Origin of the sequence: Bradyrhizobium sp. CIAT3101 (assembly GCF_029714945.1) — a bacterium.
In the GTDB taxonomy this organism is placed as follows: Bacteria; Pseudomonadota; Alphaproteobacteria; order Rhizobiales; family Xanthobacteraceae; genus Bradyrhizobium.
This window is the reverse complement of the sequence record NZ_CP121634.1, coordinates 630,918-746,260: the sequence shown is the minus strand read 5'-3', so window position 1 is coordinate 746,260 and position 115,343 is coordinate 630,918. Positions and strand designations below refer to the sequence as shown.

The following is a 115,343-nucleotide window of genomic DNA, read 5'->3' as shown; positions in this document are numbered from 1 at the left end:
GCCGCGCGGCCATGCGGCGGCCGATGGTCGATTTGCCGACCCCCATCATGCCGACCAGCACGATGGAACGCGCGCCCAGCACCGACAGGATGTCGGTCTCGGGGCTCGCTTGTGCTGGCAGCGCGGCGTCGGACATCATCTCGCTCGATTGGATCTCGCTCAAAGTGCCGCCAAAGGCGGCATCCCGGCCACCTATACGACCCCCTCGGGGCCCTCGCCAGAGGACTCTTGCCACGAAACGGCGAACATGTTGGATGATTTCATTGGTTAATTTGCAAACCTGAGACCTCGTCGAGACCTTTTCCGATGCCCAGCCTGTTCCGCTTCCTGACGGTCGTCGCCGTGATCGCCGGCATCGTCTATGGCGTGGTGTTCACGCTGGCCAACTTCGTCAATCCGAAGTCGCGGGAAATGACGGTGACGATCCCGCCGGATAAATTTCTCAAGAAATAGCAGCTAGCCTCAGGGGCATGCGCAAATCCTCCGCCAGCAAGCCCTCCGACGCCAAGCTCACCGGCCTGTTCCTCGACATGCTCGCGGCGGAACAGGGCGCCGGCCCCAATACGCTCGATGCCTATCGCCGCGACCTCACCGATTTCTCCGAATTCCTCGGCCGCACCGGCCACGGCTTCGTGGACGCACAGACGCAGGTCCTGCGCGATTATCTTGGCGATCTCGATGCGCGCGGCTTCAAATCCTCCAGCGTCGCGCGACGGCTGTCGGCGATGCGGCATCTCTATCGGTTTCTCCTCAACGAGCGCATCCGAACCGAGGATCCCGCGGCGATCCTGTCCGGGCCCAAGCGCGGCCGCGGCCTGCCAAAGGTGCTGTCGATATCAGATGTCGACCGCATGCTCCGCCGCGCCAAGGAGATGAGCGAGGCGGCGGACGCCTCGCCGTTGCAGCGGCTGCGCGCATTGCGGCTCTACTGCCTGCTCGAGGTGCTCTACGCCACGGGCCTGCGCGTCTCCGAGCTGGTGTCGCTGCCGCGCACGGCCGCCAAGCGCGACGCCCGCATGATCGTGGTACGCGGCAAGGGCGACAAGGAACGGCTGGTACCGCTCAACGAAGCCTCACGGCAGGCGATGGCGGATTATCTGTCGGCAACGGAAGCTGCCAAGGAAAACAAAAAGGGCGAGAAGGGCAGCGTCGTCACCGCGAAATGGCTGTTTCCCTCCTTCGGCGAGAGCGGACATCTGACGCGGCAGCATTTTGCCCGCGACCTCAAGGAGCTCGCGGTGGCCTCGGGGCTGCAGGCCCGGCTGGTCTCCCCGCACGTGCTGCGCCATGCGTTCGCCAGCCACCTTCTGCACAACGGCGCCGACCTGCGGATCGTGCAAACCCTGCTCGGCCACACCGACATCTCGACCACCCAGATCTATACCCATGTGGTCGAGGAGCGGCTGAAGAGCCTCGTGCGCGACCTGCACCCGCTGGCGGAGAAGTAGAGGCCCACCGTGCGGCGGTAGCCGAAACCGCCTTGACTTCGGCCACATCTCCGCAGAAAGAGCCGTGGCCTTGTTCGTGATTTGGAGCGCTCCCGGGAGTGCACAGGTCAAGCCTTTGAAGAAGCTACACTTCTTTACGAGAAGCCAACCTCGCTTCGCCTCTTCGCCCCGTCCTCCTATATTGAGTTGATGCCAGACCAGATGCGCAGCTATCTCGACTTCGAAAAGCCCGTTGCCGAGCTCGACTCCAAGGTCGATGAGCTCAGGACGTTGGCTGCCTCCGGCACCGACATCGCCGAGGAAATCGGCCGGATCGAGGACAAGGCGGCGCAGGCGCTGGCCGACCTCTATCAGAACCTGACGCCGTGGCAGAAGACGCTGGTGGCGCGGCATCCGCAGCGGCCGCATTTCAACGACTTCATCAAGGGCCTGATCACCGAATTCACCCCGCTCGCCGGCGACCGCAAGTTCGGCGAGGACGAGGCGCTGGTGGCGGGCTTCGGCCGTTTCCGCGGCGAAGCCATCTGCGTGATGGGCCAGGAAAAGGGCGATTCCACCGAGAGCCGCATCAAGCACAACTTTGGCATGGCGCGCCCCGAAGGTTACCGCAAATGCGTGCGGCTCATGGAGATGGCCGAGCGGTTCGGCCTGCCGGTGCTGTCGCTCGCCGATTCCGCCGGCGCCTATCCCGGCATCGGCGCCGAGGAGCGCGGCCAGGCCGAGGCGATCGCGCGCTCGACCGATGCCTGCATGGCGCTGACCGTGCCGAACGTCGCCATCATCACCGGCGAGGGCATGTCGGGTGGCGCTATCGCCATCACCACCGCCAACAAGGTGCTGATGCTGGAGCACGCGATCTACAGCGTGATCTCGCCGGAAGCCGCCTCCTCCATCCTCTGGCGCGACGGCAGCAAGGCGCAGGAAGCCGCCAACAACATGAAGATCACCGCCCAGGACATGCTGCGCTTCGGGGTGATCGATAGCATTTTGAAGGAGCCGGTCGGCGGCGCCCATCGCGACCCCGCCGCCATGATCGCCACCACCGGCGATGCCATCGCCAAGGCTTTTGACGAGATGCGCGGCCTGGACGGCGACGCCATTCGCAAGCAGCGCCGGCAGAAATTCCTCGATATCGGCCGGAAATTGGGCTGATTCGGACGGATTCCGGTGCCGTAGGGCCCCGGTAACCCGGTATTAACCCTTTTTTTGCCCAAATCGGCGATCTCTGTGGCAGCTTGGCTGCCAAGCCCAATTGAGTCCCAAGTTACGGCCCAGTTTAAGTCTCTGTTGACCATACCGCCTCGCCAACGGGCTCGTGATCCCCGGTCGGGTTGCGACCCTGAGGTGCGGAGGTTAGAATTTTAATCAATGGCTTCAGGGCATAAGCGCTGGGGCTTGGTCTGAACAAAGTCCGGACATCCGGTCAGGCCATGCTCCAAAATCGGGGTTCGCGCTGCTTGCCCGGCACGTTGTGGGGTCCATCTTGAATTCTCGTTCGCTTGCTCGTGCGCTTTTGGCTTCGGTCGCGCTTGCCGCCAGCATTGTGCTGGCCGGCTGCGACACCGACCAGGTCTCGCTCGCGACCAACGCCAAGGCCAACCAGCCGGTCTCGCCAAAGCTCGTCGCCGCGATGGGCGAAAAGGACATGGATCTGCAATCGCCGATCCTGATCCGCCTGTTCAAGTCGGAGGCCGAACTCGAGATCTGGAAGCAGACCCGCTCCGGCCAGTTCGCGCTGCTCAAGACCTATCCGATCTGCCGCTGGTCCGGCGATCTCGGACCGAAGGTGCGCGAAGGCGATCGCCAGGCGCCGGAAGGATTCTACTCGATCAACCCGAGCCAGATGAATCCGCAATCGGCCTATTATCTCTCGTTCAACACCGGCTTCCCCAACGCGTTCGACAAGGCGCTCGGCCGCACCGGCTCGCAGCTGATGGTGCACGGCGATTGCTCGTCGCGCGGCTGCTACGCAATGACGGACGAGCAGATCGCGGAGATCTATTCGCTCGGCCGTGAGTCCTTCTTCGGCGGCCAGAAGGCGTTCCAGTTCCAGGCGTATCCGTTCCGGATGACGCCGGTGAACATGGCCAAGCACCGCAACAATCCGAACATGGCCTTCTGGAAGATGATCAAGGAAGGCTATGATCATTTCGAGGTGACGCGGCAGGAGCCGAGGGTCGACTTCTGCGAGAAGAAGTACGTGTTCGACGCGGCACGCGCACCCGACGCCAAGCGCGATCCCGTGTTCGACGCCTCCGCCAAGTGCCCGGCCTATATCGTCCCCGAGGACATCGCCGGCGCCGTGCGCGAGAAGGAGCAGCGCGACGAGGCCGAGTACAACAAGCTCGTCGCCAAGGGCACGCCGGTGGCGCGCATGAACACCGGCATCGACGGCGGCATGAACAAGGTCTTTGCCGCGAAGATTCCGGAAGGCTCGACCGGCCTGTCGGAAGGCGCCGAAGGCAATACGCTGCAGATGCTGGCGATGTCGAAGGCGCCGGGCACGATCCCCGGCACCGTCAACCCGCCGAAGCCGAATCTCGAGCCGGCCGCAGCCGCGCCGCAGGAAGAGCCGGTCGTCGCCGTCAGCGCACCCGCGACCAACACCCGCGTCGCCTCGGCCGAGAAATCCGGCGGCTTCTTCTCCAATCTCGGCCGCAAGATGGGCCTCGGCGCCGCCGACACGACGGCGACCGCATCCGCGCCGCAAGCAACCGCATCGGTGGCCCCGGCGCCCGCAGCGACGAGCACGGCGTCCAAGCTGAAGGCCGCCGTGACGAGGTTCGTGCCCGGTCACGACAAGTCGAAGGACGCACCGGCTGTTGCCGCGAAGCCTGCCGAGCCCGCGAAGCCCGCCGAGACAAAAGTCGTCGCCGCAACGCGGCCGGCGCAAAAACCGTCGGTGAACGGCAGCACGGGTGACGGCGCGCAGATGGCGGGCGCAGCGCCGGTGGTGTCGTCGAACTCGTTCGACAGCCGGTTCGGCGCGGTGAAGTAAGCGGGCTTTGGACGGTCTCGTTCCGGCCTCACCCAATCGACAATCTCTCACCGTCACCCTGAGGTGGCCGCCTCTTCGGCGGCCCTCGAAGGGCGACGGCCCGGCTGCCAGCTCGGCCGGGCATCCTTCGAGGCTCCCGGCGCGATGCCTGGCATCGCGCCACTCGCGCCTCAGGATGACGGGATTGGCAGGGGCTCGCAGTAAGGAGATAGCCGCCGAACTTGCTGATAGATCTACGGCGCCAGATACCGCAGCAGCTCCGGATTGCCCCTCACCTCGCCTGCCTCGCCTTGCAGCGCGACGCGGCCACGGTCGAGCACATACGCATAGTCCGCGACACGCAGCGCCAAATCGAGGTGCTGCTCGACGATGATGACGGCGATTTGCTTGGCGAGCTCGATCAGGCGCTCGGTGATTTCCTCGATCACGCCGATCCAGACGCCTTCGGTCGGCTCGTCCAGCAGCAGCAATTTCGGATCGCCGAGCATGGCGCGGCCGATTGCGAGCATCTTGCGCTCGCCGCCGGAGAGCGTGCCGGCGGGTTGATCGAGGCGCTGGCCGAGTTTCGGGAAGATGGCCAGCACGCGGTCGACCGCGGTGGCATCCTTGTTGAAGAGCGAACCGACCGCGAGATTGTCGCGCACGGACAGGCGCGCAAACACCGAATGCTCCTGCGGCACATAGCCGATGCCGGCGCGGACGCGCTCCTCGGGCCGGCGGCGGCTGATGTCGCGGCCGTCGAAGCCGACCTCGCCCTTCCATGCTGGCAGCTCGCCGACGATGGTCTTCATCAGCGTGGTCTTGCCGGCGCCATTGCGCCCGAGCACCGCGACGCCGCCGCGCCAGGGGATCCCGAGATTGACGTCGAACAGGACCTGGCTGCGGCCATAGCCGGCGTCGAGATGTTTGATGTCCAAAAATTCAGGCACGGCGCAGATAAATCTCCTGGACGGATTTGTTGGCCTGGATCTCGGACACGGTGCCCGATGCCAGCACCTTGCCCTGGTCGAGCACGGTGAGGCGATCGCAGATGTCGCGGATGAAATCGAGGTCGTGCTCGACGATGACGAGCGAGCAATGCTGCTTGATCGGCTGCAGCAGTTCGCCGGTGACGCGGCGCTCCTCCAGGCTCATGCCGCCGGTCGGCTCGTCGAGCAGAAGGAGTTTGGGTTTGCCGGCGAGCGCCATCGCGATCTCCAGCCATTGCTGCTGGCCGTGCGACAGCGCTGCTGCCGCATCGAAAGCGCGGTTCGCGAGACGGAACTGTGTCAGCATGGTCATGACCTGATCGTGCAGCGCGACGCGCGTGCGCGAGAAGACGAGGTCCAGCAACGAGGACTGCGCCTGCAGCGCGAGCAGGATGTTGTCGTACAGCGTCAGCGACGGCAGCACGCTGGTGATCTGGAACTTCAGACTCATGCCCGCCCGCGCCCGCTCGGTCGGCGTGAAGGCGGTGATGTCGGTATTGGTGAAGCTCACCTTGCCTTGCGTCGGCACTTCGGCACCCGCAATGCACTTCATCAGCGTGCTCTTGCCGGACCCATTGGGGCCGATCAGGCCGTGAAACTCGTTCTCGCCGACGGTGAGCGCTGCGCCATCGAGCGCGGTGAGCTTGCCGAAGATCTTCGAGATGCCCGAGGCTTCAAGGAGCGGCATTTTACTTCCCCTTGATCCTGGCACCGAAGCTGCCGACCCGCTCGCGCTCACCGAGGACGAAGCTGATCAGGCCCAGCGGCCGGAACAGGATCACGAGCAGCAGCAACAGCCCCAAAATGATCGGCCAGATATCGCGATAATTGTCCGAGAGCCAGAAGCTGACGCCCTCGACGATCACAGTGCCGATCACGGCGCCGATCAGCGTGCCGGAGCCACCGAACAGCACGTAGAGCACGACTTGCGTCGAGACCACGACGCCGACCATGTTGGGCCAGACGAAGCCTTCGTGGAAAGCATAGAGACTGCCGGCAAGGCCCGCGATGGCGCCGCCGATCGCGAAGATGATCGCCTTCAGGTGCTGCGCCTTGTAGCCGAAGAAGGCGATGCGCTGCTCGTTTTCGCGTAAGCCCGCGAGCGCCAGCCCGAACTGCGAGCGCACCAGGAAGCGGCAGAGCAGATAGACCACGATGAGGATACCGAGGACGAGGTAGTAGAACCCCGGGCCTTCCGAGAATTCATAGCCGCCGAGCGTCATCGATGAAATCGAGGGAATGCCGTTCTGGCCGCCGAGATAATACCAGCCGCGCGCGAGGCGATCGGCGGCGTAGGAACCGGTCAGGGTGCCGAGCGACACGAAGATCACGCTGGAGGGATGCCGGCCCAGCAGCAGGAAGCCGCCGAGCAGCAGCGCGAAGGTGAGGCCGATCAGCGTGCCCGCCGGCAGCACCAGGAAGATGTCGGTGATGTCCAAGTCGCGCGCGAGCAGCGCGACGCCATAGCCGGCCGAGCCGAAGAACAAGGCCTGGCCGAAGCTCATGATGCCGGCATAGCCCCAGACCAGATCGAACGACAGCGCGAACAGCGCGAGGATGACTACGCGCGTCGCGAACACCGTGAGATAGTCCTGCAGCACCAACGGCGCAGCGAGCGCGGCAACGAGCACCACGCCCTCCACGATCGGCAGGACTTTTCGTCCCGCCGCGACCTGTGGCGCCGCTCCGCTGCTACCCATTACAATGTCCGTCTCCCCGCCGATCTCGGCGGGGATTGCCTGTTTCACTGCGCTCATCGACTTCGACATGCGAGCTTAGCATTCCTTGGGATCGACGAGACCGTCGCTGCGTCCGACGATCTCGTAGTTCCCGGCTTTGGCGACGGCAGTGTACATCTTCATCTTGCAGTGGCGCTTGCCCGGCACCATCTCGGCCGGCCCGCCCGGACCTTCCGCGATCTTGGCGTGGTCGAGCGCAGCCGCGACCGAGTCGCGGTCGACCTTGCCGGCTTCCTTGACGGCCGCCTCCCACAGCTTGAGGCCGCGATAGGTGCCTGTCGCGGCACTTCCGGCCGCGAACAGGAAGTTGCCCGGGAAGTCTTTTTCGTAGGCCGCCTGGATTTTTGCGTCGAACGGATTCTCCTTGGTCAGCACCTTGAAATAGTCGAGGCAGCTGGCGAGGCCCTCGATCTCGGCGGCCTGATTGATGTTGAGCGTGTTCTCATCATAGTAGACGCAGGCCAGACGGCCGCCGTTCTTGAGGAAGCCGGCTTCATAGAGCTGCTTGAAGAACGGACCCACGCCCGGCGGGATGACGGTGTTGAAGACGACGTCGACCTTGTTGGAGACGATGCGGTTGACGGTCGCGGAGAAGTCGACCTGATCGAGCGGATAATACTCCTCGAACACGACCTCGCCGCCGTTGGATTCGATCACCTTGCGGGCATAGACGTTGAGCGTGTGCGGCCAGACATAGTTGGCGCTCGGCAGCGCGAACTTCTTGCCGCCGTTCTTGATCAGCCAGGGGATGAACTCGTCGCATTGCTGGGCCGGCGTCGGCCCGGTGCAGAACAGATACGGCGTGCACTCCTTGCCCTCATAGAGCTGCGGATAGATGTAGAGCGTCTTGCCGCGCGCCACGATCGGGTCCTTGATCGCGTTGCGCATCGACGAGGTGATGCCGCCCAGCACCATATCGACCTTGTCGCGCTGGATCAGTTTTCGGACGTTGCCGACAGCGACCGATTCATTCGACGCGGTGTCCTCGATGTAGAGCTCGAGCGGGCGGCCGAGCAGGCCGCCTGATGCGTTGATCTCCTTGATCACCATCTTGGCGACGTTGGCGTCGGCATTGCCGGCATACGCGATCGGGCCGGTGAGATCGGTCGCGATGCCGACCTTGATCGGGGCTTCGGCGGCATTGGCCCAGGGCGCCGGAATCACCCAGCTGCCGACCCCGGTCGCGACCGCACCGGAGGCGAAAGCGAAATTGGACATAAAGCGGCGGCGTGAGAGTTGACGATCGAACATATGACTAAACCCCTTTTCCAGCGATGAGGCCCTGCGGCCGGAATTTGATGAAGGCAATGGCGAGAACGAAGACCAGGACATCGGCGACCACGGGCGCCATGATCCAGGGCAGTGCGGCACTGAGCGTGCCGATCACACCCGCGCCGGCGACCGGGCCGATGAAGGATCCGACACCGCCGACCATGACGGCGACAAAGCCCTGGATCAGGAAGCGGATGCCGAGATCGGCATAGAGGCTGAACACCGGCACGATCAGCGCGCCGGCAAGGCCGGCGAGCGCCGACCCAAAGGCAAAGGTGGCGCCGTACATCAGTGGCGTGGAAATGCCCGATGCGCGTGCCAGCGACGGATTCTCCAGCGTGGCGCGCATGCGCAGACCAAAGCTCGTGCGCGACAGCAGGAGATAGCAGCCAGCCATCACCAAAAGCGTGATGACGATGATGGTGAAGCGCCACGCCGAGATGTGCATGGTGCCGATATCGATCGAGCCACCGATCGGCTCGGGGACGGTGAGATAGAAGCCGCCGATCAGGCCGCGCACGGATTCGCGGATGATCAGGCCGAGCGCATAGGTGCCGAGCATCGCCACGATCGGCGCGGCGTAGAAGCGACGGATGATCAGCGCCTCCAGCACGAATCCGAGTGCGCCGACGACAAAGGGCGCCGCAACCATGCCGGCCCAGATCGGCAGGCCCTTGGCGTAAGCGAGGTAGGTGATGTAGGCCCCGAGCAGGACGAACTCGCCCTGCGCGAAGTTGAAGATACCCATCATGCTGGCGATGATCCCGAGCCCCAGCACGATCAGGACGATGATCGCGCCAAAGCTCAAAATCTCGAACGCCGCGACGAATGCGTTAGCCATACGTTGCGATCCACCCCACTTGCACCAGCGCGCCCCTCACATCTTCTTCCAGTCGCCGATCTGCTCGAAGGCATGGGCGGCGCGGTAGATGGTGGATTCCTCGAACATGCGACCGACCAGCATCAGGCCGACCGGCAGGCCGTCGACCATGCCGCAAGGCAGTGACATCGCGGGATGATGGGTGATGTCGAACGGCGCGGTGTTCGAGATCATCTCGAGCGCACGCGCGACGTAGTCCTCGCGGCTGGCGGTCGGCTCCGGCAGCTTGGTCGCCTTCATCGGCGTCGTCGGCAGCAACAGGAGGTCGTAATCCTTGAAGGCCTTGTCGTAGGCTGCAGTGAGGCGGCGGGAGATGTTGAGCGCCTTGCCGTAGTAACGGGGACCGAAGGTGTTGTTGATGTAGGTGCCGAGCAGCAGGAACAGCTTTGTGGTCTCGGACAGCGAGTCCGCCTGCCGGCGCCAGCCGCGATGGAAATCCATCAGCGTGGTCGAGTAGAGGTCGCCGCGCGACAGGCCATAGCCGTCGCCATACATCATGGTCTGGGTCATGCCCTCGGTGCCGATTGGCGTCCAGATCGCGGGGCCGGCGAGATGCATCGGGATCGAGACCGTCTCGACAGTTGCGCCGAGATCCTTGAAACGCTTCGCGGCTTCGCGCACGCTTTCATTGACGGCGGCCTCGGCAGTCGCCTGCTCGAAGCCTTCTTTCAAGATGCCGATCTTCATGCCCTTGACGCCCTGGCCGAGCGCCTTGGTGTATTCCTCGACCTTCGGTGCCTTGATGCGGGGATCGTAACCGTCATCGCCGGCGAGCACTTCGAGCAGCAGCGCGTTGTCGGCGACGGTCGCCGTCATCGGGCCGGTGTGATCGACGAAGATCTCGATCGGCATGATGCCGGTATAGGGCACGAGCCCCCAGGTCGGCTTCATGCCGTAGGTGCCGCAGAACGAGGACGGCATGCGGATCGAGCCGCCCTGGTCGCCACCGATCGCCATGTCGACTTCGCCGAGTGCGACCACGACACCGCTGCCGGAAGACGAGCCACCGGCCGAATAGCCCATCTTGTAGGGATTGTGGACGGCGCCGACCGCGTTGGTGTGGCTGCCGCCCGACATGCAGAAGGATTCGCAATGCACCTTGCCCGCAATCTCGGCGCCGGCATCGAGCATGCGCGTGACGATGGTGGCGTCGAAATCGGGAACATAACCTTCGAGCGTGGTCGAGCCGTTCATCATGGGCACGCCGGCCAGCATGATGTTGTCCTTCAGCGCGACGGTCTTGCCCTTGAGCTTGCCGGAGCTGGCGCCCTTCACGGTCGACTTGCGGTACCAGGCGTTGCGGGGGTTCTCTTCCGCCGACGGCTGGTAGCCCGGCGTGCGCGGATATTTCACCGCCGGCACCTCGTCGGGCATGGCGCCGACGAGATTGTAGGCATCGATCGAGCCCTGCATCAGGCCGCGGAACGAGGCGACATCGTCGTCGGTCAGCGCGAGGCCGCACTGCTCGGCAACGCTGCGAAGTTGGGCTGGCGTGGGAAGGACAACTGTCACGGCGCTCTCCTGAAGTGTCTTGAAACGAACGTTGGGCGCGACCGCCCCGGCGCGACGCACGCACCATCGGCGTCGCCAAAACATTCAAAACGGAAATATTTTCCTTTTCAAGTATTATTTTGCGATTGCCCGCGTCCCGATTGCCGCTGCCATCTCAGACCGGCTTGATCAGCTTGAAGTCGAGGCCATCGGCCTCGGCGAGATACATCTGCATGCGGGCGTGACCGTTGCGTACGACCACCGGGCCGCGCGCGCCGCCGTAATCGATGTTGCGCCCCGCCGCGAGCATCGGCCCCATCGCCAACGAACCGGCCTTGTTCGCGACAGCTTCAAGGAATCGCAGGCCCTCGTAGCTGGACTGGCCGAGCGAGCCGATCGGCGCGGCGTTCGGTCCGAACATCTGGTGATAGCGGCTCTGGAAGTCGTCATTGGCGCGCGAACCGACACCGGGGAAATAGCCGGAGGCACAGAACATGTTCTCGCTGTTGTCGGCGCCGATGCCGAGCAGCACGGTCTCGTCCATCGCACCGGCCAGCCGCAACGTCGTCGCGGCAAGACCGCACTCGCCGAAGGCGCGATTGAAGGTGATGCTGTCGGTACCAATCAGCGAGATCAGGACGACGTCCGGCTTTGCGGCGCGGATACGCTCCAGATGCGGCTCGTGATTGTCTTCGCCGAGAGGAACGAACTCCTCGCCGACGACGCTTCCGCCGGTTTCCTTGATGTAGCGCTTCACCGCGCGGTGCGACTGCCACGGCCAGACATAATCGCTGCCGATCAGGTACCAGCGCGCCGCTCTCTTGACGTCCGCCAGCCAGTGGATCGAAGGCCGGCTCTGCCAGCGCGGCGTTTCGCCGATCGCCATGACGCCCGGCGTCAGTTCGCCGCCCTCATAGACGGGCGTGTAGATATAGGGGATCCGGTTCGCGGTGGTGATCTTGCGGAGCGCGACGCGAACCGCGCTGGTGTGCATGCCGATGACGAGATCGATCTCGTCGTCGACGACCGCCTGCTTGGCGCGGCTCAGGACACCGTCGAGCGGACCGCCGGCATCATAGATCGACAGCTCGATCTCGCGCCCCAGAATGCCGCCACGCTTGTTGATCTCGGCGACTGCGAGCTGCGCGGTGTTGGTGGCGCACGGCCCCCAGATACCGGGGGAGCCGCTGCAGCAGATGAAGCAGCCGACGCGCAGCTTGTTGGCACCGCGACGCCGAAGAAAGGCATGATCGCTCGGCGACAGCGCGCCGTCAGCCGCCGATGACGACAGATTCCTGAACAGCAGAGACGGCGGCAACGCCGGACCGCTGTGAGCCGGGAAGTTTACCGTCGCGCGCACGCCAACTCCTGTCCGGTACCAGACCTGAAAGCACATTGAGCAGGCGGCCGCGGCTTCCGCCCTTTTGTTGTGCAATCATCCTATTTTGAAAATATTGAATATTCAAGAATTGAAGTGCATATAGAAGCAGCATTGATTGCAAGACATTCACTCATTTGGGTCAAGACGAAGTCTTAGCCGTGGCAAAATCGAACGCTCCAATCACCGAACACCTCGCCTACCTGCTCGCGCAAGCTAACCGGGAGATCAACCGGCAGCTCGAACTGCGGTTGAGCAAGGAGGGAGTTCCCGTCGAGCAGTGGCGCATCCTGAAAGTACTGTCGGACGGCGATGGCCATTCGATGGGCGAGCTTGCGGATGCCGTGCTGCTCAACCATCCGACGCTCACCAAGATGATCGACCGCATGGTCTCCGACACGCTGGTCTATCGCGTGCAGGACCCGAACGACCGCCGCAAGGTGCTGATGTTCATCTCCGATCGCGGCAAGGTGCTTTGCAAGAAGCTCAACTCGCTCGCGGTGGACCAGGAAGAGCACATCCTGGAGAGCTACGGCGACAAGTCGACGAGCGAGCTGAAGCGGCTGCTGGAGAGCTTGATCGACAGCTCGAATTGAGGTGTGGCGCTTGTCGCGAAAGTTGCGGCGTCGCCAAATCAACAAAGACTGTCGTCCCGGCGAACGCCGGGACCCATAACCACAGGGCGTGGTTGTTTCAACGATTGGTAGTTACTCTGTCTAGCGCGGTACAATGACTGCGCACCATCGAGAGATTCCGCGGTATGGGTCCCGGCGTTCGCCGGGACGACGGCGGCAAGTGAGGCGCTGACGTCGCGCCTCACAATCGCATCAAATCCTAGCCGTACCGCCCATGGCAGTGCTTGAACTTCTTGCCTGAACCGCAGGGGCAGTCCTCGTTGCGGCCGACCTTGCCCCAGCTGGCCGGGTTCTTGGGATCGCGCAACGCGGCATCGGTGGCCTGCGGGGCCAGCGTCACGTTGGCGAGCGCCATTTCGTCTTCGCCGGTGTCCGGGTTGAGCTTGTGCGCTTCCATCTGCGGCAGCACGGGAGCTTCCTGCTCCGGCGGGACGATCTCGACCCGCATCAGCTGCGCCGTGACGGCCTCGCGCAGATGCGCGCTCATCTCCTGGAAGAGGTTGAAGGCCTCGGTCTTGTATTCCTGCAACGGATCGCGCTGGCCGTAGCCACGCAGGCCGATGACCTGGCGCAGATGGTCCAGCATGATCAGATGCTCGCGCCAGAGATGGTCGAGCGTCTGCAGCAGGATGGTCTTCTCGACGTAACGCATCACGTCGGGGCCCCATTGCGCGACCTTGGCCGCCATGTGCTCGTCGGCCTTGGTCTCGATGCGCTTGAGCAGCTCCTCGTCGGCGATGCCTTCTTCCTTGGCCCAGTCCTCGACCGGCAGGTCGAGATCGAGCACGCGCTTCAGCTCGTCCTTCAGGCCGGCGACGTCCCACTGCTCGGCATAGGCATGCTCGGGCACGTGCTTGGCGACGAGGTCGTCGATGAAGGCGTGCCGCATGTCGGTGACGGTCTCGGCAACGCTGTCGTCCTTCATCAGGTCGACGCGCTGGTCGAAGATCACCTTGCGCTGGTCGTTCTGGACGTTGTCGAACTTGAGCAGGTTCTTGCGGATGTCGAAGTTGCGCGCCTCGACCTTCTGCTGCGCCTTCTCGAGTGCCTTGTTGATCCAGGGATGAATGATCGCCTCGCCCTCTTGCAGGCCGAGACGCTGGAGCATGCTGTCCAGACGATCCGAGCCGAAGATGCGCATCAGATCGTCTTCCAGCGACAGGAAGAATTTTGAGCGGCCGGGGTCGCCCTGACGGCCGGAACGGCCGCGCAGCTGGTTGTCGATGCGGCGGGATTCGTGCCGCTCGGAGCCGATGATGTAGAGGCCGCCCGGCTTCTTCACGGTCTTGGCGGGCTTGGAGCCCTTGGCCGGCTCGATCTCGACGGTCTCCTCGGCCTTCAGCACGATGTCGCGGAAGTGCTCGATGTCGGCCTTGATCTGCTCGATCTTCCTGGCCTTCTCGGCCTCGTCCTCGATATCCGCAGTCTCCTGCTGGATGCGCATTTCAAGCGAGCCGCCGAGCTTGATGTCGGTACCGCGGCCGGCCATGTTGGTCGCGATCGTGATCGCGCCGGGAACGCCGGCCTCGGCGACGATGTAGGCTTCCTGCTCGTGGAAGCGCGCGTTCAGCACTGCGAACAGCTTGGCCGGCTTGCCGGCGCGCGCCGCGGCGTACAATTTCTGCATCGAATTCTCGTTGCCGAAATCGATCTGCCGGTAGCCGTGCTTCTTGAGGTATTCGGCAATCACTTCCGACTTTTCGATCGAGGCGGTGCCGACCAGCACCGGCTGCAACCGCGCATTGGCGCGCTCGATCTCGGCCAGGATCGCCGCGTATTTCTCGTTCTGGGTGCGATAGACCTCGTCGTCCTCGTCGAGACGAGCGACCGACAGATTGGTCGGGATCTCAACGACCTCGAGCTTGTAGATGTCGAACAGTTCGTCAGCTTCCGTCAGCGCCGTACCGGTCATGCCGGCGAGCTTTTCGTACATGCGGAAGTAGTTCTGGAAGGTGATCGAGGCGAGCGTCTGGTTCTCGGGCTGGACCTGAACGTGTTCCTTGGCTTCCAGCGCCTGGTGCAGACCTTCGGAATAGCGGCGGCCCTGCATCATGCGGCCGGTGAACTCGTCGATGATGACGACCTCGTCGTCGCGGACGATGTAGTCCTTGTCGCGGGTAAACAGCGTGTGGGCGCGCAGCGCCTGGTTGATGTGGTGCACGACGGAGACGTTCTCGACGTCGTAGAGCGACTCGCCCTTGAGCTGGCCGGCATCGCGGAGCAGCTTCTCGATCTTCTCCATGCCGGCTTCGGTCAGCGTCACCGTGCGCTGCTTCTCGTCGACGTCGTAGTCGCTCTTGTCGAGCTTGGGCAGGAACGAGTCGATGGTGTTGTAGAAGTCGGAACGGTCGTCGAGCGGGCCGGAGATGATCAGCGGCGTGCGCGCTTCGTCGATCAGGATCGAGTCGACTTCGTCGACGATGGCGTAGAAGTGCGGCCGCTGGACCATGTCCTCGAGCCGGTACTTCATGTTGTCGCGCAGATAGTCGAAGCCGTATTCGTTGTTGGTGCCGTAGGTGATGTCGCAGGCATAGGACGCCTTGCGCTCGGCATCGTCGAGGCCGTGGACGATCACGCCGGTGGTCAGGCCGAGGAAGCCGTAGATCTGGCCCATCCAGCCGGAGTCGCGGCGGGCGAGGTAATCGTTGACGGTGACGACGTGGACACCCTTGCCGGCGAGGGCATTGAGATAGACCGCGAGCGTTGCCACCAGCGTCTTGCCTTCGCCGGTCTTCATCTCGGCGATGTCGCCCTCGTGCAGCACCATGCCGCCGATCAGCTGAACGTCGAAATGGCGCTGGCCGAGCGTCCGCTTGGCGGCCTCGCGCACGGTGGCGAAGGCGGGCACCAGCAGGTCGTCCAGCGTCTTGCCCTCGGCAAGCTGCTTCTTGAACTCGGCGGTACGGGCCTTGAGCGCCTCGTCGGAGAGTTTCGAGACCTCTCCCTCCAGCGCGTTGATCGCGTTGACGCGGGATTGGTATCCCTTCACCCGCCGGTCGTTGGCGGAGCCGAAAAACTTGCGGGCGAGCGCGCCGATCATGCCTAGTTCCTGTGTTCGCGAATTAACCGCGTTGCAGCCAAGAAGTTGTCACCCGCTTGCCTATCAACTCACCGTGACGCCTGCTGGCGTCAGAGCCCGGACTGCGGGGGTCATCCGCCATATGGGTGGGAATTGGACTAGTCTGGGTTCAACGGCCAAAAACGCAGCAAAATAAACGCCATCGCCATGGTCGCGACCGGGCAGAGATATGGCCCGGTCAGGGCCTTGTCAACGGCGGGCGCATTGCGGCTAATTCATCATTTTGACAGACTTTTCGCGTTGCCAAGCCCCCCTGAATTGGGCGAGTGTCCGCCCCGCTTAAGCAGCCCCTGCTTCAACATAAGGATTTTGCATGACCACCTCGTTCCCGGTAACCACCGGACTGCGTTTCCGCCACGCGTCCGCCCTGGCTGGCTGCTTTGCCTTGGTGCTGTCCCTGGCGGTCGCCGGCCCGCTCCGGGCGGCCGACGATCCGGTCCTGGCGAAGGTCAATGGCGCTGAAATCAAGAAAAGCGACGTGACCATGGCCGAGGAAGAGCTCGGACCGAGCCTCGCCCAGATGGATCCCGCGACCAAGGACGACAATGTCCTGTCGTTCCTGATCGACATGAAGATCGTGGCCAAGGCCGCCGAGGACAAGAAGGTCGCCGACGGCGAGGAATTCAAGAAGCGGCTGGCGTTCGCCCGCAACCGCCTGCTGATGGACAGCCTGCTGGCCCAGGAAGGCAAGGCTGCCACCAACGACGACGCCATGAAGAAGGTCTATGAGGAGGCCTCCAAGCAGATCACCGGCGAGCAGGAAGTGCGCGCCCGCCACATCCTGGTCGAGACCGAGGACGAGGCCAAGGCGGTGAAGGCCGAGCTCGACAAGGGCGCCGATTTCGCCGAGCTCGCCAAGAAGAAGTCCAAGGATCCGGGCTCCGCCGACGGCGGCGACCTCGGCTTCTTCACCAAGGAACAGATGGTGCCCGAATTCTCGACCGTCGCGTTCGCGCTCGACCCGGGCAAGATCTCCGATCCCGTGAAGTCGCAGTTCGGCTGGCACATCATCAAGGTCGAGGAAAAGCGCAACCGCAAGGCGCCGGAGTTCGACCAGGTCAAGCCCCAGATCGAGCAGTACGTCACCCGCAAGGCCCAGGCCGACTACGTCGCCAAGCTGCGTGCCGAAGCCAAGGTCGAGCGGATGGACCAGCCGGCTGCCGACGCGTCGAAGGATGCCAAGCCGGCCGACAGCAAGATGGCGCCCCCCGCCAAGAAGTAAAAATCTGCTGTCACTTCGGTGACGCCAAGAGTATCTAAGCATCGCAATGGCCGGGCCTAAAGTGCGGAGCACGTCTTCGCACTGGAAGTCCCGGCCATCTGCATATCCAGACCTCACCAAGGCCAAGCCAAGGCACCCCGCGATGTCCTCAACCGTCTCCCCGCTCGCCCCGAAGAACGTTCCCGACATGCCCGTGATCGCGGGCGTCCGCCTCGCGACGGCCGAGGCCGGCATCCGCTACAAGAACCGCACCGACGTGCTGCTGGCGATCATGGACAAGGGCACCGCGGTCGCGGGCGTCTTCACCAAGTCGAAATGCCCGTCCGCGCCGGTCGAATGGTGCCGTGCGAAACTGAAGGGCGGCAAGGCACGCGCGCTGGTCGTCAATTCCGGCAATGCCAATGCCTTTACCGGCAAGACCGGCCGCGGTTCCACGGCGCTGACCGCGAAGATCGCGGCCAAGGCCGTCGGCTGCAGCGAGAGCGAGATCTTCCTGGCCTCAACCGGCGTGATCGGCGAGCCGCTGGACGCAACCAAGTTCGACGGCGTGCTGGGCCGCCTCGCCGAGACCGCCGAGGCGGGCGACTACCTCGCTGCCGCCAAGGCGATCATGACCACCGACACCTTCCCCAAGGTCGCGACCGCGACCGTGAAGCTCGGCAAGGCCAAGGTCACCATCAACGGCATGGCCAAGGGCGCCGGCATGATCGCCCCCGACATGGCGACGATGCTGTCCTTCATCTTCACCGACGCGCCGATCGCGCCCGCCGCGCTGCAGGCGCTGCTCAAGGCCGGCGTCGAGGACACCTTCAATGCGGTCACGATCGACGGCGACACCTCGACCTCGGACACACTGCTGGCTTTCGCCACCGGCGCCGCCGCCGAGCACGGTGCGCCCAAGATCAGCCGCGCCAGCGATCCGCGCCTGAAGGCCTTCGTGAAAGCGTTCAACCAGATCCTGGCCAATCTTTCCGAGCAAGTAGCGCGCGACGGTGAAGGCGCGCGAAAACTGGTCGAGATCACCGTCGAGGGCGCCAAGACCAAGGCCTCCGCACGCAAGATCGCGATGTCGATTGCCAACTCGCCGCTGGTGAAGACCGCAATCGCCGGTGAGGACGCCAATTGGGGCCGCGTGGTGATGGCCGTCGGCAAGGCCGGCGAGCCGGCCGATCGCGACAAGCTCTCGATCTCCTTCAACGGCATCCGCGTCGCCAAGAGCGGCGCGCGCGATCCGTCCTATGACGAGGCGCAGGTGTCGGAAGCGATGAAGGCCCCGGAGATCGCGATCAAGGTCTCGCTCGGCCTCGGCAAGGGCCGCGACCGCGTGCTGACCTGCGACCTCACCAAGGAATATGTCGCGATCAATGGCGACTACAGGTCCTGACGGGTCAGAGCCGGCTGGAGACCTTCACGCTGACGTCGACTGTCCGCGTGATCGGCCGATTGACCGCATCCAGTCCCTGACGGGCATAAACAAAGCGATCGTCCCCGACATAGCCGGGGCGGGAAAGATAAATCACTCGATTGCCACTGATCGATACGCTGCCGTTGCCCGGCTGCGTGACCACGCGGGCGCTGAAGATGGGGCCCCGCGTGCGCGCTACGATGATGCTGCAGCGTTTTCCGCTGGCCGCATACATCGTCCCGGACACGGTTTGGTTGTCCAGGGTCTTGATGAACGGCACGATGCAGGAGTCCGCAACGGCGGGCCCGGCCATAACTGACATTGCGACGACAACAATTCCGACCGACTTCATCTTGCATGCCCCCTATCATCGAGCGCCCCTCGACGAGCTCAATTATAGATAGATGCCGAAACACAGCGCAAGCTGTTGTTGCCCGCACGGATGATCGACCCCGGAAGGTTTGCGTGTTCCCGAGCCAAGAACCCTCGATTGAATCTGACGTGTGGAGATCGTAGAAACGCCGGCCGCAACGGGCTAGCGAAGCGTTGCGATCACCTTCAGCGAGCGACAATCACGCATGGCCGATCTCAAACTGACACTGGTGGTGGCGTGTGCACTCGTCGACGCCGACAAGCGCGTGCTGATCGCGCAGCGCCCGCCAGGCAAGACGCTCGCGGGCCTCTGGGAATTTCCCGGCGGCAAGCTGGAGCCCGGCGAGCGGCCGGAGCAGAGCCTGATCCGCGAGCTCCATGAGGAGCTCGGCATCACCGTCGCCGAGCCGTGCCTCGCGCCGCTCACCTTTGCGAGCTACGGTTACGAGACCTTTCATCTCTTGATGCCGCTCTACATCTGCCGGCGCTGGGAGGGGATCGTCGAGGCCCGTGAAGGCCAGACGCTCGCCTGGGTCCGCGCCAACAAATTGCGCGACTATCCGATGCCGCCGGCGGACATTCCGCTGATCCCGCATCTGATTGATTTGCTGATGTGAGCTCGGACCTCATCCCGAGGAGACCGCGAATCGGTCGTCTCGAAGGATGGCCATACGGCGAGAGCCGGGCCTGCATGGTTCGAGACGGCGCTAACGCGCCTCCTCACCATGAGGATCACTCTTTCCCCGCCTTCTTCACCGCCTCCGCCAGGCTCGCTTTGGCCGATCCCGGCTGCAGCGGCTGCTGCTGGCTCGCATGCGGGGCCCAGCCGGAGAGCCAGATGATATCGAAGGTGGTGCGAATGCGCCCATCGGCATCGGCAAAGCGCTCGGCATAGATTTCGGCCATGCGCAGCAGCGTCGCGCGACGGCTCGGCGCGCGACGCCGCTCGATCAGCACATTGGCCGCGCCCATGCGGCGGAGATCCTGCATCAGCGCGAATGCGCTGGAATAGCGCACCACGACGCGGTCGACGTCGGTGACCGGCAGCGCAAAGCCCGCCCGCTGCAACAGCGCGCCGATGTCTCTGAGATCGGCAAACGGCGCCACGCGCGGCGACACGCCGCCCTCGCATTCGGCCTCCGCCTCGGCAAAGGATTGCCGGAGCTCGGTCAGGCTGTCGCCACCGATCATCGCAGCCAGCAGCAGACCGTCCGGCTTCAGCGCGCGACGAACCTGCGCAAGCACGCCCGGCAGATCGTTGACGAATTGCAGCGCCAGCGCCGAAACGACGAGATCGAGGCTCTCCGGCGCAAAGGGCAATTTCTCCGCACCCGCTGCATCGAGCCCAATGCGCTGGATTGAAGGCAGCCGCGTCCGCAGCCCCGCGAGCCCCTCGCCCGGCGTCCAGAGATCGGCCGGCGCATCAAACTCGCGCATCACCGCGGCCAGCCGGTCGGACATGTCCTCGGCGACCCGGTCGAGCAGAAATGTCACCTCGCCCTGCACCTGAGCACGCCGCTGCCGCGCGTGCAGCAGGGCACGATCGAACAAGGCGGGCGGCGTGTGCGGGGTCTGGGCCATGCCGCTGGTTACGCCGATCACGAGTGTTCTGGCAATCCGGTGAATGCGGCGCTAGCCTCCCCTCATGGACGCCGACGCCGCCCCGACCCGCTCCATCGCCAAACCCTTGCGCGCCGCATGGACGGCTGGCCGCCACGTGCTGTCGCGCGCGGCGCGGCTTGCGCTCGACATTGCGCTGCCGACGCTGTGCGTGTCCTGCCGCGAGCCGGTCGATGGCGAGGGCGTTTGTGCGGCGTGCTGGGCAAAATTGTCGTTCATCGAACGTCCCTACTGCCCACGGCTCGGCATCCCGTTTGTCTACGATCCCGGCCCCGACATGCTGTCGATGGAGGCGATCGCGAGCCCGCCCGCCTACCAGCGGGCACGCGCGGCGGTGCGTTATGACGACGTCGCGCGCACGCTGGTGCATGCGCTGAAATACCAGGACCGCACCGATCTGGCGCCCGCCATGGGCCGCTGGATGGCGCGCGCGGGCGGCGAACTGCTTGCCGGCGCTGACATGCTGGTGCCGGTGCCGCTGCATTGGCGCCGGGCCTGGCGCCGCCGCTACAACCAGTCCGGCGCGCTGGCGCACATCATCGCGCGGCAGAGCGGGGTCAGGGTCCGGAGCGAGGTGCTGCGCCGGGTACGCGCCACCGAGCAGCAGATCGGCCTGTCGCGGGCCCAGCGCGCCATCAATGTGCAGGGCGCATTCCAGGTATCCCCCGACCGCCAGGCCGAGGTCCAGGGCCGACGCGTCATCCTTGTCGATGATGTCCTGACATCAGGCGCGACGCTGGATGCCTGCGCGCGTGCACTTCTTCGCGCCAAGGCGGCCCAGGTCGACGTGCTGGTCTTTGCCCGGGTTGTCGAGAGCCGGTAAAGTCCCATATAATTCAATAAATTCATGACATGAGAGCGCTGGACGCCATGACCTCTGCTGTCGAGATCTACACCAGGCCGGGATGCGGCTATTGTTCCGCCGCCAGGTCGCTTCTGACCCGCAAGAAAGCGACCTTCAGGGAATTCGACGTCGCCCAGAACCCGTCCTGGCGCGAGGAGATGTACGACCGCGCCGGCGAGGGCTCGACTTTCCCGCAGATCTGGATCGGCGGAACCCATATCGGCGGCTGCGACGACCTCTACGCGCTCGACCGCGAAGGCAAGCTCGACGGCCTCCTCGAAAGCGTCAAGGCGGTCTCATGAGCCAAGATCAAGCTCGAGATCAAGCTCAGAATCGCACCTTCACCGCGGCGATGATTCAGATGCGCACCGGCTTGATGCCCGAGCCGAGCCTCGCGCAGGCAACAAGACTGATCCGGGAGGCGGCAGCCAAGGGCGCCGACTACGTGCAGACGCCCGAAGTCAGCAACATGATGCAGCTGAACCGCAAGGCGCTGTTCGAGCATCTGCAGAGCGAAGAGGACGACGCCTCGCTGAAGGCGTATCGCGCGCTCGCCGCCGAGCTGAAGATCCACATCCATGTCGGCTCGCTGGCGCTGCGCTTCTCAGCCGAGAAGGCGGTCAACCGCTCCTTCCTGATCGGGCCCGAGGGCAACGTCCTTGCGAGCTACGACAAGATCCACATGTTCGACATCGAGCTGCCGGACGGCGAGAGCTATCGCGAATCCGCCAATTACCAGCCGGGCGAGACCGCCGTGATCTCCGACCTGCCCTGGGGCCGCGTTGGCTTGACGATCTGCTACGACGTGCGCTTCCCCGCGCTCTACCGCGCGCTCGCTGAAAGTGGTGCCTACTTCATCGCCGTTCCCTCCGCCTTTACCCGCAAGACCGGCGAGGCGCACTGGCACATCCTGCTGCGGTCGCGCGCGATCGAGACCGGCTGCTTCATCTTCGCAGCTGCCCAGGCAGGCACCCACGAAAACAAGCGCGAGACCTATGGTCACTCGCTGATCATCGATCCCTGGGGCGAGATCCTTGCCGAGGGAGATGTCGAGCCCGGCATCATCATGGCCAAGATCGACCCGGCCAAGGTCGAGACCGCGCGTCGCGCGATCCCCTCGCTCCAGCACGGCCGCCGCTTCGGCGTCTCCGATCCCAAGGCCGGGCCGGATCATCTGCATCTGGTGCGGGGATCAGCATGATCCGCTACGCGCTCCATTGCGACCGCAAGCACGAGTTCGAGAGCTGGTTCCAGAGCTCGTCGGCCTACGATTCGCAGGTGAAGCGCAAGCTTGTGACCTGCCCGATCTGCGGCTCGGCCAAGGTCGACAAGGCGATCATGGCGCCGCGCATCGTCGGCAAGAAGGGGCGCGCAACACCTCCCGCGGAGCCGGCCACCACGCCGGCGCCCGAGGCTGCGCCGTCTGGATCCACCTCGCTGATGATGGCGCAGGAGCGCGAGTTGCGGACCAAGCTGAAAGAATTGCGCGACCACATCGTCAAGAACGCCGACAATGTCGGCGAGCGCTTTGCCAACGAAGCCCGCGCGATGCATTACGGCGACAAGGAGCACCGTCCGATCTACGGCGAGGCCTCGCCGGACGAGGCAAAATCGCTGATCGACGAAGGCATCGAAGTGTCGCCGCTGCCGACACTGCCGGAAGACCGGAACTGACGCGCAGGGCGCGTCAGAAACCCACCAGCAGCGCCACGCCGAGCACGATCAGCAAGATCCCAAAAATCTCGCGAGCTGCGATCGGCTGCTTGAACGAGTAATACGCCACCGCTTGCGCGAACAGCACCTCGATCAGCGCGAGGGTGCGGACATTGGCGGCGGCCGTCAGCGCGAACGCCAGAAACCAGAATTGCGAAGCGAAGGCGCCCATGAAGCCGGCGAGCAGCGACGGCCGCCATAACCCCAGGATCGACTGAAGTATTTTTGGCGCGCGCCAGAGCAGGTAGATCGTCAGGATCAGCGTCTGCACGAACAGGCCAAGCACCAACGTGAACGACGATGCGGTCACGAACGATACGTTCGGCACAGTGATGATTGCGCCGCGGAAGCCGACCGCGGAGAGCGCGAACGCTGCCGCCGCAACGAGGCCGGTGATGGTCGGCTTCAATTCCGCAAAGCTCTTCTCGCCACCGGGCCGCAGCGCGGTGATGACGACGCCGACGGTCGCGATCACGATCGCCAGTACCTTCAGCCAGGTCAGATGGTCGCCGAGGAAGACGAAGCCGAAGATCGCGGTCTGGATCGCCTCGGTCTTCAGGTAGGCCGTCGTCACCACGAACGAACGGTCGTTCATCGCGAGCAGCATCAAGCCGGTCGCGACGATCTGGCTGAGCGCGCCCAGCAGCAGCCACGGCCAGAACACGGTCGGCGGCATGCCGATGTGATCGCCGGTCGCAACCAGCACCAGCCCCAGGAACAGCAGGGAGAACGGGAAGCCGAACAGAAAGCGGATATTGGTCGCGCCCCAGGTCCCGAGCGGCTTCGTCAGCGACCTCTGCATCGCGTTGCGCGCGACCTGGCCGAGCGCAGCAATGACGGTGAAGGGAATCCAGAGACTGGTGACGGTGAGCATGGGGGTTTGAGGCTGCGAGGGAAGTGCTGCTGCAAACTGCCGAGCACATGGCGTCAGGTCAATGACGCCCATGTCATAGGAGCGATGCTCTCGCTACAAACTCCGCCGTCGTCCTGGACAAGCGAAGCGCAGATCCAGGACCCATTACCCCAAGGAGTGGTTTTGTGAAGACCGGTGGTGACGAGCTTCACGCCACAACGCCGCCTTGGGGTAATGGGTCCTGGCTTTCGCCAGGACGACACCGGATGTTTGGAGGCAGCCCCCCTCACACCATGCCTTCCGCCACGACCATGTAGTTCACGTCCATGTCCGACGAGAGGGTCCATTTGTCGGCGAAGGGGGAGTAGACGACGCCGGTCTGCTCGGTGATGACGAGGCGGTTGTCGAGGAGATATTTGGTCAGCTCATCGGGGGTGACGAACTTGTTCCATTCGTGGGTGCCGCGCGGCAGCCAGCGCAGCACGTATTCGGCGCCGACGATGGCGAGCGCGAAGCTCTTCCAGTTCCGATTGAGGGTGGACACGACCATCAGGCCGTTCGGCTTCAGCATCGCGGCGCAGCGCTTCAGGAAGACGCCGACGTCGACGACGTGCTCGACCACTTCCATCGCCAGCACGATGTCAAAACGCTCGCGCGGGTCGATCTCCTCCACCGTGGTGCAGCGATAGTCGATCGACAGATGGCTCTTGTCGGCATGCAGCTTCGCCGCAGCAATGTTGCTCACCGACGGATCGACGCCGATGACCTGCGCACCCAGCCGCGACAGCGGTTCGCACAGCAGGCCGGCACCGCAGCCGATGTCGAGGACGCGCAAGGCCCCGAGGCAGTTGAGGCTGCGCACATTGCGCTCGAACTTGCGGCAGGCCGCGTCGCGGATATAGCCGAGCCGCAGCGGATTGATCCGGTGCAGCGGCGCCATCTTGCCCTTGGGGTCCCACCACTCGGCCGAGAGCTTTGAGAATTTCGCGATCTCGGCGGCATCGACGGTCGAGCCGGGCTGGGCGGTGGCAGTTGCGGAAGTATCTTGCTGCATGCTCATGGTTGGGCGCGGTCCTACCGCGTGGTGATCGAACTACGGAAGGCCAGCGGCGAGGCGATCGTCCGGATGGTCTCGCGACCTTCGCCGACGCCGTTGATGGTCACGTCGCCGTAGTTGAGAATACGTCCAAGAATCGACTGGTTGACGTCGACACTTTCGACCTTGTCGAGCGCCATTTCAAAGGTGCGGCGCTTGATGAAGCCGGTCTTATGCACAACCCTGAGGTTGGTGACGTCGGTCTCGGTGGTGAAGCGATGGAACCAGCCCTTCAGGGTCCAGAACAGGGCGGCCAGCGCCACCAGGCCGGAGCCGAACAGGCAGACGATCATCACGCTGTAGATATCGGTCTGCCTGGACAGCACGAACAGGGCGATCGCCACGATCCAGGCCAGAATGGCCGGGAAATAGAAGATCCAGTGCGCATTGGTCGAATACAGCACCCGCTCGCCGGGCTGCAGGATCTCGTCGATGTAACGCGCCATGATCTCGGTTAACCCATACCCCCGGCTGGACCTGAAGCCTGCCCCGCAGGAACCCGCTTGCCCCCGGCCCCGCCCCTCTGTATACGCGCGGTCGGTATCCCCCTGGGCATCCGTCCCAGCGCGGGTCACCATACTGATCCTTATGAAGGAATGCACGCGTCGTCATGAGCCGCCTCGTGATGAAATTCGGCGGCACGTCCGTCGCCAACATCGAACGTATCCGCAACGTCGCACGCCATGTGAAGCGTGAGGTCGACGCCGGCCATGAAGTGGCTGTGGTCGTCTCGGCGATGTCGGGCAAGACCAACGAGCTGGTGGCCTGGTGCACCGAGGCCTCGCCGATGCACGACGCGCGCGAATACGACGCCGTCGTCGCCTCCGGCGAACAGGTGACCTCCGGCCTGCTGGCCATCGTGCTCCAGGGCATGGGTATCCAGGCCCGCTCCTGGCAGGGCTGGCAGATCCCGATCAAGACCAGCGACGCCCATGCCTCGGCCCGGATCGAGGACATCGACGGCAGCGAGATCATCACCCGCTTCAGGGATCGCAAGGAGGTCGCGGTCATTGCCGGCTTCCAGGGCATCGACCCCAAGACCAACCGCATCACCACGCTCGGCCGCGGCGGCTCCGACACCTCGGCCGTGGCGATCGCCGCCGCCGTCAAGGCCGACCGCTGCGACATCTACACCGACGTCGATGGCGTCTACACCACCGACCCGCGAATCGTGCCGAAGGCCAAGAGGCTCGACAAGATCGCATTCGAAGACATGCTGGAACTGGCTTCCCAGGGCGCCAAAGTGCTCCAGGTTCGCTCGGTGGAACTCGGCATGGTCCACAACATGCCGATCTTCGTCCGCTCGAGCTTCGACAAGCCCGAGGATATCGACCCGCATGCCAACCAGCCGCCCGGCACGCTGATCTGCGGCGAGGAGGAGATCATGGAAAACCACGTCGTCACCGGCATCGCCTTTTCGAAGGACGAGGCCCAGATCTCGGTGCGCCAGATCGAGGACAAGCCGGGTGTTGCGGCGTCGATCTTCGGCCCGCTCGCGGATGCCAATATCAACGTCGACATGATCGTTCAGAACGTGTCCGAGGACGGCAAGACCACCGACCTCACCTTCACGGTGCCGGCCGCCGACTACAACCGCGCCAAGGACACGATTACCGCCGCCAAGGCCACGATCGGCTATGCCCGGCTCGACACCGCCACCGACGTCGCCAAGATCTCGGTGATCGGCAGCGGCATGCGCAGCCATGCCGGCGTCGCCGCCCAGGCGTTTTCGGCCCTCGCCGGACGGAATATCAACATCCGGGCCATTACAACCTCCGAGATCAAGTTCTCGGTTTTGATCGACACGGCCTATACCGAGCTTGCGGTGCGCACGCTGCACACGCTCTACGGCCTCGATCAGGCCTAAAGCGCGGTCGTCTCGCTTCAGGCTACCGTTTGAGCATGGTCTTTCCGGAAAAGCGTTTCGCAGTTTCCGGACCATGCCTGGACTAATTTTCTCTTAGCGGTCGCAGCAAACGCGAAGGTGTACACACCTTCGCGTTTGGCAGGCGTTTTGCTTGGCAAAACAAGCCTCAATTCGCTATACGGCGAATAGGGTGGGCTGCCGCAGACTGTGTCCCAGTTCAGGCTGCTGATTCGGTGCAAGCAGTTGTTTGCGCCTGAGCCGGACAGACAATTTGATTGTTTTTCTGGAATTCTAGGCCAGCCGCCGGCCATTATCGCCGGGTCGGGCAGACGGAGGAGATTGACGGTTCATGCGGAGCGCGTCGGGAGGTCCCCGCGTCTTGTTGAGACGGCTCCGCGAAACCATGGCGGAGCAGGTCTCGGCCCAGGAGCGGCTGGACAAGATCGTGGTGCTGATCGCCGCCAACATGGTGGCCGAGGTCTGCTCGGTCTATGTGCTGCGCATCGACAACACCCTCGAGCTCTACGCCACCGAAGGCCTCAACCGCGAGGCCGTGCACCATACCGTGCTGAGCGCCCATGAGGGCCTGGTCGGCCTCGTCGCCAGCGAGGCGACGCCGCTCAATTTGAACGACGCCCAGAGCCATCCCGCCTTCTCGTTCCGCCCGGAGACCGGCGAAGAAATCTACCACTCCTTCCTCGGCGTGCCGATCCTGCGCGCCGGCAACACGCTCGGCGTGCTGGTGGTGCAGAACCGCGCCAAGCGCACCTATGTCGAGGAAGAGCTCGAGGCGCTGCAGACCACCGCCATGGTGCTGGCGGAGCTGATCGCGTCGGGCGAATTGTCCGCCCTCGCCCAGCCCGGCGCCGAGCCGGCCGCGCGCCATTCGACGCAAAAGGCCGGCGCGATCCTCTCGGAAGGCATCGCGCTCGGCCACGTCGTGCTGCACGAGCCGCGCGTCGTCATCAAGGACTACATCGCCGAGGATCTGCCGAAGGAGATCAAGCGGCTCGACACCGCGCTCGCCAAGCTGCGCTCGGATCTCGACCGGATGCTCGAGCGCGGCGACGTCGCCGAGGGCGGCGAGCATCGCGACGTGCTCGAAGCCTACCGCATGTTCGCCAACGACCAGGGCTGGTCGCACAAGCTGCACGAGGCGGTCGCGACCGGCCTCACGGCGGAAGCCGCGGTCGAACGCGTCCAGTCCGACACCCGCGCCCGCATGCTGCGCGTGACCGATCCCTATTTGCGCGACCGGCTGCACGATCTCGAGGATCTCGGCTATCGCCTGATGCGGCAGCTGGTTGGCCAGGACCATGCGCCCTCGCGCGAGCAGATGCCCGACAATGCCATCGTCATCGCGCGCGCGATGGGACCGGCGGCGCTGCTCGACTACGACCGCAAGCGCCTGCGCGGCATCGTGCTGGAGGAAGGCACCGCCAACTCCCACGTCTCGATCGTGGCACGCGCGCTCGGCATTCCCGCCGTCGGCGAGGTGCCGAACGCGCCCGGCATCGCCGACCCCGGCGACGCCATCATCGTCGACGGCACCTCGGGCGCGATCTATGTGCGGCCCTCGCAGGAAGTCGAGGCGGCCTATGCCGAACGCGTGCGCTTCCGCGCCCGCCGCCAGGCGCAATATCTGGCGCTGCGCGACCGCCCCTGCGTCACCAAGGACGGCCAGAAGGTCGAGCTGCTGATCAATGCGGGCCTCGCCATCGACCTGCCGCATATCGAGGACACCGGCAGCGCCGGTATCGGCCTGTTCCGCACCGAGCTGCAGTTCATGGTCGGCCAGAGCCTGCCGCGCACCAGCGACCAGCTCGCGCTCTATCGCGCCGTGCTGGATGCCGCAGGCCAGAAGCCCGTCACCTTCCGCACCCTCGACATCGGCGGCGACAAGGCGCTGCCCTATATGGAGACGGTGATCGAGGAGAATCCCGCGCTGGGCTGGCGCGCGATCCGGCTCGGGCTCGACCGTCCCGGCCTGTTGCGCGGCCAGATCCGCGCGCTGCTCCGCGCCGGCGGCGGCCGCGCGCTGCGCATCATGTTCCCGATGATCTCGGAGGTCGCCGAGTTCGATTCCGCGAAAGCGCTGGTCGAGCGCGAGCTGACCTATCTGCGCCAGCATGGCCACACGTTGCCGGAGCGCATCGACATCGGCACCATGGTCGAGGTGCCGGCGCTGCTCTATCAGATGGATGAGCTGCTGAAGAAGGTCGACTTCATCTCGGTCGGCTCCAACGATCTGTTCCAATTCCTGTTCGCGGTCGACCGCGGCAATGCCAAGGTCTCCGAGCGCTTCGACACCATGTCGACGCCGATCCTGCGGGCGCTGCGCGACATCGCCCGCAAATCGCAGACGGCACAAAAATCGCTGTCGCTCTGCGGCGAGATGGCCTCCAAGCCTATCGGCGCGCTGGCGCTGATCGCAATGGGTTACCGCTCGCTGTCGCTGTCGGCGACCGCGCTTGGCCCGGTCAAGGCGATGGTGATCGACCTCGACGCCAAGAAGGCCGAAGCGATGCTTGGGCCGCTGCTGGATGCGCCGACCGGCAGCGTCTCGATCCGGCAGAAGCTGACGGAATTTGCCGAGGCCGAAGGCCTGGCGTTGTAGCGGGCCTGCCGCCCGTCTGCGCCGCCTCGCCTCCCTCCGCCTTTTGAGACCAAACCGATGTCGTCACTCCCCGAAGCCAAACTGGACGTTCTGCTCGCGCATCATGCCTCCCTCGAGGCCGAATCGCTGGGCCAGCTCTCCTCCGAGCGCTATGTGCAGGTCACGCGCGAGCTCGCCGAGATCACCCCGCTGATCGAGGCGGTGAAGACTTATCGTGCTGCCGTGAAAGAACTCGCCGACACCGAGGCGCTGATCGCCGATCCCGCGACCGATGCCGAGATGCGCAGCATGGCGGAGGCCGAGCGCGACGAGCTCAATCCGAAGATCGAGGATCTGGTCCAGAAGATCCGTGTCGCGCTGCTGCCCAAGGACGCCATGGACGACCGCAACGTCGTGCTCGAAATCCGCGCCGGCACCGGCGGCGACGAGGCCTCGCTGTTCGCCGGCGATCTGTTCCGGATGTACGAGCGCTTTGCCGCCTTGCAGGGCTGGAAGGTCGAGGTGATCTCGGCGAGCGAAGGCACCGTCGGCGGCTTCAAGGAAATCATCGCGGAAGTGCAGGGCCGCGGCGCGTTCTCCAAGCTGAAATTCGAGTCCGGCGTGCACCGCGTGCAGCGCGTGCCCGACACCGAAACGCAGGGGCGCATCCACACATCCGCCGCCACCGTCGCGGTGCTTCCCGAGGTCGAGGACGTCGACGTCGAGATCAAGAATGACGATCTGCGCATCGAGACCATGCGCGCGCAAGGCGCAGGCGGCCAGCACGTCAACAAGACCGAATCGGCCATCCGCATCACCCACATCCCGACCGGCATCGTGGTGATGATGCAGGACAGCCGCTCGCAGCATAAGAACCGCGCGTCTGCCATGAACATCCTGCGCTCGCGCATCTACGACGCCGAACGGCAGCGCGTCGACGCCGCGCGCTCGGCCGAGCGCAAGGAGAAGGTCGGCTCCGGCGATCGCAGCGAGCGCATCCGCACCTATAATTTCCCGCAAGGACGCGTCACCGACCACCGCATCAACCTGACGCTCTACAAGCTGCCGCAGGTGATCGCCGGCGAAGCGCTCGGCGAATTGACCGATGCGCTGACCACCGAGCACCAGGCCGCACAGCTCGCCGCGCAGGGCGCAGCGGCGTAAGCCTCAGCGCAGCTTGATCAGCGCGTTATAATCAGCGCGTCTTGGCCTTAAACGATCGCAGGATCTTGGCCAGCGCGGGTGCGGCGGCACTCAACTCGTCCAGATGGATGCGCGACAGCGAGCGCAGCTTCTGCTCGCCCTTGGCCGTCAGCCTGACCAGGACGCGCCGCGCATCCTCGGGATCGGCCTCGCGGCCGATCAGCTTCAGCTTCGCCATGCGATCCACGAGTTCGACGGCGGTGTGGTGCCGGATCAGGAGAAAGCCGGCGATGTCGCCGACGCTGGCGCCGTTGGGGTCGGCCAGTCCCTTGATCGCCAGCAGCGCCTGATGCTGCTGCGGCGTCAACCCGGCGTTCTGGGCCGCCGTCTCGCTGAAGGCCAGGAAGGTGCGGAGCTGATAGCGGAATTGCGCCAGTGCCGTGTAGTCGGCCTCGCGCATCGCGCCGCCCTTCGAGGGCGCCGCGGAGGCCGCGCGTCCCGTCTTCCGCTTTGAGTCAGCCATTCCCTGCCTTCGACGTCGCGCCCGCCGATGGCGCGGGCGCCGCCGAGATTAGCAAGGAAGGCGCGGCGGAACCAACCGACGCTCGGCGCGGATGCACACATATCGGCGGCCTTGCAGGCCAGCCTATTCGAAGCTGGACAGCAGGATTTTCACCAGGATGACCTGAAACGCGATCGGGATGCGGACGCTCTTCCGCCGGATCGAGCGCTGCAGGGCACCGGCGATCTCCGCGCTGGTCAGCGCGCCGGCCGATGCGTTGGCAATCAGCTCCGCCCACATCTGCGACAGCGAGCCGCCGGGCGCAATCACCGGCTTGATGGTGACGCCGCAGCCCTGCGCCCAGTCGACGATCTCCCGCATCGTGTGCGGGCCGCAATTGCGCGCGGTGGCGAGACGCTCGGCCGTCAACGCGCGCAGCAGTTCGCGCGAGGGTGACCAATTGCCCTTCGGCGGCTGCTCGCCGATGAGTTCGACCGCGAGCTCCTTCAGGACATTCTGCGCGCGCACGCTCAACCGCTTCATCGGCACCGGCGCGCGCTTCGCCTGACCGGCGCCGACGGCCGGTCCCCGCTCGCCGGCCGGCCGGCCGCGCAGGTCGTTGTCCTCCACCGGCCACGCCGCCTCGGGCCGCTCCGCCTCCTGCGGCCAGGATCGTCGCTTCCGGCGACCCGCCACTATCGTCTGCCGCGCCATCTCTCTCGCCGAACCCGTCATCCTCGTACTCACAAAGACTAATATATATCGTGATCCGATATGTTTTCACGACATAATTTTCGTCGTTCGACCAAAGGCGAAATTGACAGAAGGCCTTCACAAGCAATGCTTACGTCCAAGAGCTACACGCGGATGTGACGTGCCCGGCGCGGGCCGGCCTTAAGAGGCCGGCCGCCGCCGGACAGGTCGTGTTTTGCCTGCAAACAAGAACGATGTTCGGAGGAAACGACCATGACTGACGATCTCATTCGCCGCGGCCTCTCGCGCCGTGGCCTGCTCCAGACCACGGCGGGCCTCATCGGCGGCTCGATGCTGCCGGCGATGCCGGCCTTTGCCGAAGACAAGCCGGCGATCGGCTCCTTTCCCACGGGCGTGTCGGGTTCCACCGCCTTCATCGGCATCTCGGTGCCGCGCACCGGAACCTATGCCGTGCAGGGCGAGGACGAGCTCAAGGGCTATCAGCTCGCGATCGAGCACATCAATGAAGGCCACGAGCTGATGAAGAAGATCTCGCCCAAGACCAGCAAGGGCGTGCTCGGCAAGGAGCTGAAGTTCGGCGTCGCCGACTCCGCGGCCAAGCCGAACGAAGCGGTGCAGGCGCAGCAGCGCTTCATCAGCGAGAACAAGGCGATCATGATCACAGGCGGCACGTCGAGCGCCGTTGCGGTCGCGTTGAACAAGCTCGCCCAGCGCGAGCACGTGCTGTTCGTCTGCGGCATCTCCGGATCGAACGACACCACCGGCAAGGACTGCGTGCGCTACGGCGTGCGTCAGAACTTCTTCGGCCAGACCGCCGCGGCCGCGATCGGCCCCGTGATGGTGCGGGAGTTCGGCAAGGGCAAGAAGGCCGCGTATCTGACGCCGGACTACACCTACGGCCACACCGTCACCAAGTCGATGCAGGACTTCCTCGCGACCGCCGGCTGGACCACCGTGACCAACCAGGTCGCCCCGCTTGGCGCCCCTGATTATTCCTCCTATCTGCTGAACGTCGCCAACTCCGGTGCGGACGTGCTCATCAACGTCAACTGGGGCCACGACGCGGTACTGTCGACCCAACAAGCAAAACAGTTCGGCGTGCTCGACAAGATGAAGCTGGTCGTCCCCTACCAGGTGCCGTTCATCGCGCGCGAGACCGGCGGCCTGATGCAGGGCGTCTATGCCGCCACCGATTATTGGTGGACGATCGAAGACAAGTTCCCGCTGGCCAAGATGTTCAACGAGGCCTTCGAGAAGAAGTACGGCTACAAGCCGGAATGGGGCGCCGAGAACGCCTATGTCAGCTTCGCGCACTGGGCCCACATGTGCGAGCAGGCCGGCAGCTTCAATCCGCCCGACGTGATCAAGGCCTATGAGAAGGGCGAGACGATCCCCTCGCTGGTCGGGGACGTGCATTACCGCCCCGAGGATCACCAGTGCGTTCGCCCGGTGATCATCGTCAAGGGCAAGCAGCAGAAGGACATGAAGAACAAGGAAGACTGGTACGACGTCGTCGAGATCGTCCCGGGTGAAGGCCTGATGCAGAAACCGGACGCGTTCGGCTGCCATCTCGGCGACTACACCTGAGCACGCGCTAACCCCTGTGACGCCGTAGGCCCTACTCTGAACCTGCGGCGTCACCTTTTTGACGCAAGCTCATCGCGCGTCACAACAGCGATCGTCGCATGATTAGTTGGCCCAACCTCGTTTCGCAGCTTTTCAACGGGCTCGCGCTCGGCGCCCTGCTCGCGCTGATCAGCTCCGGCCTGACCATCATCTACGGCACGCTCGGCGTGCTCAACCTCGCGCACGGCGCGATGTTCATGATCGGCGGCTATGCCGGCTTCGTCACCTATCAGTACACGGAATCGTTCATCCTCGCCGTGATCGCAGGCTCGCTGTTCGTGATGCTGCTCGGCGTCGTAATGGAACGCGTCATCATCCGCCATTTCTATCATCGCCCGCACGAGGATCAGTTGCTCGTGACCTTCGGGCTCGGCATCTGCTTCGTCGAGCTCGTGCGCCTGATCTTTTCCAGCCAGTCGCAATTGGTGCCGCCGCCGGCCCTGTTCCAGGGCATCACCAATCTCGGCTTCATGTTCTATCCGACCTATCGCCTGGCCGTGGTCGGCATCGTGGCAATCGCGCTGGGCGCGCTGTTCATCATTCTCTACCGCACCCGGCTCGGCATGATCGTGCGCGCCGGCATCGAGGATTCGGTGATGGTCGATTCGCTCGGCATCAACGTCTACCGCGTCTTCATGATCGTGTTCGGCATCGGCGCGATGGCCGCCGGCTTTGCCGGCATCGTCAACGCGCCGGTGGTGTCGCTGACACCGGGTATCGGCGACGACATCCTGGTCCAGACCTTCGTGGTGGTGGTGATCGGCGGCGTCGGCTCGTTCCCCGGCGCGATCCTCGGCGGCCTGATCGCCGGCGAGATCATCAGCGTCACCTCCATGTTCAACCCCGGCTACGCCTATGTGATGCTGTTTGCGGCGATGACGCTCGTGCTCGTGGTGCGACCGCATGGCCTGCTCGGCGTGCAGGGCCGCGAATAAGTGATCCGCTGATGCTCAAGCAACGCCCGTTCCTGATCGAGACCCTGACCGCCATCGGCCTGATCGTGGCTCCCTTCGTGCTGCCCCATCTCGGCTTTGCGCCGAACACGGTGAACCGGATCCTGGTCTGGGGCCTGTTCGGCCTCGGCTTCGACATCCTGTTCGGCTTCACCGGTCTCTTGTCGTTCGGCCAGTCCGCCTTCTACGGCACCGGCGGCTTCGTCGCCGCTTACCTCTTGACTCGCGCCGGCTTCAGCAACGTGCTGGGCGCGCTGGTCATCGGCATGATCGCAGCGGCGGCGACCGGCTATCTGATCGGCCTGATCGCGCTGCGCCGCACCGGCATCTACTTTGCCATGATCACGGTGGCGATCGCGGAAGTGTTCTTCTTCGTCGAGTTCAATCCGCTCTCGGATTTCACCGGCGGCGAGAACGGCCTGCCGGGCGTGCCGACCCCGAGCTTCAATCTCGGCTTCACCACCATCCACTTCACCAATGGCTGGTCGCTCTATCAGTTCATCGCGCTGTGCTATTTCATCGGCGTCATCATCGCACTCAGGATCGTGCGCTCGCCGGTCGGGGCGATTCTGAGCGCGATCCGGGACAATCCGCTGCGCGCCACCGCCGTCGGCCACAACATCCACGGCTACAAGCTGACCGCCTTCGTGATCGCCGCGGCCTATGCGGGCTTCGCCGGCGGCCTGCTCGGCGTGCTCCAGGCCTTCATGCCGCCTGACGCTTTCACTTTCGACACCTCCGGCCAGCTCGTGATGCAGACCGCCATTGGCGGAAGGGGCACGTTGTTCGGCCCGCTGGTCGGCGCCACCGTCTGGCTGTTCCTGCAGGACTTCCTGCAGTCCGCGCTTGGCCTGGGCGCCGCCTGGAAGCTCGTGCTCGGCGTCGTGTTCGTGTTGCTGGTCTGCTTCCTGCGCGGCGGTATCATCGGCGGCCTTGTCGATCTCTACGGCCTCATGTCCGGCAACCGAGCCCGGAAGTCTGTGGAGACGGAGGAGGCCGAGGTCGAAGCGCCGCACCTGGTCCCGCCTGCACCGATGCGGGCCAAGGAGGTCGAGCATCCCGTCTATTCCGGCCCCATCCTCAAAGCCACTGGTCTCACCAAGCGCTACGGCGGCCTCGTCGCCAATAGCGACATCGATTTCAGCGTCAATCAGGGCGAGCTGCGCGGCATCATCGGCCCCAACGGCGCCGGCAAATCGACCTTCTTCAAGATGCTGACCTGCGAGGTCGCACCGACCTCGGGCCAGATCATGTTCGAGGGCCGCGACATCACAGGACTGAAGGTCACCGAAGTCTGCCAGCTCGGCTTGACCAAGAGCTACCAGGTCAATCAGCTCTTCACGGGTCTCACGGTGCGGCAGAACCTGACGATCGCAGCACTCGCAGAGCTGCGCGGAAAGTTCCGGCTCGACCTGTTTCGTACGCTCGCCGGCGTCAAGGGCCTGACGGAGCAGGTGGAGCACACGCTCGCGCTGGTCAATTTGACCCGCCGCGCCGACACGCCCGTGTCGGAGCTCGCCTATGGCGAAAAACGCAGGCTGGAGATCGGGCTTGCACTCGCGACATCGCCGCGCCTGCTGTTGCTCGACGAGCCGCTCGCCGGCATGAGCCCGCGCGAGCGGGTCGAGACCGTGAAGCTGCTCAAATCGATCGCGCGCGGACGCACCATGATCATCATCGACCACGACATGGATTCGCTGTTCGAGCTGGTCGAGCGCGTGACGGTGCTGCAGGAGGGCCGCGTGCTGGTCTCCGGAAGCCCAGAAGAAATCAAGACCAACGCCGCGGTGCAGGAAGCCTATCTCGGCGGCGTCCACGGAGAGATCGCCGCATGAGCCTGATCGAGGTCAACGGCCTGAACAGCTACTACGGCGACTCGCACATCCTGTTCGACGTCGACATGCATGTCGAACGTCACGAGGTGGTGGCGCTGCTCGGCCGCAACGGCGCCGGCAAGAGCACCACGCTGAAGAGCCTGATGGGCGTGGTGACGCCGCGCAGCGGCAGCGTGAAGTTCGACGGCATCGATATCGCCGGCCGCAGGAGCCACAGAATCGCGCAGGCGGGCATGCAGCTCGTGCACGAGGAGCGGCGCATCTTCGGCAGCCTGTCGGTGGAGGAGAACATCGTCCTCGCCGGCATCACCGCCCCGAAACGCTGGCCGCTCGGCCGCATCTACGAGATGTTCCCCCGGCTGAAGGAGCGGCGCGGCAATCGCGGCACGGAGCTCTCCGGCGGCGAGCAGCAGATGCTCGCAATCGCACGCGCCCTGGTGCGTGATCCCAAGATCGTACTGCTGGACGAACCGTTCGAAGGATTGGCACCCGTCATCGTCCACGATCTCGTCAAGGCCTGCCGCGAGCTCGCGGCCGCCGGTCAGACCATCGTGCTGGTCGAGCAAAATCTTGCGGCAACACTGGCGCTGGCGACGCGGATCTACATCATCAACAACGGCCACATCGTTCACGAAGGGCCGGCGCAGGAGCTCAAGGCCCAGCCGGAATTGCTGCAGCGTTATCTCGGCGTTTAGCTGCCGATCGCGGCGATCATCCGCTTGGCATGCTCGGCGAGCACGGTCATGTCCTCCTTGCGCGTCTGCGCCGGCAGCAGCTCGACGCCGGCCCTGACCGGCATGACGTGCATGTGCAGGTGAAAGACCACCTGCCCGCTGGCCGGCTCGCTGAACTGCTGCAGGATAATCCCCTCCGCGTCGAACGCCTTCATCGCCGCAATCGCAATCCGCTTCGCGGTCCGGGCGACCGCGGCGAGATCATCGTCGGCAATATCGAGGATTCCGCGCGCCGGCGCCCTCGGAATCACCAGCGTATGCCCCGGCGAGCGCGGCATGATGTCCAGGAAAGCGAAGCTGCGATCATCCCTGAATACCTCGAAGCAGGGAATCTCGCCGCGCAGGATCTTCGCGAAGACGTTCTGATCGTCATAGGCCGTCATAGATGCCCTCCTTCGCTGCGCGGTGCGATCAAACGCGCTCCTTTCCGTTGACGCAAGCAATGCCGCCGATCTATCCACGATGCCAGGCAGGATGGTTCCATTGGCGACAGGTTTCGAATCCGGACACAGCATCGAGAGTGCGCGACGCGCGCTCACGGCGCGTCTGCAATCGGCCGGCATCGAAGAGCCCTCCCTCGATGCGCGCCTGCTCGTCGGCGCCGCGCTGGGGCTCGACCTGACCGGCCTGATCACGCAGGCGGCGCGACACCTCACGCCGGAGGAGGCCGCGCGGCTCGAAGCATATGCGCAGCGGAGGCTCGCACATGAACCGGTCGCCCGCATTCTCGGCACGCGGGAATTCTGGGGCCTGCCGTTCCGCCTCTCCGAGGCGACGCTGGTGCCGCGGCCGGACACCGAGACGGTGGTCGAACTGGCGCTCGAGATTTTTCGCGAACACGCGATCGCGGGACGGCGCCCGCGTATCGCCGACATCGGCACCGGATCGGGCGCGATCCTGCTCGCGCTGCTGCACGAGATTCCCGAGGCATTCGGTGTCGGCACCGATCTCAGCCTCACCGCACTCGGCACCGCCAAGGGCAATGCGGCCACCCTCGGCCTCGCCGACCGCGCGGCGTTCGTCGCCTGCTCCTATGCATCCGCGCTTCACAGTCCATTCGATCTGATCGTATCGAATCCGCCCTATATTCCCGCCGGGGAAATTCCGAAACTGAGCCTCGAGGTGCGCGAGCACGATCCGCATCTGGCGCTCGATGGCGGCAATGACGGCTATGACGCCTACCGCGCCCTGATACCGCAGGCGGCCGAGCGGCTCGTGCCCGGCGGCGCCCTGATCGTCGAGGCCGGACAGGGCCAGGCTGACGATATCCAGGCCTTGATGGCGGCCGCCGCGTTATCGATCGACAGGCCGCCCAGGGCCGACCTGGCGGGCATTCCCAGAGCGGTCTCGGCCCGAAAAATGCCCCCATAAAAGCCGGATTGGGCTCGAAAAAACCTCTTGGAATATCCCTTGGGAACGACTACCTTCCCGTCAACACATCGGTGTCGGCCCCGTAGACCTACGGGCGAAAGCCGGGCTCTCAGGCGAGAGCTTCACTGATTTAAGGTTCCAAGCCGCAGGTCCTGTTAAGCGCGATAGCCCATTGAGGTACGCTGCTTTCCGACCGCAACGTGAACGAAAGCCTGATATTGCGCTTGAAGACTTACGCAACAAAGCAGGGCTTGTTTCGGCAGGCGATATGAATGGGTTCGCTGGCAATCAATGCTGGCGGGTGGGGAACGCGTCTTTGTTGAACGCGACGGTCGACGAACATCGGCAGGGTTCAATCCGCTCTTGCGCGCGGTGCGCGTGAGGCATGTGAACCGCTGTCATCAGGTCACTCCTAGCAATCAGTAATGCGTGCAACCTTTAGGGCTGGAATTAAAGGCAGGACATGAGAAACGGTCAGAACAAGCAGCGGATGCGCAACCGCAACAATAATAACAACAACAATAACCGGCGCGGCCAGAACCCGATGACCCGGGTCTACGAATCGAACGGCCCCGACATCAAGATCCGCGGTACCGCCTCGCACATCGCCGAAAAATATCTTCAGCTTGCGCGTGACGCGCGCTCCTCCGGCGACCCGGTTGCCGCCGAAAACTACTACCAGCACGCCGAGCATTATTTTCGCCTGATCGCGGCGGCCCAGGAACAGTTCCGCCAGAACCAGCAGCCGCGCGGCGACGAGCCCATCAGCACCTCGAGCGGTGACGACGGCGAGGACGACGGCGAGAATTTCTCGAATTTCGGCCAGGAGCCCGGCTTCGTTCCGCAGCCGCCGCAGCAGCAACAGCCCTATCAGCGTGACGGCCAGCGCGATCACAATCGTGACTACCAGCAGCGCGACAACAACCAGCAGCCCTATCAGCGCGATCAGCAGCAGCCGCGCGAACACCGCGAACGCGACCATCGTCCGCAGCCGCAATATCAGCAGCACCAGCCGCAGCCGCCGAACCAGCCGCAGCCCGTCATCGCCGATGCCGGCAATGTCGATCGCCTGCCGTCCTTCATCACCGGCGCGCAGCCGCAGACGAACGGCGCTCCGGGTGGCTTCGAAGGCGGCAATAGCGGCGGTGGCGAGCGTTTCCCGCGGCGGCGCCGCCGGCCGCATAACGGCCCGCGCCCCGAGCGCGAGGCTGCTCCTGCCGCGTCCGGCGACGATCTCGCCCCGAGCGAATAAGCCGCCGCCAAATTTCGGATTTACGAAGCATGATCGTCCCGGCCTCGCCGGGACGATTTGTTTTCAGCCCCGTGTCACCGTCGTCGAGGACGGCACCAGCACCGGCTTTGCCAACGAGGGAATCAGCCGCGCCCGTTCGCGCTTGGCGGGGATCGCGCGATAGACCTGCTTGGTCGCTTCGACGATGTGGACGCCGGCAAATGGCAGCGACAGCGCAGCACCGGCACGCTCCCACATCTGCGCCGATTTCAGCACCCAGCGGCCCGCATAAGGCGGCATGAACAAGGCCTCGCCCCAGCCGGTCGGCGTGAACCAGGTCTGGCGCAACAGGTCGGTGATCTGCGAGCGCGAATAGGGACGGCCGTGGCCGAACGGCGTATTGTCACTGCGTGTCCACACGCCGCGCCTGTTCGGGATCACCGCCATGACGCGGCCGGACGGCGACAGCACCCGCCAGACCTCCCGCAACAGCGCAGCCGGATCGTCCGACATCTCGAGCGCATGGACCAGCAGGATGCGGTCCACCGCGGCGTCGGGAAGCGGCAGCGAGAACTCATCGACCAGCGCCGCCAGCGCGGGCCGCCCCGTGGGCCATTTCAACACGCCCTGGGCCGCCGGCATGAAGGCAATGCAGCGCTCCGCGTCCTCGCGGAACAGCCCGAGATAGGGCGTGGGATAGCCGATGCCGAGCACGCGCTGGCCCTCGGCATTCGGCCAGCGCTCCCGGATGCCGCGATTGATCATCTGCCGCGCCACGATGCCGAGGCGCCGGGAATAGAACTCTCTGAGGTCAACGACGTCGATGCTCATGACGGCAATGTAACATGCACAAGGCGGCGGCCGCGCGCTGAATATTGCATTGCCTGCGCAACGTTAACGCCATATTTGTCTGACGGGGCTGAGCGCGATGGAGATGTCATGGCCGCCGAAATTCGTACTTTCAACTGTTTAAACGACAATTTCGGTTATCTGATCCACGATGTGGAAACCAAGGCAACCGCCTCGATCGACGCGCCGGAAGCCGGCCCCATCATCAAGGCGCTGGAGCGCGAGGGCTGGCAGCTCACCGATATCCTGATCACCCATCATCATGGCGATCATGTCGGCGGGGTCGCCGAACTCAAGCAGAAATACAATTGCCGCGTCGTCGCGCCGCATGACAAGACGACGAAGATCGCCGATGTCGATTTGCGGGTTGCCAATGGCGATGTGGTCAAGGTCGGCACGCTGCTCGGGCGTGTGCTGGAAACGCCCGGCCATACGCTCGACCATATCTCCTACGTGTTCGACACCGAGAAGACGCTGTTCGCCGCCGACACACTGTTCTCGATCGGCTGCGGCCGCGTGTTCGAAGGCAACTATCCGATGATGTGGGATTCGCTGTTGAAGCTGCGGGCCTTGCCCGACGACTTCAAGCTCTATTGCGGCCACGAATACACGGCCTCCAACGTCAAGTTCGCGCTGACCATCGATCCCGACAATGCGGCCCTCCAGGCGCGCGCGGCGGAAGTGACGCGGCTGCGCGCGGACAACAAGCCGACCATCCCCTCACTGCTTGGTGATGAGAAGCGAGCAAATGTGTTCCTGCGCGCTGATGAACCGTCGGTCGCAGCCAGGCTACACATGAAGGGCGCGGATGCCGCCGTCGTGTTCGGCGAACTGCGCGAGCGCAAAAACAAGTCCTGAAATACAAGTTTTGAAGATCAAGTCCTGACGGGGATCGATGCCGACCGCAGCCGAGATCATCGCGCGCCTGGAGCTCCGCCCGCACCCCGAGGGCGGTCATTATCGCGAGACCTTCCGCGACCAGACCACCGACGCCAATGGCCGCTCGCGCTCGACCCTCATCTACTTCCTGCTCGCACGCGGCGAGCGCTCGCACTGGCATCGCATCGATGCGGTCGAGACTTGGCACTATTATGCCGGCAGCCCGTTGACGCTGCGCATCGCCCATGAAGGCTGCTCCCAGCACGAGGTGCGGCTCGGCACCGATCTCGTGAGCGGCGAACGGCCGCAGGCGATCGTGCCGGCGGAGGCGTGGCAAATGGCCGAGACCACCGGCGAGTGGACGCTGGTCGGCTGCACCGTGGCCCCTGCCTTCGAGTTCGCAAAATTCGAGCTCGCGCCGAAGGGTTGGGAGCCCTAGCGATCGTCTCGACACGTTTTCTTCACGCGAACCGGTATCCGCTGCGCTCGAAAACGCTCTGCTCGATCTGGAATCGGGTGGGTTCGATCCGGTCAACACCGTAGGACGGCGCTCTCAGCAAAGAGGAGCGCACGATGCACGGAACACTCGATCCCGCCACCGTCCAGATCGACCCGGCCATTTTGTATTTCGGAACGCCGGTCGTCCTGATCGGATCGACCAATGACGACGGTTCTTACAATCTCGCGCCGATGTCTTCGGCATGGTGGGTGGGATGGCGTTGCATGCTCGGGCTCGCAAGCAATTCCAAGACCACCGAGAACATGATTCGCACCGGCGAATGCGTGCTCAACCTGCCGTCTGCCGCCCTTGTCGCCGCCGTCGACCGGCTCGCGCGCACCACCGGCTCGAATCCCGTGCCGCCAGGCAAACTCTATCGCGGTTACCGGCACGAAAAGGACAAGTTCGGCCACAGCGGATTGACTGCGCAAGCGGGCGAGACGGTCAACGCTCCCCGCGCGATCGAATGCCCGGTGCAGATGGAAGCAAAGGTCGCTCACGTGCATGAGATGGCGCAGGACGATGCTGTCTGGCGCGGCAATCTCGCTGCGATCGAGGTCCGCATCACCCGCGTGCACGCGCATCCCGACATCATGATGGAGGGGACAAGCAACCGCATCGACCCCGACAAATGGCGGCCGCTGATTCTCAGCTTCCAGGAATTCTATGGCCTGACGCCGCAACGTCTGCAGCGCTCGGAGCTCGGACAGATTCCGGAGACGATGTATCGGCCGCCGGGCTGGCAGCCGGCGCTTTGACGCGCCTCAGCCTCACCGCTTGCGCAGCACCATGTCCTTTGCCGCGATCAGGCCGCCGCCAGCGATCAGGATTGCGGCAATCGCAATGTTGGCGCTGGCCTTGGCAAAGCCGGCGGCAATGAGAAAGCCGGTCGACAACAGGGGTGTCGCGTAGGAGGCGGCACCGAGCACGCGGATATCGCCACGCTTCATGCCGACGTCCCATGCGTAGAAGGCAGCGCCGACGGGGCCGATGCCGAGTGCGATCACGGCGAGCCATTGCAAATTCGTCTCGGGCCACACCGTGGTTTCGAGCAGGCCATGCATCAGCGCGGCAAGCACCGATGTGGCCAGGCAGAAGCCCGCGACCGCATCGGTCGGCACCGCCTTCAATCGTCGCGACAGCACCGAATAGGTTGCCCAGACGAAAGCGGCGATGAAGGCCGCCACCAATCCCGGCACCGCGCCCGGCGCGAAGCCGGAGGTATTACCGGCAAACAGCAGCACGGTGCCGACGAGACCGAGCACGGCGCCGATGACGTGATGCACGGCAAGCCGCTCGCCCGGCAGGAACGACGAGAACAGCACGATCAGCAACGGCCACATGTAGTTCAGAAGGCCGGCTTCGGCCGGCGGCGCGAAGCGCAGCGCGAGGAAATAGAGCGCGTGATAGCCGAACAGGCCGCCAACGCCGACGAGCCACACGACGAGCGGCTGACGCAGGCTTTTCGCGGCATCGCCGCGGCCGATCCAGGTGAGCAGGCCGACGAGACCGCCGATCGCAAACGTCATCGCGGCGAGCTGGAACGCCGGGATCTTGCCGGTCGCCACCGTCATCACCGACAACAACGACCACATCAGGATCGCGGTCAGTCCGATCAGTGTGGCGGCGCGCGGGGTCATGGATCAAAGGGCTCTGAGGACGCTTATGCCCGGCACGAGGCCGGGCACTTGCGTCTTCACTATCGCCTTGTCTCGCCCAACGCTACAGGCTTGACGTCATATCAGGCGTGATACTGACCGCCATTGATGGTGAGGGTCGAACCGGTGATGAAGCCGGCATCGTCGGCCGCCAGGAACACGACCGCGCGCGCGATCTCTTCGGGCTCGCCGAGCCGGTTGACCGGGATCTGCGGGATCACGTTCTTCTCCAGCACGTCCTTCGGCACGGCCTGCACCATCTCGGTGTTGATATAGCCAGGCGCAATGGCGTTGACGGTGATGCCGCCCTTGGCGTTCTCGATTGCAAGCGCCTTGGTGAAGCCGATGTCGCCGGCCTTTGCCGCGGAATAATTGACCTGGCCGAACTGCCCCTTCTGGCCGTTGATCGACGAGATCGAGATGATGCGGCCGAACTTGCGCGCACGCATGCCCTCGATCACCTGACGGGTCATGTTGAACAGCGAGCCGAGATTGGTGTTGATCACCGCGTTCCACTGCTCGAGCGTCATCTTGTGGAAGGCCGTGTCGCGGGTGATGCCGGCATTGTTGACGAGGACATCGACCGGGCCGAGCTCGGCCTCGACCTTCTTCACGCCTTCGGCGCAGGCATCGAAATTGCTGACGTCCCATTTGTAGACGGCGATGCCGGTCTCGGCCTTGAACTTCTCCGCCGCCGCGTCATTGCCGGCATAGCTCGCCGCAACCTTGTAGCCGGCCGCCTTCAGCGCCTTGCTGATCGCAGCTCCGATGCCCCGCGTACCACCCGTCACCAATGCAACTCGTGCCATATCGTATTCCTTCCCTTGGACTCTTCGGACGTTTCTGAGTGATGGTTTTTAGTGGTGGATTATGCGGCTGGTTTGACGGACATCAAGAACAAAACGCCCGGCATTGAGCCGGGCGTTTGTATTTAGTCGAGGCTTGCGCGGTTGCGAAGAATATTTGATTTGCAACCGCCGCCTTTTTAATCGCGTGCAACGCACTCACTGACGTGTGCAGCGCACGCGTCAGTCAAGTGTAAGCTCAGTCGCGCGCCAGACACATCGCGATACCCATGCCGCCGCCGATGCACAGCGTGGCGAGACCCTTTTTGGAATCACGCTTCTGCATTTCATGCAGCAGCGTCACCAGCACGCGCGCGCCGGACGCGCCGACCGGATGGCCGATCGCGATCGCGCCACCGTTGACGTTGACCTTGGAGGTATCCCAGCCGAGGTCCTTGTTGACGGCACAGGCCTGCGCCGCGAAGGCTTCGTTAGCCTCGATCAGATCGAGATCGCCGACGCTCCAGCCGGCCTTCTTCAGCGCGGCACGCGACGCCGGGATCGGGCCCGAACCCATGATCTTCGGATCGACGCCGGCCTGCGCCCAGGACACGATCCGCGCGAGCGGCTTCTTACCTTCCTTCGCGGCCTGCTTGGCGGTCATCAGCACCACGGCGGCAGCGCCGTCATTGATGCCCGAGGCCGAGCCAGCGGTGACCGTGCCGTCCTTCTCGAAAGCAGGCTTGAGCTTCGCCATCGCATCGATCGTGGCGCCATGACGCGGGTATTCGTCGGCGCTGACGACCACATCGCCCTTGCGGGTCTTGATGGTGACCGGAACGATCTCGTCGTTGAACTTGCCGGCCTTCTGCGCGGCCTCGGCCTTCTGCTGCGAGGCGACCGCGAACTCGTCCTGCTGGGCGCGGGTGATCTGCCACTGCCGCGCGACGTTCTCGGCGGTGTTGCCCATGTGGTAGCCGTTGAAGGCATCCCACAGGCCGTCCTTGATCATGGTGTCGACGAAGTCGAGCGCGCCCATCTTGACGCCGCCGCGCAGATGCTGGGCGTGCGGAGCCATGCTCATGGACTCCTGGCCGCCAGCCACGACGATTTCGGAATCGCCGTTGAGTAGCGCCTGGTAGCCGAGTGCAACGGTGCGCAGACCCGAGCCGCAAAGCTGGTTGATGCCCCAGGCCGGGCTCTCCACGGGAATGCCGGCCAGGATCGAGGCCTGGCGGGCGGGGTTCTGGCCCTGGGCCGCGGTCAGGATCTGGCCCATGATGACTTCCGAGACCCGGCCGGGCTCGATGCCACCGCGCTCCAGCGCGGCCTTGATGGCGACGGCGCCGAGATCGTGGGCGGGAAGGGTCGCGAACGCTCCGTTGAAGCTTCCGACCGGGGTGCGGGCGGCGCTGACGATGACGACATCGTCTGACATGGGCATCTCCTGGGGTTGAATGGGGGCAGACGGGGCTGGGAAACGGCTCGCCAGTCTCGAAGGGCATCCTGTTAACGTCGTTGCGGCATGTCAATCGGCAGGTCACCGAATTCATGCCGCAGCGCATTCAAAATAGCGTTCTTGGCGATTTCGCAAGCAGGTTTTTGCTGTGCAATTAACCGTGCCGCACAAAACGGTAGCGTGACCCCTTTGAAAATGCTTATTTTGTTGCGTTGCGTACTCTTCCCGCCCTGCGGCATTTGCGCTGCAGGTTCCCGTTCTCAGCGTCTTTGAAGTGAGAGCCCATGGCGAAATCAGACCAACCCACCACCATCAAGAAATACGCGAACCGCCGGCTCTATAACACCGGAACGAGCACCTACGTGACGCTGGAAGACCTCGCCGCCATGGTCAAGGACGGCGAAGATTTCCTGGTCTACGATGCCAAAACCGGTGACGACATCACCCGCTCCGTGCTCGCCCAGATCATCTTCGAGCAGGAGAACAAGGCCGGCCAGAATCTCTTGCCGACCACCTTCCTGCGCCAGCTGATCCGCTTCTACGGCGACAGCATGCAGATGGTGGTGCCGAAATATCTGGAGCAGTCGATCGCGACGCTGACCCAGGAGCAGGAGAAGTTCCGCAAGCAGATCGCCAACTCGCTGTCCGGAACTCCGTTTGCGCCGCTGGAGGAACAGGTCCGCCGCAACATGGAGCTGTTCCAGCAGACCTTCTCGATGTTCAAGCCGTTCGTCCCCACGCCGGGCCGCTCGGAGCCGGAGCCCGATGCGAGCGCCGAGCCGGCCAAGGACAGCAACATCGACGACCTGCGCCAGCAGATGAAGGACATGCAGGAGCGCCTCGAGCGCATGTCAAAGAAGGACGAGTAGGCCTCTCGTCCACACCGGCGCGTCCGCAGATGCGGGCGCGCGAACGCCAGATTGCTTGCGGCAGCGCCATCCGCTCGCCGCCATCCCGGCCAAGGCCGGAGCCACCATGCCTGACCGGACCACCCATTGGGACAACGTCTACGCCACCAAGGGCGAGACCGAGGTCAGCTGGTTTCAGGACAGTCCTGCGACCTCGCTCGAGCTGATTCGCGCGGCGCATCCGGATCATCACGCAGCCATCATCGATATCGGGGGTGGCGCGTCGCGGCTGGTCGATGCGCTGCTGCAAGACGGATATCGCGACATCGCGGTGCTGGACCTTTCCGCCAACGCGCTCGACGCGGCGAGGAAACGAATCGGCGCGGCCGCCTCGACGATCGACTGGATCGTCGCCGACGCCACGACATGGCAACCGGCGAAGACCTGGGATATCTGGCACGATCGCGCCGCCTTTCACTTCCTGACCGATCCGCACGACCGGGCCGCCTACGTCGAGCGCCTGCGGTCGGTGGTCGCGCCGGACGGGCACGTGATCATCGCGACGTTCGCGCCCGACGGCCCGGAAAAATGCAGCGGCCTGCCGGTGCAGCGGCACGACAGCGCGAGCCTTTCAGCCGAGCTCGGGCCAGAGTTCGAACTGATCGAGACACGGAGCGAGGTTCACCACACGCCGTGGCATTCGACGCAGGCGTTTCAGTTCAGCCGGTTTCGGAGGCGGCGCCGGCTCTAGTCAAGCCGCCAGCTTCACCGCGTGCGCGAAATCCCAATAAAGTTTTCGCGCCTTGGTGTAGAGCGGGCCCGGCTTCAATTCGCGCGCGTCGATGCGAATCACCGGCGCGACCTTGGCGAAATTGCCGGTGGAGAAGATCTCGTCGGCGGCGAGGAAGTCGGCATAGCGCAGCGTCTTCTCGACCACGGTGACGCCGTCATCGCGGAGCAGGCTGATCACGCGCTGGCGTGTGATGCCGTTGAGGAAGGTGCCGTTCGGCACCGGCGTGAAGACGACGCCGTCTTTCGCCATGAACACGTTGGAATTGCCGAACTCCGCGACATTGCCGAGCATGTCGAGCATCAGCGCGTTCTGGAAGCCGCGCGAGGCGGCTTCCGCCAGCGCCCGCGAATTGTTCGGATAGAGACAGGCGGCCTTGGCGTCGACCGGCGCGCATTCGGCGGTGGGCCTGCGGAACGGCGACAGTGTGATCGCGTTGCCGACCGGTTTCGGCATCGGTGCCTCGTAGATGCACAGGCACCAATTGGTGGTTTCAGGGTCGAACAGCACGCCGCCGCCCGACCCGTTCTGCGCCCAATACATCGGACGGACATAGAGCTCGGCATTCGGCGCAAAGCGCGCGATGCCCTCGTGTGCGAGCGTGAGCCAGGTGCCGGTATCGACCACCGGCTTCAGGCCAAAATTGATCGCGGATTGATTGGCGCGGGCCACATGGCGGTCGAGATCCGGCGCGACGCCCTCGAACGCGCGCGCGCCGTCGAACACGACCGAGCCGAGCCAGGCCGCATGCGTGCGCGGCCCCATGATCGGCACGTTGCCGTCATGCCATTTGCCCTCGAAGAAGGTCCAGCTCGGCGAATATTCGATCGGCTTCTTGATCTCGGCCATATCAGGCCTCCCTCGAAAAATATCCGGGCACTATTGTCCCAATTTCTAAACGATTTGCTCCGGGGAAGCATCAACTCTCCCCTCCCGTGAGGTTAAGACAACAACGCGACCAAACCGGCTATAGTGTCGGGCACGTCACGGAGTTTCCCATGCCGCTCGATCCGCTCGCAAAGCGCTTGTTGACCATGATGGCTGCGGCTGCGCCGCAGGTGCGGACCCGGCCGAGCGTCGAAGCGCGGCGACAATCGCTGGCGAAGCTGATGCAGTTCGCGCGCGCCGCGGCGCCGGATGTGACGGCCTCCGACGGCAAATTGCCCGGCCCTGGCGGAGAGCTGCCTTATCGGCTCTACTCGCCGGCGTCGGCCGGCGAGCGCGCGCCAGGCTTCGTGTTCTTTCATGGCGGCGGGCTCGTCGCCGGCAGCATCGCGACGCATGACCGTATCGCGGCAGCGCTGGCACATGCGACCGGCTGCCGCCTCGTTTCGGTCGACTACCGCCTCGCGCCCGAGCACAAATTTCCCGCCGCAGTCGACGATGCCGTCGCCGCCACCGAATGGGTTGCGCGCGAAGCTCCGTCGCTCGGCATCGACGCCGAGCGTCTGGTGGTCGGCGGCGATTCCGCGGGCGCCACGCTGGCTGCGGTCGTATGCCAGGAGGCGGCGCAGAGCGCCGGCCTCTCCATCGTCGCGCAGTGCCTGATCTGCCCGGTGCTGGACTTCGAGGAAACCTCGCCCTCGCGCGAGGCCTTCGCCGAAGGCCATCTGATCGACCGCATCACCATCGAGGCCGATCTGTCCGATTACCTGCCCGAGGGCCTGGATGCCGCCGATCCCCGCATCTCCCCGCTTCGCGCGACGCGTCTCTCAGGCCTGCCGACCGCCATCATCCACACCGCCGAGTTCGACCCGATGCGCGACGAGGGCAATGCCTATGCGCGCAAGCTGCTCGCCGCGGGCGTCGCGGTCGAGCACGTCTGCCATGACGGCATGGTCCACAACTTCCACGCCATGGGCGCGATCCTGCCACAATCGCAGCTCGTGCTGTCGCAGATCGGCGAGCAGGTCAGGCGCGCGGTGGAGACTTAGAGGCGCGAATCACACGCGGGCCTCGAGCACGGCCCTGGCTGCCACGACATAGTCCGGCCAATGCGCATCCGCATAGCGTTCGGCCTGCCGTGCGCAGGCGAGGTCGGGCGCATGCGCGGCGGCAATCAGGCGCGCGAAGCGTTCTTCGGCAACCGTCGCATCCGCAATGGCCGGTGCCGGTGCCGCGGCCATTGCGGTCGGAGCCACGGCGAGCCCCGCCATTCCAGCGAGCAGGATGCGGCGCGACGTGTTCATGATGATCGTCTCCATTGTCCGGCCTGCACTGTGCCGGACGAGTGTGTCGGTGCAATCACAGCAGGGTAACCGCGTAGATGCGCATCGTCCATTGCCCGCGGATAGACCTTGACCACACGAACGATCACGTTCCATCTAGCGAACAGCTCCATCACCAGAGTGCCACGCGTCGGATTGTCACGTGTCCCACCGCAGCCCAGCGTCCGCCCCGGTCTTGCGCGCTGTCGCGATGGGGCTGCTGTGTCTGACGATCCCGGGCGGCGCCGCCTACGCCGGCGACGAGGCCGAGGACACGGCGTCAAAGCCTGTCGTCCCGAACATCTACCTCGATCTTCGCACGACCTATGCCACGATCCCCGCGGGCACGCTCGGGCTCGGTTTCGGCAACACCTCGCTCTCGGCCGCGTTCGAAGCGCTGGCGGCACAACGCGGCGCGACGCTGCCCAACGGCTTGCCGGCGGCGAAATCGATTACCGTCGACCTGCCGCTGACCGTGGACGTTAGCGATCGCGTATCGCTCTATGGCGGTGTATCAGGCTCAGCGACGGATATAGGCGGCGGCTGGTCGACATTCGACGTCACCAGCTGGAACATCGGCGTGCAGGCCGACCTCTACCAGCAGAACGGCGGCAAGATCCCGACCATCACGCTGCAATCCACCATCACGCAGTCGGTGCCGAACGTGCCGGGCATGACGAATTCGTTCAACAACATCCTGGAATTCGACTACGCACTCGACGAGGACGAGACGCGCGGCTGGCTTGCCGGCGTGCAATACACCCACACCGACATTGCCAGCGTGGTGGCCCGGATCAGGCCGAATACGATCCTCTACGCCGGCGGCTATTACCAATGGCCGAGCAACTGGAAATTCATCGGGCGCCTCGGCATGCAGTCGTTCGGCGGTGCGCAACTCGCAGGCCGGACCCTGGCGGAATCCTTCACCCAGCCGATCCTGCGCCTCGACCTCGACCGCATGGATGACAATGACAACCGTCTGTTCGGCATCACGGCCCAGATCGCGTGGATGCCGAAACCATCCTATCAGGTGACGCTGCGGACGCCGCTTTACGCCGTGCGCCACTGACCGCGGGCCGCCGTGGGCCTCCATTGGAGTTCCGCGTCAACCGATCGTTAATCCTCATCCGAAAACTTCGATTGCGTTACGCCGCCGCAAGGAACGTTGCGGCACAATCAGGCGGCGTATTCAGCCTTGGAGACTGCGGATGTCCCGCTTGGTGCCGGAACGGACGTTCCTGGCTGGGAAGATCATCTTCAATTTCGGCCAGTCGTCGATCGATTGCGTCGTGCGCCGGCTGACCGAGGAGGCCGCGACGCTCGAGATGCAGAGCGGTCTAGGCGTCCCCGATCGATTCCAGCTCACGCTTGCGGGACGCGACATCCTGAGCTGCCGCGTGATCTGGCGATCGGACCGTCAGGTGGGAGTCGCTTTCGAACAGCCGGGCAGCGTCGAACGCCCCGCCGGCAGCGAACAGGAGCGCTCGCCCGACTCGCTGATGCGCGCCCAGATGCTGGCCCTGCGCGCGGCCCTGGATCATGTGCCGACCGGCATCGTGCTGCTCGACAACCACCTCAGGGCGCGCCTCATCAACCGCTCGTTTCGCCAGATGTGGCACCTGCCTGACCAGGTCGCCGACAGCTATCCATCCATTCTCACGCTGCTTCATCACGGGCGCGACATCGGAGCCTACGAGGTGCCGGATCCCGCCCTCGAAGCCCATGTGAAAGAGCGTGTCCGCGTGATCGAGGCCGGCGATCCGACACCGATCGACGTACGCCGAACCAACGGCGATGTCGTGCGTGTCCAATGCACGCCTTTGCCCGACGGCGGACGCATGCTGACCTATACGCCCGTCACCGACATCGTGCGCTTCTCCGACGAGCTGAAGCTGCTGCGCGACGCCCTGGAAAACGTTCAGGACGGCGTTCTCCTTCTCGACTCCAACCTGAATGCGAGCTTCATGAACCTGCGGATGCGGCGGTTCTGGGAGGTGAGCGAGGAAGAAGCCGCCACCCGCCCAGCCTATGCTTCGCTGGTGAGCCGCGCGCAACGCGCGAGCGCCCCGGACCTTGCGGCAAACGAGCTGGCGAAATTCCCCGGCAGGCGTCTCGCCGAGGTCAAGGCAGGCGATCACGTGCGCGACCTCCAGACGCCCGACGGGCGATTGATCAGGGCTCATTGCACCACGATGTCGAACGGCGGCCGCATGCTGACCTATGTCGACATCACCGATCTCAACGACAAGGCCAACATGCTGGAGCGGCTCGCGACCACCGATCCGCTCACCGGTCTGTACAACCGCCGGCATTTCCTGGGTTCGCTCGATGCGGAATGGAGCCGCTTCCAGCGCTACTACCGCTCGGTCTCCGTCCTGATGCTCGACATCGATCATTTCAAGTCGGTCAACGATCGCTACGGTCACGCGGTCGGCGACGAGGCGATCAAGGCTGTCGCGGCCGCATGCAACGAGGGCAAGCGCAAGTCCGATCTCGTCGGCCGCATCGGTGGCGAGGAGTTCGCGGTTCTGCTGCCCGAGACCAGCCTGTCACGCGCCAAGCTCGTTGCCGAGCGAATCCGCAAGCGCGCTATGGCGATGCGGCTGAACGCGCATCAGGTGCAGTTCGGCGTCACCGTGAGCATCGGCATTGCCGAAGCCAGCGTCAGCATGTCCGGCATCGACGCGCTGATGGGCGCAGCCGACCAGGCGCTCTACCAGGCCAAGGCCGAAGGCCGCAATCGTTGCATCGCCTGGATGCCCCCGCCGCCTGCAAGCAGGGCGGCAGAGTGATCGTCGCGAGGCGCTTCTACTCCGGCACCGGCACGTCAAAGGTGTTCAGCGTGACCGAGACCATGCAGTAGACGCCGACGAGGTAGGACAGCTCGGCCGCGCCGTGCTCGCCGAATTCCTTGACCGCAGCCCGATAGGTCAGCTCGGGCAGCACGCCGCCGCTCACCAGTGCAGAGGCCATGTCGTAGGCAACGGCTTCCTGCTTGGTGAGGTCGACGGGCCGCTGGCCGGCGACGATGGTCGCAAGCTTCTCGTCGGAGAGGCCGCGCTGCTCGGCGACCAGCACATGGGCGTAGAGCTCGTAGCCGGAGCGGAAATGCGATCCGGTGACGAGGATCGCGACCTCGCGCACCGGCGCGGGCAGCAGCGGGTTCGACGCGATCGCCTTGACCAGCTCCCACACCGGCTTGCCGAAGCGCGGCTCGCGGATCCAGGGATTCCAGGGACCAAGCAGCGCGCCATCGTCGCGCATGTTCACAAAGCCCTTGAAGTGGTCCTTGATGCCCGCTTGCATGTCGGCATAGAGCGGCTTCTGTTCGTCGCTCAACTGTTTCGGATCAAGAATGGGAATGCGCACGGCAAGATCTCCTCGTTGAGAAGGTCGAACGCTCGCGCGCGTGCGGGCGCAAGGCAAGTGAAGTTGCCGTGACGATCGTGCAATTTCGCAAATAGCAGAGAGACGCCGCTACGAAGACTTCAGAGCGTCATGGGCTCTGCGGATTGACGACGTCGTCGACCGCGAGCGCGAGTGGCTGTGCGGTCTCAAGGAACGACGACAAAGCCGCCTCGAACGGCGCCGGATCGAGACCGCGCGCGGCGAGCCAGGTGGGTTCATAATAGGTCTGCCGGTAACGCTCGCCGGAATCGCAGATCAGCGTCACCAGCGAGCCGGTCTGGCCTGCCTTGCGCATCTCCGAGGCGAGCCGGCATAGTGCCAGGAAATTGGTGCCCGTGGAACCGCCGACCGCGCGCCGCAACCGGCGCGACAGCACGTTCATCGCGGCAATCGTCACCGCATCCGGAATCTTCATCATGCGGTCGACCACGCCCGGCACGAACGACGGCTCGCAGCGGGGACGGCCGACGCCTTCGATAAGTGAAGGGCGCTCGCACACATGGGAGCGGTCCTGCGTGCGGAAGCAATCGAAGAAGGCGGAGTGCTCGACATCGGCGACACACAGCCGCGTCGGATATTGGCGATAGCGCAGATAGCGACCGATGGTGGCCGAGGTACCGCCGGTACCCGCACCCATCACGATCCAGTCCGGGATCGGCCGCGGCTCGCCCGCCAATTGCGTGAAGATCGACTCGGCAATGTTGTTGTTACCGCGCCAGTCGGTGGCGCGCTCGGCGAAGGTGAACTGGTCCATGTAGTGGCCGCCGAGCCGAATCGCGAGCGAGGCTGCTTCCGCATAGAGCGCGCGGCCGTCGTCGATCAGATGACAATTGCCGCCATAGTGCTCGATCGCGGCGATCTTCTCCGCCGAGGTCGTGCGCGGCATCACGGCATAGAAGGGCACGCCGATCATCTGCGCGAAATACGCTTCCGACACCGCGGTCGAGCCCGACGACGCCTCCACGACGGGCGTGCCTTGGCGGATATGGCCATTGCAGAGCGCGTAGAGGAACAGCGAGCGCGCCAGCCGGTGTTTGAGGCTGCCGGTCGGATGCGTGGACTCGTCCTTCAGATAGATGTCGATGCCCGCGAGCGCCGGCACGATCAGCCGGATCAGATGCGTGTCGGCCGTGCGGCACTGGTCGGCCTCGATCGCGGCCACGGCCTCGTCGACCCAGCCGCGCCGATAGGCCGGCCCGGCCGGATTAAGGTGGCGGTAGGGGAATGTCTGCATCGGATGAATCTCTCATGATGCGGATCGCGCATCAATAGCGCCGGATTGTTGTTTGACGCGTTTTCTGACGCGAACCGGTTTCCACTTCGCTGGAAAACCGCTCTGGCTCAGAACTCCAGCGGCGCGTTGTCGACGACCTCCTTCATCACGAAGAAGGTGCGGGTCTGGCGGACGCCGGGGAGCGCGATGAGCTGCTCGCCATGGATGCGGTTGAAATCCTCCATGTCGCCGACGCGGATTTTCAGGAAATAGTCGAAGTCGCCGGCGACGAGGTGGCAGTCGAGCACGAATTTCAGTTTTGCGATCGCCTGCTCGAAGATCGCAAAGCTCTCCGGGGTCGAGCGATCGAGCACGACGCCGACCATCACCAGCGTGCCCTTGGCCACCTTCTTCGGCGCCACCATGGCCCGGACGGTGGCGATAAAGCCGTCCTCGAACAGGCGCTGGGTGCGGCGATGGCAGGTGGCGGGGCTGATCGCGACTGATACGGCCAGCTCGGCATTGCTGAGCCGGCCGTTATTCTGCAGCAATCTCAACATCTTGAGGTCGATGCGGTCGAGTCGGGCGGACATGGAAGAAGCTTCCGTTATTTAATCTATCTTCGGAAGAAATCTTAGCTATTGGCCTGACTTTCGCAAGATCACGCGCAAGATGGGCGCAAAATTCGAAAGCACCTTTTTGCAGTGCAATGCTAGCCACATCCAAGACCAACGCCAATCGGGATGAACCAATGAACCTCGACAAATTTCCGCGTTATCCGCTGACCTTCGGCCCGACGCCCATCGAGAAGCTGGAGCGGCTGTCCAAACATCTCGGCGGCAATGTCGAGATCTACGCCAAGCGCGAGGACTGCAATTCCGGCCTCGCCTATGGCGGCAACAAGCTGCGCAAGCTCGAATACATCATTCCCGACGCGATCGCGTCGAACGCCGATACGCTGGTCTCGATCGGCGGCGTGCAGTCGAACCACACCCGCATGATCGCCGCCGTCGCCGCCAAGATCGGTATGAAGTGCCGCCTGGTGCAGGAAGCCTGGGTACCGCACGAGGACGCCGTCTATGACCGCGTCGGCAACATCATGCTCTCGCGCATCATGGGCGCCGACGTGCGTCTGGTCGACGACGGTTTCGACATCGGCATCCGCAAGAGCTGGGAGCAGGCTATCGAGGAAGTGAAGGCTGCCGGCGGCAAGCCCTACGCGATCCCGGCCGGCGCCTCCGTGCACAAATTCGGCGGGCTCGGCTATGTCGGCTTCGCCGAGGAAGTGCGCAAGCAGGAGAAAGAGCTCGGCTTCAAGTTCGACTACATCATCGTCTGCACCGTGACCGGCTCCACCCATGCCGGCATGCTGGTCGGCTTCGCGGCGGACGGCCGTGCGCGAAAAGTGATCGGCATCGATGGCTCCTTCACGCCGGCGCAGACGAAGGCGCAGGTGCTCTCGATCGCTCAGAACACCGCAAAGCTCGTCGAACTCGGCCAGGACATCGTTGCAGACGACGTCGTGCTGATCGAGGATTACGCCTATCCCGCCTATGGCGTTCCGTCGGAGGAGACCAAGGAGGCGATCCGCCTCACCGCACGGCTCGAGGCGATGATCACCGACCCCGTCTATGAAGGCAAATCGATGCAGGGCCTGATCGACCTGACCAAGAAGGGCCATTTCGAGAAGGGCGCGAAGATTCTCTACGCCCATCTCGGCGGCGCACCGGCGCTGAACGGCTACGGCTACGCGTTCCGGAACGGCTGAGGTTGCCCGGCTCTCGCCTCCTCACCTGCTGTCGTCCCGGCGAAGGCCGGCAACTGTTATGTCGGCCCGGTCTGAAGGTAGGGCTTCCTGTCGCGCATCATGGCGTTGAGGACGGTTAGGAGCTTCCTGGCGACGGCAATGAGAGCGAGCTTGGCTGGTTTGCCGGCCTGTCGCAGTCGTGCGTAGAAGGCCTTGAACGGATCGGCCCGGCGAACCGCGTTGAGGGCAGCCATGTAGAGGGCGTCACGAACGCGCTTTCGACCGCCGGCGATCTTGCGTTTGCCACGGAAGACGCCGCTGTCGACGTTGAAGGGGGCAAGGCCCGCGAGTGCCGCGATCTGTTTTGCACCAACACGTCCGAGTTCCGGCATCTTCGAGATGAGCTGCATGCAAGCCACGGGACCCACACCCGGAAGCGAGCGGATCAACTTTGCATCGTCCGCGATCTCCGGCTCGGCCTTGGTCAGCGCCTTGATGTCGGCTTCGATCTCGGCAACTTCGCCGTCGAGAACCTCGATAAGGCGGCTGATCCGTTCGGCCATGGCGCGGTCGTCAGCCTCGCTGCGCCGGTTCTTCTCCTGCGCGCGCATGAGAACCAGCTGATCCCGCCGTTTTGCAAGCCTCGACAAGGCGTTGCGGGCGGGATTGGCGGCCTGCTCGGTTGCCGGCTGCATGACCCGGCCAAAAGCCGCCAGCATCCGTGCATCGATCGGGTCGGTTTTGGCAAGTTGGCCGCTGGCCCGCGCAAAATCGCGAGCTCGAGCCGGATTGATCCGGGCGAAGCGGACACCGGCCTGGCCCAGGGCCTCGCGAAGCGCAAGGTCATAGGTACCCGTGGCCTCGAAGACGATCAGCGCATCGCATCGCCAACGCGCCACCTGCTGTGTGATGGCCTGTGCCGCGTTGGCGATACGCCTGGGCACACCGTCAGCTTCATCAAAGATATCGAGATGCTTTTTGGAGACGTCGATTCCGACGTAACGAAGAGGTATGATCACGGTGCCTGTCCCTGTGATGCGAGGTCTGTTGCCGCAGCCTCGTGCAACTGTTCAGGTTGGTAATGGAACGGGCGGGAGGCCGAGCCGGCTCACGGCGTCAAGCGCCAAGGACCCAACGGCTTCCCGCCCAACCCATCCTGACAGACTTCAAAGACACAGGGACCCATAACCCCAGGGAGGCGTTTGGCGAAGAACGTCGTTCCGCGCGGCTCAAGATAGATCACGCGGTATGGGTCCCGGATCTGCGCTTCGCTTGTCCGGGACGACAGCGGAAATAACGGTCACGACCTACCGCGTCTTGACGATCTGCAGCAGTTCGTCGCCATAATGCTCGAGCTTCTTGTCGCCGATGCCGGGGACGTTGCGGAGCTCGTCGAGCGTGGTCGGCCAGGCCCGGACGATGCCGTCGATGGTGGCATCGTGCAGCACAACATAGGCCGGCACGCCGCGCTCGCGCGCCACATCGGAACGCCAGGAGCGCAACCGCGCGCGCAATTCGGGATCGACGTCGCCCTGCGGCGCGCTGGCCGCCGGCGCGAGGTCGCCGCGGCGGGATTTTGCGCGGCTTGACCGAACCCGGGTGCCGGGCGCTTCCTCGCGCAGCCACACCTCTGTCTCCCCGCGCAACACGCCGCGCGCGGTCTCGGTCAGCTTCAGCGCGCCAAAGGCTTCGCTGTCGCTCTGCAGATGACCCATGGCCACCAGCTGCCGCAGCACGGTGCGCCATTGCTTCTCGTTGAGCTCGCGCCCGATGCCGAACACCGACAGCTTGTCGTGGCCGAACTGCATCACCTTTTCGGTCAAACGTCCGATCAGCACGTCGATCAGGTGCATCGCGCCGAAGCGTTGTCCGGTGCGGTAGGCGCAGGACAAGAGCTTTTGCGCCAACACCTTGCCGTCACGCATTTTCGGCGGCGTCAGGCAGTTGTCGCAATTGCCGCAGCTTTCGCCGTGCACGACCTCGCCGAAATAGGCGAGCAGGCGCCGGCGCCGGCACTGCGCGGTCTCGGCGAGCCCGACCAGCGCATCGAGCTTGCCGATCGACACGCGCTTGAAGTCATCGGAGCCAGTGGACTCGTCGATCATGCGGCGCTGCTGCACGATGTCCGAGAGCCCGTAGGCCATCCACGCCGCCGACGGTTTGCCGTCGCGCCCCGCGCGCCCGGTTTCCTGGTAATAGGCCTCGATGCTCTTGGGCAGATCGAGATGGGCGACGAAGCGCACGTCGGGCTTGTCGATACCCATGCCGAAGGCGATGGTCGCAACGATGACGATGCCGTCCTCGTTGAGGAAGCGGTCCTGGTTGCGCGAGCGCACCTGACTGTCGAGCCCGGCGTGATAGGGCAGCGCCGCAATGCCGGCCTCGGCGAGTGCGCCAGCAACCTCCTCGACGCGGTTGCGGGACAGGCAATAGACCACGCCGGCGTCTCCGGCATGGCGATCCCGAATAAACTCCTTCAGCTGTGACACCGCATTGCGCTTGTCGACGATCTCGTAGCGGATGTTGGGCCGGTCGAAGCTCGAGACGAATTGCGGGCTATCCGTCAGCTGGAGCCGCTGGACGATCTCTTTCCGCGTCAATTCGTCGGCGGTCGCGGTCAGCGCGATGCGCGGCACATCGGGGAAACGCTCGGCGATGACGGAGAGACCGACATATTCGGGCCGGAAGTCATGCCCCCATTGCGAGACGCAATGCGCCTCGTCGATTGCGAACAACGCCACTTTGGCTTGCGCCAGCATCGACAGGCAACGCGGCGTCACCAGGCGTTCCGGCGCGACATAGAGCAGGTCGAGATCGCCCGCGATCAGGCGCCGCTCGATCTCGGAGGCCTCCTGCAAGGTCAGCGACGAGTTCAGCGCAGCAGCATTGACGCCGGCCTCGATCAGGCCCGCAACCTGGTCGCGCATCAGCGCGATCAGCGGCGAGACAACGATGCCGCAGCCCTCACGCAACAGTGACGGCAATTGATAGCACATCGACTTGCCGCCGCCGGTCGGCATCAGCACCAGGCAATTACCGCCGTCGGTGACGTGCCGGATGATTTCGCCTTGCGCGCCTCGGAACCCCGGCAGGCCGAACACCGAATGCAGCACCGACAGCGCATCGCGGCCATCGGCCGGCGCTGGCAGCGGAGCGGTGGAAGGGACGGGCATGGGGCGTGTCGAGGGTTTGCGAGATTCGGCACACCGGCAGTCGCATGACGGCGCCGGTGTTGCAAGACGATTTGCGGGGGCTTGCACCGTTGCTTCTTCTCCCTCTCCCCGTTCTTACGGGGAGAGGGTTGGGGTGAGGGGCATCTATCCGCAGATGAGATGGTGGTGAGACCTGTACCCCCTCACCCGGATCGCAACTGCGATCCGACCTCTCCCCGCAAGCGGGGAGAGGTGAAAACTACGCCCCTATCCTGCGCAAGGCCTCGGCGACCGTCACGATCGGCATGTCGCGCTTGTCCGCGGCCGTCAGCGCGTGGCGCATCAGGGCCGGTGTGCAGCCATAAGGGCTTGGCGCATCGACGACGTCGTGACCGTAGAAGATCAGCCAGCCGCCGCTCGCGACCGCCTCGTCGAAGTAGCGATCCACGCCCGCCGCATCGATCTCGCAATTGACCAGCGGCGAAGCGCGCAGGAATTGGAGATCGATGACATCGCTGTTGACGCCGGGAAGGATGCCACGCGCCGAGCGAAAAATTTTGGCGAGCTGCGGTTTCCGCCAGACCGAAGCGAGGCCATAGGGATAGGCAAAATTCTCGAGCTTGATCGAGGAGTCGATACCGCGGAAATGACTGCGGTTCCGCTCGATCTCGCGCGCCATCGCGCTCTCGTCGAGATCGACGGCGCGCGAGTGCGAGAACGTGTGGCAGGCGATCTCGTGGCCGCCGCGATGCAGACGAATGATCGCGTCGTTCGACAGGCCGTGCCAGTGGTCCCCGGGCTGATCGATCAGGCTGCCGGCGAGGTAGAACGTGCCGCGCCCGCCATGCGCTTCCAATAGCGCGGCGCCCTCGTCCGCGGCGCTGTCGGGGGCGTCATCGAAGGTGAAGCTCACCATCGGCGCGTGCGCCGGCAAGCGGTGCGGCGCGGCGCGGAAATGCCGGGCTAGCCGATTGCTCAAGCGTCCGTTGAGGGCCGACAGCACGGGTGCATTCCCTGTGATTCTATATGTCTCGACTGAAACATTTACGCGCGGCTCGAGGCAAGCTTAACGCTCGGGTAATCCTAACGCGGAACCCACAGCCCTGGGTTAACGCGCCGGCAGCGGAGCTTCAGTGTCCGCATCGAGATATTGCAGCCAATTGCGGAAAAGCGCCGCCGCGGCGCTGCCGGCCGCAATATCGGGGCGCAAAGTCAGCGCCGGCAATTCATTGGTCAGTGCCGGATGCCGCTGATGCCTGGCCCGCTTTTCGAAGCGAACCAGCTTTTCCTCCGTCGCTGCGTCAAAATAGCTCACGGGGAGCGCCGGATAGGCCTCCCGCTCGCGCGCGAGGAAGCGGCCGATGTCGCGCAGATATTCGCGCTGGAGCGACAGTGCGTCATATTCGGGATGGCCCTGGAAGAACACGAAGCGGCTGGCGTATTGCCGAACGAAGACGTCGACGCCAGCCCGGGCCGACCTGGTCAGCACCTGATAGCCGGCCTGCGTGAGATCTCCCTCAGTGACTTCATTGAGGCGGGAATGCGAGACCTTGAGCGGCGCCGGCGCACCGCGCGTGAGCGGATCGCCAGTCACGGTCTCGCAGTCGAAGATGCCATGGCATTTGGACGGCAGCCGCTGTCGTTCGATGCGATCGAGATGCAGCACAGCCGCATGTGCGGCAAGGCATGACCAGATCGTCGAGCGGGTATTGATCCTCGCCCAGTCGATCAGCTCGGTGAGGTCGCGCCAGTACGGCTCCTGATCGAGCTCGGGCGCGACCGGTTCGGCGCCGGTCACGATCAGCCCGTCGAACCTCTGACGCTTGAGATCGGAGAGATCGGAATATTCGCTCTCGACATGCCACTTCGCTTCCGGCGAACGCTTCACCGACGGCAACGAGAAGCAATGAAAGCGGATGCGGCGCGGCCCTGCGGCAGCCTGCAGCAGCTTCATGAACTGCCGCTCTGTCGCCTTCAGTGCCGTATCAGGCATATTGTTGATCAGCCCGATGTTGAGCTCGGCACCGGCGTGATCGCGCGCGAAGTCACCTTCGGCCGGTACCAGCGCCGGGCTTACAATACCTTGATCCCTGTCGATCAAGATGCTCATCGGCGCGATTGCCTACTCCGCGGCCTGAAGACGCGCGGCCGGACAGGCCTTTTCCAGCGCCTGGTCGATATCCTCGATGATATCGGCGGCATGCTCGATGCCGATCGAGAGGCGGATCGTTTCCGGTAGCACGCCGGCCGAGCGCTGCTGCTCCGGCGACATTTGCCGGTGCGTGGTCGAAGCCGGATGGCAGGCCAGCGACTTGGCATCGCCGATATTGACGAGGCGCGTGATCAGCTTCAATGCATCATAAAAGGTCTTGCCGGCCTCCATGCCGCCCTTGATGCCGAAGGTGAACAGCGAAGAGGCGTTGCCGTCGAGATACTTCTGGACCAGCGGATAATAGGGGCTGTCCGGGAAACCAGTGTAGTTGACCCAGGCGACACGCGGATCGTTGCGCAGGAATTCGGCGACCTTGCGAGCGTTCTCGCAATGGCGCTCCATGCGCAGCGCCACCGTCTCGATGCCCTGGAGCAGCAGGAACGCGTTGAACGGCGACAGCACCGAACCCATGGTACGCTGATAGACGCTGCGTGCGCGCTCGATATAGGCGGTCTTGCCGAAGCGCTCGGCATAGACGAGGCCGTGATAGGAGGCGTCCGGCTTGTTGTAGGCCGGGAAACGGTCGGCGTGCTTGGCCCAGGGGAAATTTCCGGAATCGACGATGGCGCCGCCGAGCGTGGTGCCGTGGCCGCCCAGAAACTTGGTCAGCGAATGCACGGCGATATCGGCGCCGTAGTCGAACGGCTTGAGCAGGATCGGCGTGGCGACGGTGTTGTCGACGATCAGCGGCACGCCATGAGCATGCGCGATTTTCGCCAGCGCCTCGATGTCGCAGACATTGCCGGCGGGGTTGCCGATCGTCTCGGCGAAGATGGCGCGGGTGTTCTCGTCGATCAGCTTCGCGATCGCGTCCGGCTTGTCGCTCTCGGCGAAGCGGCCGGTGATGCCCTGTCGCGGCAGAATGTGTGAGAGCAGCGTATGGGTGGTGCCGTAGAGCTGCGGCACGGACACGATGTTGCCGCCGTGGTCGGCGACGTTGACGAAGGCGAAATGCAGCGCAGCCTGGCCGGTCGCGACCGCGAGCGCGCCGACGCCGCCTTCGAGCTGGGCGATGCGCTTCTCCAGCACGGCGCTGGTCGGATTGGCGATGCGGCTGTAGCGGAAACCTTCAGCTTCGAGATTGAAGAGGGCCGCGCCGTGGTCGGCGCTGTCGAAAGCGTACGCCGCGGTCTGGTAGATCGGCACGGCAACCGCGTGCGTGGTGGCCTCGGGCTCGTAGCCGGCGTGAATAGCAATCGTCTCGTTGCGCATCGTACCACCTCCGCGTGGGACGCGGGCCGCACTTATTGGCCTGTATGAGGCATGTGCGTTGTCCGCCGTCCCTCTGTTAGAGGCGGGTGGTAAAGCGGACAATAATTCGCTTAGAGATCGAGGAAGTAACCCTAATGGTTGTTGGTGAATTGGCTAAAATTTGAGTCAATTTGGATTAACTACTTCGCCGGCGTCACCCCAAACCCCGCGCGCGGAAAATGGACGACGATGTCGCCCGCGATATCGTCGTGGCGGCGGATGGCGATGCTCTGGGCTGACAGCGAAACGATCCGTCCGCGCACGGCGATCCTGCCGTAATCGTCGGGCCTGACGTCGACGAGATCACCGACCTTGCGGCCGTTCGGATCGTGTGGGTCGTTGGCCTCTCCTGTCTGCGGCGTCGCTGCCCGACCGATCCTGAGCGCCTCTGCGGTCGACATCTCGGTTCGCGTGCCATGACCGATCGCGCGGATGCGCTCTTCCCAGGCGCGCACCTTGGGAAATTCAGCCAGCAGCTGATCGGCGACCGGCAGGTTGGAGCGGACGTACCAGACATTCATGTAAGCATTGATGTCGACGAGGTCAGCCGCGGCGCCGCCGAGCCACGGGTGACCTCCGGCAAGCTGCGTCTCGATCCAGCCGACGTGAGCGCGGTACTGGTCGCGCATCTGCGGGATCGCCGCCGTCATCGCCGCAATGTCGAACTTCGCACCGCGCAGCTTCTCGCGATCCTCGATGAAGCTCTGCGGCACCTTGTCGGCGAGCGAACCGAACACGAGGTTCACCGTATTCTGAAAGAACGACTTGTCGGTCCACATCGCGCTGGCCCAGGCGAGCCCCTCGCCTCGATCAGGAAACAGGGTCGGCGCGGGAAAACGGTGCTCGAGCTCGCGGATGATGCGCTGGGTGTCGCAATAGATGTCCGCGCCGATCTGCATCACCGGCGTACGCCTGTAACCACCGGTGAGCGGCATCAGATCCGGACGCGGCATGATCCTGGAGATGCGGACCGAGGTCCAGGCGATGTTCTTCAGACCGAAGATGAGGCGGATCTTCTCGGAGAATGGCGACTCGTCGAAGTGATGCAGGATGATCGGAAGAGTCTCCGGCATGTCGCCTCCCTACTGAAGGTTGATGCGCGCTGCTACGGCGCGGTGTCCGTGCATGTTGGGAGCAAACGCCGACGTGCGTCAAGCGCGCACACCGGAGTACTACGGGATTGATGGAGCGCGACGCGCAGAAGCAGCTATTTTTTTCGGAGTTTTCGTTCGGTCGGCGACACGATCAGCAATATCCCGACACGCGTTTGTGGAACCGGGTCAACCCTTGCGTAAGTTCCACAATGCTAGCGTCCACGCACTGTTGTTCGCGTAAGGATATGCTTGCTTGTACCTTGCTACCCGTAATGCTCATCGCCTGCTCTCGTCCTTTGCTTCAGATCGCCGTGGCAATATCGCCGTCATCTTCGCGCTCTCGCTGCTGCCGATACTGTCCTTCATCGGCGCCGCCATCGATTATTCCATGGCCACGCGGGCCAAAACGAAGCTGACGTCCGCGCTCGACACCGCCGTGCTGGTCGCCACCGCCAAGACCGAAATCACCAAGAGCGCCTCGACCGCGCAGAGCGATGCGCAGAACGCCTTCACCGGACAGCTGGCCGCGCTCAGCATGACCTCGACCTCCGTGAACATCACCGTGACCGACAGCGTCACCACCCGAACGGCGTCGGGGACGGCGACCGCGACAGTGACCACCTATTTCATGGGGATGTTCGGCTACAAGACCCTCGGAGTCTCGGCGTCCTCGAGCGCTGCGGCCTCGCTGCCGGCCTACATCGACTTCTACGTGCTGCTCGACAATTCCCCATCGCAGGGACTGGGCGCGACCACGGCCGACATGACGGCCTTGCAGAACGCGACCTCCGACAGCTGCGCCTTCGCCTGTCACGACACCTACACGTCGAGCTCGAAGAAGACGCTTCAAACCAACAGCTACTATTCGATCGCGAAGAAGCTCGGCATCAAGATGCGGATCGACCTGGTGCGCGACGCAACGCAGTCGCTCACCGACACCGCCACCGCGAGCCAGCTCGTCAGCAACCAGTACCGGATGGCGGTCTACACCATGGGCAGCGATTGCGCCGCATTGGGCCTGACGACGATCTCGGCGCTCTCCTCGAGCATGTCCTCGGTCAAGACGGCGGTGGCCGGCGTCGACCTGATGACGATCCCCTACACCAACTACAACAACGACATGTGCACCGATTTCGACGGCACCATGACGTCGATGAACACCACGATCCCGACGCCGGGCGACGGCTCGTCCTCCTCGCCACAGAAATGGCTGTTCTTCGTCTCCGACGGGGTCGCCGACTACTATTATCCGTCGAGCTGCAGTCAGACCGTGATCACCTCGTCGGGGCGATGCCAGGAGCCGCTGACGACGACGATCTGCAACACCATCAAGGCGCGCGGCGTCAAGATCGCGGTGCTCTATACCACCTACCTCGCGATCACCAACAACAGCTGGTACAACACCTATATCGCACCGTTCCGCAGCTCGATTGCGACCAAGATGCAGGCCTGCGCGACGACCGGCTATTACTACGAGGTCTCGAGCGACTCCAACATCACCACGGCGCTGAATGCACTGTTCCAGAAGGCGATCGCGGCCTCCCATCTGACCAACTGATCTCGGCGGACGCATCGAGGCTTCGCGCGTGTTGCGCGAAGCCCCGACTGCGAGACAACAGCAAGTTCAGGCCATGCTCTCCCAGAGCCGGTGGGTCAATACGCCGGCGCGCTTCTCGATCGCGGCGGCGGCGTCCAGCGCCAGATCCTCGCGATAGCGGCCCGCGATGAGCTGCACGCCGATCGGCTTGCCGTCGTGCACGGCCACCGGCACCACGGCGCCGGGCAGCCCCAGCACGTTGATCGCAGAGATGAAGCGGATCTCGCCCCAGAAGATCTCTTGCACGCGTTCGGCGCTGACGGTGTCGTCCCGCGGCCCCGGCGTCGGCTTCACCGTGGTCGGCGCCAGCACCACCGGATACACCTCGAAGAACAATTGCCACGCACGGATATGGCCGTTGCGGGCGGCCGTCGCCTGCATCCAGGCCTTGAGATCGAGCGTGCTCGCCTTGGTCTTCATGCCGCCCCACGCCTTGTGAAAGTCTTCCGACGTGACCTTCAGCATGCCGGCCTCCTGCATCACCACCGTCTCGTTGGTGATGATGTCGCACCAGGTCTGCCAGACGCCGTTGATATCGGGCACCTCGACTTCGCTGACGCGATAGCCGGAGCGCTCCAAATGATCGGCGGCCTGGCGAAGCGCCGCGCTGACCGCCGGATCGACCGCCATGTCGTCCGGGATCTTGGCCAGCGCAACCTTGAGCGGCCCCTTCGGCTTCGGCCCGGTCAGCGGCGCCGGCACCCACCAGGGATCGCGCGGATCGCGCTGGCTCATCACCTCCAGCGCAAGACGGACGTCGCCGACGTGGCGGGCGAGTGGCCCCTGCGCCGACATCAGATGCGCGAGCATCGGCCGCTCGGCCGTCGCGCTGGCGTTGAAGGCGGGAATCCGCCCCTGCGTCGGCTTGATGGTGGCGACGCCATTGCAATGCGCCGGCCAGCGCAGCGAGCCGCCGATGTCGTTGCCATGCGCGATGGTGCCGATGCCGGCGGCGACCGCCGACCCCGCGCCGCCCGAGGAGCCGCCGCAGGTGATGTTCGGATCCCAGGGATTGAGCGTCAATCCGTGCAGCGGATTGTCGGTGAAGCCGCGGAACGAAAATTCCGGCGTGTTGGTGAGGCCGATGACGATCGCGCCGGCCTTCTTCAAGTTGCGCACCACGGGAGAATCCGACGGCGCGACGAGATTCTTGTTGGCGGGAACGCCGTTGAAATTGGGCCGGCCTTCGTAGTCGACATTCTCCTTGATGGTGACGGGCACGCCGTGCAGGAGGCCAAGCTCGCTGCCCTTGGCACGCTGCTTGTCGGCCGCATGCGCGGCCTTCAGCGCGTCCTCGCCGAGATCGACGACGACCGCGTTCAGCCGGGGATTGACCGCATGCATGCGCTCCAGATGCGCCTCGACGGTTTCCACCGCCGAGATCGCGCCGGAGCGGATCGCCGCCGCGGTCTCCACGGCCGACCATTGCCAGGCCGGCCCCTTGGGGCGGCGCGCAGCCGACTTGACTGCTGTCTTGAGGGTCTTCTTGGCCGGTTTCGCGACAGCGCCCTTGCGGACGGTGGCCTTCTTGTTCGAGGTCTTCGCTGCTTTCTTTGAGGTGCTTTTCTTCTTGGTCGCCGTCTTCTTCGCCACGTCGCATCTCCTGAAATTGCGGCGCGGAGGTTACGGAGCGCGTTGCGGCCTGTACAGCGGCGTTTCTGCATGGCGCATTGGCGGCAGCCGCCAATGCGACGAATTGTCAGAGATCGATGGACTCACACAAGCGGCGGATTCAGTCGCGCAAAGCCCTCCTGGACGCGATAGGGATAATAGGGATAGGGCGGCATCACCGCGCTGACCTCGTCGAGGCGCTTGAGCTGATCCGCGCTCAGCGACCAGCCGACCGCGCCGAGATTGTCGCGCAGCTGCGCCTCGTCGCGGGCGCCGATGATTACGGACGATACCGTCGGGCGCGACAACAGCCAGGCGATAGCGACCTGCGGCACGGTGCGATCCGTCTCGTCCGCAATCGCGTCGAGCACGTCGACGATGGCATAGAGCCGCTGCTCGTCCACCGGCGGACCGAACTGCGCGGTGGCGTGCAGCCGACTACCTTGCGGAAGCGGCTGGCCACGACGGATCTTGCCGGTGAGCCGACCCCAGCCGAGCGGGCTCCAGATCAGCGCGCCGACGCCCTGATCGGCTGCGAGCGGCATCAGCTCCCACTCATAGTCGCGGCCGAGCAGCGAGTAATAGACCTGATGCGCGACATAGCGCGGCCAGCCGCGACGATCGGCGATGGCGAGCGACTTCATCAATTGCCAGCCGGCGAAGTTTGAGACGCCGACATAGCGCAGCTTGCCGCCACGCACGAGCGTATCGAGCGTGGACAGCACCTCCTCGATCGGCGTGAAGGCGTCGAAAGCGTGGAGCTGGAGCAGGTCGATATAATCCGTGCCGAGGCGCCGCAGTGCCGCCTCGACCGAGGCCAGCAGGCGATGCCGCGACGAGCCGGCGTCGAGCGGACCATCGCCCATCGGCAGGCTCATCTTGGTCGAGACCAGCACCTTGTCGCGCCGCCCCTTGATCGCGACGCCGAGAATCTCCTCGGAGGCGCCGTTCGAATAGACATCGGCGCTGTCGAACAGATTGACGCCGGCCTCGAGGCAGATGTCGACCAGCCGGCGCGCCTCGTCGGTGCCACTGCGGCCCCAGGCCGAGAACAGCGGGCCCTGGCCGCCAAAGGTGCCGGTCCCGAAGCTGAGAACGGGCACTTTAAGTCCGGAAGCGCCGAGATTGCGGTATTGCATGTGCGTCTCCCCCTATTCCGCCGGGCAGGCCGCGACGGCGACCTGCCTGCGATCGAGTTGAAGGCTCCACAGCGCCAGCAAGAGTCCGATCGCGGTGATGCCCGCCGCAACCAGCGGCAGCACGGAAAGGCCGAGCCCGCGATCGATGGCGACGCCGCCGGCCCAGGCACCGAGCGCATTGCCGAGATTGAACGCGGCGATGTTGAGGCTCGAAGCCAACGTGCGGCCACGCGGACCGGCCGCTTCCAGCACGCGAAGCTGCAACGGCGCGACCGTTGCAAACGCCGCGACACCAAGCAGCAGGATCAGCGCAATGGTGGGGATCTTGACCGACAGTACGGCGGAGAGACCGAGCAACACGATCGCGAGCGCAGCGAGCGTGCCGATCAGTGCACGCACGAGCCCACGATCGGCGAGCTTGCCGCCGGCAACATTGCCGACCGCAAGCCCGACACCGAACACCAGCAGGATCGGGGACACGGCGGCCTCCGAAAAGCCGGTAAAGCGCGTCAGGATCGGCTGGATGTAAGTGAAGACGACGAACAGGCCGGCAAAGCCGAACACGGTCATGGCCAGGCCGAGCAGCACCTGTCCGCGTCCGAGCACGGCAATCTCTTCCGCCAGCGAGATCGGCTTGTCGCCGTTGCCGACATGGCCGGGCACCAGCGCCGCAACCACCGCAAAGGCGATCACGCCGATCACCGTCACCGCCCAGAACGCCGCGCGCCAGCCGAGCATCAGGCCGAACCAGGCACCGAAGGGCACCCCCAGCAGGGTCGCGACCGTGAGGCCGATGAACATCGTGGCAATGGCGGACGCCCGCTTGTCCTCGGCAACGAGGCCGGTCGCCACCACCGAGCCGACACCGAAGAAGGTGCCGTGGGCCAGCGAGGTCAGCACCCGCGCGGCCATCAGCAATTCATAGTTCGGCGCGAGCGCACAGGCGGCATTGCCGAGCGTGAAGATCGCCATCAGCGCCAGCAGCACGGTCTTTCGCGGCAACCGGCGGGTGGCGAGCGTCAGCACCGGCGCGCCGACGAACACGCCGAGCGCATAGCCGGAGATCAGCAGGCCCGCGACCGGCACGGAGACATGCATGTCGGCAGCGACCTGAAGCAGCAGGCCCATGATGATGAATTCGGTGGTGCCGATGCCGAAGGCACCGGCGGTGAGCGCGAGGACGGCGGGAGGCATGCGTGGCTCCAATGGATGAAGACGAACCACGCAGATAGCCGCGCCGCGGTAAAACCATTAGGATGTCCACAATCCAATCATTTATGACGTGAATTCAACATGGCCCGTTTCGACACCAACCGCTCCGCCGAGATGGAGGTTTTCGTTCGCGTCGTCGACCTCGGCGGCTTCACCCAGGCCGCCCGGAAGCTGCGCCTGACGCCTTCGGGCGTCAGCAAGCTGATCTCGCGGCTGGAGACGCGGCTGGGCTCGCGGCTGATCAACCGCACCACGCGCAAGCTGACGCTGACGGAGGAAGGCCAGGCCTTCTACCAGCGCTCGTTGCGCATCCTCGGCGAGATGGAGGAAGCCGAGCGCGAGGCCGCCTCCGGCGCCGCGCCACGCGGCCGCCTCACAGTCAACAGCAACATTCCCTTCGGCATGCTGCATCTGATGCCGCTGATCCCCCGCTTTCTCGCGGAGCATCCCGAGATCACGCTCGATCTCGTGCTGACCGACACGCTGATCGATCTGATGCAGGAGCGAGCCGATGTCGCCATCCGCGTCGGTCCGCTGAAGGCTTCACGCCTGATTGCGCGCAAGCTCGGCACCAGCCGCATGGTGGTCGTCGGCGCACCGGATTATCTGGCGCGCGCGGGCATACCGAAGACGCCGTCGGATCTCGCCGAGCACCGCGGCATCGGCTGGACCTTTCCGCGCATCCGCGGCGGCTGGCCGTTCAGGCGCGGTGACCGCACCGAGGAAGCCGTGCCGCCACCCGCCGCGCGCGCCAGCGACGGCGAGATCGCCCGCCGCCTGGCGCTCGGCGGCGTCGGACTCGCTCGCCTCGCCCTCTTCCACATCGGCCCCGACATCGAAGCCGGCCGCCTCGTGCCGGTGCTGCAAAGCTACAATCCCGGCGACCGCGAAGACATTCACGCGGTCTATGTCGGCCACGCCGCTCCGCTTCCCGCCCGCGTGCGCGCCTTCATCGATTTTTTGGCGGAGCACGTGCGCGTGAGTGACCCAGCGTTAAAGCGTGCGCAGGATGGGAAGTGGAAGTTGGCGCAATGAGGCGAATGGCGAAGCGTGTGTCAGTCAATCGCATTGCCTACATTTGCGTCACAACGCGGAAGCCCAGAAATTGTCGCACGTGAAGCGACCTGTGTGATGACATGAATGCGACCGTTAGCTTCGCGGCTCTCGCATATGTGGGATTTCTTTCGGAAGCTTGACAGACACTCCGAGCCCATGCACCTTCAAGTTGAAATGCCGTCACACGATTTTGCTTAGTTTGATTTTCCAAACGCGAATCGTGGAGCATTGAAATGACGGCTGTTCCTCCCGCCAGTGGCACGACCATCCACAACGGCGACACGATGGATGTCACCGGGGGCGTTTCCGTCGATAGCACGACGATCGAAACTGGCGGCTTGCAGACGGTCGGTGGATCTTCCTCGACAAGCACGGCAACCCACACTGTCATCAATGGCGGAGAGCAGGACGTCATCCTGGATGGCGTCGCCAGTTATACGACCATCAACTCAGGTGGCATCCAGCGCGTCACCGGCGAATTTGTCCATGAAGGCCCAACACCCGGCGCCGTTGATCACACCACGATCAATAGCGGCGGCGAGCAGGACATCGATACGGGTACCGCAACGGCGACGACGGTCAATTCCGGCGGCGTCCAGAATGTGACGAATGGCGGCAGCGCCAGCGGCACCATCGTCAATTCCGGCGGCAGACTCAACGTTTCGGGTGAAACCGTAGAGACGGCACCCGTGTATCCGCCGCCGGTCATCCAAAGCGTGGCGACCGGCGCCACCATCAACTACGGGGGTGAATTCGACGTCACCGGCGGCGGGACGTCGGTGAATGCGACCGTCAATGGCGGCGCCATGACGGTCTCGGGATGGATACCCGATCCGTTCGCAGGCTTCCCCGGCCAGCCGGTTGTCGACGCCAGCATGGCGACCGGCACCACCGTCGAAGGTTTTGGAACCTTGACGGTATCGAACGGCGCGCTGGTGTCCGGGACAATCGTCCAGAACTACGGCACGCTGAATGTGGGTGCAGGTGGCACGGCGACCGGCACGACAATCAGCAACGCAACGATGCAACTGTCGGCCGGCGCGACGGCGACCAACACGACCGTCAATCAATACGGCGTTCTCATCGTCCTTGGTAATGCCAGCTTTTCGGGGACAGTCTTCAACGCCGGCAGCGCTCTCGGGATCGGCGACGGTACGGTTGAAAACGGATTTACCGTTGCGAAGAGCGTGACGCTGCAGGTTCTGGACGGCGGCGTCCTCGAGAACAGCATTGTCTCCGCAGGAGCAACGCTCATCCTCGAGGCCGGCGCGACGCTGTCCAATACGACCGTCCAGAATGGCGCAACGCTTATTGCCGATTATGGCTACACGGAAGACGGCTTCACCGTATCGAACGGCACGTTGTTCAAGGTGTTCGGCGCAGCCACGAACACGACGATATTGGCGGGTGGCAAGCAAGTCCTGGGCAACTACGATTTGGAAGCCACCGCCAGCCACACGATCATCAATGGCGGCGAACAGGATGTCGGGCTTGCGTCCGCTGCGAGCTATACCACCATCAACATGGGCGGCATTCAGCATGTCGCCGGCCTGTATATGCATGATGCGCCGGGTCCAGGACGGGCGGATCACACCACTGTCAATAATGGCGGCGAGCAGGACGTCGACACCGGCTACGCGACGTCGACCACCGTCAATGCCGGCGGTGTCCAGAATCTCACCAATGGTGGCTTTGCCAGCGGCACCATCATCAACTCGGGCGGCGTCGTCAATGCTTCGGGCGAGACGGTCTATTATCCCCCGGGAGGCCCGTACGGCATCGTCATCAGAAGCGAGGTCGATTCGGCTGTTGTCGGCAGCGGCGCCCAATTGCACCTGTCCGGGGGAGCGATCGCCAAGAACGCCACCATCAACGGTGGCGTGATGACGGTTTCGGGATCCATTGCGGACCCCACGAATGACCCAAGCGCACCTGCGCTCGACGCCAGCGCTGCGAGCGGAACAATCCTGAATTCAGGAAGCCTCTCCGTCTCCAACAGCGGCATCGTCACCTCCACGACTCTGAACGGCGGCACGCTTGATGTGCTCGATCAGGGCACCGCGAACGCATCGACGATTCATCTTGGCGCCACAGAACTCGTCGAAGCGGGCGGCATTGTCGGCGCGACCACGATCGCCGGCGGCGTGCTTGACCTCAAGGCGGGCGCGGTGTCCGACGACGCGATCAGCTTTTCCGGCCAGGGCACACTGAAGATCGAGCAGAAGCTGGTTTCGGGCGCATCGACCTTTGCAAGCCAGATCAAGGGCATCTCGCTCGGCGATCGGATCGACCTGTCCGGGCTGTCCTATGCCGCCGGCGCAACGGCGACTGTGTCCGGCTCGAAGCTCACGGTCAGCAACGGTACGGCCAGCGAGACTTTCACATTGGCGGATACCTCGGTCGCGCAGTTCGGCATCACGAAGGACAGCAACGGCGGCATTCTGCTGACGGCCGCGGCCCTGCCCGCCATCGCGGGTGCCATATCGGGACAAACGACCGGCAACGAAGCTGCGATCAATCCATTCGCGACCGTCAGCATCACGGATCCCAACGCCGGGGCAACGGACAGCCTCATCATCACGCTCGCGGGCGCGGCCGGCATCCTGTCGGGGACAGGATTGATCTCGCTTGGAAACGGGATCTACGAACTTGCTGCGACCAGCGCCGACAAGCTGACCGCCGAGTTGCACGGCCTCAGCTTTGTGGCCTCGCCGCATGGCGACGGCAGCGCAACGACGACGTTCACCCTGAGCGACACAAGCAGCGTGGGCCTGACCGTCAGCGACGCCCACACGACCGTCATCGACACGCATCAGGCCGGTCCCACGATCATCGACGGCCCGACATCCGGCTATGCCACCATTCAGGGCACGACGGGCAACGACATCATCCATGCCTATGGCATGTTCAATGTCATCCACAGCAATGGCGGGAACGACACGATCTACGCCGGGCTCTACGGGACGGTTGACGTGTCGAGCGGCGACAGCACCGTCTATCTGGAGGGATTCGGCAACCTCGTCACCGGCGGCGACGGCAACATCTCGGTGAAGGGCTCGACGGGCGCCACCATGATGACGCTCGGCAATGGCAACGACACCATCGACGCAGGCGGATTCGGAAACTTCATCACGCTGGGCAACGGCAACAATGTCGTCCATCCGGGTGACGGAGCGAGCACGATAAAGGCCGGCAACGGCGACAACCAGGTGACGCTGTCCGGATTTGGCAACACCGTCATGCTCGGAAATGGCAACGATCTCGTCACGGGCGGAGGCGGCGCCAACAGCGTCACGCTCGGCGATGGCAACAACACCGTGAAGCTCGACGGCATGGTCAACCAGATCACCGTCGGTTCGGGAACAAACACGATCATGGCCGGCAACGGAGCAGACAGCGTCGTTGCCGGCGCGGGCCACGACGCAATCACACTCGGTGGGGTCGGCAATCACGTGGTGCTCAACGGATCCACGGCAACCGTGACAAACCAGATTGGCCTGGACGTCGTGACGGCCAATGGCGGATCAGACCAGTTCAACTTTGTCGGGTTCGGCAATCAGGCGATCATCAATGGCGCGGCCCATGTCAACATCAGCGATCAGAGCTCGGGCCTGACCGTCTTCATCAACTCCAGCAATCAGATCGACACGATTTCCGGATTTGGCAACGACCCGCTCGGCGTCATCGATCTTGCAAACGGCATCGGCAATTACCACTCCGCCGCCGACATCATGAGCGCGCTGAAGAGCGATGGACACGGCGGGACCCTGCTTGCCCTGGGCAGCGCTCCTAACGCGGGGTCTGTCGATTTCGTCGACACCGCGATCAGCCAATTGCACGCATCGAGCTTTGTGATCGTGTAGGGCTGATCTGACGATGGTCAGGGGCGGCGTTTGGCTCGGCCGCCTCACCCTCGTCCACATCGGTCCCGACATCGAATCCGGCGACCTTGTGCCGGGCGGGACAGCTACATTCTCGGAAGGCCGTCTTTGAGGCATTCCCACAACTCTTCGGCAACCGGTCCATGAGGCCGATCGATACGCCGCATTGCCGCCAGAGTTTCGGTGCGCCCGGGGATATAGCGCCCCTGCATATTGATCAGTTTGCCCGTGCGAAGTTCGTTCTCGACCATGAATTCCGGCAGATGGCCCCAAGCCATCCGATGCAGAATCAACTCCTTCTTCATCGTGTGGTCGGGCACGGAGCAGTGCGGCGCGCCGTCGATCAGAAAGTGATCCTCGGGAGTGGTGTCGCGTGCCGTGTCACGGATCACGCACTGCGTAACGAGCTGCAATTGCCGAGGTGTTATTTCGGCGCCTGCCTCGGCGGCCAGGAAGCCCGGCGCGGCGACCGGCAGCAGCCGGATCTCGCGAAACCTGATCTGCTCCAGATCGTAGCGGGAGTCGTCGACGCGGTGGAAAATCAAATCCGCGGAGCCATCAGCCAGTCGCTCGAAGGGTCCGCTCACTGCTTCATAATCGAGGTGCAAGCGCGTGCGCGGCCTCCCCGCGAAGAACGCCGAGAGCGTACCGAGGACCGCAGGCCGGTCGCATAGATCGCCGAGGACGACCCGCAGCACCGGCTCTTCGCCAGTCGCCAGCTGCCGCGCGTAACCATCGAGATTATCGATGTCGCGCAACGATGTCGCAGCGCGGGCATGAAACATCCGTCCGACCTCGGTCAGCTCGACGCGATAGCCACTCCGATCGAGCAGCGTCAGGCCAAGGCGTTGCTCCAGCCGCGTCACGGCCGCGAAGACCGACGGGTGCGTCCGATGAAGTGCATTCGCCGCGGCCTGAAAACTTCCCAGACGTGCCACCGCATCGAAGCAGCGCAGGTCGTGCAACTTGAATGAAGCCGGATTGTTCGTTTCTTCGACAGACATTGGTCAAACATAGTAATTCTCCGCCTCCGGCGCGAGCGCTAGATCGGTTGAACACTCGCGCACGGAGATACTGAATGAGCGACATCAGCCACGTCACTGCCGGAGACGGCTGCCGGATCGCCTACCAATTCGATAGCCGAGGCGACAACCCGGTGCTGATCCTCTCGAACTCGATCGCAACCGACCACCGCATGTGGGACCGGCAGATCGCAGAGCTCTCGAAGTCCTTTCGCGTGCTGCGATACGACACACGGGGGCATGGCAGCTCGGATGCTCCCCAAGGCCCCTATTCGCTCGACCGCCTCGGACGCGACGTCATCGAGCTGATGGATGCGCTCGGGATCGCGCGTGCGCATTTCTGCGGCCTCTCGCTCGGCGGTTTTGTTGGCCAATGGCTGGGTTTTCGCGCGCCCGAGCGGATCGACCGGCTCATTCTTTCGAATACGTCACCCTATCTCGGCCCGTCTCCGCAGTGGGATGACCTCATCAAGCGCGTCCTTCGCGAACGGAATATGTCGGCCATGGCCGACATGTTCATCGGGAACTGGTTTCCGCCACAGATGATCCGAGATGAATCGGCGACGGTCGATGCCTTTCGCAACATGATCCTCGCGACAGCGCCCGACGGGCTTGCCGGATGCTTCGCCGTCGTACGCGACGCCGATCTCCGGCGCACCAACACGCTGATCAGGGCACCGACACTGGTGATCGGAGGCATCGACGACACCGTCACCCTGGCAAGCCACAGCGAGGCGATCGCCAGCGCCATTCAGGAATCGCAACTTGTCCTGCTGCCCGGCGTCCATATGCTCAATATCGAGCGGCAGGCTTCCTTTCTCGAAGCCGTGCTGGAATTCCTGCGAGAGGACTAGGGTGCGCGCGTACCGGACCAGGAAGGTTGTGGGGTCGCCGGCCAAATGGCGGAGAGAGTGGGATTCGAACCCACGGTACGGTTTCCCGCACACACGCTTTCCAAGCGTGCGCCTTAAGCCACTCGGCCATCTCTCCGGAGCGCCTTCTCTTGAAGGGGCGCCGGTGATTTTGCAAGGGATCGCGGGTAAATCGGGTGAATTTTCCGCAACATATTGTATTTGCTTAGGAATATCTCGCGACAGGAGACCGCCCGGAACCCGCCTGAGGCTGAACCCGTCGCGGGTTTGGCGCGACGATTCACCTGAGGACGCCAAACACGACCGGGGACGCCATGACCATCTGCAAAACCATCGCCGCGCTGAGCCTGATTTTGGCCCTTGGCGCCGCCTTTACCGCGCCGGCCAACGCACAGGCCTGCACCCGGCAGGGCGTCGATGTGACCTGCGACGACGGGCGGCGCGGGGTGCTTTCGGGCGATGCCATCCTCTGGCCGGACGGGACCCGCTCCAGCTCGACCCCGCACCAGAGCGTGATCATCGGCAACAAGAGCTCGGTGCATGTCGGGCCCGGCGTATTCGTCGGCCAGGGCAAGGGCATGGTGCCAATGGACGACCCGAACGCGCCGAACAAGCGGCAATGCGCGATTCTGGATGGCGTGTCGTATTGCTATTGAGGCTTTCCCTCTCCCCGTTGAAGCGGAGAGAGGGAAAGAGAACTAGATCAGCCGCACACCCGAGATCGCCGACTTCAGCCAGCGCAGCGCCTGCGGCGGCTGCACCGCGAGCGGGGCGGCCGCGATCTTCTCGGGGCGGCAACTCTCGAGCTCGGCGACGAAATCCGACGACCATTGCTGGATGGTGTGGCCGCGCAGCGTCTTCATCATCGCCTCCCAGCGCATCTTGCGCTCGGTGAGCGGCATCGCGGCGGCGACCGCGATGGCGCGGGCCATGCCGTCGATGTCATGCGGGTTGACCAGCAGAGCAGTCTCGAGCTCGTTGGCCGCACCGGCGAACTTCGACAGCACGAGCACGCCGGGATCGGCCGGGTTTTGCGCGGCGATATATTCCTTGGCGACGAGGTTCATGCCGTCATGAAGCGGCGTCACGACGCCGATCTGCGCGGTGCGATAGAGGCCCGCCAGCACGGCCTGGCTGAAACCCTTGTTGAGATAGCGGATCGGCGTCCAGTCGACCTCGCCATGCCGGCCGTTGACGTCGGTGACGAGGCGGGCGACTTCGTTCTGGAGATTGCCATAGGCTTCGATCGCGCCGCGTGAAGGGTTGGCGATCTGCAGCAGCGAGATGCTGCGCGCAAACTGCGGCTGATCGGTCCAGAGCCGGTCGAACGCGCTGATGCGGTTGACGAGTCCCTTGGAATAATCGAGCCGGTCGACGCCGATCGCAAGCCGCTCGCCGTTGAGACTGCGACGCAGCCGCGACACGTCGGGATGCGAGGCCGACTTCGCGGCATAGGCTGCGAATTTCTCCGCGTCGATACCGATCGGAAACACTTCGCATCGCGTCCGTCCATGTTGCGACAGCACCACGCCGTCCTCGATGGTGAGATCGAGCTCGCCGCCGGCATAGCCGAGGAAATTCTGGCAATCCTCGTCGGTCTGGAAACCGAGCAGATCATAGGCCAGCATCGCGGTGATCAGCTCGCGATGATTGGGCACGCCCTGCATGACTGCAGCGACCGGCCACGGCGTGTGCAGGAAGAAGCCGATGGGATCGTCGACGCCGAGATCGCGCAGCTCCGCGCCGAGCGCGAGGAAATGATAATCCTGCACCCAGAACGCAGTTTTGGTTTTGCGGAAGCGCATCAGGGCGCGCGCCATGAACGCGTTGACCTCGCGATAGCTGACATAATCCTCGCGCGAGACGCGGATCAGGTCGCTGCGCGAATGCAGCGCCGGCCACAGCGCCGAATTGGCAAAACCTTCGTAATAGCCACCGTAATGCGCAGCCGGCAGGTCCAGCGTCGCAATCGCACCGGAACCCAGCGCCTCGATCTCGGCGAACGGTTCCTTCTGATGGCCGTCGCGCACGCGGCCGGAGGAACCCACCCAGATCGCACCTGAATGCTCCACGACGGGAAGCAATGCCGCTGCGAGGCCGCCCGTCATGGGCTCGTTGGGTTTACCGCGCGCAACTCGATTCGAAACGACGACTAAGTTCACAGGTCGTCCCCTCCTGTTCATTCCACCCGTTTAACTGCTGTTCATCAATATGGTTCCTGTCATCATTTCTACGAAATGAAACCAAAGTCAGGCACGCGCGTTGGAACCTGTTTTCCTACGAGGGAACCCGGCGTTTCCACTTGGAAATGAGAGTCTTGGCGTGAAATTCACGCAACATGAGCCATGCGTGCGAGGGAACAGCACGCGTGACAATGTGGCTCCGCGATGACGTCGCCTTATTCCAACCTTGTATCGTCGAGCAGGCGCGCGAGGAACGCACGCACATCGTTCGGCGCATCGAAGTGACCGTTGACGCCGATGGCGCGGCGGCCGACCGAGAAGGAGAGCCCGTTCATGTCGGGCATGATCGCGAACACGGTTTCATCGGTGACGTCGTCGCCGATGAAGATCGGACGGCGTCCTTTGAATGGCTCGTGCTTCATCAGCTCGCGTACGCCGGTCGCCTTGGTGAAACCGGAATGCTTGATCTCGCAAACGAACTTGCCGGGCAGCACCTCGATCGGCGCATTCGGCAGATCGGCTCGGATCAGCGAGACAGCTTCGTAGATCGCCTTCTCGGCATGCGGCGCAAGGCGGTAATGCAGCGCCAGCGAATAGCCCTTGTCCTCGAGCAGAATGCCGGGGCTGAGCTTTGCGATCGCAGCCAGCCGCCGCTTCAGCTCCTTGTCCATCGGCGGCGCGTGCACGTCGTCGGCTTCATTGTCCACCGACAGGCGCATCTCCGCGCCGTGTCCGGCGACGGCGCGGAACACATCCGGCGCGAAAATCAGGTCAATGTCGTTGAGCGAACGGCCGCTGACCATGGCCAGCGCGCCGGATGTGCGCTCGGTCAGGCGATTAAGAGTCTCCGACAAGCCGGGCGGCACCCACACCTCGCGCGGCGTCGGCATCAAATCAAGCAGCGTGCCGTCGATGTCGAGCAGGATCGCAGTCTCGTTGAGATGCGGGACGAGCGCATGGGGCACGGGCACGGCGTCGGGTGCTTCATCTTCCAGCATGGGACGCCTCTGATCCAGTTCAGCAAGTTCTGATTTCATAAGTCTACTCCATAGAAGCCAGCGGCCGCGCGATTTGTTCGAGCGATTTGCGCTCCGCGGAGACGGCGTAGCGCCACGCCACGATCGCAGCCACGATCATCAAGACAGCCCCCAGCAGATAGCCGGCGAACACGCTGTTGCGTGATCCCGTATCGATCAGCGCGCCGAACAGCGCGGGGCCAGCGACCCCGCCAATACCGGTGCCCACCGCATAAAACACAGCAATCGCCAGCGCGCGAACTTCGAGCGGGAACGTTTCGCTCACAGTCAGATAGGCGGCGCTCGCCGCCGGCGAGGCAAAGAAGAAGATCACCATCCAGGCGATGGTCTGCCCCTGCGCGCTGAGCGCGCCGATCGAGAACAGATAACCTGACACCGCCAGCAGCAGGCCGGAGATACCATAGGTGAACATGATCATCGCGCGGCGGCCGAGCGTGTCGAACAGGCGGCCGAGCAGCAGCGGGCCGAGGAAGTTGCCGGCCGCGAACGGCAGCAGGTACCAGCCGACGTGATCGGCGCTGATGCCGTAGAAATCGGTCAGCACCAGCGCGAAGGTGAAGAAGATCGCATTGTAGAAAAAGGCCTGCGCGACCATCAGCACCAGGCCGACCAGCGAACGCTGGCGATAGGTGACAAACAGCGTGTGCACGACTTCGCTGATCGGGGTGTGATCGCGCATCTTCAGCCGCATCTTGGCGAAGCCTCGATCGCTCGCATCTTGATCATGCCCGATCACCGAACGCTCGATGTCGTCGACGATCGCGTGCGCCTGATCGGGGCGACCGTGGATCATCAGCCAGCGCGGGCTTTCCGGAATCCACATCCGCATCAACAGCACGACGAGACCGAGAGTCGCGCCGATGAGATAGGCAAGGCGCCAGCCGAGATCTGGACCGATCACCGCGGGGTCAAGCAGGACGATCGCGGCGACCGCGCCCATCGCCGCACCGATCCAGAAACTGCCGTTGATGACGAGATCAGTCCAGCCGCGATAGCGCGCCGGCACCAGTTCCTGAATGGTCGAGTTGATCGCCGTGTATTCGCCGCCGATGCCGGCGCCGGTCAAAAAGCGGAACAGCGCATAGCTTGCAATACTCCACGACAGCGCGGTCGCAGCCGTCGCGGAGAGATAGAGCGCGAGCGTGATGAAGAACAGCTTTTTGCGGCCGATGCGATCGGTCAGCCAACCGAAGCCGAGCGCGCCGAGCACGGCGCCGGCGAGGTAGGCCGAGTTGGCAACACCAAGATCGAGGTTCGAGAAGTGCAGTGTCGGGCTCTGCTTCAGCGCACCTGAGAGCGCGCCGGCCAACGTCACCTCAAGCCCGTCGAGGATCCAGGTGATGCCAAGCGCCAGCACCACGCGGGTGTGGAAGCCGCTCCAGGGCAGCGCATCGAGCCGCGCGGGAATGCTGGTCTCGACGATGCGATCGGTCGCGGCCGCCGTCGAGACTGCAGGTCCATCGTTCAGCGCTCGGCTCTGCTGCAATTCCATCGCGTTGCTGGGTCATGGGGGTGCGGCATTCCGCCTGCCACCTGCGACAACGTCTGCGGCAAGGGCCGGTTCCCATGGAACAGCGTCCGGGCAGATGCATGGCTCACGTCAGAAAGACGACACATTCGCGGACAGCACGAAAGTGAAGCTCAGGCTGCGGCAGTTGTTGGAGAGGGAGTCTTCGCGCCGCTCATTCCGCTGTCGTCCTGGACAAGCGTAGCGAAGCGGAGCGCTGATCCAGGACCCATAACCACAGGAAGTGGTTTGGCGAAGACTCGGAGTTATCAGCCCGCGCCACGACCCCTCCCTGGGGTAATGGGTCCTGGCGTTCGCCAGGACGACACTGGAGAGTGGCGCTAGAGCGTTGCCCTACGCCGCCCGGATGTTCGCCATGAACCGATCGAGCTCGGCGCGGAGGCGGGTGCTCTCGGACGACAGCGTCTTCGCCGAGTTCAGCACCTCTTCCGAGGCCGAGCCGGTCTCAGCCGCGCCGCGATTGACCTGACCGATGTCGGTCGCGGCGGTCTGGGTGCCCTGCGCGACGGTCTGGACGCTGCGCGCGATCTCCTGGGTCGCGGCGCCCTGCTGCTCGACGGCACTCGCAATCGACGTCGAGATCGACGAGATCTGGCCGATGGTCGCGCCGATCTCCTTGATCGCGGCGACCGACTCAGCGGTGGCGCCCTGCATGCCCGTGATGTGCGAGGATATCTCGTCGGTGGCTTTCGCCGTCTGGCTGGCCAGCGACTTCACCTCGCTCGCGACCACGGCGAAGCCGCGGCCGGCCTCGCCGGCGCGGGCCGCCTCGATGGTGGCGTTGAGTGCCAGAAGATTGGTCTGCTCGGCAATCGCCGTGATCAGCTTGACCACCTCGCCGATCTGCTGGGCGGCATGGGAGAGTTTTCCGATGCGGCCGTCGGTCTCCTTGGCCTGAACCACGGCGGCCTCGGCGATCCGGCTGGAGTCGCGGACCTGGCGGCCGATCTCCTCGACCGAAGCCGAGAGCTCTTCCGTCGCGGTTGCGACCGACTGCATATTGCTCGACGCCTGCTCGGACACACCGGCGACCTGGCTCGACAGCGCTTGGGTGGTCTCGGCGGTGCGGGTCAGCGTGGAGGCCGAGGATTCGAGCTGCACGGCCGAAGCCGAGACGTTGGACACGATGGCGCCGACGGCGCTCTCGAAATCATCGGCAAAGCGGATCAGCTCGCCGCGGCGGCTTGCGGCCTGCTCCCTGTTCTGGGCTTCGCTGGCGGCGGCATCGCGCTCGGCCTTGGCGACCGCCTGAACCTTGAACTCCTCGACCGCGCCGGCCATCTCGCCGATCTCGTCCTTGCGGCCCAGGCCCGGCAGGACGACATCGAAATTGCCCGAGGCCAGTTCGCGCATCGCCTTGCACATCGCGATCATCGGCCGCGAGATGCCATTGCCGAGCATCAGGGCCAGCACGGCACCGATGGCGAGGCCACCCAGCGCCAGCATCAGCATCAACCGCTCGGTTTCCCCGATCGTCACATTGGCGCTCGCCTCGATGCGCTGCTGATCGGCCGACAGGTCAGACCGCAACTCGCCCGAGAGCTTCAGAATGGACGCGGCCGTCTTGGTCATCTCGCCGTTCGACTTGACGATGATCTTCACGTTGTCGGAAAGCTTCGCAAACGACGTGCGGTACTGCTTCAGCAGACCACCGATCTCGGTGACGCGGTCGGTGATCTTCTGGTCGTTGGCGTAGATCGAGACCAGCAGCGTCTCCAGGAACTTGATGCGGGCGACGACGCCGTCAGCGGTCTTCGGCTCAGGCTTGGCGACGAAGGCGCTGACCGAGGTGGAGACCGCGAGATATTGCGAGGTGATGTCCTTGGCCGTGGTCTGGACCGAGGCGAGACCGGCGAGCGCCGCGGTGTCGGCGAGGTCGTCGAATTTGAAGCGGATCTTGTTGCCGACGCTGTTCAGCTCATCGGTCGCGATCTTGTTGTTCTCGCGCGTCAGCGTGATGATCTCGCCGAACACCTTTGCGAAGCGCTGGAACTCGGCCTCGAGCTTGCCGACCTCCTCGCGTCGCGCCGCCCCCGTCGTGGCCGACATCGACTTGGCAATCGCCGCCTTCAGATTCTCCTCGGCCGCCTTGGCCGCGGTCTCGTCGTCCGCCGCGCCGGTCAGCGTGTAGGCCCGGGTCAGCCCCTGATAGCTGATCAATTCGCGATCGATGGTGCGCGCCAGGTCTGCTTCCGCCACGCTGGTCCGGTAGGACGCGACGGCACCCGCGATTCGCTCGAAGCCGAAATAGGCAAATGCCATGCTGACGGCGAGGATGGCCAGCACCGCCACGAAGCCGAGGATGATTTTTGCACGAAAACGCAAGGTGAAGAGCTTCGATGAGCTCGGCTTCGACTTCGCAGACATTCCCCCACCCCATTCCATTCGCGGAAAACCAGGCGCAGCCGGGAAGCAGCCCGCTCCCCGACTCAAATGCACGGTAAATGGCAAAGGATAAGCCGCGGTAAATTTACCGCTGTCGCAACTTGCGGTTAGGTGACGCGGTCTGAGCCCCTACGCCGCCCGGATGTTCGCCATGAACCGATCGAGCTCGGCGCGGAGGCGGGTGCTCTCGGACGACAGCGTCTTCGCCGAGTTCAGCACCTCTTCCGAGGCCGAGCCGGTCTCAGCCGCGCCGCGATTGACCTGACCGATGTCGGTCGCGGCGGTCTGGGTGCCCTGCGCGACGGTCTGGACGCTGCGCGCGATCTCCTGGGTCGCTGCGCCCTGCTGCTCGACGGCACTCGCAATCGACGTCGAGATCGACGAGATCTGGCCGATGGTCGCGCCGATCTCCTTGATCGCGGCGACCGACTCGGCGGTGGCGCCCTGCATGCCCGTGATGTGCGAGGAAATCTCGTCGGTGGCTTTCGCCGTCTGGCTGGCCAGCGACTTCACCTCGCTCGCGACCACGGCGAAGCCGCGGCCGGCCTCGCCGGCGCGGGCCGCCTCGATGGTGGCATTGAGCGCCAGTAGATTGGTCTGCTCGGCAATCGCCGTGATCAGCTTGACCACCTCGCCGATCTGCTGGGCGGCATGGGAGAGTTTTCCGATGCGGCCGTCGGTCTCCTTGGCCTGCACCACGGCGGCCTCGGCGATCCGGCTGGAGTCGCGGACCTGGCGGCCGATCTCTTCGACCGAGGCCGAGAGCTCTTCCGTCGCGGTTGCGACCGACTGCATGTTGCTCGAAGCCTGCTCGGAAACGCCGGCGACCTGGCTCGACAGGGCCTGCGTGGTCTCGGCCGTGCGGGTCAGCGTGGAGGCCGAGGATTCGAGCTGCACGGCGGAAGCCGAGACGTTGGACACGATGGCGCCGACGGCGCTCTCGAAATCATCGGCAAAACGGATCAGCTCGCCGCGGCGGCTTGCGGCCTGCTCCCGGTTCTGGGCTTCGCTGGCGGCGGCATCGCGCTCCGCCTTGGCGACCGCCTGAACCTTGAACTCCTCGACCGCGCCGGCCATCTCCCCGATCTCGTCCTTGCGGCCCAGGCCCGGCAGCACGACGTCGAAATTGCCCGAGGCCAGCTCGCGCATCGCCTTGCACATCGCGATCATCGGCCGCGAGATGCCGGTGCCGAGCAGGAAGGCGAGGACCGCACCGAGCAGCGTGCCGCCGACGGCCAGCATCAGCACCAATTGCTCGGTCTTCCCGATCGTCGCGGCCGATTCCGAATCGAGCCGCTGCTGCTCGGCAACCAGATCCGCCTTCATCGCGGTCGCGCCGCGCAGGATCGCGCCCGCCGAGCCGCTCATCTCGGTGACGAGCTCGTCGACCATCTTGGCGTTGGCGATCAGCTTCTCCAGCGCTTCGCGGTAGGCGACGAGGATGGTCTTGGCGTCCTTCAGGCCGGCGACGATCTTGTCGTCCATGGAATAGACCGCGCCGAGCGAGTTCTCGACGAATTTCAGCCGCGCCAGAGCACTGGTCGCGATCGCCTGGTCTGACGTCAGCACGAAATTGGTCGCCGCCGCGCTCGCGGTCTGGAACTGGGCGTTGACCTGCTTGGTGCCGAACTCGATCGACTGCGCCTCGGAATCGGAGGCGTTGTTGCCGATGTCATCAAGCTTGTACTTCAGCAGATTGGCCTGGCGCGAGAGCTGGTTCTGCACCAGCAGCGTGCTGTCGCGCTTGGCCTGGAGGACCTTGGCGAAGGTCGCGGCGAAGTTCGCAAACTCCTTGGCGAGCTTGTCGAGGCCGTCCTGCCGCGCCGGCGTCTTGGCGCTCTTGACGGCCAGGTCGATGGCAGCCTTCAGGCTGGCTTCGGCATCCAGCGCCGCCTTGGCGTCTTCTTCCTTGCCGGTGACGACGAAAAATTTGACGGCCGAGCGGTAGCCGAGCAGCTCACGGTCGATGTTGCGGGCGAGATCGGCCTCCGAGACGCTCGAGCGATAGGACCCTACGCCGGATGAGACCCGCTCGAAGCCGAAATAGGCGAAGGCCATGCTGCCGGCGGAGATCACCAGCACTGCGGCAAAACCGAGGATGATCTTGGCGCGAAACCGGAGGGTTGGAAACAAGCTGCGCTTAGACGGCGACGCGGTACGCCCGGACATTCCAACCCCCATTTATTCTCTTCAGCCGCGACCGGAGGCGCCCCGCCCCCAGACCCGGATGCGCAAAACTAGGGCACAATGAATAAAGGGCGGTAAATTTGGCACACCTCGCGCGACCCGAGGCGTCATGGGCCAAAGGCCGACCGCTTGGGATGACGGCTGGCATCCCACCCGGGCCCGGCCACGCCATCCGGGGATCGCCTGGCCCGCCCGCAAACCATCGTGCGTCCGCCGGACTCAAATGACTTTTCCATGACCGGAGCGACCAAAATCCTAGTTGCCAAGCCCGGGGGCGACGGTCTCTAATTAGAAACAATCAAAATCATCCCGGGAGGACTACAACCGTGTCTACAGTCAAACTGACGGTGAACGGCAAGGCCGTTGCTGTCGACGTCGAGGACCGCACGCTGCTGGTCCATCTCTTGCGCGACCATCTCAACCTCACCGGAACCCATGTCGGCTGCGACACCAGCCAGTGCGGCGCCTGCGTCGTCCATATGGACGGCAAGGCGGTGAAGTCCTGCACCATGCTGGCCGGCCAGGCTGATGGCGCCAACGTCACCACCATCGAAGGCATCGCCAAGGGCGACGAGCTGCACCCGATGCAGGCTGCCTTCCGCGACAATCACGGCCTGCAGTGCGGCTATTGCACGCCGGGCATGATCATGTCGGCGATCGACATCGTGCAACGCCATGGTGGCCAGCTCGACGAAGCCACCGTGCGCCACGAGCTCGAAGGCAATATCTGCCGCTGCACCGGTTACCACAACATCGTCAAAGCCGTGCTGGATGCAGCCGGACGCATGAAGGTCTCGCAGGCGGCCGAGTAAAGCGGCTCGCCTCGAATAAAGAACCACCGCTGCGGCTTTCGAGGGAAAGCGCAGTCAAAACAATTCCGGTCGGGAGGACCAGACATGGGTGTTGAAGGCATCGGCGCGCGCGTCGTGCGCAAGGAAGACAAGCGTTTCATTACCGGCAAGGGCCGGTACGTTGACGACATCAAATTGCTGGGCATGACCCATGCCCATTTCATCCGCAGCCCGCACGCGCACGCCAAGGTGAAGAAGATCGACTCTTCCGCCGCGCTGAAGATGCCGGGCGTGGTCGCGGTGCTCACCGGACAACAGCTGGTCGACGACAAGGTCGGCAACCTCATCTGCGGCTGGGCCATCACCTCCAAGGACGGCAGCCCGATGAAGATGGGCGCATGGCCGGCGATGGCGCCGGAGACCGTGCGTTTCGTCGGCCAGGCCGTCGCGGTCGTGATCGCCGACAGCAAGAACCTCGCGCGCGACGCAGCGGAAGCCGTCGTCGTCGATTACGAGGAACTTCCCGCGGTCGCCGACGTCCATGCCGCCATCAAGGCCGGCGCGCCGCAGCTCCATCCCGAGGCCCCCGGCAACCAGGTCTATGACTGGGTGATCGGCGACGAGGGTGCGACGGATGCCGCCTTCGCCAAGGCCGCCAATGTGGTGAAGATGGACCTCACCAACAACCGCCTGGCGCCAAACCCGATGGAGCCGCGATCGGCGATCGCCGACTACGACACGGCGGAGGAGCATTTCACCCTCTACACGACGTCCCAGAACCCGCACGTGGCCCGCCTCGTGCTGTCGGCGTTCTACAACATCGCGCCCGAGCACAAGCTGCGCGTGATTGCCCCCGACGTCGGCGGCGGCTTCGGCTCGAAGATCTACATCTATCCGGAAGAGATGGTGGCGCTCTGGGCTTCCAAGCGGACCGGCCGCCCCGTGAAGTGGACCAGTGACCGCACCGAGGCCTTCCTCACCGACGCACATGGCCGCGACCACGTCACCCATGCCGAGATGGCATTCGACGCCAGCAACAAGATCATCGGCCTGAAGGTGAAGACCTACGCGAATTTCGGCGCCTACATGTCGCTGTTCTCTTCGGCGGTGCCGACCTATCTCTACGCGACGCTGCTGTCGGGCCAGTACAACATCCCGCAGATCCATGCCGAGGTGATCGGTGTCTACACGAACACCACGCCGGTCGACGCCTATCGCGGCGCGGGCCGTCCAGAGGCGAGCTACCTGATCGAACGAATGATGGAGACCGCCGCGCGGCAATTGAAGGTCGACCCGGCCCAGCTGCGCCGGAGCAACTTCATCACCCAGTTCCCGCACCAGACGCCCGTCATCATGGCCTATGACGTCGGCGACTTTAACGCTTCGCTCGACGCGGCGATGAAGGCGATCGACTATGCCGGCTTCGCGGCCCGCAAGGCGCAGGCGAAATCGCAAGGCAAGCTGCGCGGCATCGGCTTGTCCTGCTACATCGAAGCCTGCGGCATCGCACCGTCGAAGGCGGTCGGTAGCCTGGGCGCCGGCGTCGGCCTTTGGGAATCGGCCGAAGTGCGCGTCAACCCGGTCGGCACCATCGAGGTATTGACCGGCTCGCACAGCCACGGCCAGGGCCATGAGACGGCGTTTGCTCAGCTCATTTCGGAACGCTTAGGGGTTCCGATCAGCCAGGTTTCGATCGTCCATGGCGATACCGACAAGGTGCAGTTCGGCATGGGCACCTACGGCTCGCGTTCCGCGGCCGTCGGTCTTACCGCCATCCTCAAGGCGGTTGAGAAGGTCGAGTCCAAGGCCAAGAAGATCGCTGCGCACGCGCTCGAAGCCTCGGAGGCCGACATCGTCATCGAGAACGGCGAGTTCAAGGTGACGGGTACCGACAAGGCGATTGCGCTGCCGATGGTCGCGCTCGCGGCCTACACCGCACACAATCTGCCTGACGGGATGGAGCCGGGCCTGAAGGAAAGCGCCTTCTACGACCCCTCCAACTTCACCTTCCCGGCCGGCGCCTATATCTGCGAGCTCGAGGTCGATCCCGGCACCGGCAAGACCTCCTTCGTCAATTTCGTCGCGGCCGACGATTTCGGCCGGCTGATCAACCCGATGATCGTCGAGGGCCAGGTCCATGGCGGCCTGGTTCAGGGCATCGGACAGGCGCTGCTCGAGCACGCCATCTACGACGGCAACGGCCAGCCGGTGACGGCCTCGTTCATGGACTACGCCATGCCGCGCGCCGACGATGTGCCTTCGTTCAATCTCTCCCACACCACGACGCTGTGCCCGGGCAATCCCTTGGGCATCAAGGGTTGCGGTGAGGCCGGCGCAATCGGCGCCTCCGCGGCCGTGATCAATGCGATCACGGATGCGATCGGCAAGAACAATCTGGAAATGCCCGCAACCCCGGATCGGGTGTGGCGCACGATCCACGCGACTTGAGAGGGAGGAACGAAAATGTACCAGACCACATATCATCGCGCTTCCTCGGTCGACGAAGCTGCCAGCCTGTTCGGGAAAAGCAGCGAAGCGAAGTTGCTCGCGGGCGGCCAGACATTGCTGCCGGTGATGAAGCAGCGGCTTGCGAGCCCCTCCGATGTCATCGACCTCGGCAAGATCAAGGAGCTGATCGGCGTCGAGGCCTCGGGCGACACCCTGACAATCAAGGCCGCCACGCCGCATTATGATGTGGCGACCAGCGATGCCGCAAAGAAGGCGATCCCCGCGGTCGCCTATCTGGCCTCGCTGATCGGCGACCCCGCCGTGCGCTATCGCGGCACCATCGGCGGCTCGATCGCCAACAACGATCCGGCCGCGGACTATCCGGCTGCGCTGCTCGCGCTCGGCGCCACCGTGAAGACCAACAAACGATCGATCTCGGCGGAGGATTTCTTCAAGGGCCTGTTCACGACGGCGCTTGAAGACGGCGAGATCATCACCGCCGTATCGTTCCCGGTCCCCGCGAAAGCAGGCTATGCCAAGATGCGGCATCCCGCTTCGCGCTTCGCGCTGACCGCCGTCTTCGTCGCACAGACGAAGTCGGGCGAGATTCGCGTCGCCGCCACCGGCGCCTCGCAGAGCGGCGTGATGCGCGTGGGCGCCATCGAGGCTGCGCTGAAGGCGAACTGGTCGCCGTCGGCGATCGACAGTGTCAACATTCCGGCGAGCGGATTGTTGGCCGATATCCACGGCACGGCAGAGTACCGCGCCAATCTGATCAAGGTGATGGCACAGCGCGCGGTGGCTGCCGCCGGCTAACATCGCGACCTAGCGACTCAACACAAATCTTCCGCGGCGCGCAGCAATGCGCGCCGCTTTTATTATGCGCCCATGCATGAAAAGCGCTTGCCTCGCTGGCGTGAAGGCGAGAAAAGTTAATCAGCCAATTAACTCGCCCCCAGAGAGGAACGTCAGAGGCGCCAGCCGAACCATCGGCATCCGCCCGCGACCCGAGGAAACAACAACGTGCTCGACAAACCAGCCCAGACCACATCCGTCCGCACCTCCGGCCCTCTCGCGGGCTTCCGCGTCGTCGAATTCGCCGGCATCGGACCGGGCCCGTTCGCCTGCATGATGCTGGCCGACATGGGTGCGGAGGTCGTCACGCTCGACCGCGTCGGCGCGAAGAAGAGCATGAAGTCGGTGGCGGGCCGTGGTCGCAAGGTGATCGAGCTCGATCTCAAGGACAAGACGTCCATCGCGCAGGTGCTCGACCTGCTCGCCAGCGCCGACGCGCTGGTCGAAGGTTTTCGTCCCGGCGTGATGGAGCGGCTCGGGCTTGGGCCGGATGTCGTGCTCGCACGCAATCCAAAGCTGGTTTACGGCCGCATGACCGGATGGGGCCAGCAAGGCCCGCTTGCGAATGCCGCCGGTCATGACATCAACTACATCTCGATCACCGGTGCGCTGGCCGCGATCGGCACCAGGGAAGCCCCGGTGCCGCCGCTCAATCTGGTCGGCGATTTCGGCGGCGGTGCGCTCTATCTCGTCGTCGGCGTGCTCGCCGCACTGCTGGAAGCATCAAAGTCCGGCAAGGGCCAGGTGGTCGACGCCGCGATGTGCGACGGCGCGGCGTCGTTGATGTCGTTCTTCTTCGACATGAAAACGCTGGGACGCTGGACCGAGGGCCGCAACCGCAACTTCCTCGACGGCGGCGCTCACTTCTATGGCGTCTATGAATGCGCCTGCGGTCATTTCGTTTCGATCGGCTCGATCGAGCCGCAGTTCTATGCGCTGCTGCGCGAGCATGCGGGCCTCACCGACGCCGACTTCGATGCGCAGATGGACCCCAAGGCATGGCCCGCGCTGAAGGAGAAGCTGAAGGCCGTGTTCAAGAGCAAGACGCGCGAGGACTGGTGCAACATCATGGAAGGCAGCGACATCTGTTTCGCGCCGGTGCTGACCATGTCGGAAGCGACCGAGCATCCGCACATGGTCGCCCGCGACGTCTTCATCGAGCGCCATGGCGTGAAACAGCCGGCGCCGGCCCCGCGCTTCTCGCGTACGCCGTCGACGGTTCGCGAGCCGGAAGGTGCCGAGATCGGCGCGGTCACCGCTGCGTGGAAAGCGGGCCGCTAAGGCACTCTTGCGGGTTGCCACAAGGCACCTTTTGCGTCACTTCGCGTTTCAAACAAGTGACACAAGGTGCTTCCCGTGAACCAGACTGACCGTCCGCGTCCCTCCCAGACCATGCGCGTCGGCGCAGCCATTCTCGGCAACGCGCTCGAATTCTATGATTTCACGGTCTACGCGGCCTTTGCCGTCTGGCTCGCCAAGGCGTTCTTTCCGGCGGACAATCCGAACACGAGCCTGCTGCTGACGGTTGCGACCTTCGGCGTCGGCTTCGTGGCGCGACCGCTGGGCGGCATCGTCATCGGCGCCTATGCCGATCGCTACGGCCGCAAGCCCGCGATGACGCTGACCATCTGGCTGATGGCGCTGGGCACCGGAATGATCGGCCTGTTGCCGACCTACGACCAGATCGGATTGCTGGCACCGGTCCTATTGGTACTCGCGCGGTTGCTGCAGGGTTTTTCGACCGGCGGCGAGATGGGGCCGGCGACGACCTATCTGCTGGAGAGCGCGCCTTCGCACCGCAAAGGTTTCTTCGGAAGCTGGCAACTCGCCAGCCAGAACCTGGGCAGCCTGTTCTCTGCGCTCGTCGGCCTTGGCCTGGCATTTCTGATCACGCCCGGCGCCAACGACAGCTGGGGCTGGCGCGTTCCCTTCCTGCTTGGAATCCTGATTGCGCCGGTCGGCTACTTCATCCGCAAGAATCTCGATGAGACGCTGGATGCCGAGGAGGCCCATGGCACCATGGGCGGCGTGCTCTCCGACATCCTCGCCAACCACTGGGGCAAGATCGTGCTGTGCATCTTGCTGATCTCCGGCGCGACCATCGGCCAGTACTTCTTCCTCTATACCGCGACCTACGCCATCAACACGCTGCATTACAGCCAGAGCTGGGCGATGACGGCCAACTTCGCCACCTTCGTGAGCGGCACGATCTTCGCTCTGCTCGGTGGCGCGCTCGCGGACAGGTACAGCCTGAAGACCATCGCCGTGGTCCCGCGCATCATCGTGACGTTGCTGTTCTACCCCGCGTTGCTCCTGGTGGTGTCGTCGGGCTCGCCGGCCGTGTACGTGGTCACCGTCGCCGTGCTGATGGCGTTCCATGCGATGTCCGGCGGCGCCGGCATCATCCTCATCCCGCTGATCTTCCCTGCGATCGTCCGCACCTCCGGACTGTCGATCGCCTACGCACTCGGCGTCACCATCTTCGGCGGCACGGCGCAGCTCGTGTTCACGGGGATCATCGGGGCGACGGGGGACAAGCTGTCATGGGTCTGGTACGTCGTCGCCATGGGCGCGGTCAGCATCCTCGCCACGATGGTGATGCGAATGCCTGAGGGAGTGGAGCGGCGGCGGAGTGCCACGACGGATGCTGCGGTGGCAGGGTCGTCGCTCTAGAGCTGGCGAACTCGCTCTCGTAGGGTGGGCAAAGGCGCGAAGCGCCGTGCCCACGGTCTTTCTGAAGCAACCAATAGTGGTGGGCACGCTTGCGCTTTGCCCACCCTACGGCAGTGCGTGACGGCAGAAGTGCCTGACGTCTACGCCTTACGCCGCCGTATCCACCTTCAGCACCCCGCGACGGATCTGGTCTTCCTCGATCGACTCGAACAGGGCTTTGAAATTGCCCTCGCCAAAGCCGTCATCGCCCTTGCGCTGGATGAACTCGAAGAAGATCGGGCCGATCGCGTTGGCCGAGAAGATCTGCAGCAGCACCTTGGTCTGGCCGCCGTCGACGACGCCCTCGCCATCGATCAGGATGCCGTTCTTCTGCAAGCGCGCGACGTCCTCGCCATGCTTGGGCAGGCGCGCATCGATCCGCTCGAAATAGGTCTCGGGCGGCGACGGCATGAACGGCAGGCTCGCATCGCGCAGCCCCTCGATGGTGTGATGGATGTCGCGGCAGCCGCAGGCGATGTGCTGGATGCCCTCGCCGCGGTAGATCGTCAGATATTCCTCGATCTGGCCGGAATCGCCGGCATCCTCGTTGATCGGAATCCGGATCTTGCCGTCCGGGCTGGTCAACGCGCGCGAGAATAGGCCCGAGGCGCGGCCCTCGATGTCGAAGAAACGGATCTGGCGGAAGTTGAACAGCTTTTCGTAGAAGCCCGTCCAAACGTCCATGCGGCCGCGATGAACGTTGTGGGTGAGATGGTCGAGATAGAACAGGCCGGCACCGTGGGGCCGCGGGTCGCGCGCATCCAGCCACTCAAATTCGGTATCATAGGCCGAGCCCTTGGCACCGTAGCGATCGACGAAATAAAGCAGGCTGCCCCCGATGCCCTTGATCGCGGGCACGTCGAGCGTCTTCTGTGCGGATGACGCGTCCGCCGGCTCCGCACCAAGCGCAATCGCGCGGTCGTAGGCCGCCTTCGCATCGACCACGCGGAACGCCATCGACGGCGCGCAGGGGCCGTGCGCGGCGACGAACTCGTAACCGTGGGTGCCGGGCTCCTCGTTGACGAGATAGTTGATGTCGCCCTGGCGATAGACCGTGATCCTCTTGGTCTTGTGGCGCGCGACGGGCGCGTAGCCCATCAGCTTGAACAGATCATGCAGCTCCTGCGGATTGGGGTGCGCATATTCGACGAACTCGAACCCGTCGGTGCCCATCGGATTATCGGCGCTGATCGTGGCCGGCGGTGCATCGTGCGGAAACGGACCCATGGTGTTCTCCCAGATTGCTGCTGGAAAGAATTATCCTTCATCATCCGCGCAATGAGCGTGCAAATGAGAGACGATTTGGCTATCTTATGCACGATCCGTGCACGAAATGGACAAAAGACGCATGATCTCGGTAGATGCCTTCGACCTCAAGATCCTCGGCGCGCTCCAGGATGACGGCCGCCTCACCAACCAGGAGCTTGCCGAGCTCGCCGGCCTGTCTGCCTCGCAATGCTCGCGCCGCCGGATGCGGCTGGAGGAGGAGAAGGTCATCGCCGGCTACCACGCCGACCTCTCCAGCGAGGCGCTCGGCTTCGGCGTGATCGCCTTCATCCAGGTGGGGCTCGCGACCCATTCGCCGGACAACTCCAAACGCTTTCGCGCGCTGGTGAACCGGATCGACGAGATCCAGGAGGCCTATTCGCTCACGGGCGACGCCGACTACGTGCTCAAGGCCGTGCTGCGCGATCTCAAGGGACTCTCCAATCTCGTCAACGACGTGCTGATGCCGCATCAGAGCGTGGCGCATGTGCGCTCATCGATCGTGCTCGACCGGCTCAAGGAAAGTTCGCGGCTGCCGCTGAAGGATTTGAAAGCTGGCTGAAATCGAGGGAACTACGCCATTCGCGTCGCTGGCGCGATCTGCGATGATCGGGCCCAATTTGCGGAGATTCACCCATGGCCCTCCAGCTGCGACCGAACTGCGAATATTGCGACCGCGACCTGCCGCCAAGCGCAACGGATGCGCGGATCTGCTCCTATGAATGCACGTTCTGTGCGGATTGCGTGGAGACAAAGCTCTCCAACGTCTGCCCGAACTGCGGCGGCGGCTTTGCCCCGCGCCCGATCCGCCCGACGCAGGAATGGCGGCCGGGCGTCTGCACGAGCAAGCAGGCGCCCTCGGACAAGCGGGTGCATTTGAAATACAGCGTCGACGACGTCGCGGCGCATTGCGCGCGGGTCAGGGACGTGGCGCCGGAGGAGCGATAGGTCTCGTAGGGTGGGCAAAGGCGCGTTAGCGCCGTGCCCACGTCATCGGTTTGGTGGGCACCCTCCGCTTTGCCCACCCTACGGCACCGGAATGCGCAGGCTCACTCCGCCGCCAAAATCGTCCCCTCGACCTCACCGAACCCGACGCGATACCCGTTGCCCTGGCACCAGCCGCGCATCACGAGGCTGTCGCCGTCCTCCAGGAACGCGCGCTTGGCGCCACCGGGCAACTCGGCCGGCTCGGTACCGTTCCAGCTGATTTCCAGCAAGCTGCCGCGCTGGTTCTTCTCCGGGCCGGAGATGGTGCCGCTCCCGAGGAGATCGCCGACATTCATGGCGCAGCCGGAGGACGCGTGGTGCATCAGCTGCTGCACCGAGGACCAGTACATGTATTTGAAATTGGTGCGGCTGATGCCGGCAGGCGCGTTGGCGCCGGCAGCACGCAAGGAGACATCCAGCTCGAGATCGTAGTTCTGCGGCTTGGCCTGCTTGAGATAATCCAGCGGCACCGGCTCCTGCGCCGGCCCCTTCAGCCGGAACGGCTCCAGCGCCTCGCGCGTCACCACCCAGGGGCTGATCGAGGTCGCGAACGCTTTGGCGAGGAACGGTCCGAGCGGCACATATTCCCATTGCTGGATGTCGCGCGCGCTCCAGTCGTTGAGCAGCACGAAGCCGAAGATCATCTCTTCGGCCTGGCTTTCCGTGAGCATGCCGCCCATCGGCGACGGCTGGCCGATCACCGCACCCATCTCCAGCTCGAAATCGAGCCGCTTGCAAGGCGCGAAGCTCGGCACCTCGACATTCGGCGGCTTCAATTGCCCGCGCGGACGTTTCACCGTGGTGCCGGATACGACGACGGTGGAGGCGCGGCCGTTGTAGCCGATCGGCATATGCAGCCAGTTCGGCTGCAGAGCATTGTCCTTGCCGCGGAACATCACGCCGACATTGGTGGCGTGCTCTTTCGACGAATAGAAATCGGTGTAGCCGGAGACCGCGAACGGCATGTGCAGCTTTGCATCACGCATCGGCACCAGCGCGCAGCTGCGCAGCTCCTCGTTGTCGCGCAGTTCAGGATGATCGTGCCGCAACAGCTCGCTGATCCGCGCCCGTGTCTTGCTCCAGACCTTCGGCCCCAGCGCCATGAATGGATTGAGCGAGGGGCCGGAGAACACGCCGAGCGGACCGACATCGAGCCGGGAATCCTGCTCGAGCTCCCAGAGATCGAGCACATAGCTGCCGATCGCAACGCCGACCCGCGGCGTCGGATTGGCCGCGGTCGAGAACACGCCATAGGGCAGGTTCTGGATCGGGAAGTCGGAGACGGGGTCGATGTCTATGAAGGAGCGGAGGCTGGGATCGTTGGGGTGGGGCATTGGTTTCCCGTGGCGCAGCGGTGACGGTGTCACCCTCCCCTGGAGGGGGAGGGTCGGCTCATATTGAGCGCAGCGAAATATGAGACGGGGTGGGGTGATCTCTCAACACTGGCAGTGTTCCCTGCGGAGAGACTGTCACCCCACCCCGCTCGCTAAAGCGAGCGACCCACGAGCGAGCTTCGCTCGTCTCGGACCCCTCCAGGGGAGGGTAAGAAATCTCACGGCCGGTTCGGATCGAACCGCTTCTCGAGCCCCTTCCAGCAATCCGCATAATCGTCCTGCAGTGTGGACGCGTTCGCGGCATGCGCCGTGACGCGCTGCGGGTAGCGGGTTTCGAACATGAAGGCCATCGTGCCCGTGAGCTTCACCGGCTTCAGCTCGCCGTTGCTGGCATGCTCGAAGGCGTCGCGGTCCGGGCCGTGCGGCAACATACAATTGTGCAGGCTGATACCGCCCGGCACGAAGCCCTGCGGCTTTGCATCATAGACGCCATAGATCAGGCCCATGAACTCGCTCATGATGTTCATGTGATACCAGGGCGGGCGGAAGGTATTGTCGGCGACCATCCAGCGCTCGGGGAAGATGACGAAGTCGATATTCGCGGTGCCCGCGGTCTCCGACGGCGAGGTCAGCACCGTGAAGATCGAGGGATCGGGATGATCGAAGCCGATCGCGCCGACCGGCGAGAAGGTGCGCAGATCGTATTTGTAGGGCGCATAATTGCCATGCCAGGCGACGACGTCGATCGGCGAATGCGGCAAGGTGGTCTTGAACAGCGAGCCGCCCCACTTCACGAACAGCTCCGTCGGCGTGTCCTTGTCCTCGTAGTTCGCGACCGGTGTGAGGAAGTCGCGCGCATTGGCGAGGCAATTGGCGCCGATCGGCCCGCGCTCCGGCAGCGTGAAGGCGCCGCCGTAATTCTCACAGAGATAGCCGCGCGCCGGACCGTTCGGGATCTCGACGCGAAACTTCACGCCGCGCGGGATCACCACGATCTCGCCGGGCTCGGCATCGATGCGGCCGAACTCGGTGACGACGCGAAGATTGCCCTGCTGAAGCACGAACATCAGCTCGCCGTCGGCATTGTAGAAGTGCTGGTCCACCATCGACTTGGTGATGAGATAGACATGCGCGGCCATGCCGGCCTGGGTGTTGACGTCACCCGCGGTCGTCATCGTCTGCACGCCCTGGAGAAAGGTCACCTCCTCCTTCGGCAGCGGCGTCGGGTCCCAGCGCAGCTGCGCGATCGGCAGATCATATTCATGGCACGGCGCCGAGCGCCACAGGCCGGCATCGACCTTCTCGAACCGGCCGGAATGCTTCACCGAGGGGCGAATGCGATAGAGCCAGGAGCGCTCATTGGTGCCGCGCGGTGCGGTGAAGGGCGAGCCCGAGAGCTGCTCGGCATAGAGGCCGTAAGCGCAGCGCTGCGGCGAGTTGCGCCCGATCGGCAGCGCACCCGGCAGCGCCTCGGTCTCAAAACTGTTGCCGAAGCCGGACATGTAGCCCGGCGTCACCTGCGCCGAGCTCCGGATGATCTGATCAGGCGAGGTATTGATGTTCATGACTATCCTCCTCCTTGCAGGGCCGCCCACATTTCCTGGTCGCGCTTGTCGGTCCAGATCACGGGATCGTCGATCCCGGATGCTTCGTCATAGGCGCGCGACACGTTGAACGGCAGGCAGTGCTCGTAGATGGCGAAGCTGTGGAATTTCGGATCCATCACCTCGCGCGTCGCGGCCATCGACTCCTTCAGCGTGCGCCCCCTGGCGACGGAAACTTCCGCCGCACCATAGAGCGAGGTGACGAAGTCGCGCGTCATCGCGATGGCCTCGCGCACGGTGGCCGTGCCCTTCAGCGCATCGCCGCGGCCCGGCGCGATCGCCTTGGGATTGAAATTGCGGATCTCGTTCAGCGTCAACGGCCATTCGCGCAAATGCGCGTCACCGCAATAGCAGGCCGAGTGATATTCGATGAGGTCGCCGGAGAACATCACTTCGGCATCCGGCACCCAGGCGACGATATCGCCGGAGGTGTGGCCGGCGCCGAGCTGCATCAGTCGCACCTCGCGCTTGCCGAGATAGATCGACATCTCGCCTTCGAAGGTCAGCGTCGGCCAGGTCAGGCCGGGAATGCTCGCGGCATCCTGGAACAGACGCGGGAAGCGGCCATATTCGGAATCCCAATCCTGCTGGCCGCGCTCCTCGATCAGGCGATAGGTCTCCTGCGAGGCGACGATGCCCTGCGCCTTGTAGGCGGAGGCGCCGAGCACGCGTACGGCGTGATAATGCGACAGCACGACATATTTGATCGGCTTGTCGGTGACGGTTTTGACGCGCTCGATCACCTTGTTGGCCATCGCCGGCGTCGATTGCGCATCGAACACGAGGCAGCCGTCGTCGCCGACGATGATGGCCGTGTTGGGATCGCCCTCGGCGGTGAAGGCGTAGAGATCGGTGCCGATCTCGGAGAAGGTGATCTTCTTCTCGGAGAGATCGCCGGTGGATGCGAAGTTCTTCGCCATCAGTTCGTCCTTCAAGTCTCGGGTTATTGTTGTTGCTGTTGCTGTTGTTGCTGCTGGCCGTCGATCATGCGGCGTCTCGCCAGCGCGAGCGCTTCCCGCAATACGTCGATGTCGCCGATGTGATTGGCGAGGATCAAAACCAGCGCGGCGTCGAAATCGGCGCTCTGCTCGTCAGTAAGACCGCGATGCGCCTCGACGACGGCGCGAAAGGCATCATCGGGTCGCGCAAAATTGGAGCTGGTGGAAAGCGGCATCCGAAACCTCAATTCAAGCCTGCGGCCCGCGACAGTGCCGCCGTGATCGCCGCACGCGTCGGATGGCGGAAGCGCGCGGCGACGTAGCCGTCGGGCCTCAGGAGATAGGCAGAGCCCGGCTCGGCGTCATAACGCTTCGCGACAAAGCCGGAGGGATCGGCAAGTCCGCCCTCCCCGCCGATACGAATATCCTTGACGCCATCGGGCGTATCGATCGCCGCGCCATTGCTGAACGACAGCAGGGTAAAGTCCGTTCCACCCTTGCGGAACGCATCCGTCAGATAGGCCTGCTCGCCAATGGGTGCGTCGGGCATGGAGCAGCCGGGCGACGGTCCGCCGCTCCACGCCTCCGCATCCGGTGACGACAGTGACGTGTCGTAGCTGCACGGCACCGACAGCCTTCCGCCATTGACCATGCGCTTGCCGAACTCGGTTTCCTTGGCCAGCGACAGCACCGCCTGACGCAGCCGGGCTTCCTGATGCGAATTCGGCGCCATGAAATCGGTCGAGCGGGTGGATTCGCGGATATTCTCATCGGCCGCCAGGCTGCGCTCGACATGGTAGCTTTCGAGCAGGCTCGCGGGCGAGGTGCCACGCAGCACGCGGTCAAGCTTCCAGGAGAGATTTTCGGCGTCTTCCAGTCCCGAGTTCGCACCGCGTGCGCCGAACGGCGAAACCTGATGCGCGGAATCGCCGGCAAAGATCACGCGGCCGTGGAGGAAGCGATCCATCCGCCGGCACTGGAATTTGTAGAGCGAGATCCACTCGAACTCGAACTTGTCGTGCCCGAGCATGCGCGCGATCCGCGGCCGCACGTTCTCCGGCTTCTTCTCGACTGTGGGATCGGCATAGCGATTGAGCTGGAGATCGATGCGCCAGACATTATCTGGCTGCTTGTGCAGCAGCGCCGAACGTCCCTGATGAAACGGCGGATCGAACCAGAACCAGCGCTCGGTCGGGAATTCCGCCGTCATCTTCACGTCGGCGATCAGGAACTGATCCTCGAACACCTGCCCCGCAAACTCGGCGCCGACCATCTGCCGCAGCGAGGAGCGCGCGCCGTCGCAGGCAACGACATATTGCGCATGCAGGCGGTAGGCGCCTTCGGGTGTCTCGATCGTAAGCGCGACGGAATCGTTGCGCTGTTCGACCGACGTGACTTTGTTGCGCCAGCGCAGGTCGACCGCGGGCAGATCGCCGATGCGATCGACCAGATAGGCCTCGGCGTAATATTGCTGGAGATTGATGAAGGCCGGCCGCTTGTGGCCGGCCTCCGGCAGCAGGTTGAACTGATAGAGCTGGGACTCGCCGTGGAAGATGCGGCCGACGCTCCACACGACGCCCTTGTCGACCATGCGGTCGGCGACGCCGAGCCGGTCCCAATATTCCAGCGAGCGCTTCGAGAAGCAGATCGCGCGCGAGCCCTCGCCGATGCGGTCGGCATCGTCCAGAAGGACGACGCGCTGGCCGCGCTGAGCGAGATCGATCGCCAGCGACAGCCCGACGGGCCCGGCGCCAACGACCACAACCGGATGCTCGGCCGGGTTTTGACCGGTTCGATCCTGATCGGGGTGGCGGCGATAGCCGAACTGGGTTTTGGCCTGATGCGTATTGGCCTGCGCCATACACTAACCTCGGCTCTGGTCAGGGGAGGACTGATCTGCTAGATAGTCTCACGTGCAACTATTTTGGACCGGAGCCGGCCGGCCGTCAACTGGAATTCGGAGCGCGCCCCTTGGCGAGGACATCCACCGACATCGCGTTGAAGACACGGCAGGCCGATGAGGCTTCGCCGCGGCCAAAGTCACGGCTCGATCTGTTCAAGTTCGTGCCGTTCCGCCTCAACCGGCTCGCGGCGGAGGTGAGTTCCGCGCTCGCGGTCGAATATCAGGAGCGTCACGGCCTCGACATTCCGGCATGGCGCGTCATTGCCACGCTCGGCTTCCGCAACGATGCCTGTAGCGCGCAGTACATCTCGCAATGCACCCGCACGCACAAATCCACCATCAGCCGCGCAGTGACGACGCTGCTGCATGACGGCCTGATCGAGCGGGTCGAGAACGAAGCCGATCGCCGCGAATTCCGCCTGCAACTGACGAAGAAAGGCCGCGCACTGTACGAGGAATTGTTTCCGCAATTGCTGCGACGGGAAGACGAAATCCTCGCCTGCCTGTCCGCGCAGGAGCGCAAGCAGCTCTCCGCGCTACTCGGCAAGATCGAGGACAGCCTCGACCTGATCCAGACCAGCGAAGAGGCCGACGCCAAGCAGGCGTATTAGGATGCGCACGCATAGAGGCGCAGACGTCGGCTTTTGGGAGTCCGGTTGAAAAAACTTGGTAGGCCCGTGACGGCAGTGGCGTATATGGCGATGCTATTTGTGGCGTTTGCCGCAACTCGCGCATGCGCCGCTGACATAGATTATCTGGCTCCCCCTGGAGTCGCTGCAAGCGAGTTTCCCTCACCGCAGCGCCCTGTCGCACGGATCGTCAGCCCACGCCGCTCCGCCGAAGAGCGCCGCGACGCCCTCAATGAGGCCGGTCAAATCGCACGCGTTCTTGAACTGAAACCAGGCATGACAGTCGGCGACATTGGAGCAGGCAGTGGCTACCACACGGTCAGGCTCTCGCACCTCGTCGGCCCCGCCGGCTCTGTCATTGCCCAGGACGTCACGCGGGATTACCTCGTCGAACTCGCCAGGCGAACAGAACTTCTGAAGTTGACGAACGTGCAATTTGCGCTCGGCGAACCACACGACCCGCGTCTGCCCGCTTCCTCGCTGGACGCCGCAATCCTTGTGCATATGTATCACGAGATCGCCCAACCCTATGCCTTCCTCTACAATCTCGCGCCCGCCCTGAAGCAGGGTGCGCGGGTCGGAATTGTCGACCTTGAGCTTCCAACGTCGAAGCATGGCACGCCAATTGAGCTCTTGCGCTGCGAATTGACCGCCGTCGGCTATCGCGAGGTTGCCGCATACAAGCTCGCGGGGGACGCAGGATACCTGGCGGTATTCTCTCCGCCGGAGCTAGCGGCTCGAAGATCTCCCCGCGATGTCGTTGCTTGCGAGGATCCTGCCGGCACTCGTTGACATCACGCCCGCCGCCCGCGAACCTCGCCTCACCGCCTGATGTCCGCTGCGTTCAGGACTTACACGTACGCGCCCTGGGCTCCGTCACTTCGCAAACGACCGCGTCGGCGGCAAATGCAATGCCCAGGCGTCGACCTTGTCGCTGGCGCGCGGATAGATCTCGGTCACGATCGGATCGTGGCCGGGAATGAACCGGTCGGGATGGCCGGCGAGACGTTCGATCGTCTCCCAACCCACGGCCATGTCGCCGACATTGTAGACGATCGGGAACGGGCTGCGGCGTTGCAGATTGGCGTAGTAATGCGCAGCGTCTGACGCCAGCACCACCGGACCGCGCGCGGTCTCGACCTTGACCACCTGCAAGCCGTCCGAATGGCCGCCGACGCGATGCACGGTGACGCCAGGCGCGATTTCACCGTCACCGGAATAGAAATTGACGCGCTCGCCGTAGACATGGCGCACCATCTGGGTGACGTGCTCGACCGAGAATGGATGTCGCAGCAGTCCGTTACACATGCAGCGGCCCGTGGCGTAAGCCATCTCGCGCTCCTGGAGATGGAAGCGCGCATTCGGGAAGCGATCGAGATTGCCGGCGTGATCGTAATGTAGATGCGTCACGATGATGTCGCGAACGCTCGACGCGGCGACGCCGAAACGCTCCAGCGCATCGACTGGATTGAGCGTCAGCTTGCGCGCGCGCGAGGTAGCCTCCTCGGCATTGAAACCGGTGTCGACCAGAATATCGCGACCCTGCCCCCGGATCAGCCAAACGAAGTAGTCGAGATCCTGCGCCGCGCTGTCATGCGGGTCGGGCGCCAGAAAATTCATGCTGGGGGTGCGCGGCGACATCGTCGCATAGCGAAGAGCGTAGATTTCGTAGGCGTTTCCCATGATCTTGATCCCGGCTTTTGCTTTTTCTGAATGGACCTGCCGCGCACCAAGCCATTGCCCACCATAAAGGTCAAACGCCTGAGCCCGCGATGGACGCAGGGCGCAATGTGAGACCAATCACATTTTCGTCGCGAGTGCCGGCCTAACATGACGGCCGGAACCCTGAACGAGAACGCGTCGAGGAGAGCCGTGACCGCCGATTTATTCCCCTCGCGAGCTGCCCATGCGTCGCGGTCAATTGTCGCGATAGTGCCGAATCTCCAAGCGGTTGACGCCTCCACTCCCCGGTTTGATAATGCACTTTGCGTAAGTTAAGGTCGCCGCGGCGCAAGCTGGGAACGGCGCCTTTTTGGCTGGACCGCGCTGATTATGAAAATTCGCTTCTTTTTTCTTCTGCCCTTGCTCGTCTCGCTCATCCCGACCGCGCCGTCGCACGCGGCCGGCGACCGCTACGCGCTGGTCATCGGCAATGCCAAATACCCGGATGCCGACAGCCCGCTGAAAGAGCCGCTCAACGATGCCCGTGACGTCGCCGACGAGCTCAAGCGCGACGGCTTTTCCGTTGAGGTCGGCGAGAACCTGACCGGCGACGCGATGCGCCGCGCCTTCGACAAGCTCTATGGCAAGATCAAGCCGGGCTCGGTGGCGCTGATCTTCTACAGCGGGTTCGGCATCCAGTCGGCACGCCAGAGCTACATGATCCCGGTCGACGCGCAGATCTGGACCGAGTCCGACGTCCGTCGCGACGGGTTCAGCATCGAAGCGATCCTGGGCGAGCTCAACACCCGCGGCGCGGGCGTCAAGATCGCGCTGATCGATGCCTCCAGGCGCAACCCGTTCGAACGGCGGTTCCGCAGCTTCTCGGCGGGCCTGACCCCCGTCATCGCGCCGAACGGCACCCTGGTGATGTATTCGGCGGCGCTGGCATCGGTGGTATCGGACGCCGGCGGCGACCACAGCCTGTTCGTCCAGGAACTGCTCAAGGAAATCCGTGTCCCCGACCTGATGGCGGAGGAAACGCTGAACCGCACCAAGATGGGCGTCACCCGCGCCTCGCGCGGCGAGCAGGTGCCGTGGATCTCGTCCTCGCTCGCCGAGGATTTCTCGTTCATTCCGGGTGCAGCCGGATCGCGCCCGACGGCGACGACCCCGCCACCGGCGCCCCCCGCACCGGCGCCGCCTGCGGTCGCCAACAACCCGCCTCCGGCACCGCCCGCCCCACCGCCAGCAGCACCACCCGTGGCTGCGAACAATCCGCCGGCGCCGCCTGCACCTCCGTCACCGCCGCCGGCGCCGAAGCCGCAGGTTGAAGCTGCGCTGCCTCCGCCGACACCGCCGGCCAAACCGGCCGAGCCCGCCCCGTCGCCGAATGCAGATGGTGGGCCGAGCGCGTCCGCGCTGGCGGAGGATCCCACCATCAAGGGCCTGACGGCCAAGATCGCCGCCAATCCGGACGATGTGAATGCGCTGTATCGGCGTGGCCAAGTCTATGCCAGCAAGGGGGCCTACAGCCTTGCCATCAAGGATTTTGACGAGACGCTCCGGATCAATTCGAAGGACGTCGAGGCGCTGAACAACCGCTGCTGGACCCGTGCCGTGGTCGGCGACCTCCAGGGCGCGCTGAAGGATTGCAACGAGGCGCTGCGGCTGCGGCCCAACTTCGTCGATGCGCTGGACAGCCGCGGGCTGGTGAATCTCAAATCCGGGGCGGCAAAGAACGCCATCGCCGATTTTGACGCCGCGCTGAAGATCAACCCGCGCCTGACCTCTTCGCTCTATGGACGGGGCGTCGCGAAGCAGCGCAACGGCTCCGCCCAGGAGGGCGCGCTCGACGTCGCCAATGCCAAAGCGATGGACCCGAACATCGTGCAGGAATTCGCAAGTTACGGAGTGCGTTGATATTTTTTTGATTTGAGGCCGGCGGCGCCTCGAACCCGCGGCGGTCCGGCAAGACTAACAGAACGGGTGCCGCAGGCGGCCTTGCCGTGGGGGCCACTTGCAGGAATTTTGGAACCGCGCGGGCTCGCGCAGGAGGGACTGGCAATGAGATTGGCTGCAAAGGGACTGACCGCGATCCTGTCCATCTTCACCATCGGCGCCGCGCTGACACTCCCGCCCGCTTTCGCCGGCGACGACGGCAACAGCAAGAACGTCACCGAGGACGAGATCGTCCGAGCGCTGGCGCCGCCGCCGAAGAAGCCCCTCACCCGCGGCCTCTCGATTGCTCCGCAGGCCGATCCGGCGCCGAACGCGGCGGAAACCAAGCTGATCCAGTCGGTCCGCGGCCGCGCCACGCGCTCGCTGTCGTCGACCGAGCGCGAGGAGATCGCCTCGGCCGCCAAGGACAAGCCGAATATCGATCTCGAAATCACCTTTGACTACAACTCGGCCGACATCAGCACCAAGTCGCTGCCTTCGGTGCAGGCGCTTGGCCGCGCGCTGACCAGCCCCGATTTGAAGGGCTCGACCTTCGTGGTCGCCGGCCATACCGACGCCGCCGGCGGCGAGGGCTACAATCAGGAGCTGTCGGAACGCCGCGCGGATTCGATCAAGCGCTACCTCGTCGAGAAGTACAGCATTGCCGCCACCGACCTCGTCACCGTCGGCTACGGCAAGAGCAAGCTGAAAGATCCCAGCCAGCCGATGGCGGAGGTGAACCGCCGCGTGCAGGTCGTGAATATGGAAAACAAGACCACCGCATCGAAGTGACCACGACGTAATCCTTTGCAGTGACAAGTCGTGATGTGGTGTAAAGTCTTGCTCCCAGCGCGCGTCCCGCAGCCCTGCGGGACGCCGCTTCGTTTTAGGGAAACGATCCCAGCAACCCCGAGCCAGGCCAGGATGATCCGGCGATGAACATCTCCGAATATCTCAAGCCTGCGGGAACCGTGGCGTTCATCGTTGTGCTCGGCCTCGGTTATTACTGGTTCGAGCATCGGCATCGCCCCGAGGCGAAGGAGACGCCGGGCGAGGCCCTCGTCATCGTGGCGAAGTCGACCAATGCCTGCTTCTCCGATCTGGTGCGCGTCACCGGCTTCTTCGTGCCGCGGCGCGAGGCCGTGGTCATGCCCGACCAGGAAGGATCGAAGGTCACCGACGTCTTCGTCACCGAAGGCGCGATCGTCACCGAAAACCAGGAGCTGGCGCGCCTGACGGCGCCGCCGCAGATCCCGGGCCAGCCGCAAAGGCCGGGCCCGCAGGGTCCGATCTCGCTGAAGGCACCGGCGCCGGGTCTCATCACGGAAGTGCGGACCGTCGTCGGCGCACCGGCATCGCCGCAGGCCGGACCGATGTTCCGCATCGCCGTCAACAACGAGATCGAGCTGGATGCGCAGGTCCCGGCCGTGCACATGCCAAAACTCAGCCCCGGCGCGACGGTACGGATCAGCCGGGATGACGCCGCCGATCTGATCGGCCGCGTCCGGCTGGTTGCGCCCGAGATCGACCGCGCCACACAGCTCGGCCGCGTCCGCATCAGCGTCACCAACAATCCGTCGCTGAAGGTCGGCGTGTTTGCCCGTGCCTCGATCGACGCCAAGCGAAGCTGCGGCGTCGCGGTTCCCAAGACGGCGATCGACCATCTCACCGTGCAGGTGGTCAAAGGCAATACCGTCGAGACACGCCGGGTGCGCGTCGGGCTGACATCCGACAGCCAAACCGAAATCCTTGAAGGGGTCGACGTCGGCGAAATCGTCGTCGCCGACGCCGGCTCTTCGCTCCATGACGGCGACCAGATCAAGACCATGTTCGCCGATGAACTCGATCGCACGCGGGTACGCTGATGGCTCTCAATATCTCGGCATGGTCGATCCGGAATCCGCTGCCGTCGGTGGTGTTTTCGATCATCCTCCTGATCCTCGGCTGGACCTCCTTCACCAAGCTCGCGATCACGCGACTGCCCTCTGCCGACATTCCCGTGATCTCGGTCGCGGTGGCGCAGTTCGGCGCCGCCCCGGCGGAGCTCGAATCCCAGGTCACCAAGACGGTTGAAGACGCCGTCTCCGGCGTCGAGGGCGTGCGGCACATCACCTCCTCGATCACCGACGGCGTGTCGGTCACCACCATCCAGTTCGCGCTGGAAACCAACACCGATCGCGCACTCAACGACGTCAAGGACGCGGTGACGCGCGTGCGCTCGAACCTGCCGCAGAACGTCACCGAGCCGCTGATCCAGCGCGTCGACGTGATCGGCCTGCCGATCGTCACCTATGCCGCGATCTCGCCCGGCAAGACGCCGGAACAACTGTCTTATTTCGTCGACGACGTGGTCAAGCGCGCGCTACAGGGCGTGCGCGGCGTCGCCCAGGTCGAACGCATCGGCGGTGTCGAGCGCGAGATCCTGGTCTCGCTCGATCCCGACCGCCTGCAGGCGATGGGGCTGACGGCCGTCAATGTCAGCCAGAGCCTGCGCGGCACCAATGTCGACGTCGCCGGCGGCCGCGCCGAAATCGGCAAGAACGACCAGGCGATCCGGACGCTGGCCGGCGCCAAGACGCTGAGCGACCTCGCCGGCACCATGGTCCCGCTGTTCGGCGGCGGCGAGGTCCGTCTCGACGATCTCGGCACCGTGACCGACACCATCGCCGACCGCCGCACCTTCGCCCGCTTCAACGGCGAGCCGGTGGTCGCGCTCGGCATCAAGCGCTCCAAGGGCGCCAGCGACGTGAAGGTCGCCGAAGCCGTGCAGAAGCGCATCGACGCACTCAAGGCCGCCTATCCCGATGTCGACCTCAAGCTGATCGACACCTCGGTCGAATACACCAACGGCAATTACGAGGCGGCGATCTCGACCCTGTTCGAGGGCGCCATCCTCGCCGTGGTGATCGTGCTGCTGTTCCTGCGCGACCTTCGCGCCACCATCATTGCCGCGGTCTCGCTGCCGCTGTCGATCTTCCCGGCGTTCTGGGCGATGGACATCCTCGGCTTCTCGCTCAACCTCGTCAGCTTCCTCGCCATCACGCTATCGACAGGTATTCTGGTCGACGACGCCATCGTCGAGATCGAGAACATCGTACGGCACATGAACATGGGCAAATCGCCCTACCGTGCCGCGCTCGAAGCCGCCGACGAAATCGGCCTCGCCGTGATCGCGATCTCGCTGACCATCATCGCGATCTTCGCGCCCGCGAGCTTCATGTCGGGCATCGCCGGACAGTTCTTCAAGCAGTTCGGCATCACCGTGTCGGTGCAGGTATTCTTCTCCCTGCTCGCGGCGCGCTTCGTGACGCCGATGCTGGCGGCCTACTTTCTCAAACATGGCAATCATGAAGAGCCGCCACCCGGCCGCATCCTGCGGACCTATCACGGTCTCGTCTCGTGGTCGGTAAAGCACTATTTCATCACCGTGCTGATCGGGTTCGGCATCTTCGCGGCCTCGATCTGGAGCATCACGCTGCTGCCGCAGGGCTTCCTGCCGGCGCAAGACAGCGCCCGCTCGCTGCTCGCCCTCGAACTGCCGCCGGGCACGCAGCTCGCCTACACCGAAAAGGTCACCGAGGACATCGTCGCACGGCTGCGCAAACGGCCCGAAGTGAAGAGCATCTTCGTGGACGGCGGCCGCGTTCCGCCGGGCACCCAGGAAGTCCGGCGCGCTGCCCTGATCATCAATTACACGCCCAAGAACGACCGCAACATCACCCAGCGCGAGCTCGAGTTCTCGATCAGCCAGGAGCTGGAGAACGTCCCCGATATCCGCTTCTGGTTCCTGGACGAGAACGGCCTGCGCGCAATCTCGCTGGTGGTGACCGGCGTCGATGCCAACATCGTCAACAACGTCGCCAGCGAACTCGCGACGCAGATGAAGCGAATCCCGACCATCTCCAACGTGATCTCGGAGACCTCGCTGGAGCGCCCCGAATTGCGCATCGAGCCGCGCGCCGATCTCGCCGCACGGCTCGGCGTCTCGACCGAAAGCCTGTCGCAGACCATCCGCGTCGCAACCATCGGCGACGTCGGTCCGGCGCTTGCCAAGTTCGACGTCGGCGACCGTCTGGTGCCGATCCGCGTGCAGCTCGAGGATGCCGCGCGCGGCAATCTCAAGACGCTGGAGCAGCTGCGCGTGCCGCTCGGTGAGCACGGCGAGAAAGGCGGCGTGCCGCTGTCCGTCATCGCCGACGTCAAGCTCGACCAGGGCCCGACCAGCATCAACCGCTACGACCGCGAGCGGCAGGCAACCGTCGCCGCCGACCTCGTCGGCTCCGCGGCGCTCGGCGATGCGACCAAGAAGATCTACGATCTGCCTGTCATGAAGAGCCTGCCGAAGGGCGTGAAGGTCTCCCCCTCCGGCGACGCCGAAAGCCTCAATGAACTGTCCGACGGCTTTGCCACCGCGATCACCGCCGGCCTGATGATGGTCTATGCGGTGCTGGTGCTGCTGTTCGGCACATTCCTGCAGCCGATCACCATCCTGTTCTCGCTACCGCTCTCGATCGGCGGCGCGATTGCGGCGCTGCTCGTCACCGGCAAGCAGCTCACCACACCGGTGTGGATCGGCATCCTGATGCTGATGGGCATCGTCACCAAGAACGCGATCATGCTGGTGGAGTTCGCGATCGAATCCATCAATGCCGGCAAGCCGCGCGACGAGGCGATGATCGACGCCGGCATGAAGCGCGCCCGCCCGATCGTGATGACCACGATCGCGATGGCCGCCGGCATGATGCCGAGCGCGCTCGCGGTCGGCGCCGGCGGCGAGTTCCGCTCGCCAATGGCGCTCGCGGTGATCGGCGGCCTGATCTTCTCGACCATCCTGTCGCTGGTGTTCGTGCCCGCGATGTTCATGGTGATGGACGACCTCGGCGCCCTGATCTGGCGCTTCGGCAAGCGGCTGATCGTGCACAGCGAAGGCGCGGAGACCGACGGTCATCATGAGGCCGCGGAAGCGGCACATGCGCCGAAGAGCATCGTGCACCCGGCGGCGGAGTAAGTTCCCGCCGGCGCGGCTGAAGCGAGCGAACTGAAACCTCTCGTCGCGATCGCTACTCGTTCCGTGCGATCGCCGTCAGCTTGGTCATGTTCCGCAGCAGGATGCGGCCGCGCTGGAGATCCAAAATCGCTTCCTTGCGCCAGGCCTGAAGCTGGCGGTTCACGCTCTCGCGGGCGGCGCCGACGAAGACGCCGAGCTGTTCCTGCGAGATGTGCACCTCGGAGCCGAAATCGGCGGCGAGCGCGCAGAGCCGCCGCGCCAGCCGGACCGGCAGCGGCTGCAACATGGATTCCTCCATGCGCTCGCTCTGCCAGCGGATGCGCTGGCACAACAGCGCGATGATCTTGATCGCGACCTTCGGCTCGCGCTCGAGGAAGGCGAGGAAGTCTTCGCGCCGCAGCACGAACAATTCGCTCACTTCGCCGGCGGTCGCGTCGGCGGTGCGGCTCTGGCCGTCCAGCACCGCGACCTCGCCGAACAGATCGCCCGGCCCCATGAAGTTCAATGTCAGCCGGCTGCCGTCGGAGGCGCCGGTCTCGATACGGACCTGGCCGCGGCGCACGCCGTACAGCGCGTCACCGGGGTCGCCCTTCTGGAACAACACCTCGCCGTTCGCCAGATGCTGGGTGTGGCAGAGGTTGGACAACCGCTGGAGTTCGTCCGCACCGAGATCGGCGAACATGGCATTCATTTTCAGAATGACCGCAAATTCGGCCTGCTTGCTCATTTCAACGTCCTTGTGAATTTCTTGGCCAGTTTCTTTGGCAAATCGCTTGCAAATCGCTTGGAAGCATCATCGTCAGAATCGCGTAAAACCGCGTCGGAGAAGTGTGTCATAAGTCACATAACTTTGCAGCACCTCCCGACTAATTTTAGCCGCTTGGAGCGGCTTCCCGTCCCGGGATAAACTCGGGCGTGAAGGACGGGCAATCTGCCGGATTCGACGCCGCTCGTCCGTCGTTGGAAAGTCGACATGAGAGCAGTGAAATTCGCCGGCGTAGCTTTGCTCGCCGTCATCGTTGTGATCGCACTCCTGCTGGTGATTGGGATTCCCTCGGGCTTCCTGACCGCGACCATCGCCTCGCGCGTCGAGCAGGCGAGCGGCTATCGCCTGTCGATCGACGGAACCACCAAGATCAGCCTGTGGCCGACGCTGAACGTCACGCTGAACGATCTCACGCTCCAGGACCCCAAGGACCGCAGCGGCATCACCCGCGTCACGATCGACAGCGTGCAGGCCGACATGTCGCTCGCAAGCGTGTGGTCGGGTCATCCGAAGATCAGCGAGATCATCGTCACCCATCCGGTGCTGTACCAGCCGCTGCTGCGCGAGCGCCTGCCCAACGCCGATACCTCGCCGAAGCCGCTTGCGCTCGACATGGACGGCGCGACCATCGACCGCATCAAGGTCACCAACGGCGAAGTCGCATTCTCGCGCGTGCGCGATCGCGTCGACGGCCGCATCAGCGCGATCGATGCCGACGCCGTCATGGGCCGCGACCGCAAGGTCAATATCGCCGGAACCGCGCGCGTTGGCGATCATCCGACCAAATTCGACATCAAGGCCACGACACCGGCGCCGCCGATCGAGCGGCAGACCATCCCGGTGGATTTCGCCATCGATATGCCCGACGTGCTGAAGTCGCAGCTCGCCGGCCACGCGGAGCTGCGGCTCAACGGTGCGGTCGTGATGGTCAACGGCGTCAACGGCACGTTCGGCGATGGCGCATTCAACGGCTGGGCCTCGGTCGACATCGCGAGCAAGCCGCTGGTGAAGGTCGATCTCGATTTCCAGCGGCTCGCGATCCCGCTGGCGAAATCGCCTGACGGTACGACCGGGCAGCCCTGGAGCGATGCGCCGATCGACGTGTCCGGACTTAATTATGTCGACGCGCAGATCAGGATCTCGGCCAACGAAGCCGTCGTCGGCGACGCCCGTCTTGCGCCGCTGGCGGTCGATGCCAAACTTGCCGGCGGCATCTTGAAGGCGGGCACCGCCAATCTCGGCGCCTATGGCGGCCAGGTCGCGGGCGAGGTGATTTTGGATGCGACCAGCGGCGCGCCGAGCTTTGCGATGCATTCCGACCTCGTCGGCGTGCGCGCGCTGCCGCTGCTGCAGGGCCTTGCCGAGTTCGACCGGATCGACGGCAAGCTGCAGGCCAAGCTCGCGTTGCGCAGTGCCGGCACCAGCCAGCGCGCGCTGATGGCGAACATGCAGGGCACCGCCTTCGTCAGTTTCCAGGACGGCGCCATCCGCGGCATCAACGTCGCGCAGATGATCCGTTCGCTGACGTCGGGCACGCTGTCGGGCTGGCAGGACAGCCAGGAGCAGAGCACGGACCTGTCGCAGCTCTCGGCGTCCTTCCGCATCGACAAGGGCCAGGCGGTGACGACGGATCTCAATCTGATCGGGCCGCTGGTGCGCGTCACCGGCGCCGGCACCATTGCGCTCGACACCAAGATGATGGGCTTTCGCGTCGAGCCGAAACTGGTGATGACGACCGAAGGCCAGGGCCGCACCTCCGATCCCGTCGGCTTCGGCATTCCCGTGATGATCACCGGCGCGTGGTCGCAGCCGCGGATCTATCCCGACATGGCCGGTGTGCTCGACAATCCGGATGCCGCCTATGCCAAATTGCGCGAGATGGGCAAGGGCCTGTTCGGGCCTGACGGAGCCGGGCTCGGCAACATCCTGAACAGTTTCGGCCTCGGCGGCGCCGCCGCCCCCGGTGGCGGCAACGCGGCCGGCAATGCCAATCCGCAGACGCAGCAGCAAGGGCAGGGACAGGGGCAAAACAATCTGCTCGGCGGTCAGCTGGGCGAGGCGATCGGCAATCTGATCCAGCAGGGGCTCTCGAGCGGCGCCGGAAACGGCACCGGCCGAAGCCGCAGCCTGCCAGGCAGCCCGGCCACACCGGCCCCCCAGGCTTCGCCGACCCCTCCGACCCAGGACCCGCCCGAGGCGCAGCAGGACAGCCAGCCGATGAACGACGTGATGCGGCAGTTGTTTAATCGGTGATTGGCGGACCAAGGCGGCGAACTCCGCGCGCAGCCTTACACGGCCTCATCACACAGTTCTTCATCCGAACGGACGAGGGCGCTGGCCGGCTGCGACAATTCACCGCCCGGCCAGCCGCCTCCACGTCGGCGGCGGGTAACCACACCCGTCCTTGACCGGCCCCCTGCCGGTCCAAAGGCCCAAATTGTGGTAGAAGAGCCGCGGGGCCCGTACGGCCCATAGCGCCGGCGTCGATTGTGGCGCGAGAGGATCCGGATGGCGGGAGCGAAAGACAAGACCTGGTTTCTGCGCGAGGGCCTTTTCGTCAAATACGTCGCCTCCCTCGTCGGCCTCGTCGTGTTCGTGCTCGCCGTCAACGGCGCGATGGAGACCTGGATCTCCTATCGCGCCACCAAGACATCGCTGACCGACGGATTGGAAGACAAGGCGCAGGCCGCCGCCCGGCGCATGGAGCAATCCATCTCCGAGCTCGAACGCCAGATCAGCTGGGTGACGACGGCAAGCCGGGACACGCTGGAGAAGCGCCGCGCCGATTACGCCCAGCTGCTGCAGCAGGTCTCCGTCGTCTCCCAGCTGTTCCAGCTCAACGGCGACGGCCACGAGGTGCTGCGCGTCTCGCGCCAGTCGACCACGACGGGCGGCCATGCCGACCTCGCCCGCGACATGCGCTTCACCGACGCGGTGGCGCGCGGGGTCAGCTATTCGGCGGCGAGCTTCGTCGATCAGAAGCCGGTGATGTCGATCTCGGTGGCGCATTCCGGCTTCAATGCGGGCGTCACCGTGGCCGAGATCGATCTCAGCTTCCTCTCCGACTTCCTGTCCGACGCCCAGGTCGGCAAGGCCGCCTTCGCCTATGTGGTCGACGCACGCGGCCGCGTGCTGGCGGCCTCGTCGAAGGGACCCGAAATCGGCAAGGATCTGTCGAAGCTGGCGCAGGTCGCGGCTGCGATCTCGCCCGGCCGTGAGCCCGACACATCAGGCACCGACTTCAACGGCCATTCGGTGCTGACCGCCGCAAGCCCGGTGCCGAAACTCGGCTGGAGCGTGTTGTTCGAGCAGCCGACCGTGCAGGCGCTGACGCCGATCCGCGACCAGCTCGTGCGCATCGCGCTTTTGATCGGCATGGGCCTGCTGGTCGCGATCCTCGCCGGCACGCTGCTGGCGCGCCGCATGATCATCCCGATCACGGCGCTTCGCGACGGCGCGCACAAGCTCGGCGAAGGCGACTTCAGCCACCGCATCGACGTGCACACCTCCGACGAGCTGGAGGAGCTCGCCGGCCAGTTCAACCGCATGGCCGGCCAGCTACAGGAGACCTATTCGGATCTCGAAACAAAGGTCGAGGCGCGCACCCGCGATCTCGCGCAGTCGATCAACGAGCTGAAGGTGCTGGAAGAGGTCGGCCGCGCGGTCGCCTCCTCGCTCGACCTCAACGCCGTGCTGCCGACCATCGCCGCGCGTGCACTGGAGATCAGTCACGCCGACGCGGTGGTGATCTACGGCTACGATGCCGAGCGACGCCGCTTCAACCTGGTCGAGGCCGACGGCATCGACAAATCGGTCGAGGGCGCCCACGTCACGATCGACGAAGGCGAGAACATCTTGAGCGAGGCCGCCGCGCGCGGCGAGCCGATCGCGATCGCCGATCTCGATCACGCCGCCGGGCAGCCGCTGCGCGACGTCGCGGTCAGCGCCGGCTTCCATTCGGTGCTGGCGGTGCCGCTGGTCGACCAGCAGGGCACGCTCGGCTCGCTGGTGGTGCTGCGCCGTGCCAGCGGCGCGTTCGAAGGCAGTCTCACCGGCCTGATGCGCACCTTCGCCAACCAGGCGGTACTGGCGATGCGCAATGCGCGCCTGTTCACCGAGGTCGACCACAAGAGCCACGCGCTGGAGACCGCGAACGAGACCGTGCGCGCCCAGGCCGACAAGCTGCGCGAGCAGACCGAGCAGCTGAAGAACTGGAACAAGTCGCTTGAGGAACGCGTCGAGACCCAGCTCGGCGAGATCGAGCGCATCCGCAAGCTCGAGCGTTTCCTGGCGCCGCAGGTGGCGCAGCTGATCGCCTCCTCCGACAGCCCCGAGGGGCTGCTGACCAGCCAGCGCCGCGAAGTCACCGTGGTGTTCTGCGATCTGCGCGGCTTCACCGCCTTCACGGAAGCGACCGAGCCGGAAGAGGCGATGAACGTGCTGCGCGAATATCACGCCGCGCTCGGCAAGCTGATCTTCAAATACGAGGGCACGCTGGACAAATATGCCGGCGACGGCGTGATGATCCTGTTCAACGCGCCGATCCAGTTCGAGGACCACACCGCGCGCGCCGTGAAGATGGCGGTGGAGATGCGCGACACCATCGGCCCACTGACCGAGCGCTGGCGCAACCGCGGCCACAGCCTCGGCTTCGGCATCGGCATCGCGCTCGGCTATGCTACGCTCGGCCAGGTCGGCTTCGAGCAACGGTTGGAATATGCCGCGATCGGCAGCGTCACCAACCTCGCCTCCCGCCTCTGCGGCGAGGCGCTGGCCAACCAGATCGTGGTGAGCCGCCGCGTCTACGGCATGGTCGAGCACTCCGTCGAAGCCCGCGCGCTCGACGATCTCCAGCTCAAGGGTTTCAATCATCCGGTGCTGGCGATGGAGATTCTTGGCTGGCGCGAGGAGTTGGACAACGTTGTGGATGCCTCCGCGGCGCGGCGAAGAGGATAGTTGCGAACAAGGACGCGAAAACAACCCCATGCACAGTAGGCGGGGGCTGTGGGATCAATGAGTTACGCGGCCGTCGCAGCGCGCCTACGGATTTTACGAAATTCGCTTGACGCGTCGGGCAAAACACTGGCATGATGACATCATCGGGCGTTTGGGCCTGAGATCACCAAGCTACTGATATGTTTGCCCGTCGGGTCAGT

At 64.3% G+C, this 115,343-nt stretch carries 99 protein-coding genes and 1 tRNA gene (1 of these 100 only partly in view); 50 read left to right on the top strand and 50 right to left on the bottom strand.

From position 1 onward, the window contains the following. On the bottom strand, positions 1-136 hold the 5' end (the start) of the coding sequence (locus QA645_RS03350; RefSeq protein WP_283053650.1) for a shikimate kinase. It extends 476 nt beyond the left edge of the window; only the first 136 of its 612 coding nucleotides appear in the window; it begins with the start codon at positions 134-136; its stop codon lies off the left edge, out of view. 170 nt (positions 137-306) lie between these two features. Here QA645_RS03350 and QA645_RS03345 point away from each other — a divergent pair, with 170 nt between their 5' ends. The 4 genes from QA645_RS03345 to QA645_RS03330 all read left to right on the top strand — a co-directional run bounded on the left by QA645_RS03345 (position 307) and on the right by QA645_RS03330 (position 4,446). Further along, positions 307-453, top strand: coding sequence for a histidine kinase (locus tag QA645_RS03345; RefSeq protein WP_283048185.1), 147 nt, complete (start codon positions 307-309; stop codon positions 451-453). A 17-nt stretch (positions 454-470) separates the two neighbouring features. After that, entirely contained in the window at positions 471-1,448 is a 978-nt protein-coding gene (xerD, locus tag QA645_RS03340; protein ID WP_283048183.1) for a site-specific tyrosine recombinase XerD, read from the top strand. A 189-nt stretch (positions 1,449-1,637) separates the two neighbouring features. Beyond that, positions 1,638-2,600: an acetyl-CoA carboxylase carboxyltransferase subunit alpha gene (locus tag QA645_RS03335; protein ID WP_283048181.1), complete on the top strand. Its 963-nt coding sequence runs from the start codon at positions 1,638-1,640 to the stop codon at positions 2,598-2,600. A 331-nt stretch (positions 2,601-2,931) separates the two neighbouring features. Beyond that, positions 2,932-4,446, top strand: coding sequence for a murein L,D-transpeptidase family protein (locus QA645_RS03330; RefSeq protein WP_283048179.1), 1,515 nt, complete (start codon positions 2,932-2,934; stop codon positions 4,444-4,446). Between the two features lie 233 nt (positions 4,447-4,679). On the opposite strand, the gene QA645_RS03325 is transcribed toward QA645_RS03330, so the two are convergent. The 7 genes from QA645_RS03325 to QA645_RS03295 all read right to left on the bottom strand — a co-directional run bounded on the left by QA645_RS03325 (position 4,680) and on the right by QA645_RS03295 (position 12,156). After that, positions 4,680-5,375, bottom strand: coding sequence for an ABC transporter ATP-binding protein (locus tag QA645_RS03325; protein ID WP_254191411.1), 696 nt, complete (start codon positions 5,373-5,375; stop codon positions 4,680-4,682). Continuing rightward, a complete protein-coding gene (locus QA645_RS03320) occupies positions 5,368-6,102 on the bottom strand; it encodes an ABC transporter ATP-binding protein (RefSeq protein ID WP_283048176.1) in 735 nt (244 codons plus the stop codon). The genes QA645_RS03325 and QA645_RS03320 overlap by 8 nt, the downstream gene beginning before the upstream one ends. 1 nt (position 6,103) lies before the next feature. After that, on the bottom strand, positions 6,104-7,183 hold the full coding sequence (locus QA645_RS03315; protein ID WP_283048174.1) for a branched-chain amino acid ABC transporter permease: 1,080 nt from the start codon (positions 7,181-7,183) through the stop codon (positions 6,104-6,106). A 6-nt stretch (positions 7,184-7,189) separates the two neighbouring features. After that, a complete protein-coding gene (locus QA645_RS03310) occupies positions 7,190-8,404 on the bottom strand; it encodes a substrate-binding protein (RefSeq protein WP_283048171.1) in 1,215 nt (404 codons plus the stop codon). A 4-nt stretch (positions 8,405-8,408) separates the two neighbouring features. Next, positions 8,409-9,266, bottom strand: coding sequence for a branched-chain amino acid ABC transporter permease (locus QA645_RS03305; RefSeq protein ID WP_254127839.1), 858 nt, complete (start codon positions 9,264-9,266; stop codon positions 8,409-8,411). A gap of 36 nt (positions 9,267-9,302) precedes the next feature. Beyond that, complete coding sequence (locus tag QA645_RS03300) at positions 9,303-10,817, bottom strand: amidase (RefSeq protein ID WP_254127838.1); 1,515 nt, start codon at positions 10,815-10,817, stop codon at positions 9,303-9,305. Positions 10,818-10,971: 154 nt separating this feature from the next. Continuing rightward, positions 10,972-12,156 carry a substrate-binding domain-containing protein gene (locus tag QA645_RS03295; protein WP_283048168.1) on the bottom strand — a complete coding sequence of 395 codons (1,185 nt, stop codon included), beginning with the start codon at positions 12,154-12,156 and terminating at the stop codon, positions 10,972-10,974. A 179-nt stretch (positions 12,157-12,335) separates the two neighbouring features. Between QA645_RS03295 and QA645_RS03290 the strand changes: the two genes are divergently transcribed. Beyond that, positions 12,336-12,770, top strand: a complete 435-nt coding sequence (locus tag QA645_RS03290) for a MarR family transcriptional regulator (protein ID WP_057747431.1) — start codon at positions 12,336-12,338, stop codon at positions 12,768-12,770. Positions 12,771-13,008: 238 nt separating this feature from the next. Here QA645_RS03290 and secA read toward each other — a convergent pair whose 3' ends face one another. Continuing rightward, positions 13,009-15,849 carry a preprotein translocase subunit SecA gene (secA, locus tag QA645_RS03285; RefSeq protein ID WP_283048167.1) on the bottom strand — a complete coding sequence of 947 codons (2,841 nt, stop codon included), beginning with the start codon at positions 15,847-15,849 and terminating at the stop codon, positions 13,009-13,011. Between the two features lie 352 nt (positions 15,850-16,201). Here secA and QA645_RS03280 point away from each other — a divergent pair, with 352 nt between their 5' ends. Together QA645_RS03280 and argJ are read left to right on the top strand one after the other, a co-directional pair. Continuing rightward, on the top strand, positions 16,202-17,110 hold the full coding sequence (locus QA645_RS03280) for a peptidylprolyl isomerase (protein WP_283048165.1): 909 nt from the start codon (positions 16,202-16,204) through the stop codon (positions 17,108-17,110). A gap of 142 nt (positions 17,111-17,252) precedes the next feature. After that, positions 17,253-18,494: a bifunctional glutamate N-acetyltransferase/amino-acid acetyltransferase ArgJ gene (gene argJ / locus QA645_RS03275; protein WP_283048163.1), complete on the top strand. Its 1,242-nt coding sequence runs from the start codon at positions 17,253-17,255 to the stop codon at positions 18,492-18,494. Positions 18,495-18,498: 4 nt separating this feature from the next. Here the strand turns inward: argJ and QA645_RS03270 are convergent, their stop codons facing one another. Continuing rightward, on the bottom strand, positions 18,499-18,867 hold the full coding sequence (locus QA645_RS03270; protein ID WP_254127833.1) for a hypothetical protein: 369 nt from the start codon (positions 18,865-18,867) through the stop codon (positions 18,499-18,501). A gap of 226 nt (positions 18,868-19,093) precedes the next feature. Here QA645_RS03270 and QA645_RS03265 point away from each other — a divergent pair, with 226 nt between their 5' ends. Next, positions 19,094-19,504, top strand: coding sequence for a (deoxy)nucleoside triphosphate pyrophosphohydrolase (locus QA645_RS03265; RefSeq protein ID WP_254127832.1), 411 nt, complete (start codon positions 19,094-19,096; stop codon positions 19,502-19,504). Positions 19,505-19,619: 115 nt separating this feature from the next. On the opposite strand, the gene QA645_RS03260 is transcribed toward QA645_RS03265, so the two are convergent. Beyond that, entirely contained in the window at positions 19,620-20,468 is an 849-nt protein-coding gene (locus QA645_RS03260) for a methyltransferase domain-containing protein (protein WP_283053648.1), read from the bottom strand. A 64-nt stretch (positions 20,469-20,532) separates the two neighbouring features. On the opposite strand from QA645_RS03260, the gene QA645_RS03255 reads away from it, so the two are divergent. Genes QA645_RS03255 through QA645_RS03240 form a run of 4 tightly spaced genes read left to right on the top strand, consistent with a single transcriptional unit; the run spans position 20,533 to position 23,025 of the window. Beyond that, positions 20,533-21,330 (top strand): ComF family protein, encoded by a 798-nt coding sequence (locus tag QA645_RS03255; RefSeq protein ID WP_283048162.1) that lies wholly within the window; start codon positions 20,533-20,535, stop codon positions 21,328-21,330. 47 nt (positions 21,331-21,377) lie between these two features. Beyond that, on the top strand, positions 21,378-21,653 hold the full coding sequence (gene grxC / locus QA645_RS03250) for a glutaredoxin 3 (protein ID WP_254191401.1): 276 nt from the start codon (positions 21,378-21,380) through the stop codon (positions 21,651-21,653). Beyond that, the gene (locus QA645_RS03245; protein WP_283048159.1) at positions 21,650-22,552 is read left to right on the top strand and encodes a carbon-nitrogen hydrolase family protein; all 903 of its coding nucleotides are present in this window, start codon (positions 21,650-21,652) and stop codon (positions 22,550-22,552) included. The genes grxC and QA645_RS03245 overlap by 4 nt, the downstream gene beginning before the upstream one ends. Next, on the top strand, positions 22,549-23,025 hold the full coding sequence (locus tag QA645_RS03240) for a DUF1178 family protein (protein ID WP_254127827.1): 477 nt from the start codon (positions 22,549-22,551) through the stop codon (positions 23,023-23,025). The genes QA645_RS03245 and QA645_RS03240 overlap by 4 nt, the downstream gene beginning before the upstream one ends. Positions 23,026-23,038: 13 nt before the next feature. Here QA645_RS03240 and QA645_RS03235 read toward each other — a convergent pair whose 3' ends face one another. The 3 genes from QA645_RS03235 to QA645_RS03225 all read right to left on the bottom strand — a co-directional run bounded on the left by QA645_RS03235 (position 23,039) and on the right by QA645_RS03225 (position 25,459). Further along, positions 23,039-23,938, bottom strand: coding sequence for an EamA family transporter (locus QA645_RS03235; protein WP_283048156.1), 900 nt, complete (start codon positions 23,936-23,938; stop codon positions 23,039-23,041). Positions 23,939-24,203: 265 nt separating this feature from the next. Next, positions 24,204-24,977 (bottom strand): bifunctional 2-polyprenyl-6-hydroxyphenol methylase/3-demethylubiquinol 3-O-methyltransferase UbiG, encoded by a 774-nt coding sequence (ubiG, locus tag QA645_RS03230; protein ID WP_283048154.1) that lies wholly within the window; start codon positions 24,975-24,977, stop codon positions 24,204-24,206. 14 nt (positions 24,978-24,991) lie between these two features. Next, positions 24,992-25,459, bottom strand: coding sequence for a PH domain-containing protein (locus QA645_RS03225; RefSeq protein ID WP_254127824.1), 468 nt, complete (start codon positions 25,457-25,459; stop codon positions 24,992-24,994). Positions 25,460-25,623: 164 nt separating this feature from the next. Between QA645_RS03225 and QA645_RS03220 the strand changes: the two genes are divergently transcribed. The 3 genes from QA645_RS03220 to prfA all read left to right on the top strand — a co-directional run bounded on the left by QA645_RS03220 (position 25,624) and on the right by prfA (position 30,640). Beyond that, positions 25,624-26,880, top strand: coding sequence for an aspartate kinase (locus QA645_RS03220; protein WP_254127823.1), 1,257 nt, complete (start codon positions 25,624-25,626; stop codon positions 26,878-26,880). Positions 26,881-27,229: 349 nt separating this feature from the next. Beyond that, positions 27,230-29,497: a phosphoenolpyruvate--protein phosphotransferase gene (gene ptsP / locus QA645_RS03215; protein WP_254127822.1), complete on the top strand. Its 2,268-nt coding sequence runs from the start codon at positions 27,230-27,232 to the stop codon at positions 29,495-29,497. Between the two features lie 57 nt (positions 29,498-29,554). After that, complete coding sequence (gene prfA / locus QA645_RS03210) at positions 29,555-30,640, top strand: peptide chain release factor 1 (RefSeq protein ID WP_283048151.1); 1,086 nt, start codon at positions 29,555-29,557, stop codon at positions 30,638-30,640. Between the two features lie 31 nt (positions 30,641-30,671). Here the strand turns inward: prfA and QA645_RS03205 are convergent, their stop codons facing one another. Next, a complete protein-coding gene (locus QA645_RS03205; protein ID WP_283048150.1) occupies positions 30,672-31,142 on the bottom strand; it encodes a MarR family winged helix-turn-helix transcriptional regulator in 471 nt (156 codons plus the stop codon). 123 nt (positions 31,143-31,265) lie between these two features. Then, on the bottom strand, positions 31,266-31,817 hold the full coding sequence (locus QA645_RS03200) for a hypothetical protein (RefSeq protein ID WP_283048148.1): 552 nt from the start codon (positions 31,815-31,817) through the stop codon (positions 31,266-31,268). A gap of 270 nt (positions 31,818-32,087) precedes the next feature. Between QA645_RS03200 and QA645_RS03195 the strand changes: the two genes are divergently transcribed. From QA645_RS03195 to QA645_RS03180, 4 genes are all read left to right on the top strand, one after another. Continuing rightward, positions 32,088-33,422 carry a substrate-binding protein gene (locus QA645_RS03195; protein WP_283048146.1) on the top strand — a complete coding sequence of 445 codons (1,335 nt, stop codon included), beginning with the start codon at positions 32,088-32,090 and terminating at the stop codon, positions 33,420-33,422. Positions 33,423-33,520: 98 nt separating this feature from the next. After that, complete coding sequence (locus QA645_RS03190) at positions 33,521-34,396, top strand: branched-chain amino acid ABC transporter permease (protein WP_254127817.1); 876 nt, start codon at positions 33,521-33,523, stop codon at positions 34,394-34,396. A gap of 11 nt (positions 34,397-34,407) precedes the next feature. Beyond that, entirely contained in the window at positions 34,408-36,249 is a 1,842-nt protein-coding gene (locus QA645_RS03185; protein WP_283048145.1) for a branched-chain amino acid ABC transporter ATP-binding protein/permease, read from the top strand. Then, on the top strand, positions 36,246-36,944 hold the full coding sequence (locus QA645_RS03180; protein ID WP_283048144.1) for an ABC transporter ATP-binding protein: 699 nt from the start codon (positions 36,246-36,248) through the stop codon (positions 36,942-36,944). The genes QA645_RS03185 and QA645_RS03180 overlap by 4 nt, the downstream gene beginning before the upstream one ends. Here the strand turns inward: QA645_RS03180 and QA645_RS03175 are convergent. Further along, complete coding sequence (locus QA645_RS03175) at positions 36,941-37,366, bottom strand: HIT family protein (protein WP_283048143.1); 426 nt, start codon at positions 37,364-37,366, stop codon at positions 36,941-36,943. The two genes, QA645_RS03180 and QA645_RS03175, sit on opposite strands and share 4 nt — an antisense overlap. 91 nt (positions 37,367-37,457) lie before the next feature. On the opposite strand from QA645_RS03175, the gene prmC reads away from it, so the two are divergent. Both prmC and QA645_RS03165 read left to right on the top strand, forming a co-directional pair. Beyond that, positions 37,458-38,354 (top strand): peptide chain release factor N(5)-glutamine methyltransferase, encoded by an 897-nt coding sequence (gene prmC / locus QA645_RS03170; RefSeq protein WP_283048142.1) that lies wholly within the window; start codon positions 37,458-37,460, stop codon positions 38,352-38,354. Positions 38,355-38,817: 463 nt separating this feature from the next. Beyond that, positions 38,818-39,606 (top strand): DUF4167 domain-containing protein, encoded by a 789-nt coding sequence (locus QA645_RS03165; protein ID WP_254127812.1) that lies wholly within the window; start codon positions 38,818-38,820, stop codon positions 39,604-39,606. Positions 39,607-39,669: 63 nt separating this feature from the next. On the opposite strand, the gene QA645_RS03160 is transcribed toward QA645_RS03165, so the two are convergent. Next, on the bottom strand, positions 39,670-40,416 hold the full coding sequence (locus tag QA645_RS03160; RefSeq protein WP_254127811.1) for a methyltransferase domain-containing protein: 747 nt from the start codon (positions 40,414-40,416) through the stop codon (positions 39,670-39,672). 108 nt (positions 40,417-40,524) lie between these two features. On the opposite strand from QA645_RS03160, the gene gloB reads away from it, so the two are divergent. The 3 genes from gloB to QA645_RS03145 all read left to right on the top strand — a co-directional run bounded on the left by gloB (position 40,525) and on the right by QA645_RS03145 (position 42,570). Next, positions 40,525-41,292, top strand: coding sequence for a hydroxyacylglutathione hydrolase (gloB, locus tag QA645_RS03155; protein ID WP_283048141.1), 768 nt, complete (start codon positions 40,525-40,527; stop codon positions 41,290-41,292). Positions 41,293-41,329: 37 nt separating this feature from the next. Beyond that, positions 41,330-41,752: a cupin domain-containing protein gene (locus QA645_RS03150; protein WP_283048140.1), complete on the top strand. Its 423-nt coding sequence runs from the start codon at positions 41,330-41,332 to the stop codon at positions 41,750-41,752. A 134-nt stretch (positions 41,753-41,886) separates the two neighbouring features. Beyond that, a complete protein-coding gene (locus QA645_RS03145) occupies positions 41,887-42,570 on the top strand; it encodes a flavin reductase family protein (RefSeq protein WP_283048139.1) in 684 nt (227 codons plus the stop codon). Between the two features lie 12 nt (positions 42,571-42,582). On the opposite strand, the gene QA645_RS03140 is transcribed toward QA645_RS03145, so the two are convergent. From QA645_RS03140 to QA645_RS03130, 3 genes are all read right to left on the bottom strand, one after another. Beyond that, the gene (locus QA645_RS03140; RefSeq protein ID WP_283048138.1) at positions 42,583-43,452 is read right to left on the bottom strand and encodes an EamA family transporter; all 870 of its coding nucleotides are present in this window, start codon (positions 43,450-43,452) and stop codon (positions 42,583-42,585) included. Positions 43,453-43,553: 101 nt separating this feature from the next. After that, positions 43,554-44,279 carry an acetoacetyl-CoA reductase gene (gene phbB / locus QA645_RS03135; protein WP_254127807.1) on the bottom strand — a complete coding sequence of 242 codons (726 nt, stop codon included), beginning with the start codon at positions 44,277-44,279 and terminating at the stop codon, positions 43,554-43,556. Positions 44,280-44,514: 235 nt separating this feature from the next. Next, positions 44,515-45,693: an acetyl-CoA C-acetyltransferase gene (locus QA645_RS03130; protein ID WP_254127806.1), complete on the bottom strand. Its 1,179-nt coding sequence runs from the start codon at positions 45,691-45,693 to the stop codon at positions 44,515-44,517. 305 nt (positions 45,694-45,998) lie between these two features. Here QA645_RS03130 and phaR point away from each other — a divergent pair, with 305 nt between their 5' ends. Next, positions 45,999-46,583, top strand: a complete 585-nt coding sequence (gene phaR, locus QA645_RS03125; RefSeq protein WP_254127805.1) for a polyhydroxyalkanoate synthesis repressor PhaR — start codon at positions 45,999-46,001, stop codon at positions 46,581-46,583. A gap of 106 nt (positions 46,584-46,689) precedes the next feature. Further along, on the top strand, positions 46,690-47,313 hold the full coding sequence (locus QA645_RS03120; protein ID WP_283053645.1) for a class I SAM-dependent methyltransferase: 624 nt from the start codon (positions 46,690-46,692) through the stop codon (positions 47,311-47,313). Here QA645_RS03120 and QA645_RS03115 read toward each other — a convergent pair whose 3' ends face one another. Then, positions 47,314-48,201, bottom strand: a complete 888-nt coding sequence (locus tag QA645_RS03115) for a branched-chain amino acid aminotransferase (protein ID WP_283048135.1) — start codon at positions 48,199-48,201, stop codon at positions 47,314-47,316. A 149-nt stretch (positions 48,202-48,350) separates the two neighbouring features. Between QA645_RS03115 and QA645_RS03110 the strand changes: the two genes are divergently transcribed. After that, positions 48,351-49,286, top strand: coding sequence for an alpha/beta hydrolase (locus QA645_RS03110; RefSeq protein ID WP_283048133.1), 936 nt, complete (start codon positions 48,351-48,353; stop codon positions 49,284-49,286). A gap of 9 nt (positions 49,287-49,295) precedes the next feature. Here QA645_RS03110 and QA645_RS03105 read toward each other — a convergent pair whose 3' ends face one another. After that, positions 49,296-49,541, bottom strand: coding sequence for a hypothetical protein (locus QA645_RS03105; RefSeq protein WP_254127801.1), 246 nt, complete (start codon positions 49,539-49,541; stop codon positions 49,296-49,298). A 214-nt stretch (positions 49,542-49,755) separates the two neighbouring features. Here QA645_RS03105 and QA645_RS03100 point away from each other — a divergent pair, with 214 nt between their 5' ends. Next, positions 49,756-50,628 carry a hypothetical protein gene (locus QA645_RS03100; RefSeq protein ID WP_283053643.1) on the top strand — a complete coding sequence of 291 codons (873 nt, stop codon included), beginning with the start codon at positions 49,756-49,758 and terminating at the stop codon, positions 50,626-50,628. Positions 50,629-50,767: 139 nt separating this feature from the next. Continuing rightward, positions 50,768-52,351: a sensor domain-containing diguanylate cyclase gene (locus tag QA645_RS03095; RefSeq protein ID WP_254127800.1), complete on the top strand. Its 1,584-nt coding sequence runs from the start codon at positions 50,768-50,770 to the stop codon at positions 52,349-52,351. A gap of 16 nt (positions 52,352-52,367) precedes the next feature. Here QA645_RS03095 and QA645_RS03090 read toward each other — a convergent pair whose 3' ends face one another. The 3 genes from QA645_RS03090 to QA645_RS03080 all read right to left on the bottom strand — a co-directional run bounded on the left by QA645_RS03090 (position 52,368) and on the right by QA645_RS03080 (position 54,773). Continuing rightward, positions 52,368-52,928, bottom strand: a complete 561-nt coding sequence (locus tag QA645_RS03090; RefSeq protein ID WP_283048130.1) for a carboxymuconolactone decarboxylase family protein — start codon at positions 52,926-52,928, stop codon at positions 52,368-52,370. A gap of 127 nt (positions 52,929-53,055) precedes the next feature. Next, positions 53,056-54,201 (bottom strand): PLP-dependent cysteine synthase family protein, encoded by a 1,146-nt coding sequence (locus QA645_RS03085; protein WP_283048128.1) that lies wholly within the window; start codon positions 54,199-54,201, stop codon positions 53,056-53,058. 107 nt (positions 54,202-54,308) lie between these two features. Continuing rightward, positions 54,309-54,773: an Lrp/AsnC ligand binding domain-containing protein gene (locus QA645_RS03080; RefSeq protein ID WP_283048127.1), complete on the bottom strand. Its 465-nt coding sequence runs from the start codon at positions 54,771-54,773 to the stop codon at positions 54,309-54,311. A 158-nt stretch (positions 54,774-54,931) separates the two neighbouring features. Here QA645_RS03080 and QA645_RS03075 point away from each other — a divergent pair, with 158 nt between their 5' ends. After that, positions 54,932-55,948: a 1-aminocyclopropane-1-carboxylate deaminase gene (locus QA645_RS03075; protein WP_283048125.1), complete on the top strand. Its 1,017-nt coding sequence runs from the start codon at positions 54,932-54,934 to the stop codon at positions 55,946-55,948. A gap of 56 nt (positions 55,949-56,004) precedes the next feature. Here the strand turns inward: QA645_RS03075 and QA645_RS03070 are convergent, their stop codons facing one another. From QA645_RS03070 to QA645_RS03045, 6 genes are all read right to left on the bottom strand, one after another. Then, positions 56,005-56,946 carry an IS110 family transposase gene (locus QA645_RS03070; RefSeq protein WP_283046012.1) on the bottom strand — a complete coding sequence of 314 codons (942 nt, stop codon included), beginning with the start codon at positions 56,944-56,946 and terminating at the stop codon, positions 56,005-56,007. Positions 56,947-57,234: 288 nt separating this feature from the next. Continuing rightward, entirely contained in the window at positions 57,235-59,100 is a 1,866-nt protein-coding gene (gene recQ / locus QA645_RS03065) for a DNA helicase RecQ (protein ID WP_283048123.1), read from the bottom strand. Positions 59,101-59,338: 238 nt separating this feature from the next. Next, entirely contained in the window at positions 59,339-60,082 is a 744-nt protein-coding gene (locus tag QA645_RS03060) for a polysaccharide deacetylase family protein (protein WP_283048121.1), read from the bottom strand. A 105-nt stretch (positions 60,083-60,187) separates the two neighbouring features. Then, the gene (locus QA645_RS03055) at positions 60,188-61,189 is read right to left on the bottom strand and encodes a homoserine O-succinyltransferase (protein WP_283048120.1); all 1,002 of its coding nucleotides are present in this window, start codon (positions 61,187-61,189) and stop codon (positions 60,188-60,190) included. Positions 61,190-61,201: 12 nt separating this feature from the next. Beyond that, positions 61,202-62,503, bottom strand: coding sequence for an O-acetylhomoserine aminocarboxypropyltransferase/cysteine synthase family protein (locus QA645_RS03050; RefSeq protein WP_283048119.1), 1,302 nt, complete (start codon positions 62,501-62,503; stop codon positions 61,202-61,204). Between the two features lie 179 nt (positions 62,504-62,682). Next, the gene (locus QA645_RS03045; RefSeq protein ID WP_283048117.1) at positions 62,683-63,615 is read right to left on the bottom strand and encodes a glutathione S-transferase family protein; all 933 of its coding nucleotides are present in this window, start codon (positions 63,613-63,615) and stop codon (positions 62,683-62,685) included. Between the two features lie 274 nt (positions 63,616-63,889). Between QA645_RS03045 and QA645_RS03040 the strand changes: the two genes are divergently transcribed. Then, positions 63,890-65,194: a TadE/TadG family type IV pilus assembly protein gene (locus tag QA645_RS03040; RefSeq protein WP_254127790.1), complete on the top strand. Its 1,305-nt coding sequence runs from the start codon at positions 63,890-63,892 to the stop codon at positions 65,192-65,194. Positions 65,195-65,260: 66 nt separating this feature from the next. Here the strand turns inward: QA645_RS03040 and QA645_RS03035 are convergent, their stop codons facing one another. The 3 genes from QA645_RS03035 to QA645_RS03025 form a co-directional block, all read right to left on the bottom strand. Next, entirely contained in the window at positions 65,261-66,826 is a 1,566-nt protein-coding gene (locus QA645_RS03035; protein WP_283048116.1) for an amidase family protein, read from the bottom strand. Between the two features lie 122 nt (positions 66,827-66,948). Next, on the bottom strand, positions 66,949-67,983 hold the full coding sequence (locus QA645_RS03030; RefSeq protein WP_283048114.1) for an aldo/keto reductase: 1,035 nt from the start codon (positions 67,981-67,983) through the stop codon (positions 66,949-66,951). A gap of 12 nt (positions 67,984-67,995) precedes the next feature. Further along, positions 67,996-69,177: an MFS transporter gene (locus QA645_RS03025; RefSeq protein WP_283048112.1), complete on the bottom strand. Its 1,182-nt coding sequence runs from the start codon at positions 69,175-69,177 to the stop codon at positions 67,996-67,998. A 99-nt stretch (positions 69,178-69,276) separates the two neighbouring features. Between QA645_RS03025 and QA645_RS03020 the strand changes: the two genes are divergently transcribed. After that, positions 69,277-70,230 carry a LysR family transcriptional regulator gene (locus QA645_RS03020; RefSeq protein ID WP_283048110.1) on the top strand — a complete coding sequence of 318 codons (954 nt, stop codon included), beginning with the start codon at positions 69,277-69,279 and terminating at the stop codon, positions 70,228-70,230. Positions 70,231-70,484: 254 nt separating this feature from the next. Further along, complete coding sequence (locus QA645_RS03015) at positions 70,485-74,114, top strand: hypothetical protein (protein WP_283048108.1); 3,630 nt, start codon at positions 70,485-70,487, stop codon at positions 74,112-74,114. Positions 74,115-74,218: 104 nt separating this feature from the next. Here QA645_RS03015 and QA645_RS03010 read toward each other — a convergent pair whose 3' ends face one another. After that, a complete protein-coding gene (locus QA645_RS03010; protein WP_283048107.1) occupies positions 74,219-75,136 on the bottom strand; it encodes a LysR family transcriptional regulator in 918 nt (305 codons plus the stop codon). Between the two features lie 74 nt (positions 75,137-75,210). Here QA645_RS03010 and QA645_RS03005 point away from each other — a divergent pair, with 74 nt between their 5' ends. After that, positions 75,211-76,008, top strand: a complete 798-nt coding sequence (locus QA645_RS03005; protein WP_283048105.1) for an alpha/beta fold hydrolase — start codon at positions 75,211-75,213, stop codon at positions 76,006-76,008. A gap of 46 nt (positions 76,009-76,054) precedes the next feature. Here QA645_RS03005 and QA645_RS03000 read toward each other — a convergent pair. Beyond that, positions 76,055-76,144 (bottom strand) — tRNA-Ser (locus tag QA645_RS03000). A gap of 196 nt (positions 76,145-76,340) precedes the next feature. Here QA645_RS03000 and QA645_RS02995 point away from each other — a divergent pair. Then, positions 76,341-76,682: a hypothetical protein gene (locus tag QA645_RS02995; protein ID WP_254127782.1), complete on the top strand. Its 342-nt coding sequence runs from the start codon at positions 76,341-76,343 to the stop codon at positions 76,680-76,682. Positions 76,683-76,724: 42 nt separating this feature from the next. Here the strand turns inward: QA645_RS02995 and QA645_RS02990 are convergent, their stop codons facing one another. From QA645_RS02990 to QA645_RS02970, 5 genes are all read right to left on the bottom strand, one after another. Beyond that, complete coding sequence (locus QA645_RS02990) at positions 76,725-78,188, bottom strand: trehalose-6-phosphate synthase (RefSeq protein ID WP_283048102.1); 1,464 nt, start codon at positions 78,186-78,188, stop codon at positions 76,725-76,727. Positions 78,189-78,424: 236 nt separating this feature from the next. After that, positions 78,425-79,246: a trehalose-phosphatase gene (gene otsB, locus QA645_RS02985; protein ID WP_254191374.1), complete on the bottom strand. Its 822-nt coding sequence runs from the start codon at positions 79,244-79,246 to the stop codon at positions 78,425-78,427. Positions 79,247-79,250: 4 nt separating this feature from the next. After that, complete coding sequence (locus tag QA645_RS02980; RefSeq protein WP_283048099.1) at positions 79,251-80,738, bottom strand: MFS transporter; 1,488 nt, start codon at positions 80,736-80,738, stop codon at positions 79,251-79,253. A 369-nt stretch (positions 80,739-81,107) separates the two neighbouring features. After that, on the bottom strand, positions 81,108-83,141 hold the full coding sequence (locus QA645_RS02975) for a HAMP domain-containing methyl-accepting chemotaxis protein (protein WP_283048097.1): 2,034 nt from the start codon (positions 83,139-83,141) through the stop codon (positions 81,108-81,110). Positions 83,142-83,288: 147 nt separating this feature from the next. Beyond that, positions 83,289-85,328, bottom strand: coding sequence for a HAMP domain-containing methyl-accepting chemotaxis protein (locus QA645_RS02970; RefSeq protein WP_283048095.1), 2,040 nt, complete (start codon positions 85,326-85,328; stop codon positions 83,289-83,291). Between the two features lie 344 nt (positions 85,329-85,672). On the opposite strand from QA645_RS02970, the gene QA645_RS02965 reads away from it, so the two are divergent. From QA645_RS02965 to QA645_RS02945, 5 genes are all read left to right on the top strand, one after another. Next, positions 85,673-86,158: a (2Fe-2S)-binding protein gene (locus QA645_RS02965; RefSeq protein WP_254127777.1), complete on the top strand. Its 486-nt coding sequence runs from the start codon at positions 85,673-85,675 to the stop codon at positions 86,156-86,158. An 84-nt stretch (positions 86,159-86,242) separates the two neighbouring features. Further along, the gene (locus QA645_RS02960) at positions 86,243-88,585 is read left to right on the top strand and encodes a xanthine dehydrogenase family protein molybdopterin-binding subunit (protein ID WP_283048092.1); all 2,343 of its coding nucleotides are present in this window, start codon (positions 86,243-86,245) and stop codon (positions 88,583-88,585) included. Positions 88,586-88,600: 15 nt separating this feature from the next. Further along, positions 88,601-89,401 (top strand): xanthine dehydrogenase family protein subunit M, encoded by an 801-nt coding sequence (locus tag QA645_RS02955; protein ID WP_254127775.1) that lies wholly within the window; start codon positions 88,601-88,603, stop codon positions 89,399-89,401. A 207-nt stretch (positions 89,402-89,608) separates the two neighbouring features. Further along, on the top strand, positions 89,609-90,721 hold the full coding sequence (locus tag QA645_RS02950; RefSeq protein ID WP_283048089.1) for a CaiB/BaiF CoA-transferase family protein: 1,113 nt from the start codon (positions 89,609-89,611) through the stop codon (positions 90,719-90,721). Positions 90,722-90,796: 75 nt separating this feature from the next. Next, positions 90,797-92,113 carry an MFS transporter gene (locus QA645_RS02945; RefSeq protein ID WP_283048087.1) on the top strand — a complete coding sequence of 439 codons (1,317 nt, stop codon included), beginning with the start codon at positions 90,797-90,799 and terminating at the stop codon, positions 92,111-92,113. A 147-nt stretch (positions 92,114-92,260) separates the two neighbouring features. On the opposite strand, the gene hppD is transcribed toward QA645_RS02945, so the two are convergent. Continuing rightward, positions 92,261-93,379, bottom strand: coding sequence for a 4-hydroxyphenylpyruvate dioxygenase (gene hppD / locus QA645_RS02940; RefSeq protein ID WP_283048086.1), 1,119 nt, complete (start codon positions 93,377-93,379; stop codon positions 92,261-92,263). A gap of 121 nt (positions 93,380-93,500) precedes the next feature. On the opposite strand from hppD, the gene QA645_RS02935 reads away from it, so the two are divergent. Together QA645_RS02935 and QA645_RS02930 are read left to right on the top strand one after the other, a co-directional pair. Beyond that, the gene (locus QA645_RS02935; RefSeq protein ID WP_254127770.1) at positions 93,501-93,980 is read left to right on the top strand and encodes an Lrp/AsnC family transcriptional regulator; all 480 of its coding nucleotides are present in this window, start codon (positions 93,501-93,503) and stop codon (positions 93,978-93,980) included. 74 nt (positions 93,981-94,054) lie between these two features. After that, complete coding sequence (locus QA645_RS02930; RefSeq protein WP_283048083.1) at positions 94,055-94,366, top strand: DUF1272 domain-containing protein; 312 nt, start codon at positions 94,055-94,057, stop codon at positions 94,364-94,366. Between the two features lie 101 nt (positions 94,367-94,467). On the opposite strand, the gene fahA is transcribed toward QA645_RS02930, so the two are convergent. The 5 genes from fahA to QA645_RS02905 all read right to left on the bottom strand — a co-directional run bounded on the left by fahA (position 94,468) and on the right by QA645_RS02905 (position 100,142). Beyond that, the gene (fahA, locus tag QA645_RS02925) at positions 94,468-95,739 is read right to left on the bottom strand and encodes a fumarylacetoacetase (protein WP_283048081.1); all 1,272 of its coding nucleotides are present in this window, start codon (positions 95,737-95,739) and stop codon (positions 94,468-94,470) included. Positions 95,740-95,957: 218 nt separating this feature from the next. Beyond that, entirely contained in the window at positions 95,958-97,304 is a 1,347-nt protein-coding gene (gene hmgA, locus QA645_RS02920) for a homogentisate 1,2-dioxygenase (RefSeq protein ID WP_283048079.1), read from the bottom strand. A gap of 2 nt (positions 97,305-97,306) precedes the next feature. After that, the gene (locus QA645_RS02915; RefSeq protein WP_254191363.1) at positions 97,307-98,263 is read right to left on the bottom strand and encodes an MBL fold metallo-hydrolase; all 957 of its coding nucleotides are present in this window, start codon (positions 98,261-98,263) and stop codon (positions 97,307-97,309) included. A 23-nt stretch (positions 98,264-98,286) separates the two neighbouring features. Next, complete coding sequence (locus QA645_RS02910; RefSeq protein ID WP_254127765.1) at positions 98,287-98,517, bottom strand: DUF2783 domain-containing protein; 231 nt, start codon at positions 98,515-98,517, stop codon at positions 98,287-98,289. Positions 98,518-98,525: 8 nt separating this feature from the next. Beyond that, the gene (locus QA645_RS02905) at positions 98,526-100,142 is read right to left on the bottom strand and encodes an FAD-dependent oxidoreductase (protein WP_283048077.1); all 1,617 of its coding nucleotides are present in this window, start codon (positions 100,140-100,142) and stop codon (positions 98,526-98,528) included. A 110-nt stretch (positions 100,143-100,252) separates the two neighbouring features. Here QA645_RS02905 and QA645_RS02900 point away from each other — a divergent pair, with 110 nt between their 5' ends. Further along, a complete protein-coding gene (locus tag QA645_RS02900; RefSeq protein WP_283048075.1) occupies positions 100,253-100,795 on the top strand; it encodes a MarR family transcriptional regulator in 543 nt (180 codons plus the stop codon). 45 nt (positions 100,796-100,840) lie between these two features. Further along, the gene (locus QA645_RS02895) at positions 100,841-101,605 is read left to right on the top strand and encodes a methyltransferase domain-containing protein (RefSeq protein WP_283048073.1); all 765 of its coding nucleotides are present in this window, start codon (positions 100,841-100,843) and stop codon (positions 101,603-101,605) included. A gap of 84 nt (positions 101,606-101,689) precedes the next feature. On the opposite strand, the gene QA645_RS02890 is transcribed toward QA645_RS02895, so the two are convergent. Further along, on the bottom strand, positions 101,690-102,496 hold the full coding sequence (locus QA645_RS02890) for an N-acyl homoserine lactonase family protein (RefSeq protein ID WP_283048071.1): 807 nt from the start codon (positions 102,494-102,496) through the stop codon (positions 101,690-101,692). A 369-nt stretch (positions 102,497-102,865) separates the two neighbouring features. Here QA645_RS02890 and QA645_RS02885 point away from each other — a divergent pair, with 369 nt between their 5' ends. The 4 genes from QA645_RS02885 to QA645_RS02870 all read left to right on the top strand — a co-directional run bounded on the left by QA645_RS02885 (position 102,866) and on the right by QA645_RS02870 (position 109,421). Then, positions 102,866-104,395 carry a caspase family protein gene (locus tag QA645_RS02885; RefSeq protein WP_283048069.1) on the top strand — a complete coding sequence of 510 codons (1,530 nt, stop codon included), beginning with the start codon at positions 102,866-102,868 and terminating at the stop codon, positions 104,393-104,395. A gap of 144 nt (positions 104,396-104,539) precedes the next feature. Continuing rightward, the gene (locus QA645_RS02880) at positions 104,540-105,205 is read left to right on the top strand and encodes an OmpA family protein (RefSeq protein ID WP_254191358.1); all 666 of its coding nucleotides are present in this window, start codon (positions 104,540-104,542) and stop codon (positions 105,203-105,205) included. Between the two features lie 143 nt (positions 105,206-105,348). Continuing rightward, positions 105,349-106,278 carry an efflux RND transporter periplasmic adaptor subunit gene (locus QA645_RS02875; RefSeq protein ID WP_283048068.1) on the top strand — a complete coding sequence of 310 codons (930 nt, stop codon included), beginning with the start codon at positions 105,349-105,351 and terminating at the stop codon, positions 106,276-106,278. Next, positions 106,278-109,421 carry an efflux RND transporter permease subunit gene (locus QA645_RS02870; protein WP_283048066.1) on the top strand — a complete coding sequence of 1,048 codons (3,144 nt, stop codon included), beginning with the start codon at positions 106,278-106,280 and terminating at the stop codon, positions 109,419-109,421. Before QA645_RS02875 ends, QA645_RS02870 begins: the two co-directional genes overlap by 1 nt. Before the next feature lie 52 nt (positions 109,422-109,473). On the opposite strand, the gene QA645_RS02865 is transcribed toward QA645_RS02870, so the two are convergent. Further along, positions 109,474-110,148 (bottom strand): Crp/Fnr family transcriptional regulator, encoded by a 675-nt coding sequence (locus QA645_RS02865; RefSeq protein WP_254127756.1) that lies wholly within the window; start codon positions 110,146-110,148, stop codon positions 109,474-109,476. Between the two features lie 246 nt (positions 110,149-110,394). Between QA645_RS02865 and QA645_RS02860 the strand changes: the two genes are divergently transcribed. Then, entirely contained in the window at positions 110,395-112,440 is a 2,046-nt protein-coding gene (locus tag QA645_RS02860; protein WP_283048064.1) for an AsmA family protein, read from the top strand. Between the two features lie 255 nt (positions 112,441-112,695). After that, positions 112,696-115,143, top strand: coding sequence for an adenylate/guanylate cyclase domain-containing protein (locus QA645_RS02855; RefSeq protein ID WP_283048062.1), 2,448 nt, complete (start codon positions 112,696-112,698; stop codon positions 115,141-115,143). Positions 115,144-115,343 lie beyond the last annotated feature (200 nt).

What these genes read in the sequence shown, in the direction of transcription:
- QA645_RS03345 (WP_283048185.1), top strand. Translation starts at nt 307, where the DNA reads ATGCCCAGCCTGTTCCGCTTCCTGACGGTCGTCGCCGTGATCGCCGGC.
- xerD (WP_283048183.1), top strand. Translation starts at nt 471, where the DNA reads ATGCGCAAATCCTCCGCCAGCAAGCCCTCCGACGCCAAGCTCACCGGC.
- QA645_RS03335 (WP_283048181.1), top strand. Translation starts at nt 1,638, where the DNA reads ATGCCAGACCAGATGCGCAGCTATCTCGACTTCGAAAAGCCCGTTGCC.
- QA645_RS03320 (WP_283048176.1), bottom strand. Translation starts at nt 6,102, where the DNA reads ATGCCGCTCCTTGAAGCCTCGGGCATCTCGAAGATCTTCGGCAAGCTC.
- QA645_RS03315 (WP_283048174.1), bottom strand. Translation starts at nt 7,183, where the DNA reads ATGTCGAAGTCGATGAGCGCAGTGAAACAGGCAATCCCCGCCGAGATC.
- QA645_RS03310 (WP_283048171.1), bottom strand. Translation starts at nt 8,404, where the DNA reads ATGTTCGATCGTCAACTCTCACGCCGCCGCTTTATGTCCAATTTCGCT.
- QA645_RS03305 (WP_254127839.1), bottom strand. Translation starts at nt 9,266, where the DNA reads ATGGCTAACGCATTCGTCGCGGCGTTCGAGATTTTGAGCTTTGGCGCG.
- secA (WP_283048167.1), bottom strand. Translation starts at nt 15,849, where the DNA reads ATGATCGGCGCGCTCGCCCGCAAGTTTTTCGGCTCCGCCAACGACCGG.
- QA645_RS03280 (WP_283048165.1), top strand. Translation starts at nt 16,202, where the DNA reads ATGACCACCTCGTTCCCGGTAACCACCGGACTGCGTTTCCGCCACGCG.
- argJ (WP_283048163.1), top strand. Translation starts at nt 17,253, where the DNA reads ATGTCCTCAACCGTCTCCCCGCTCGCCCCGAAGAACGTTCCCGACATG.
- QA645_RS03270 (WP_254127833.1), bottom strand. Translation starts at nt 18,867, where the DNA reads ATGAAGTCGGTCGGAATTGTTGTCGTCGCAATGTCAGTTATGGCCGGG.
- QA645_RS03265 (WP_254127832.1), top strand. Translation starts at nt 19,094, where the DNA reads ATGGCCGATCTCAAACTGACACTGGTGGTGGCGTGTGCACTCGTCGAC.
- QA645_RS03260 (WP_283053648.1), bottom strand. Translation starts at nt 20,468, where the DNA reads ATGGCCCAGACCCCGCACACGCCGCCCGCCTTGTTCGATCGTGCCCTG.
- QA645_RS03255 (WP_283048162.1), top strand. Translation starts at nt 20,533, where the DNA reads ATGGACGCCGACGCCGCCCCGACCCGCTCCATCGCCAAACCCTTGCGC.
- grxC (WP_254191401.1), top strand. Translation starts at nt 21,378, where the DNA reads ATGACCTCTGCTGTCGAGATCTACACCAGGCCGGGATGCGGCTATTGT.
- QA645_RS03245 (WP_283048159.1), top strand. Translation starts at nt 21,650, where the DNA reads ATGAGCCAAGATCAAGCTCGAGATCAAGCTCAGAATCGCACCTTCACC.
- QA645_RS03240 (WP_254127827.1), top strand. Translation starts at nt 22,549, where the DNA reads ATGATCCGCTACGCGCTCCATTGCGACCGCAAGCACGAGTTCGAGAGC.
- QA645_RS03235 (WP_283048156.1), bottom strand. Translation starts at nt 23,938, where the DNA reads ATGCTCACCGTCACCAGTCTCTGGATTCCCTTCACCGTCATTGCTGCG.
- ubiG (WP_283048154.1), bottom strand. Translation starts at nt 24,977, where the DNA reads ATGAGCATGCAGCAAGATACTTCCGCAACTGCCACCGCCCAGCCCGGC.
- QA645_RS03225 (WP_254127824.1), bottom strand. Translation starts at nt 25,459, where the DNA reads ATGGCGCGTTACATCGACGAGATCCTGCAGCCCGGCGAGCGGGTGCTG.
- QA645_RS03220 (WP_254127823.1), top strand. Translation starts at nt 25,624, where the DNA reads ATGAGCCGCCTCGTGATGAAATTCGGCGGCACGTCCGTCGCCAACATC.
- ptsP (WP_254127822.1), top strand. Translation starts at nt 27,230, where the DNA reads ATGCGGAGCGCGTCGGGAGGTCCCCGCGTCTTGTTGAGACGGCTCCGC.
- prfA (WP_283048151.1), top strand. Translation starts at nt 29,555, where the DNA reads ATGTCGTCACTCCCCGAAGCCAAACTGGACGTTCTGCTCGCGCATCAT.
- QA645_RS03205 (WP_283048150.1), bottom strand. Translation starts at nt 31,142, where the DNA reads ATGGCTGACTCAAAGCGGAAGACGGGACGCGCGGCCTCCGCGGCGCCC.
- QA645_RS03195 (WP_283048146.1), top strand. Translation starts at nt 32,088, where the DNA reads ATGACTGACGATCTCATTCGCCGCGGCCTCTCGCGCCGTGGCCTGCTC.
- QA645_RS03190 (WP_254127817.1), top strand. Translation starts at nt 33,521, where the DNA reads ATGATTAGTTGGCCCAACCTCGTTTCGCAGCTTTTCAACGGGCTCGCG.
- QA645_RS03185 (WP_283048145.1), top strand. Translation starts at nt 34,408, where the DNA reads ATGCTCAAGCAACGCCCGTTCCTGATCGAGACCCTGACCGCCATCGGC.
- QA645_RS03180 (WP_283048144.1), top strand. Translation starts at nt 36,246, where the DNA reads ATGAGCCTGATCGAGGTCAACGGCCTGAACAGCTACTACGGCGACTCG.
- QA645_RS03175 (WP_283048143.1), bottom strand. Translation starts at nt 37,366, where the DNA reads ATGACGGCCTATGACGATCAGAACGTCTTCGCGAAGATCCTGCGCGGC.
- prmC (WP_283048142.1), top strand. Translation starts at nt 37,458, where the DNA reads ATGGTTCCATTGGCGACAGGTTTCGAATCCGGACACAGCATCGAGAGT.
- QA645_RS03165 (WP_254127812.1), top strand. Translation starts at nt 38,818, where the DNA reads ATGAGAAACGGTCAGAACAAGCAGCGGATGCGCAACCGCAACAATAAT.
- QA645_RS03160 (WP_254127811.1), bottom strand. Translation starts at nt 40,416, where the DNA reads ATGAGCATCGACGTCGTTGACCTCAGAGAGTTCTATTCCCGGCGCCTC.
- gloB (WP_283048141.1), top strand. Translation starts at nt 40,525, where the DNA reads ATGGCCGCCGAAATTCGTACTTTCAACTGTTTAAACGACAATTTCGGT.
- QA645_RS03150 (WP_283048140.1), top strand. Translation starts at nt 41,330, where the DNA reads ATGCCGACCGCAGCCGAGATCATCGCGCGCCTGGAGCTCCGCCCGCAC.
- QA645_RS03145 (WP_283048139.1), top strand. Translation starts at nt 41,887, where the DNA reads ATGCACGGAACACTCGATCCCGCCACCGTCCAGATCGACCCGGCCATT.
- QA645_RS03140 (WP_283048138.1), bottom strand. Translation starts at nt 43,452, where the DNA reads ATGACCCCGCGCGCCGCCACACTGATCGGACTGACCGCGATCCTGATG.
- phbB (WP_254127807.1), bottom strand. Translation starts at nt 44,279, where the DNA reads ATGGCACGAGTTGCATTGGTGACGGGTGGTACGCGGGGCATCGGAGCT.
- QA645_RS03130 (WP_254127806.1), bottom strand. Translation starts at nt 45,693, where the DNA reads ATGTCAGACGATGTCGTCATCGTCAGCGCCGCCCGCACCCCGGTCGGA.
- phaR (WP_254127805.1), top strand. Translation starts at nt 45,999, where the DNA reads ATGGCGAAATCAGACCAACCCACCACCATCAAGAAATACGCGAACCGC.
- QA645_RS03120 (WP_283053645.1), top strand. Translation starts at nt 46,690, where the DNA reads ATGCCTGACCGGACCACCCATTGGGACAACGTCTACGCCACCAAGGGC.
- QA645_RS03115 (WP_283048135.1), bottom strand. Translation starts at nt 48,201, where the DNA reads ATGGCCGAGATCAAGAAGCCGATCGAATATTCGCCGAGCTGGACCTTC.
- QA645_RS03110 (WP_283048133.1), top strand. Translation starts at nt 48,351, where the DNA reads ATGCCGCTCGATCCGCTCGCAAAGCGCTTGTTGACCATGATGGCTGCG.
- QA645_RS03105 (WP_254127801.1), bottom strand. Translation starts at nt 49,541, where the DNA reads ATGAACACGTCGCGCCGCATCCTGCTCGCTGGAATGGCGGGGCTCGCC.
- QA645_RS03095 (WP_254127800.1), top strand. Translation starts at nt 50,768, where the DNA reads ATGTCCCGCTTGGTGCCGGAACGGACGTTCCTGGCTGGGAAGATCATC.
- QA645_RS03085 (WP_283048128.1), bottom strand. Translation starts at nt 54,201, where the DNA reads ATGCAGACATTCCCCTACCGCCACCTTAATCCGGCCGGGCCGGCCTAT.
- QA645_RS03080 (WP_283048127.1), bottom strand. Translation starts at nt 54,773, where the DNA reads ATGTCCGCCCGACTCGACCGCATCGACCTCAAGATGTTGAGATTGCTG.
- QA645_RS03075 (WP_283048125.1), top strand. Translation starts at nt 54,932, where the DNA reads ATGAACCTCGACAAATTTCCGCGTTATCCGCTGACCTTCGGCCCGACG.
- recQ (WP_283048123.1), bottom strand. Translation starts at nt 59,100, where the DNA reads ATGCCCGTCCCTTCCACCGCTCCGCTGCCAGCGCCGGCCGATGGCCGC.
- QA645_RS03055 (WP_283048120.1), bottom strand. Translation starts at nt 61,189, where the DNA reads ATGAGCATCTTGATCGACAGGGATCAAGGTATTGTAAGCCCGGCGCTG.
- QA645_RS03050 (WP_283048119.1), bottom strand. Translation starts at nt 62,503, where the DNA reads ATGCGCAACGAGACGATTGCTATTCACGCCGGCTACGAGCCCGAGGCC.
- QA645_RS03045 (WP_283048117.1), bottom strand. Translation starts at nt 63,615, where the DNA reads ATGCCGGAGACTCTTCCGATCATCCTGCATCACTTCGACGAGTCGCCA.
- QA645_RS03030 (WP_283048114.1), bottom strand. Translation starts at nt 67,983, where the DNA reads ATGCAATACCGCAATCTCGGCGCTTCCGGACTTAAAGTGCCCGTTCTC.
- QA645_RS03025 (WP_283048112.1), bottom strand. Translation starts at nt 69,177, where the DNA reads ATGCCTCCCGCCGTCCTCGCGCTCACCGCCGGTGCCTTCGGCATCGGC.
- QA645_RS03020 (WP_283048110.1), top strand. Translation starts at nt 69,277, where the DNA reads ATGGCCCGTTTCGACACCAACCGCTCCGCCGAGATGGAGGTTTTCGTT.
- QA645_RS03015 (WP_283048108.1), top strand. Translation starts at nt 70,485, where the DNA reads ATGACGGCTGTTCCTCCCGCCAGTGGCACGACCATCCACAACGGCGAC.
- QA645_RS03010 (WP_283048107.1), bottom strand. Translation starts at nt 75,136, where the DNA reads ATGTCTGTCGAAGAAACGAACAATCCGGCTTCATTCAAGTTGCACGAC.
- QA645_RS03005 (WP_283048105.1), top strand. Translation starts at nt 75,211, where the DNA reads ATGAGCGACATCAGCCACGTCACTGCCGGAGACGGCTGCCGGATCGCC.
- QA645_RS02995 (WP_254127782.1), top strand. Translation starts at nt 76,341, where the DNA reads ATGACCATCTGCAAAACCATCGCCGCGCTGAGCCTGATTTTGGCCCTT.
- otsB (WP_254191374.1), bottom strand. Translation starts at nt 79,246, where the DNA reads ATGAAATCAGAACTTGCTGAACTGGATCAGAGGCGTCCCATGCTGGAA.
- QA645_RS02980 (WP_283048099.1), bottom strand. Translation starts at nt 80,738, where the DNA reads ATGGAATTGCAGCAGAGCCGAGCGCTGAACGATGGACCTGCAGTCTCG.
- QA645_RS02975 (WP_283048097.1), bottom strand. Translation starts at nt 83,141, where the DNA reads ATGTCTGCGAAGTCGAAGCCGAGCTCATCGAAGCTCTTCACCTTGCGT.
- QA645_RS02970 (WP_283048095.1), bottom strand. Translation starts at nt 85,328, where the DNA reads ATGTCCGGGCGTACCGCGTCGCCGTCTAAGCGCAGCTTGTTTCCAACC.
- QA645_RS02960 (WP_283048092.1), top strand. Translation starts at nt 86,243, where the DNA reads ATGGGTGTTGAAGGCATCGGCGCGCGCGTCGTGCGCAAGGAAGACAAG.
- QA645_RS02955 (WP_254127775.1), top strand. Translation starts at nt 88,601, where the DNA reads ATGTACCAGACCACATATCATCGCGCTTCCTCGGTCGACGAAGCTGCC.
- hppD (WP_283048086.1), bottom strand. Translation starts at nt 93,379, where the DNA reads ATGGGTCCGTTTCCGCACGATGCACCGCCGGCCACGATCAGCGCCGAT.
- QA645_RS02935 (WP_254127770.1), top strand. Translation starts at nt 93,501, where the DNA reads ATGATCTCGGTAGATGCCTTCGACCTCAAGATCCTCGGCGCGCTCCAG.
- QA645_RS02930 (WP_283048083.1), top strand. Translation starts at nt 94,055, where the DNA reads ATGGCCCTCCAGCTGCGACCGAACTGCGAATATTGCGACCGCGACCTG.
- fahA (WP_283048081.1), bottom strand. Translation starts at nt 95,739, where the DNA reads ATGCCCCACCCCAACGATCCCAGCCTCCGCTCCTTCATAGACATCGAC.
- hmgA (WP_283048079.1), bottom strand. Translation starts at nt 97,304, where the DNA reads ATGAACATCAATACCTCGCCTGATCAGATCATCCGGAGCTCGGCGCAG.
- QA645_RS02915 (WP_254191363.1), bottom strand. Translation starts at nt 98,263, where the DNA reads ATGGCGAAGAACTTCGCATCCACCGGCGATCTCTCCGAGAAGAAGATC.
- QA645_RS02910 (WP_254127765.1), bottom strand. Translation starts at nt 98,517, where the DNA reads ATGCCGCTTTCCACCAGCTCCAATTTTGCGCGACCCGATGATGCCTTT.
- QA645_RS02905 (WP_283048077.1), bottom strand. Translation starts at nt 100,142, where the DNA reads ATGGCGCAGGCCAATACGCATCAGGCCAAAACCCAGTTCGGCTATCGC.
- QA645_RS02890 (WP_283048071.1), bottom strand. Translation starts at nt 102,496, where the DNA reads ATGGGAAACGCCTACGAAATCTACGCTCTTCGCTATGCGACGATGTCG.
- QA645_RS02885 (WP_283048069.1), top strand. Translation starts at nt 102,866, where the DNA reads ATGAAAATTCGCTTCTTTTTTCTTCTGCCCTTGCTCGTCTCGCTCATC.
- QA645_RS02880 (WP_254191358.1), top strand. Translation starts at nt 104,540, where the DNA reads ATGAGATTGGCTGCAAAGGGACTGACCGCGATCCTGTCCATCTTCACC.
- QA645_RS02875 (WP_283048068.1), top strand. Translation starts at nt 105,349, where the DNA reads ATGAACATCTCCGAATATCTCAAGCCTGCGGGAACCGTGGCGTTCATC.
- QA645_RS02870 (WP_283048066.1), top strand. Translation starts at nt 106,278, where the DNA reads ATGGCTCTCAATATCTCGGCATGGTCGATCCGGAATCCGCTGCCGTCG.
- QA645_RS02865 (WP_254127756.1), bottom strand. Translation starts at nt 110,148, where the DNA reads ATGAGCAAGCAGGCCGAATTTGCGGTCATTCTGAAAATGAATGCCATG.
- QA645_RS02860 (WP_283048064.1), top strand. Translation starts at nt 110,395, where the DNA reads ATGAGAGCAGTGAAATTCGCCGGCGTAGCTTTGCTCGCCGTCATCGTT.
- QA645_RS02855 (WP_283048062.1), top strand. Translation starts at nt 112,696, where the DNA reads ATGGCGGGAGCGAAAGACAAGACCTGGTTTCTGCGCGAGGGCCTTTTC.